We start from the raw sequence: 114,973 nt of genomic DNA on the forward strand, positions 1-114,973 counted from the left end.
GCACTGATTACGCCGTTCCTGGCAGGAGAGCCACATGCCGCTCGATGAACGCATTGCCGCCTTTTTGACGGCATCGGCCGATGCGCCGCCCCCCGCGTCGCTGGCGGAAATGCGCGTGGCCACGGAAACCGGTTTACGCCGGCTGCAGGGCGAGGCGGAGCCGAGCGGCGGCGTCAGGGACTTTACGGTGGTCGCCGCCGATGGGTATCGGATCGCGCTGCGCGCCTATCTCCCGGCGGGGGAAAACCGCGCCGCCGCGCAGCCGGCAATGCTGTTCGCCCACGGCGGCGGCTGGTGCCTCGGTTCGCTGGCGCTGTACGATCGGCCCTGTCAGGCGCTGGCCAACGCCACCGGCCGGGTGATCCTGTCGGTCGACTATCGTCTGGCGCCGGAATACCCGTTTCCGCAGCCGCTGGAAGATGTCTATCGGGTACTCTGCTGGGTGGCACAACAGGCGCCGCAGTTGGGGATCGACGCGAAGCGCCTGGCGGTGGGCGGCGACAGCGCCGGAGGCAATCTGGCGGCGGCGGTTGCGCTGCTGGCGCGGGATCGCGGCGGCCCGCACATCGAGCGCCAGCTGCTGCTGTACCCGGCGCTCAGCCGCGAGATGACGACGAAGAGCTATTGCGAGTTTGCCGAGGGGTACTTTCTGACGCGCGATGCGATGGTATTTTGTTGGCAGCAGTATCTGGCCCAGCGGCGCGATCCCGGCGCCGAACCGCTGCACGCCGCTACGCTGCGCGGATTGCCGCCGGCCACCATCCTGAGCTGCGAATATGATCCGCTGCGGGATGAGGCCGAGCAGTATGCGCAGCGGCTGCGCGAGACGGGCGTGCCGGTACGCTGCGAACGGTTGCCGGGCATGGTGCATGCCTGTATTCACATGCTGGGGCTGACCCCGGCGGCGCGGCGGCTGTTCGAACTGGCTCGCGAGTAAAAAAAAGCCCCGCACTGCGGGGCTTTTGGCTATTTATCCGGCGTTCGATTAACGGCCGGCGACGGTGACGAAGCGGGTTTCCAGGTAGGACTCGATCGCTTCGCTGCCGCCTTCGGTGCCGTGACCGGAGTCCTTCACGCCGCCAAACGGCGTTTCCGGCAGGCCGAAACCGATGTGGTTGATGCTCAGCATGCCGCTCTCCACGTCGCGCCCCAGCGCATTGACGGTGGCGATGTTGCGGCTGTAAGCGTAGGCGGCCAGGCCGTACGGCAGGCGGTTGGCTTCGGCGATCGCCTCGTCATAGGTGGTGAACGGGCGCAGCAGGGCGACCGGGCCAAACGGCTCTTCCGACATGGCGCGCGCGCTCAGCGGCACGTCGCGCAGCACCGTCGGCTCGAAGAAGTTGCCTTTGCCCGCCACGCGCTTGCCGCCGGTGCAGGCTTTTGCCCCGTGGGTGACGGCATCCTGCACCAGCGCCTCGATATTGTCGACGCTGCGGCCCAGCACCATCGGCCCCATGGTGACGCCGTCTTCCAGCCCGTTGCCGAGCTTGAGTTCACGCACGGCGGCGGTGAATTTCTCCACGAAGGCTTCATAAACGCCTTGCTGGATCAGGAAGCGGGTCGGGGCGATACAGACCTGGCCGGCGTTGCGGAACTTGGACTGCGCCAGCTCTTTGGCCGCCGCGTCGAGATCGGCGTCGTCGAAGATCAGCACCGGCGCATGGCCGCCCAACTCCATGGTGGCCTTTTTCATATGTTGGCCGGCCAGCGCCGCCAGATGCTTGCCCACGCGGGTGGAGCCGGTGAAGGAGATCTTGCGAATGGTCGGATGCGGGATCAAGTATTCCGAGATTTCCGCCGGGGTGCCGTACACCAGCGCGATCACCCCGGCCGGGATGCCGGCGTCGGCGAAGGCTTTGATCAGCTCAGCCGGTGAGGCCGGCGTTTCTTCCGGGCCTTTGACGATGATGGAGCAGCCCGCGGCCAGCGCGGCGGACAGCTTGCGCACGATCTGGTTGATCGGGAAGTTCCACGGCGTGAAGGCGGCCACCGGGCCGACCGGCAGCTTGAGGGTTTGCTGCTGCACGTCGCGGGCGCGGGACGGAATGATCTGCCCGTAGGTGCGGGTGGCTTCGCCGGCGAACCAGTCGATAACGTCGGCGGCGTTGAGAATTTCGACTTTGGCCTGCGCCACCGGTTTACCCTGTTCCTGCGTCATGACGGCGGCGATGGCGTTGGCGCGTTCGCGCAGCAGCGCCGCCGCTTTGCGCATCAGGTTGGCGCGCTGGTGCGCGGCGGTGTCGCGCCAGACATTAAATCCGCGCTCGGTGGCGGCCAGCGCCAGATCGAGATCCTCTGTGGCGGCGTGCGCCACTTGACCGATTACCTCGTCGGTGGCGGGGTTGGTGACCGGCAGGGTTTTCCCGGCCAGTGCGTTGCGCCATTGTCCATCGATATACAGTTGAGTATCCGGATACATTGTTGCCTCTTGTTTGCGGAGTGTCAGGGGCCGATGAGCTTCACGATGCGGCTCCCCTGAAAGGGACAGGGACCTTAACCCTACGCCGAATGGCGGCGATCGTCCAGGCGAGGGGCACGAAAGCGCCAGGGCAGCTACTCAACCGGCGATGTTTTGGCTATGCTGAGCAGATTGTCAGCACGGACGAGGAGGTCGAGTGCAAGGGGTACCGCAACAGTTTCCGTTCGAGAAGGATTGCGCGCAGTTCCGCCATTTGTCGCATCTGCCGGGCGTCGAACTCTATCAGGCGCACATTGAGCGCTATGCCTTCGAGCCGCATACCCACGACGCCTTCGCTATCGGCACCGTAGACGCCGGGGCGGAGCGTTTCCGCTATCGCGGCGCGCAGCATCTGGCGGCGCCGGGCGCGCTGGTGCTGATGAACCCCGACGAGCTGCATACCGGCGAAGCCGAAACGCCGGGCGGCTGGTGTTACCGCATGCTCTATCTGGCGCCCGAGGCGCTGGAGCAGCTGTCCGGCGCTCGGAGTCAGTGGTTCACCGATGCGGTGCGCCACGATCCGCGGGCGGCGCAGCGCCTGTCCGCCATTCTCGCCACGCTGTGGCAAACCGACGATCCGCTTACGCTGGACGGCCTGCTGTTGGAGGCTGTCGAGCTGTTGCACCCGCATATCCGCACCGGGCAGCGGGAAAAAGCCGAGGCGGCGCACCGTTTCGAGGTGGTGAAAAGCTACCTGCACGATAACTTCGCCGAGGCGGTGACCCTCAATCAGCTGGCCGAGCTGGTGTCGCTCAGCCCGTACCATTTTCTGCGCAAGTTCAAGGGCGAATACCACGTTTCGCCACAGCAAATGCTGATGGCGATCCGGCTGTCGCAGGCCAAACGCATGCTGGAGCGTGGCATGCCCGCCGCACAGGTGGCGGCGGCGGCGGGGCTGACCGATCAGGCGCACCTGACGCGCGCCTTCGCCAATCGTTACGGCGTCACGCCGGTGCGTTTCCAGAAACAGGTGAAATTAGGTTAAAACAGCAACCTGCTACAATAATTCCTCCCCGCGTTTTCGCTACTCTGCCGCTGTCTTGTCGGGCGGGTTGGCCGCGCCGGCCGTTTGTCGGAGTCGTTATGTTCATTGGCGTTGTGTTTGCCCTGGCCGCCGGGCTGATGTGGGGATTGATCTTCGTCGGCCCGCTGCTGGTGCCGGATTATCCCGCCGCGCTGCAGTCCACCGGGCGCTATCTGGCCTTCGGGCTGATCACCTTGCCGCTGGCCTGGCTCGATCGTCGCCGCCTGCGCAAGCTGCGGCGCCAGGATTGGCTGGAGGCGCTCAAGCTGACGGCCATCGGCAACCTGCTGTACTACCTGTGCCTGGCCAGCGCCATTCAGCGTACCGGCGCACCGGTGTCGACCATGATCATCGGCACCTTGCCGGTGGTGATCGCCCTCTGCGCCAATCTGTTTTACGGCCGGCACGACGGGCGGCTGGCCTGGGGCAAGCTGGCGCCGGCGCTGCTGCTGATCGTCTGCGGGTTAGCGTGCGTGAACGTCGCCGAGCTGCGCGGCAATACGCTGCCGGTCGACGGCTGGCGCTATCTCAGCGGCCTGGGGCTGGCCGTGTTGGCGGTGGCGTGCTGGACCTGGTTCCCGCTGCGCAACTCGCGCTGGCTGCGGGAGAACCCGACGCAGCGGCCGGCTACCTGGGCCACGGCGCAAGGGCTGGTGACGCTGCCGCTGGCGCTGCTGGGCTATCTGGCGGTCTGCGGCCAATTGGCGCTGAGCGAACCGGCGTTCGCCTTGCCGTTCGGCCCGCGCCCGGAGGTGTTTATCCCGCTGATGCTGGTCATCGGCGTGTTCTGCTCCTGGCTGGGGGCGCTGTGCTGGAACGAAGCCAGCCAGCGGCTGCCGACGGTGTTGGTGGGGCCGCTCATCGTGTTCGAAATTCTGGCGGGGTTGGCCTATACCTTTCTGCTACGCCAGGCCTGGCCGCCGCTGCTGACGCTGGCCGGCATCGTCTGCCTGATCGCCGGCGTGGTGTACGCCATGCGCATCAAGCCGCAGCCGGTGGTGGTGGCGCTGGAAGACAAGCAGGGGTGACGCCCGCCGCGAAGGCGGGCGCGAGGGTTAACGCTTGCTGTGGTGAATGATCTCTTCGGCCACGTTGCGCGGCGCTTCAGCGTAGTGGCTGAATTCCATGGTGTAGGTGGCGCGGCCCTGCGACATCGAACGCAGGGTGGTCGAGTAACCGAACATCTCGGATAGCGGCACCTTGGCGCGAATTTCCTTGCCGCCGCCGCCCGGAATCTCTTCCATGCCCTGCACCAGACCGCGGCGTGAGGAGAGGTCGCCCATCACGTTGCCGGCGTAATCCTCCGGCGTTTCCACCTCCACCGACATGATCGGCTCAAGGATCACCGGATCCGCCAGGCGGCAGGCGTCTTTGAAGCCGAAGATCGCCGCCATGCGGAACGCCTGCTCCGACGAGTCGACGTCATGGTAAGAACCGAAGGTCAGGTGCACCTTGACGTCCACCACCTGATAACCGGCCAGCACGCCGTTGTTCAGCGCCTCGAGCACGCCTTTTTTCACCGCCGGGATAAACTCGCCCGGAATGACGCCGCCCTTGATCTCATCGAAGAACTCGAAGCCTTTGCCGGGTTCGTTCGGTTCGACGGTCAGCACCACGTGGCCGTATTGCCCTTTACCGCCGGACTGGCGCACAAACTTGCCTTCCACGTCGGCCACCCGTTTGCGGATGGTTTCGCGGTACGACACCTGCGGCTTGCCGGTGGTGGTCTCCACCCCGAATTCGCGGCGCATGCGATCGACGATAATCTCCAGGTGCAGCTCGCCCATGCCGTAGATAAGGGTCTGGCCGGATTCTTCATCGGTGCGCACGCGGAACGACGGATCTTCCGAAGAGAGGCGCTGCAGCGCGATGCCCATTTTCTCCTGGTCGCCCTTGGTCTTCGGCTCGATCGCCTGGGCGATCACCGGTTCGGGGAAGGTCATGCGCTCCAGCGTGATGATGGCACCGGGATCGCACAGCGTATCGCCTGTGGTAACGTCCTTCAGGCCGACGCAGGCGGCGATGTCGCCGGCGTGCAGTTCGTCGATGTCCTTACGATCGTTGGCGTGCATCTGCACGATGCGGCCGATGCGCTCCTTTTTGCCCTTGATCGGGTTGTAAACGCTGCTGCCTTTGGCCAGCACCCCGGAGTAGACGCGCACGAAGGTCAGCTGGCCGACGAACGGGTCGGTCATCAGCTTGAACGCCAGCGCCGAGAATTTTTCATTATCGTCGGCTTTGCGGGTGATGATTTCATCATGTTCGCCGTGGCCCTCCATCGGCGGCACGTCGAGCGGCGAGGGCATCAGCTCGATCACCGCATCCAGCATGCGCTGCACCCCTTTGTTGCGGAACGCCGATCCGCACAGCATCGGCTGGATTTCGCCGGCGACGGTGCGCACCCGCAACCCGTGGACGATCTCCTCTTCGCTCAGCGGCACCTGGTTGAGGTATTTTTCCATCAGCTCTTCCGAGGCTTCGGCGGCGGCCTCAATCATGTTTTCGCGCCACTCCTGCGCCGAATCGCGCAGCTCGGCCGGGATCTCTTCGAAGCTGAAGTTCATGCCCTGCGAGGCTTCGTCCCACAGGATGGCCTTCATCCGCACCAGATCCACCACGCCGCTGAAGTGGTCTTCGGCGCCGATCGGAATAACGATCGGCACCGGGTTGGCTTTCAGGCGCTCGATCATCATTTTGCGCACGCGGAAAAAGTCCGCGCCGATGCGGTCCATCTTGTTGACGAACGCCAGCCGCGGCACCTTGTATTTATTGGCCTGGCGCCAGACGGTTTCCGACTGCGGCTGCACGCCGCCCACCGAGTCATAGACCATCACGGCGCCGTCCAGCACGCGCATCGAGCGCTCCACTTCAATGGTGAAATCGACGTGGCCGGGGGTGTCGATGATATTGATGCGGTGCTGCGGATAATTATGCTGCATGCCGTTCCAGAAGCAGGTGGTGGCCGCCGAAGTGATGGTGATGCCGCGTTCCTGTTCCTGCGCCATCCAGTCCATGGTCGCCGCGCCGTCATGCACTTCACCCAGCTTGTGGCTGACCCCGGTGTAAAACAGAATCCGCTCGGTGGTGGTGGTCTTGCCGGCATCGATATGCGCGGAGATGCCGATATTGCGGTAACGTTCGATAGGGGTGGTGCGAGCCATAATCAACCTTTCTTAGCCGCGTGAAGGAGAGCGGCTTAAACAGCATGGATAATGGTGATAATCCTCATAGGGTTATCTGCCGGATCGCAGAGCCTCGCTCTGGTCACAAACTAATCGTAGTTGAAGGCGTTGGTTTTTTTAAGCGATGGCTGTGATAGATGAAAGTTTGCAAGCAGGTGGAGGAAAGGGCGAAAAAAAAGGCCCGTAACGGGCCTGTTGTCGAGCGGCGAATTCGCCGTTATTTGCGTCCCAGCAAGAAGCCGAAAACGATGCCGACCGCCGCCGCAACGGCCACGCCGGCCAGCGGGTTGGCTTCCACCTGGGTTCTTACGCTGTCCGCTGCGTCTCGGGCGGCATAGCTGGCCTGGGAGGCGTATTTGCGCGCCGCGCCGCGCACCTGATGCTCCGGCGAATCGACGGCTTTGCCGAACGCTTCTTCTACCGCGCCTGCGGCTTCATTGGCTTTGTCTTCCGCTTTTCCAAACATGCTGCTCTCCTGTTCCTTGTGGGTTAACGAACCTTAAGCCTAGCAGGTGAACGGCACTTTTTGCAGCATTATGTGCGTTATAAGAGCAATCTGAGCAAAGAAACGTCTTGCCGGGCGCGCGGTGACGGCTTCACCCGCGCGGTTTTTTGTGTTCTATTGGCTAGCGGTTTAACCGAGTACCGTTAACCTTTGACCGATTCGTTGCGTTGAAAGGACTCCCCATGTCAGTACTGCGTATTCTGGCGCTGCTCGCCGCGACCGCCGCCGCATTGCCCGCCCAGGCCAGGCCTGCGGCTCACGGCGCGGCGGCCGAGAACGGCATTCGTTGGCAATCTTGTCTCAACAGCGGCTTTCAACGCTGGTTCGATGAGCCGCCGCCGCCGCCGCCGGGGCTGCGCTGCGGCTACCTTGAAGCGCCGCTGGTGTACGCTACGCCTCCTGCTCATGCGGCGCGGGCGGGCGAACAGACCGTGCGGCTGGCGCTGACCCTGCTGCCCGCTACCGGGCCGAAAAAGGGCAGCGTGGTGATGATCAGCGGCGGGCCGGGTCTGCCGGGCATTAACCCTTATTTAGGCAACGACGCCCACGTCGCCAGACTGCGAAAATCCTACGACATCATCGGTTACGATCCGCGCGGCGTCGGCCAATCGACGCCGAAAATCTCCTGCCAGCTGGCCGAAGGCGACGAAACCCCGTCACCGGACGACAACGACGTGGCCGGTGCGGAAAGCCAGACGCGCACCCTGATTGCCGCCTGTATCAAACAGACCGGCGCGGACGTGCTGCAACATATCGGCACCGACGAAGCGGTCAACGATCTGAACGCGATCCGCCACGCGCTGGGCGAACCGGGGCTGACGGCGGTGGCGTACTCTTACGGCACCAAGGTGGCGGCGCTGTATGCCGAGCGTTTTCCGAAGAAAACGCGCGCGCTGGTGCTCGACGGGGTGGTGGATCTGGCGGAGGACGATTTCACCCAGCGGCTGAACCAGGAGCGGGGCTTCCAGCAAAGCTTCCTGCGCTTCGCCGCCTACTGCGGAAAAACCGACAGCTGCCAGCTGGGTGGCGGCGCCAATCAGGCGCTGCAGCGCTATCACGCCTTGCTGCGCAAGCTGCATGAGCAGCCGTTCGTCACCGCGGCGGGTTATGAAATCTCCGCCGACGACGTGCTGACGGTCACGCGTTCGCTGCTGCTGTGGCCGGAGCGCTGGCACGAGCTGGCGACCGTGCTGCGCCAGCTTGATGCCGGCATCGCCGGGCAGCAGGTTTCCGATCTGATCGACGAAAGCTATTCGCCGGATGCCGATGACGCCCTGAACGTCATCACCTGCGCCGACGTCGCCAACCCGACGGCCGATCCGCAGCAGTTGCGCCGGCAGCGGCAGGAGATCAATACCGCCGCTTTGTATGCCCACTATCTGCCGCTGCACGAATACCCGCTGGAGATGTGCGATCTGTGGCCGTATCGCGGCAAAGATCGGCCGCACACGCCGGTGGCGTCCGCCGCGCTACCGCCGCTGCTGTTCGTCGCCCAGCGCTACGATCCGACCACGCCGTACCGCAATGCGCAGGTGATGGCCGCCGCCTTTAAAAGCCCGCTGATCACCCGCGAACGCGACGGGCATACGCTGGCGCTGAACGGCATCGACAGCTGCGTTGACGAAAGCGTAGTGGATTATCTGCTGGCGCCGAAAAAGCCGCGTCGCGACAAAATTTGCCGTTGAGGAGGCCGGGCGTTGGCCCGGTCTTAAGTGAGTCAACCGGCGAAAATATGCGCCTGGCCCATCACGTTGAGATTGACCTGAGAACCGGGCTGCAGGCCTTCGCGGCTGACGGTTTTGATCTCGATTTGCGCGCCGCCGGCGGCCATTTGCAGGTTGAGCGTAGAGACGAAGCCGGCGAAATCGATGCCGGTGATCACCGCCTGGCCGCGCTGCGCCGGATCTGACAAACCGATTTGAATCTGCTCCGGGCGCAGCATGATGCGCGCCGGGCCGCTGCGTTGCCGATCGTCGACGGCGATGCGCCCCAATGCGCAGTCGGCCCAGCCGTGCGCCAGTTCGGCGGTCAACACCAGCGTTTCGCCAAGGAAGCTGGCGGTCGGCTCATCGACCGGCCGCAGATAGAGATCTTGCGGCGCGCCCACCTGCGCCAGCCGGCCGTTGCGCATCACCGCCACCTGATCGGCGAACGACAGCGCTTCGCTCTGATCGTGGGTAACAAGAATCGACGCCACCTTGGCCTCCGTCAGCAGTTCGGCGACCGCTTTGCGGGTGGCGGCGCGCAGGCCGGTATCCAGCGCCGAGAACGGTTCATCCAGCAGCATCAAACGGGGCTGCTGCGACAGGGCACGCGCCAGCGCGACCCGCTGTTGCTGCCCGCCGGACAGCTCGTGCGGCCACAGCGCGGCCAAACGGCGATCCAGCGCCACCATCTCCATCAGCGCCTCGATGCGCCGCTGTTTCTCACGCTTGCTGCCTGTAAGGCCAAAACCGATGTTGCCGGCGACGGTAAAGTGCGGGAACAGCGCGCCATCCTGCGGAACGAAGCCGATGCCGCGCAGATGCGCCGGCACCCAGCCGCCGCCGTTGCCCATGGCTTGCCCCTGCAGCAGGATCTGGCCGCCGTCGGGAATTTCAAAGCCGGCGATGATGCGCAGCAAGGTGGTTTTGCCGGAGCCGGAAGGGCCGACGATCGCCGTGCGGCTGCCGGCGGCAACCTGCAGGTCGATGCGTTCCAGCACCCTGATGGCGTTATAAGATTTTTCGATACCGTGCAGTTCGAGCGTGCTCATAGTCCCGCCGTGCGTTTAGATTGAGAATAAAGAAGCCAGGTGAGCGGCAATGACAGCGCCACCATAATCAGCGCATAAGGCGCGGCGGCGACGTAGTCTATCTCGCTGGTCAGCGCCCAAAATCCGGTGGCCAGCGTCCGGGTGCCGTTCGGCGCCAGCAGCAGCGTGGCGGTCAACTCATTGGCGATTGCCAGGAACACCAGCGCCGCGCCTGCCGCGGCACCCGGCGCCGCCAGCCGCAAGGTGGTGCTCCACAGCGCCTGCGCCGGCGATTTGCCGAGGCTGCGCGCCACGTTTTCCAATTCCACCGGCGCCTGTGCGATGCCGGCACGCAGATTGATCAGCGCCCGCGGCATAAACATCAGCAAATAGGCCAGCAGCAGGGTGATTTCGGTTTGGTAAATCGGCCGGAAGCTGTGAATGGTGATGGTCACCAGCGCCAACGCCACCACGATGCCGGGCAGCGAGCTGGTTACGTAGTTACAGCCTTCCAGCACGCGGTACAGCCGGGCTGGATAGCGCACTGACAGCCAGGCCATCGGAATGGCACACAGCGTGATCAGCAACGCGCCGACGGCGGACAGCGACAGCGTTTGCCACAGCGCAGGCCACAGGTCGGCGTTGCGCCACGCCTCCCATCCGCCCAGCCACAGCCAGCGGGCCAGGGTGATGAAAGGCACGCCCAGCGCCAGCGCGGTCAGCGAAATCGGCAGCAGCAGCGCCAGCGCGGCGAGCGGCAGCGAAAGGCGACGCGGCGTTTGGCTGCGTGCGCTGCCGGAACCAACGCGGGCATAGCGCGCGCGGCCGCGGCTGAGAGCCTCAAGCAACAGCAGCCCGAGGCAGCACAGCACCAATACGCCGGCCAGCATGTTGGCCGCCGGGCCGTTGAAGGTCGACTGGAACTGATCGAAAATTGCGGTGGTGAAGGTATCGAAGCGGATCATGGCATACAGGCCATACTCCGCCAGCAGGTGCAATGCGATCAGCAACGAACCGCCCCAGACCGCCAGCTTCAGCTGCGGCAGCACCACGCGAAAAAACACCGCCGGCGGCCGGGAACCGAGCGAGGTGGCGACGTCTTCGATACCGGGATCCAGACGGCGCAGCACGGCGGCGGCCGGCAGGTAAATGAACGGGAAATAGGCGAGCACCGAGATGAAGACCCCGGCGCTCAGGCCGTGCATCGACGGCACCAGGCTGATCCAGGCATAGCTTTGCACAAAGGCCGGCACCGCCAGCGGCGCGGTGGCCAGTACCGCCCAAAGACGGCGGCCCGGCAGCGTAGTGCGCTCGGTCAACCAGGCCAGGGCCACGCCCAGCACGGCGCAGATCGGCAGCGTCAGCACCACCAACAGCAGGGTGTTCAACAACAGTTCCGCCACGCGCGGGCGGAAAACCAGAGCTTTGACCGTTTGCCAGCCGGTTTCAAACGCCACGCCGATAACGAATCCCAGCGGCAGCAGCGCCAGCAGCGACAGCAACACGGCGCTGGCCACCACGATCGCCCCCGGCCGCGGGTAACGGGGGGCAATAGAATAACGCCGCGCGGTCTGCGCGGCGTGGGTACTCAGGTTTGACATAACGATCAAAAACTCTCGGTTTGCCGGCCTGCCTTACAGCAGGCCCGCCTCGGTCATCAGTTCGACCACTTTTTTACCGTTCAGCTGCGCGGCGTCTACTTTCGGCGCGTCCAGATCTTTCAGCGGCACCAGTTTCGGGTTCGAGGCCGCGCCGACGCCGACGGCGTATTCGAAAGCGTTGTTGGTGCGCAGGATCTCCTGGCCCTGTTTGCCGGTGATCCACTTGATGAACGCCTGCGCCTGCTGCTGATGCTTGCTGGAAGCCAGCACGCCGCCGCCGGAGATGCTGACGAACGCGCCCGGATCCTGATGTTTGAAGTAATACAGCTTGATGTTATTACTGTTTTCGCCGGTTTTTGCGCCGTCCACGAACGGGTAGTAGTGATAGATCACGCCGCTGTCGACCTGGCCGGCATTGACCGCTTTCATCACCGTGCTGTTGCCCTTGTAGGCGGTGAAGTTGGTTTTCATCGCTTTCAGCCACTCTAGCGTTGCTTTTTCACCTTTCAGCGCCAGCAGCGCGCTGACGATCGCCTGGAAATCGGCGCCAGACGGCGAGGCGGCCCAGCGGCCTTTCCATTCCGGCTTGGCCAGATCCAGCAGCGACTTCGGCAACTGCGCGTCGGTCAGTTTGGCCGGGTTGTAGACGAACACGGTCGAGCGGGCGGCGATGCCGGTCCAGCGGCCGTGGCTTGGGCGATACTGCGGTTCCACCTGGGCCAGCGTCGCGGCGTCCAGCGGGGCGAACAGCTTGGCGTTATCCACCAACACCATCGCCGGGGAGTTTTCCGTCAGGAACACGTCGGCAGGCGAAGCGCTGCCTTCCTGCACCAACTGATTGCCCAGCTCGCTGTCGCCGCCGTTGCGCAGCGTGACCTTGATGCCGGTGTCTTTGGTAAACCCATCGACCCAGGATTTCACCAGGTTTTCATGTTGGGCGTTGTAAATGACGATGCCCTGGTCGGCGGAGGCCGCCTGAGCGCCGAAGGCCAGCATCATCGAGGAGGCGAGCAGGGCGACGGGGCCGAGAGATGAAATACGCAGCTTCATGCAGTTATCCTTTTTAGCGTTCGAATGAGGAAAACGAATATCGCCTGGCAAGCGCAAGCAGGCCGATTTTAGCCAAGAACATCAATAATGATAGTGAAAACGATTCGTATTAAATTATTTTTGACGATCGCTCACAAAATGAATTGCCTTAAGGATAAGTTAAGTTTCGGCTGGAATAATCTGTATTGATTGCCTGAATAGAATTGGGACATGTTATCTCACAGTGAGCGGCCAACCTGCCATCGCAGGCGGCCGCCCGTCAGGCTTGCTTCTTGTCACGCCGGCACAAACTCACCGTTGCCGACGCCGAAGAATTGCCCGTTGATGCTGCCTGCGTACTGCGGCGGATGAACCAAAGAGGTAAGCACCCGACCATTCTCCAGCAGCGTCAGGACGATCGAACCGGGGTTGATGGCCAATTGCAGGGTTAACGGAACGCCGATCAGATTTTCGGCATCGGGCACGGTGCCTTGCAAATAGATTGTCGGGATGTTGATGTTACCGTCTGAGCCGGTGCCGGTGGCCTGGCCGATAAAACGCACCGATGTACCGCTTGATGGGGCATTGGGACCAATATTGGCGAGCTGTGCGGAAATTTGCACGGTCTCCGCATGTGGCGCGCAGCCACACCCGCATCCACAACCCTGGAAGCTGAAGTAGCCGCAGATATTTTGTTGGCACCCGCATCCACACAAGGATTGCGGATGCACTTGCTGGTTGAACGCCGGTTTCAATTGCGGATGTTGGTTGAGCAGCGCCTGCCGGCTCTGCACTTCCGCGTTATAGGCGTCACGTGATTGTTTATTCAATGTTCTAGCCTGTTCAGGCGTAATATCTTGCAATGAAGGCATAGGTAAACTCCTGTGATTTTTGCTGAGTCAGTCTGAAGTGCATATCACGCTGAATCCGGTTAACCACCAGACAGGTAATTGCATCTGAATGGAAATAGTCATTGCCCTCGAAGGAAAACGGTATGGCAAGCAGACCGTTGCATCCTATCCTCACGGCAAGTTTTTATATTTCCGGTTTACTCTTTCGGTAATTATTTTTGATTCAATCATTCGCCAGTTATTGGTTTTATAACCGGCCGTAGCTTCATGTGTATCTCGAAGCCATTTAAAGGTAGTTAGGTGTTATGGAGATATCAAGAGGGGTTTTTAATGTTATTTTTAAATTGAAATGCTACTGATTTCTTCTGTCTATTATTTTGGTGTTAACTTTTTCTTGCAACCAATTAATTAATATGAATTAAGTGGTTATTGTATTTCATCTTGTTGATTTATATTGAATTGTTTTGTCATTATCTTTTTTTGTAAATATTCTCAGTGTATTCATGGAGGTGACGGGTAAGTGTGGGTTTTCATTTGACTTACATCAGTTCCTTGTCAACGCTGTAATGGCAATTAAGCTGTTGCAATGTTGACGTCTTGTTATCGATTGGCGTTCTTTTTCTTCAGTCTTTTCATATCGTTCTTCAGCATTTCGTTCAGGTATTAATAACACGGGCTGTCAACGCGAATGACGAATCATATTCAATAAGAAATCGTGAGAGAGGTACCTATGTCTAATGGACCGTTTTATACCAATCCTATCGTGGTCATCGATGTAGCTAATGATTGCGTGCATGTGGAGATGGCGATCGATGGAGGATTATACGAAAACGTGTTTCCGCTGTCGGTAGCGGCTAATGAACCCTATCCGAAATTGCTGGTGAATCTGGCGATCCAGGCACAGGCGAGCGGTAAATCCTTAATGGTGTGGGGGGAACCCGGCCCAGAGCCGGTTAAAGGCCTGCCGCTGTTTGGTATCACGACCGTGAACATCAAGTAGAGGACGGCAACGCACATTGTGTTTGAAAGCGAAAAGCGCGGTGAGGGATATTCCTTTGATAATGAAAGAAATTCAACACCGCTTTTGGTTATGACTCATAGCGATTAATGATTTAATTTATTCCACTGCCTCATTGCATATTGAACGCGATAAAACACTAATCAGGGATATCGACGTGAAATATTCATTTAATGGCAAGAAATTGGCTGGTTTAATCCTCCTGGCTTTTAACGCGGCGAACGCTCAGGCGGCCGAGGTGCCGGCGGGCGCTAAACTGGCGGAGGTGCAAGAGCTGGTGCGTGCCAACGGGTATGAGCCGGCGACGCTGGATCCGAATCTGGCCGAGAGCAATGTGGAGTTCTACATCTTTAACGATCTGTTCGAAGGGTTGCTGCGCGTCGGTAAAGACGGCGAAGCGGTCCCGGCGCTGGCGCAGAAGTGGGAGCATCAGGGCAACGTCTGGACCTTCCATCTGCGGCCGCAGGCCAAATGGTCGAACGGCGATCCGGTGACCGCCGACGATTTTGTCTACAGCTGGCGGCGCCTCACCGATCCGAAAACCGCCTCGCCGTACGGCAGCTATCTGGCTTCGGCCTACGTGCTGAATGCCACGGCGATCAACGCCGGCAGCAAGCCGCCGAGCGAGTTGGGCGTCAAGGCGCTGGACGCGCACACCCTGCAGGTGACGCTGTCGGAGCCCAACTCCTACCTGCTCAAGCAGTTGGTGCATTTTCCGGTCTTGCCGGTTAACCGCAAGGTGGTGGAGCGGTACGGCAAGAACTGGACTCAACCGGCGCATTTTGTCGGCAACGGCGCATTTCGCCTCAGCCAGTGGGTGGTGAACGAAAAGGTGGTGGTGGAGCGTAACCCGCAGTATTGGGACAACGCCAACACCGTGCTCAACAAGGTGACGTTTTTGCCGATACAGGGCTTCCCGGAAGTGGCGCGTTTTCGCGCCGGCGAGGTTGAGTTGGGGTATACCACGCCGCCGGAGCTGTATCAGCAGCTGAAAAAAACGCTCGGAGAGCAGCAGCTGGTGACCTATCCGCTGCTCTCTACCAGCTATTTCGCCTTCAACAACCGCCAGGCGCCATTTAACGACCTGCGGGTGCGCCAGGCGCTGAATCTGGCGCTCGACAAGGAGATTATCGCCGGCAAGGTGCTGGGATACGGCCAACAGCCGGCCTGGACCTTTACCCCAACGGGGGCGGGTGGCTATAGCCTGCAGCCCGGCGCTGCGGCCGGCTGGACGCCGGAACAGCGGCACGCCCGGGCGAAGCAGTTGCTGGCGCAGGCCGGTTTCAACGCCGAGAATCCGCTGCGCTTTACCGTGCTGTACAGCAACGACGCCACCATCAAGAAGATCGTCATCGCCGCCGCCGCCATGTGGAAAAAGAACCTTGGGGTAGAAGCCCGCTTGCAAAGCCAGGAGCGTAAAGTGACGCTGGATAATATCAACCGCGGGCAGTACGGCGTGGCCTTTACCCGCTGGCTGGCGGACTATAACGACCCGTCTACTTTCCTGAACGTGTTCCGTTCCGACAGCAGCGAGAACAGCGCCAAATACCATAACCCGGACTATGACCGCATTCTGCACCAGGCGACGGCGGCGCAGACGCCGCAGCAGGTGCAGCGCTACTTCCAGCAGGCCGAGGCGGTGCTGGCCGCCGATACGCCGGTGGCGCCGGTGTACTACGAGGCCAACGCCACGCTCATTAAACCCTACGTGAAGGGGATCGACTTTACCCGCCAGGGCGCCTTGTACGATAAAAACGTCTACCTTCTCGAGCACTGAGAAATAAAAAAACGGCTGATTTATATCAGCCGTTTTTATAGATTCGCGTTTAATAAAATTATCCTAAATACTCCATAAACGACGGGCAATCTTTTCTTCCCGCCGGATAAAACACCGCCTATACTGCGCCGGTAGTTTATATGCAGTATCTCGTTTGGCGAGGCTCCTATACAAACACAGGTTACTGATCTGACGACATCGAGAGATGCCCAAGGTTAAGACAGGCTTTATCGGATTAAGGTTCAGCCCAAAGTAACTTCCGAGCAACAATTCGGATACGTTGTATAGTGCTAAAACCTGGACGCGGAGATAGGCAGTCTGCACTCCCCCTCTGTGGTTACGCCCCTATGCGATTCGCTGTTGAAGTTCAAAACAGAAATAGGGACTGACAAAATGATAAAGTCACATCAACACTATTCTTCTCCGGCGCTGAGCGCGACTGAAACTCTCGACGAGACATCGGTCGCCGGTTATATGAACGCCGATTTTATTACCGTTCCCGCGACGATGACGGTCAATCATGCCCGGGAATATTTACTTTCACAGCTTAAAACGGACGAAATTCCCACCCGGGTATTTATTACCGCGGACGATTATCATCTGCGCGGCACGCTGTCGGTGAAAAAACTGCTGCAGTGCGACGAGCAGGATAAAGCGGTCGGCGTGATGATGGATCACAGCTATTTTCAGGTTTCACCCGACGACGATCGCAACGACGTGGCGCATCTGCTCGGCAAGGGCGGCCTGGACGTGGTGCCGGTCGTGGCGAACAACACGCTGGTCGGCGTGCTGGGGGAGCGAGAGATCGCCCGGCTGGTCGAGGCTGAAAACACCGAAGACGCGCAGCGCCAGGGCGCGAGCCTGCCGCTGGACAAGCCTTATCTGGAGACCAGCCCGTGGGCGCTGTGGCGCAAACGCTCGGTGTGGCTGCTGATGCTGTTCGTCGCCGAGGCTTACACCGGCAACGTGCTCAAGGCGTTTGAAGAGCAACTCGAAGCGGCGATCGCGCTGGCGTTCTTTATCCCGCTGCTGATCGGCACCGGCGGCAACAGCGGCACCCAGATCACCTCGACGCTGGTGCGCGCCATGGCGCTGGGCGAGGTCAGCCTGCGCAATCTTGGCGCGGTGATCCGCAAAGAGGTCACGACCTCGCTGCTGATCGCGGTCACCATTGGCCTGGCGGCCTGGGTGCGCGCCTGGATCATGGGCGTCGGCATGGAGGTGACGCTGGTGGTCAGCCTGTCGCTGGTGGCGATCACCGTGTGGAGTGCGATTGTCTCGTCGATCATTCCGATGCTGTTGAAACGGCTCGGCATCGATCCGGCGGTGGTGTCGGCGCCGTTTATCGCCACCTTTATCGACGGCACCGGCCTGATTATTTATTTCAAAATTGCCCAGTACGTTTTGGGGATTTAAATGGTTCCCGCTCTAAAAGGGCGGGAGTGTGACAAAAAAGAGGAGGACGTTAAAAAATATGGATACCGACCAACCCCGATATTTAACGCGAGGGGCTTTTATCGATAACATTTAACCTGAGGAAAAAACAATGGGAAACATGACTATTTTTATGGGATTCCTGGCAATGATCAGCTCACTGGGCCTGTTGGCGGCCTATATGAGCACCAAATGGGATGATTGATGAACGCAAAAGATCCGCCTAGATGCATCCTCCCCGTAACCGTTATTTATTATGGGGAGGATTTTTAGCGGCGCGCCGAACGCGCGGCCTGATACGGGAGTTGATAATAATGACGATTCTTATTCTGGGATTGCTCTACGCCATTTTAATGATCTCGGTGGGCGTTAATGAGATTTATTTTTATTCCACCGGAAAATCCAATTTTCTTACTAGCCTCATGCTGACATTCTCTGGCAGTATGCTGCTGATCGCCGTTGTCTGGCAATTATCCTCTAAAATAAAAAAATAAATCACCGTCCGAATGTGAGCAGCATAATGCAGAATGAAAAACAGGCCGTGGCCAGAAACTCGATGATCGCCAGCGGGTTACTGGCCACGGGCAAATTTGTCGCCGGCATTTTTACCGGCAGTATTGGCCTGATATCCGAAGGGATCCACTCTTTCACCGATTTTATCGCCACCAGCATCACCTGGCTGGCGGTGCGCATCAGCGATAAGCCCGCCGATGACGATCACCACTTCGGCCACGGCAAGGTGGAAAACCTGGCGGCGCTGTTCGAGGTGCTGCTGTTGCTGGGCGCCGCCGGTTGGATTGTCTATGAGGCGGGCAGCAGCCTGCTCGGGCAGCCGCATGAGATCGTCGCCGCGCCGGTGGTGATCGCGGTGCTGCTGATTTCCATCTGCGTCGATTTCTTCCGCGTGCGGGCGCTCAACCGCGTCGCCAAAGCGACCGACAGCGCGGCACTGGAAGCGGATGCGCTGCATTTCTTCTCCGACATGCTTTCGTCCGGCGTGGTGCTGCTGGGCATGGTGTTTGTGCTGCTGGGCTTTGGCCGCGCGGACGCCATCGCCGCGCTGATCGTCGCCGGCTTTATCTTTGTCGCCGCGATCAAACTGGGTAAACGCTCCTTCGATTCACTGATGGATGCCGCGCCGGCCGGGGCTACTGAGGCGATCCGCGCCACGCTGGCGCGTTTTCCGGCGGTGCTGGCCTGCGACAGCGTGCGCATTCGCAATGCCGGCGCGGTGCTGTTCGTCGAGATCACGGTGGCGGTGTGCCGCACCTTGCCGCTGGAGCGCATCGACGCGCTGAAGCGAGAGATCGTCGAGCGACTGCGGGAGCACTACGCCAGGGCGGAATTCACCGTCATCGCGGTGCCGCAGACCCGCAGCGATGAAGACATGGCGACGCGCATTCGGGCGATCGCCGCCAACCACGGCGCGCAGGTACAGAATGTGACCTTGCAGCAGCTGCCGACGCACATGGCGATCGGCATGGATCTGGCGGTGCCGGCCAACGCCAGCGTGGCGCAGGCGCATGATATCGCCACAGAGATAGAAGGGATCCTGCGTCAGGCGATCGGTGAAGACACCGAGATAGAGACGCACCTGGAGCCGCAGACGCCGCACTGGCTGACCAGCGAGGATGTCGATGCGACGGAGCTGGCCGATATTCGGCGGATCCTGCAGTCGGCGCTGGAGCAGGGAGAGAGCGTGCAAGACGTACACAACGTGCGCGCACGCAAGAGCGACGGCGGCATCATTGTCAATTTCCACTGCCGGGTGTCGCCGGCGGTCACCATCGCCGCCGCGCACGATGCGGTCGATCGGGTCGAGCGCCGGCTGCGCGCGCTTTATCCGGCCATCACGCGCGCGATAGGGCACGTCGAGCCGATCAAGCCCGGCATATGAATCAGCTCGGCCAACTGCGGGTAGAGCGCCGCGTTGGCCAGCAGCAACGGGTTGCCGCGCCGCAGCCCGTCGTTGTGCATAAAGTCATTCGCCACGCCGCCAGCTTCGCGCGTCAGCACCCACCCAGGCAGGCTGTCCCAGGCGTTCATGTGCGGTTCGTAATAGCCCAGCAGCCGCCCGGCGGCCACCTGGGCGGTCATCAACGCGCCGGAGCCGCTGCGCACAAACATCCCTCCCGCCTGCAGCAGGCGACAGAGAAAGCCGCTGAATTCCGCCGCCGAGGCGCGCGGGGAAATCCCGACGCCCATCACGCCATCCGCGACGCTGCGCCCGGCATGCACAGCGATCGGCTCCCCATTGAGAAAGGCGCCGCCGCCGCGACAGGCGCGGAACATTTCGCGGTGGTTGGGATCGTAGACCACGCCTATCGTCGGCTCGCCGTCGATCACCACGCCTATCGCGATACACCAGGTATGCAATCCGTTCAGGAAGCAGGCGGTGCCGTCAATCGGATCGACGACCCAAATACAGGCGGCATTCTCGCCGGCGCTGCCGCTTTCCTCGCCGAGAAACCCGTCCAGGGGAAAACGGCGGCTGATCATGCGGCGGATTAGCGCTTCGACGCGGCGATCGGCCTCGCTGACCACGTCCTGCAGCCCCTGTTTGAAGTCGATGGCCAGGGTTTGCCGCCGTTGATAAAAGCTGAAGGCGAGATCGGCGGCGGCGCGGGCGATCTCACGCGCGAAGCGGTAGCGCGCCTCGATGTCCCGTAGGGAAAGTGAAGTCATGGCGGCTCGATAGCAAAGAACGAATCGGTTAACCCTGCCATAAAAGGATGAAGGTAATGTGTCGTTCAGCGCGGCGGGGATGAAAAGCGCAGCTGCACGTCAAAAACAGGCCGCCGTTCGGCGGCCTGTGGGGTTAGCCCAGATTCAACCGGGCGGTGATGTCGGCAATCTCGCGGCGCCAGCGCGCCTGCAGCGCCGGTTTCTGGTGCTTGGGCTTGCGCGCCAGGTCGTCCTCCAGTTTGCTTTCGAGGGCCAACAGCGCGGCCAACAGCGCTTCTTCGTCTTCCAGCCGCTCGTGCGGCGTCGGACAGTCTGCGTTGGTCTTGCCCGCCGTCGGCAGCGCCGGCGCTTCGCCCGCCAGGCGTTGATACACCGGCGCCAGATCGTGCCACTCCTCCAGTTTTTGCTGGTCGATCAGCCAAAAGCGGTTGCAGCTTTGTTCGATCAGCATCCGGTCATGGGTGACCAACATGACGGCGCCGGCGAACTGGCGCAGCGTTTCCGCCAACTCTTCTTTGCCCGCCATATCCAGGTGGTTGGTGGGCTCGTCCAGCAGCAGCAACGAATGGTTGGCCAGCGTCAGGCCGACGAACAGCAGCCGCGAACGCTCGCCGCCGCTCAGCGAACGGATCTGCTGATGATGGCGCAGGTAAGGGAAGCCGGCGCCGATCAGCGCCATTTTCCGCTGTTCCTCGGTCAGCGGCGCAAACTGCGCCAGCGCTTCGCTCAACGTGTCTTCATCGCGCAGCTGTTGCAGGCTCTGATCGTAATAGCCGATGCGCACGCGCGGGTGGAAGAGCGCCGGGCGTTCCGTGGGCTGCTGATACGCCTGCCACAGCAAGCGCAGCAGCGACGATTTGCCGCAGCCGTTGCGCCCGACGATGGCGATGCGATCGCCGCTTTTCACCCGCAGATGTGCCAGGCTGAACAGCACCGGCGCCTCCGGCGCCGGGCGCACGGCCCATTGCGGCAGCGCCAGCAGGCGATCGGCGTCCAGCGCCTCTCCCTGCAGTCGCAGCCGCCACGGGCTGCCGGCGGTCAGGGTGGTCTGTTCTTCCTTCAACCGATCGACGTGCTTTTCCATTTGCTTGGCTTTGCGCGCCAGATCTTCGTTGTCATAGACCTTGCCCCAGGTCGCCAGACGTTTGGCGCTTTTTTCCACCCGGTCTATCTCTTTTTGCTCGGCCCGACGGCGGTGCTCGTCCGCAGCGTCCTGTTCCGCCAGCGCCTGACGCGCGGCGGAGCAGGGCAAGCGGAAAAACTGCAGCGTTTTGTCGCGCAGGATCCAGGTACAGTTGGTCACCTGATCGAGCAGATAGCGATCGTGCGACACCAGCACGAAGCTGCCGTTCCAGCTGCGCAAGAACTGCTCCAGCCACAGCAGCGTGGGCAGATCCAGGTGGTTGCTGGGCTCGTCGAGCAGCAGCAGATCGGGCTGACGGATCAGCGCGCGCGCCAGCAGCAGGCGGGTGTGCTGGCCGCCGCTGAGGGTGCCGGCGGTCAACGTCCAGCTCGCCGGTTCAAACCCCAGCTCGGCGAGCAGCGCTTCACAGCGCCAGCGTTCGCTGAGGTGTTGGCTCGCCGGAAGCCGCGCCAGCACCGCATCCAGCAGAGTGCAGGCGTGCAGCTCGGGCGGCAGGTGTTGTTCGATGCGCGCCATCAGGCATTGTTGTGACAATGTCACCGTTCCGCTGTGGATGGGCAGGGCGCCGCTGAGCAGTTGCAGCAGGGTGCTTTTGCCGCAGCCGTTGTCGCCGATCAAACCGATGCGATCGCCTTTTTTCAGGGTGAAGGAAATCTCGCTCAGCAGGACGCCGAACGCGTTGTCGTAACCGACAGATTGTGCAGACAGTAGTGTGCTCATTGCTTACTCAAGAGTTACAGGCATGACAATGCCTATCGTCAAACATCGCTGACGACAACCCGGTAAGCCGGAGGGAAGATCCTGGATTTTAGTAAGCTTCGCTCAAGCTGGGTTATCGCAGCACGATACCGGTAATGCTTGAGCGGCGACGATTACCAAAGAAGTGTGAGTGAAAAAACAATTCACACGTCAGCATAGTAAGTCTCCTTTTATTGGTTGCAGGTTAATCGGTGGCTGGAGTATAGAGCGCCTTGTGCCGTATCGCCAGTGTAAAAGCGCCTGAATAATCAGCAGGCTAAGGAGGGCGCGCGCGCGTGGCACACAATGGGAATAATTACTGTATTTCGGCCGACATTAAGCAGCTATTATAATTAGCGTTTATGGTTAAGCGACGGTTCATCCGCCGCCTGTTCGTCTGTCTATCAGATAATGATGCTGAGCACTGAATTTATGTTAAAGCCTCGCCCGTTCCTGCTGTTGTTGTTATTGCTGTTTGGTTTGCAACTGACGCCGTTCGGCGCCGTCGCCGCCGCCCAGGATGATCCCGCCGCCGAAAGCGCGCCCGATCCCGCTACGCAGCTGAAAGCCGCGCAAAAGCAGTTGGACAGCATGAAGCAGCTGGTTTCCAAAGCGACCACCGATACACAGCTCAGCAAACTGCGGCTGGCGACCGACGATCTGGTCGCCAGCATGGAAAAGCTCGCCACCGATCTGCAGCCCGAGCAGGACAAACTGAAAGCGCAGCTGGACGTCCTGGGGCCGGCCCCGGCTGCCGGCGCGCTGCCGGAAACCCCGGCGGTGGCCCAGCAGCGCAACGCGCTGAACAACAGCAAGAAACAGCTGGACGATGCGGTAAAACGCGCTCAGGCCATCAAGACCAGCGCCTTCGAACTCGGGCAACAGATCGGCGATCTGCGCCGGGTGGCGTTTAAAACCCAGCTGGCGCTGAATACCGGCAGCATTCTGGGCATCAAATTCTGGGCGCCGGTGCTGCAGCCGTCCGAAAATGACGTGCAGCGGCTGGATCAGTTCAACGCCGAGATGAAAGCGGCCTGGGATGCCAGTTGGCAGGACGAGTGGCGTTACGGCACGCTGGCGTTGTTGGCGCTGGCGGTGATTGTCTGGTCCTGGGGGCGCTATTTCTCCGAGCGTTTCCTCGCCTGGGTCAGCATCCGTTTCCTGCCGGACGGGCGTCTGCGCCGCAGCTTTATGGCGCTCGTCACCGTGGTGGTGACGGTGATCACCACCTCTATCGCGCTGAACCTGCTGTATTACGTCTTTGTTCGCGTGCAGCCGCTGCCGGTGATGCTGGAGGACTTCGCCGAAGGCTTTAACCGTCTGGGGATTTTCTGCGCGCTGATCGCCGGGCTGGGGCGTGCGGCGCTGTCGCTGAATCGCCCGTCGTGGCGCTTGGCTTCCATGGATAACGAGGTGGCCGCCGGGCTGCGTTACTTCTCGCCGCTGCTGGCCGGCCTGGCGTTGGCGTTCGGCACCGTGGAGCTGATCAACAACGTCGTCAGCGCCTCATTGGCCACCACCATCTTCGGCAACGGCCTGGTGGCGGGGCTGATCGGCATGGTGCTGCTGGCGGCGCCACTGCGCGGCCAGCGCATTCGGCGCCGGCTGGAACAGCAGGGCGCGCACCTGGAAAAACGCACGCTGGTCAGCGGGCTGGTGCACCTCGTCACCCTGGTCTGTTCGGTGGTGATCCTGTTTTCCCTGCTTATCGGCTACATCGCCTTCGCCCGCTTCCTGACCTACCAACTGATCTGGGTGGTGCTGGTGCTGATGGCGTTCTATTTTATGGTGCTGTTCGCCACCGATTTGTGCGCCGCGCTGTTTTCGCCGCAGACCGTCAGCGGCAAGATGCTGAAGAAAACGCTCAGCTTCAAGGATCGCCATTTGGAGCAGATGGCGATCATCACCACCGCGCTGGCCAAATGTTCGCTGTTGCTATTGATGATTGTCTCGCTGTTCAACGGCTCGTTCGGCAGCACCACGCCGGGTTCGCTGATGGAGAAAATCGTCTCCATCCTGACCGGTGAAGGCTTGCAGCGTTTCAACATCGTGCCCGGCAACCTGCTCAACGCCGTGATCTGCCTGGCGATCGGCATCTATATTCTGCGCGCGGTGCGGCGCTGGCTGGGATCTGAACTGCTGCCGAAAACCATCTCGGACGTCGGCATCCGCGCCTCGCTGGTGACGCTGTTCAGCAATATCGGCTATGTGCTGGTGATACTGATCACCCTGGCGGCGCTGGGCATCCAGTGGAGCAACCTGGCGTGGATCGTCAGCGCCCTGTCGGTCGGCATCGGTTTCGGTTTGCAGGAGATCGTGAAGAACTTTATTTCCGGCCTGATCCTGCTGACCGAGCGCCCGGTGAAGGTGGGGGATATGATCGGCATCGGCGGCGTGGAAGGCGACGTGCGGCGCATCAACGTGCGTGCCACCGAAATCCAGCTCAGCGACCGCTCCACCATGATCGTACCGAACTCGCAGCTGATCTCGCAGAACGTGCGCAACGCCACCATGGGCAACGCGCAAGGGGTGGTGACCATCGCGCTGACGTTCCCGACCGACATTGATCCGGAGCAGGTGCGCAATATTCTGCTTAACGCTTACCACGAATACGAAAACATCCTGGAAACGCCGGCGCCTTACGTGCGCTTCAGCCAGCTGGGGCCGGACGGCATTATCCTGAGCGTGACCGGCTATGTGCCGAGCCCGCGCATGGTTGGCGCGACCAAGAGCGAACTGCTGTTCAACATCCTCAAGCTGCTGCGCGCGCAGCGTGTCAGCCTGTCCAGCCCGCAGGAAGTGGTGTTTATGAAGCAGCAGGCGACGCGATATCAGGCCAACGAAGAGGAACACTCCTCCTAATTCAGCCCTGAGGCGGCGGGCCGTTAAGCGACGGCCCGCCGAATGCGGCTAGTACATCGACGGCTCCACCGATTGCGAACAGTCGCTGTTGGCGCTGGATTTGGTGCAGGTATAAGGCTCATTCGGCGAGGCCGAAGGCGCATTCGACGGGCCGCTACCGCCGCCGATGCACCCGCTCAGCATCAGCATCAAAAACACGAGAGTAATCTTCTTCATCTCACCGTCCTCCATTGCGATTCCTCCCTTAAGTATATGTCGGGAAAGCGAACGGCACCGCTCGCCGGTGCGATCTATACATCCTTCGATGCCTTGTTGGCGCACAACGTCGGCGAATGAGGAGAAAAAGATGCGAACTGACGACGAGTTGACCCGCTTCCAGGCAGGGCTGTGTCAACTATGACGGCGCGCGTCTGGCGGCGCTGCCGTGCGCCAGTCACTTCGCGTCGCTGCTGCGGCCGGCGTTGTTCAACCGTGCGCTGATGGATTTCTCGCTGGTGTAGACTTCAATGAGTGTTAAGAAGAACTATTCTTGGTATCGATAAATATTTCCAACTATAAATGTCTCCGCACATCGCCCAATCTTTAGGAACAAGACGGCGGTTTTTGCCGGTGTCAGGCCGGCTGGGGCGTGGCTGCTTCAGCAGTTTTTGCGCCAGACGAGCAACTGCCGTCAATACATTGATACACAAATATATTTTCCCTTGATGAATAAACAGGTGCTCGGGCCGCTAAAACTGGCAATAATAGGTTGGTCGGCCGCTTATCTTCTCCTCATCGTCGACGGTTGTGACACGAACAGATTGTCACCTTACACAGCAGAAGTCTCTGGATCCAAGATGCAAACCACCTCGTTGTCCGATACCCGGAAAATCTGGCCCGCACTCACCGTCTTTTTGTTGGTGTTCGCGGCTTGCCTGCTGGGCATCGTCAGCCGTCCCGTCGGATTTTTGGCGGTATTCTGGCCGGTCAACGCCGTACTGCTGGCGGTTCTGGTGCGCTGCCCGCAGTGGGCTACGCGCGCCGGCTGGGGCATGGCGGTGCTGGGGTATCTGGCGGCGGATCTGCTGACCGGCAGCTCGCTGCAAAAGGCGTTGCTGCTGAACGCCGCCAATCTGACCGGCGTGGTGGTGGGGTATCTGCTGTTCATGCGGCTGTCGCCGCCGGCTCGCATGCTGCAGCGCGGCGCCTCCAGCATGTACCTGTTCGGTATTTGCCTGGCCGCCGCCGCCGCGACCGGTGTGGTGGGCGCGGGAGTCTCGCAGTGGCTGTTCGGCAGGCCCTATTTAACCTCGCTGGCGCTGTGGTTCTCGTCCGAATTCACCAACTACGTCACGCTGATGCCGTTTATTCTGGTGTTTCCCGCTGATTGGCGCTATCGCCTGCGCGTGGCCTGCGCCATGTTGACGCAGCGCAGCCAATGGCCGCAGGCGGGGCGGAAAATGGCGGTGTTGGCGCTGCTGGCGCTGGCGGCGGTCTGCAGCGTGCTGATCGGCGGCCCCGGCGCGGTGATCTTTCCCATGCCGGTGCTGCTGTGGCTGGCGATGTCCTTTTCGCTGTTCAGCACCATGATCGCGGTGCTGGTTTATGTGCTGTGGTGCCATCTGGCGATCGATTTCGGGTTGCTGAGCACCACGCTCGACATGAAGGTGCTGCAGAACACGGTATCGATGCGTTTGGGCATCGCGCTGCTGGCGCTGGGGCCGATTGCCGTCGCCAGCATGAACTATGCGCGCAACGCGCTGTTGCGCACGCTGGAGCACGTGGCGAGTCACGATGCGTTGACCCACGTGCTGACGCGCAATGCGTTTATGCAGCGCGGCGAGCGAGTGATAGACCAGAAAGGCGAGCTGGTGTGCGTCATGATGCTCGACATCGATTACTTCAAATCGATCAATGATCGTTTCGGCCACGCCGGTGGCGATCAGGCGCTGATGGCGTTTACCCGTGCGATTGCCGCCGATCTGAGCGTCGATGATCTGTTCGGCCGCATGGGCGGGGAAGAGTTCGCCATCGTCTCGACGCTCGGCCAGCCGCAGCAGGGGGTGCAGCTGGCCGAACGGCTGCGGCAACGCATTGAGGCGGAATCGATCACCATGCCGGCCGGCCATCCGCTGCAGATCACCGTCAGCATCGGCATGGTAACCTGCCCGGGCGGTTCCGGCCACAGCCTGGCCGACCTGCTCAAACTGGCGGATCTGGCGGTATACAAAGCGAAAAACGCCGGCCGTAACCGGGTCGCCACGCCGGAATCTTGCCCGCCGAACGATCCTGACCGCTGAACTTCCGATCCGTGCCGCACGCCCGCCGTCTAAACTGGTAGGGGGCGCGGACTACTTTGCCCGCGCTGAACCGACTGTCCTTAATCAGACAAGAGGATATCAGAATGAAATACGTAGATGGGTTTGTGGTGGCGGTGCCGGCCGCCAATAAGGAGGCATATCACCGGTTGGCGGCCGCAGCGGCGCCGCTGTTTAAAGAGTTTGGCGCCACGCGCGTCGTGGAGTGCTGGGGCGATGATGTGCCCGACGGCAAACTTACCGACTTTCGCGGCGCGGTGAAGGCGCAGGAAGGCGAAGTGGTGGTGTTCAGCTGGATAGAGTACCCCTCCAAGGCGGTGCGCGACGCCGCCAACGAGAAAATGATGAACGATCCGCGCATGAAGGCGCTGGGCGAGATGCCGTTTGACGGCAAGCGCATGATCTTTGGCGGGTTCGCGCCGATCCTCGATACCTGAAGGAGGCGCAGATGGCCAGAATTACGCAACATCTGTGGTTTGAAAAAGACATGGAGGCGGCGCTGAATTGCTATGTCGCGCTGATCCCCGGTTCGTCCGTGAACTGGTTTTCCGATCTGCCGGCGGATACGCCGAGCGGCCCGGCCGGCAGCGTGAAGCTGGCTTCCTTCACCCTGGGCGACCAGCGCTATGCGGCGATCGAAGCCGGGCCGTTGGATCCGTTCAACCACAGCTTCTCCGTGATGGTGGAATGCGACGATCAGGCGGAGGTCGACCGGCTGTGGGACGCGTTGTGCGTGGGCGGCGAGGCGGAGCAGTGCGGCTGGCTGCGCGATCGCTGGGGGTTGTGCTGGCAGATCGTGCCGCGGCGCCTGACCGAACTGATGAACGATCCTGACGCCGCCCGCGTGCGGCGGGTCACGGAAGCGATGCTGCTGATGGGCAAAATCGACATCGCCGGCCTGGAAGCGGCGGCGCGGGGTTAGCGGATAAAAGATGCATCGAGAGCGCAGCACTTAACGCATCGGCGCTGGTTTCCCTCGGCATTCCCGGCGGCATCGCCGCGAAAACCGGCGGTGCGCCGATTTTGCCGGGCGTGGCGGGTATTCTGATCTGGTTTGGCGTCGCGGCCGGGTAGCGCCGCGCTTGCATCAATCTGTTGCATCTCAAGCTCAGTATTTATCATTTGTCAGCCGCCGGCGTTCGCGGCATGGTGACGGCAACGCCAAATCAGTCAGGGACACTTATGCAAAAATCACAGATTCAACCGTGGGTTGCGCAGCACCCGCTGTTGCAACGAATGGTCGCCCTCGAGCCTATCACCTGGTTCAATCCGCGCGCGACAACGCTGGCCGCAGGCTTGCCCCATGTCGGCCTGACCGCCGCCGACGTCGCCGCCGCGGAGCAACGCCTGGCGCGCTTTGCGCCTTATCTCGCCGTGGCCTTCCCGGAAACCCGGCCGACAAAGGGGATCATCGAATCCGAGCTGGTGGCGATCCCCGCCATGCAGCAGGCGTTGGACCTGCGCTATGGGCTGCGGCTTGGCGGGAAGCTGCTGCTGAAAAAGGACAGCCATCTGCCGATCTCCGGCTCAATCAAGGCGCGCGGCGGCATTTACGAGGTGCTGACGCATGCGGAGACGCTGGCGCTGGAGGCGGGGCTGCTGCAGATCGGCGACGACTACGCCCGGCTGTTTTCCGACGAGTTTCGCCAGTTCTTCCGCCAGTACCGCATCGCCGTCGGTTCGACCGGCAACCTGGGGCTCTCTATCGGCATCATCAGCGCCCGACTGGGGTTTGACGTCAGCGTCCACATGTCGGCGGATGCGCGGGCGTGGAAGAAGCAAAAGCTGCGCGACAACGGCGTCACGGTGGTGGAGTACGCCGAAGATTACGGTGTGGCGGTCGAGCAGGGGCGCAAGCAGGCGGCGAGCGATCCGCGCTGTTTCTTTATCGATGATGAAAACTCGCAAACCCTGTTTCTCGGCTACGCGGTGGCCGGCGGCCGCCTGAAGCGGCAGTTTGACCAACAGGGCATCGTGGTGGACGCACAGCATCCGCTGTTCGTGTATCTGCCGTGCGGCGTCGGCGGTGGGCCGGGCGGCGTGGCGTTTGGCCTCAAGCTGGCCTTCGGCGACCATGTTCACTGCGTTTTCGCCGAGCCGACCCATTCGCCCTGCATGTTGCTCGGCGTTTACAGCGGGCTGCACGACGGCATTGCGGTGCAGGATCTTGGCATCGATAACCGCACCGCGGCGGACGGGCTGGCGGTGGGACGCGCCTCCGGCTTTGTCGGCCGGGCGATGGAGCGCCTGTTAAGCGCATTCTACACCCTGAGCGACGAAGAGATGTTTGCGCTGCTCGGGCTGTTGGACAAGCACGAGCATATCCAGCTGGAGCCGTCCGCGCTGGCCGGCATGGCCGGGCCGTGGCGCGTTGCGGCCCAGGCGCGGCAGCTCAGCGAGCAAGGCATCAGCACAGAGAGCCTGGCGCAGGCGACGCACCTGGTGTGGGCGACCGGTGGCGGCATGGTGCCGCCGGCGGAAATGGCGAAGTACCTCGCCGCCGGGCAGGCGTCTCTGAGTCAATAAGGGCGTTTCTTGCGCTCGCTCCCTTTTTAGGGGGCGAGCGCCGTTCGAAAAGCGTCTGTGCCTTCAGGCCGATGGTCAGCGCCAAACAGGGCAGTGGCAATGTTTCTGAAATGTTAATTGAATCACAAACCCTCATTCTGTGGTAACGGCAAAAATAACCCCATCCCATTAATAGTAAATAAAATTATTTTATTTACCGTCCTCTGATGTTCGTTTATCGCACGCTTATTGTTTTAACAATATTGAAGCATTTGCCGTGGGGTGGTTTGATTTAATTGTCGATTAACGAACTATGTTCCGATAATCGCACAAATTAACCCTCTTGCCGGTACGCAGCCGGCTGTTCTGTGCGGTGAGGGTTGCCGCACCCCCTGAGGAGCAAGCCATGCCACACGATAACAACGTAGAAATCCGAGGGTTTATCGATGACCAGCCATTTTCTCGCTACCAGTGGTTGATACTGGTTTTGTGTTTCTTGGCGGTAGCGCTGGACGGCTTCGATACCGCCATTATCGGTTTCATTGCCACGTCGCTGGTGCAGGAATGGGGAATAGAAAAAACCTCTCTGGGGCCTGTGATGAGCGCTGCTTTGGTCGGCCTGGCGGTGGGCGCGTTGGCCGCCGGGCCGTTGGCGGATCGCATCGGGCGCAAGAAAGTGCTGGTGATCTCGCTGCTGCTGTTCGGCGGCTTCAGTCTGCTGACCGCCTTCGCCGGCTCGCTGTCGACGCTGACGCTGTTGCGTTTCCTGACGGGGCTGGGATTGGGGGCGGCCATGCCCAATGCCGCCACGCTGATGTCGGAATATGCGCCTCAGCGCTGCCGGGCTCTGATGGTGAATCTGATGTTTTGCGGTTTTCCTCTCGGCTCATCGCTGGGCGGCTTTTCTTCCGCCTGGCTGATCCCGCATTTCGGCTGGCAGAGCGTGATGGTGCTGGGTGGCGTTATGCCGCTGCTGCTGGCGCTGGTCTTGATCGCTGCCTTGCCCGAGTCCGCGCGCTTTATGGTTGCGCGCGGCTATGCCGCAGAACGCATCGCCAAAGTGTTGAAGCGCATTGCGCCACTCCCAAAGACGCCGCATTTCATGTTGCAGGAAGAGGGGCAGATAAAGGCGGCCTCGCCGCTGGGGATGATTTTTTCCCGTCGCTATCTGCTGGGCACCTTGATGCTGTGCCTGACTTACTTTATGGGGTTGATGATTTTCTATCTGCTGACCAGTTGGCTGCCCCTGTTGATCCGTGAAACCGGCGCTTCCGTCACGCAGGCGTCGCTGATCACCGCGCTGTTTCCGCTCGGCGGGGGGCTTGGCGTATTGATTATCGGTTGGTTGATGGATCGCATGAACCCGCACAAGGTGGTGGCCGTCGGCTATTTGCTCACCGGCCTGTTCGTCGGCATCATCGGCTTTGTCTATAGCTACCCGCCGCTGATGGCGATCACGGTGTTCATCGCCGGCACCTGCATGAACGGCGCGCAGTCATCCATGCCGGCCCTGGCAGCCGGATTTTATCCCACCCAGAGCCGGGCGACCGGCGTGGCATGGATGCTCGGTCTTGGGCGTTTTGGCGGCATTCTGGGGGCGATGAGCGGTGGTGCGCTGATGCAGATGCAGCTGTCGTTCAGCACCATATTCACACTGCTGGCCATCCCGGCGCTGATCGCGGCGCTGGCGTTGATCGCCAAGCACCTTTCCGGCTACCCGGCGCTGCCGGCGCCGCTCAATAAAAATGCTGTGAGGGAATAATACTATGCGCACACAGGTTGCGATAATCGGCGCCGGACCGGCCGGCTTGATGTTGTCTCATCTGCTGCATCTGCATGGCGTGGAATCGGTGGTGTTGGAAACGCGCAGCCGGGCGGCGGTGGAATCGACCATTCGCGCCGGGGTGCTCGAACAAGGAACGGTCGATCTGCTCAACCAGGTCGGATTGGGAGAGCGGATGCGGCGGGAAGGGGCGCGGCATCAAGGCATCCGGCTGGCATTCGGTGGCCGTCAGCACCGCATCGATCTGGCGGGATTGACCGACCGCGCCGTCACCGTTTATGCCCAGCACGAAGTCTTGAAAGATCTGATCGCCGCGCGTGTGGCGGCGCAGGGGCAACTGTTTTTCGAGGTGGAGCAGGTTGAATTGAAGGCGCTGGACAGCGCGCAGCCCGAGGTTCACTACCGTCACGCAGACCAGCCGCGCCGGCTCCGCTGCGACTTCGTCATCGGATGCGACGGATTCCACGGCATCAGCCGCGCGGCGATGCCCGGCGGGCTGCGGCAGGATTACACCCGCATCTATCCGTTCGGCTGGTTCGGCATTCTGGTCGAAGCGCCGCCCTCCAGCGATGAGCTGATCTACGCCTGCCATCCGCGCGGCTTTGCGCTGATCAGCACCCGTTCGGCCGGCGTACAGCGCATGTATTTTCAGTGCGATCCGGCGGAACAGGTCGATCAATGGTCGGACGACCGCATCTGGCACGAACTGGAACAGCGGCTGGAAAACCATGAAGGCTGGGCGCTGAAAAAGGGCCGTATCTTCCAGAAAAACGTGGTCGGCATGCGCAGCTTCGTTACAGAACCGATGCGCTACAGACGCCTGCTGCTGGCGGGCGACGCGGCGCATATCGTGCCGCCGACCGGCGCCAAAGGGCTGAATCTGGCGATGGCCGATGTCTGCCTGTTGTCCCAGGCGCTGGAAACGTTTTACCGGCGAGGCGACTGGCAACGGCTGGACGAGTACAGCGACACCGCCTTGCAGCGGGTCTGGCGCGCAGAGCATTTTTCCTGGTGGATGACCCACATGCTGCATACCCGTCGGGACGACACGCCTTTCGAGCATCGGCTGCAACTGTCAGAATTGCAGTACACGGTGAAATCGCGCAGCGCCATGACGATGCTGGCGGAGAATTATGTCGGGGCGCCATTCCCGGCACTATAAGCGAAAATGCCCATGCCGTGAGGCATGGGCGGCGTGCGGCGAGCAGGGCCACCTGATTGCCTGCGTGCGGTTACAGCTGTTCGCCGTTGCTGGCGATCACCCGGCGGTACCAGTCGAAGCTCTTCTTGCGTGAGCGCTCGAGCGTGCCGGTGCCGTCGTCGTGTTTGTCGACGTAGATGAAGCCGTAGCGTTTGCTGTACTCGCCGGTGGTGAACGACACGCAGTCGATGCAGCCCCACGGCGTGTAGCCGATCAGGTCTACGCCGTCTTCAATCACCGCTTTCTTCATCTCTTCGATATGGGCGCGCAGATAGTCGATGCGGTAGTCATCGTTGATCTGACCGTCCGCTTCCACCTTGTCGAAGGCGCCGAAGCCGTTCTCCACGATAAACAGCGGCTTCTGATAGCGCTCATACAGCACGTTCAGCGAATAGCGCAGCCCGACCGGATCGATCTGCCAGCCCCAGTCGGAGGCTTTAACGTGCGGGTTTGGCACGTTGCCCGGGAAGCCGAACATGCCGTCGCTGCCGTCCACCGCGTTAGCCTGCAGGGCGTTGCTCATGTAATAACTGAAGCCGATGTAGTCGGTGCAGCCCTCGCGCAGGATCTGCGCGTCCTGCGGCTGCATCTCTATCTTCAGCCCTTTGCGTTCCCAATCGCGCAGCAGGTAGCTTGGGTAGTAGCCGCGCATCTGCACGTCGGTATACAGATAGCGTTGGTGCATCGCCTCGACGGCGTACATCACGTCGTCCGGCTTGCAGGAGTACGGGTAGAACGGCACGCAGGCCAGCATGCAGCCGATCTTGAATTCCGGGTTGATCTGATGGCCGAGTTTGACCACCTGCGCGCTGGCGACGAACTGGTGGTGCAGCACCTGATACAGCGCCTGTTCCGGGTTGTCTTCCCGGGTGTAATCCACGCCGGAGCAGCAGTAGCCGAACAGCGGATAGCGGTAGTTGCTCTGGTTATTGATCTCGTTGAAGGTCATCCAGTACTTCACTTTTTCGCGGTAGCGGCGCATCACCACCTCGCTGAAGCGCACGAAGAATTCCACCACCCGGCGATTTTTCCAGCCGCCGTAGGCCTTCACCAGATGGTAAGGCATTTCGAAGTGGGACAGGGTGATCACCGGCTGGATGCCGTATTTCAGCAGTTCGTCGAACAGGTCGTCGTAAAACTGCAGGCCGGCTTCGTTCGGCGCCGCTTCGTCGCCGTTCGGGAAGATGCGCGTCCAGGCGATGGAGGTGCGGAAGCATTTGAAGCCCATCTCGGCGAACAGCGCCACGTCCTGCTTATAGCGGCCGTAGAAATCCACCGCTTCGTGGTTGGGGTAGCGATAGCCGTCGAGCACGCCGTCGGTCATCACGCGATCCACGCCGTGCGAGCCGCCGGACAGCACGTCGGCGATGCTGGGCCCTTTGCCGCCCCGATCCCAACCGCCTTCAACCTGGTGCGCGGCGACCGCGCCCCCCCACAGAAAATCCTTCGGCAACTGTTTCATCGTCAATGTCTCATCGGTTTATTTAATGAAGGGTAATAACGCTGCGTTGAGAATAGAGTAGCAAGAGCGAAAGAAATGTCACGATATAACAAATCACCGTGGAAAGTGATTTGTCACAATAAAAAAACAGCCTGTTTTATTTGGCCGAATTAATATGCCCAAGCCGTTTGCCGATGGTTTCAATAATGTAAAGCACGGGGATCTGCGTGGTGATATTGTGATGCCCGCCGATCAAATGCTGCGGAACGTGGTAGGAGAGGTTGAAGTCCGCCAGCCGCGCCAGGGAAGAGGTTTCGTTGTTGGTAATGCTGATGATCTTGCAGTGGTGCAGGCTGAACTGGCTGGCCAGCCGCAGGATCTCTTCGGTTTCGCCGGTAACCGACAGCACGATCGCCACCGCGTTTTTATACATATCGCTGTTGACCGGATAATAAGGATCGTCGATGTGAGTGCTGAATTTCCCGACGTTGGAAAAAAAACGCGCGCCATATTTCCCCAATGCGCCTGAGGTGCTGATGCCGACGAAAATAATTCGCTCGGCGGCGGCGATATGCTGCACCGCCTGATCGATCAGCTGATTAAACTCATCGTTGCTGACGCTTTTAAAAAAGCTGAGGATTTCGCCGATGCCGGAATCGACCGGCGGCGCATCGCTCTGTTCGAGATACAGCTTGAAACGGATGCGAAATTCCGAATAGCCGTCACAGCCCATTTTCTTGCAAAACCGCAGCACGGTGGTGGTGGACACGCCGGCGGCCTCGGCCAGCTCGCGGATGGTCATGTACATCACTTGATTCTTGTGTTTGCTGACGTAGTTATAAACCATCAGCTCCAGGGCGTTGAGCTCGGCGATTGCTTTATGGGTAAACATGAGTCGATCCGGCGGCTGAAAACGGGAAGCTTATCTGCGGCTTAACATAGCAAAATTCACCGCCGCTGGCACTGCCGGGCAAAAAGAAAAGCCGCACCAGTCAGGCGCGGCCCAGGGTTCACGACGAACAAATAAAGCAAAACGTTCCGGAAGACATGTCATGAAAACGCGTTTCATCACACCGGGTTAGCATAAGTCAGCGGATCCCGGCGGCAAAATGCCGGTTTCTGCTTTCTAAAGTGAAAGATCGGCAAAGTTATGGCGCCGAGGCCGCGTTGACGAACGCCAATAATCGCGGCGCGCAATCATAAAACCGGGCTTATCTATAGGAAATTTATAGAAAATACCCACTTTTCGTTAAAGCCATGACGGCTACATTCCCTTAACATTATCAAGTCTTTTGATGATAATTATTAGCACGCTGAGCAATTATTCGTCGCAGTGATGTTACGGATTAAATCCGTTTGTTTAAGGGATAGTTTCACCATGGAAATCAATGTTAATGGCCGGGTGGTTCCACTCGGCGATATCTCACCCGAGACCCCGCTGCTGTATGTTTTACGCAACGATCTGCAATTGAACGGCCCCAAATACGGCTGCGGCCTGGGGGAGTGCGGCGCCTGCACGGTGCTGATCGACGGCGTCGCCGCACGCTCCTGCTCAATGCCGCTGTCCGCCGTAGGAAACAAGTCCGTCACCACGTTGGAAGGCCTGGGCAGCGCGGAAGCGCCGCATCCGGTACAGCAAGGGTTTATTGATGAGCAGGCGGCGCAGTGCGGTTACTGCGCCAACGGCATGATCATGACGCTGGTCGCGCTGTTCGAACGGGAGCCGCAGGCCGACGAACAAACCATCAAGAAAGAGCTGGCCTACAACCTGTGCCGCTGCGGCACGCATATCGAGATCTTGCACGCCGCCGAGCGCGCCCGCGATCTGCTGGCCGCGCGGAGGCAAGCATGAGCCGCCTCGAACTGACCCGCCGCCAGCTGCTGCAGGCCGGCGGTGTGGTGATGGTCAGCAGCCTGCTGCCTGCGCCATTGAGCGCCTTCGCCGCCGAGTCGGTTGCATCGCCCGCCGATCTGCCGCTGGATCGGGTGGACAGCTTTATCAGCCTCAGCGCCGACGGCCGGGTGACGGCGTTCAACGGCCACGTCGATCTGGGCACCGGCATTCGCACCGCGCTGGCGCAGATCGTCGCCGATGAAATTTGCGTGCCGTTTGATCACGTCACGATGATCCTTGGCGATACGCAACGCACGCCGGATCAGGGGCCGACCATCGCCAGCGCCACCCTTCAGGTGACCTCAGTGCCGCTGCGGCAGGCGGCGGCGCAGGTGCGGCACCTGCTGACGGCGCTGGCGGCCAAAGCCTTCGAACTGCCGGCCGAACAGCTGACGGCGGCGGCGGGGCAGGTATTTGTGACCAGGAACCCAGGGCGATCGCTGAGCTATGCGCAGCTGGCGAGTGGACAAAATCTGCACGTGATGCTGGATAAAAACGTGCAGTTGAACAGCGAACGGCAGAACCACTATGTGGGCCGCGCCGTGCCCCGGGTCGATATTCCGGCCAAGGTCAGCGGTGGGCTGACCTACGTCCACGACCTGCGCTTGCCCGGCATGCTGCATGGCCGCGTGGTGCGCCCGCCATACGTAGGCGCCGACAGCAGCGCGCCGTTGGGCGGCGGCCTGCTGTCGGTGGATGAAAGCTCGATCGCGAACCTGCCGGGCATCGTGAAACTGGTGGTGATCAACGATTTCATCGGCATCGTGGCCGAGCGCGAGGAGCAGGCGATCGCCGCCATGCGCCAACTGAAAACCGAATGGAAACCCTGGGCCGGGTTGCCGGATCTGTCGCCTCCAGCGCTGCCCGCCGCGCTGGAGGCCAATCCGAAAACCGACCGCGTGCTGCGCGACGACGCGGGCACTGACGCCGCGCTGGCATTGCTGCATACCGAAGTGCAGGCCGACTATGTCTGGCCTTACCATCAGCACGCCTCGATCGGCCCTTCCTGCGCGGTGGCGGAAGTCAAAGACGGGCGGGCGCAGGTGTGGTCCGGCACGCAAAACCCGCACGATCTGCGCAAAGACATCGCCAGGCTGCTCGAGCTGCCGCCTGGGCAGGTGCACATCACCCACATGGAGGCCTCCGGCTGCTATGGCCGCAACTGCGCCGACGACGTCTCGGCGGATGCGGCGCTGCTGGCGCGGGCCACCGGCCGGCCGGTGCGCGTGCAGCTGATGCGCGAACAGGAATCCGGCTGGGAGCCGAAGGGCACCGGCCAGCTGATTCGGGTGCGCGGTGGCCTCGACGCGCAAAACCGGGTGGCGGCCTACGAATTGAAAACCAGCTATCCCTCCAATAATGCCGTGACCTTGCCGCTGGTGCTGACCGGCAAAGTGGCCAACCGGGCCGACGTGCAGCAGATGGGCGATCGCACCGCCATTCCGCAATACGAGTATCCGCACATGCGGGTGATCTGCCAGGACGCCGCGCCGATCGTGCGGGCTTCGTGGATGCGCGGCGTTTCGGCGCTGCCCAACGTGTTCGCCCATGAGTCCTGGATCGACGAGCTGGCCTGGCGCGCCGGCGAGGATCCGATCGCGTTTCGTTTGCGCTATCTGAACGATCCGCGCGCGGTGGCCTTGATTGAAGCCCTGAAACGGCAGGCGAACTGGCAAGACGGCCCGGCGCATCGCTCGCGCGCCGCCGGCGCCGAAGTGGTGAGCGGCCGCGGCTTCGCCTATGCGCGCTATTTTCACAGCAAATTCCCCGGCTTCGGCGCCGCCTGGGCGGCCTGGGTGTGCGATCTCAGCGTCAACCGCCGCTCCGGGCAGATCACGCTCGATAAAATCTTCGTGGCGCATGACTGCGGCCGCATGATCAACCCGGCCGGGGTGCGCCATCAGGTGCACGGCAACGTCATCCAGTCCGCCAGCCGGGTGCTGAAAGAGTTCGTGACCTTCAACAAGACGGGGGTGACGTCATTGGACTGGGGCGGCTATCCGATCCTGCGTTTCGACGAGCTGCCTCAGATCGATATCCAGCTGATCGATCGCCCGGAGGAAGCGCCGATGGGCGCCGGAGAATCCGCCTCGGTGCCGAGCGCGGCGGCGATCGGCAACGCGCTGTTTGACGCGCTCGGCGTGCGGCTGCGCGAGGTGCCGTTTACGCCGGCGCGGGTGCTTGCCGCGCTGCGCGCCCAGGCCGGCCATTAATCCCCATCACGAACAAGGACAGCAAAGATGAGTAAGATGAAAAAGATCGCCGGGTGGGGCGGGGTTACGGTGCTCGCCGTGGTGGTGGCCGGCGTTGTCGCCAGCTGGCAACCGGAAATCGCGCCGCTCGCCGCCGACGCGACGCACCGTTTCAGCGAGGCGCAGATTGCGCGCGGCAAAACGCTGGCCGATCTCGGCGATTGCGCGGTGTGCCACACCCGTTCGGGCGGCGAGCGCAACGCCGGAGGGCTGGCGATGGCGATCCCCTTCGGCACCATTTACACCACCAACATCACGCCGGACGTGGAAACCGGCATCGGCAGCTGGAGTTACGCGGCGTTTGAACGCGCCATGCGCCACGGCGTCGATCGCCAGGGCCGCTACCTTTATCCGGCGTTTCCCTATACCGCCTTTACCCGCACGAGTGACGACGATCTGCAGGCGCTGTACGCCTACCTGATGTCGCAACCGCCGGTCAACTATCGGCCGCCGGCCACCGATCTGCACTTTCCGTTCAATATCCGCCAGGGCATCTTCGCCTGGAACCTGCTGTTCCTGACGCCGGGCGCGATGCAGGAAAACCCGGCCCAAAGCGCCGCCTGGAACCGCGGCGCTTATCTGGCCGAAGGGCTGGGGCACTGCAGCGCCTGCCACTCGCCGCGCAACGTGCTGTTCGGCGAGAAAACCGGTGGCGACCACCTGGCCGGCGGCGTGGCGGAAGGCTGGACGGCGCCGGCGTTGACCGGCCGCTCGCCCGCGCCGCTCGATTGGACGCAGCAGGATCTGGTCGATTTCATGCGTACCGGCTACTCGGCCAACCACGGCGTGGCCGCCGGCCCAATGGCGCCGGTGATCGAAGAAGGGTTATCCCGCTTGCCGCAGGCCGATCTGCAGGCGATAGCCGTCTATCTGCGCAGCTATCATCCTGAAACGGCGGCGGGCGCGACGGCGGCCACGTTGAACGCTAAGGCGGAGCGGCAGGTCGAGCCCCTGAGCTCGCAAGGCGCGCGGCTGTTTTCCGGCGCCTGCATGGCTTGTCATGCGCAGGAAAAGGGCGCGCAGATGGCGGGGGTGCGGCCTTCTCTGGCGCTGAACACCAACCTGTTCGCCGAGGCGCCGGACAACGCCATTCGCGTGGTGCTGGATGGCATACAGCGGCCGGCGAACGCCGAACTGGGCTATATGCCGGGCTTCCGCCATAACCTGGATGACGCGCAGATCGCCATCCTGCTCAACTATCTACGGCAGCACTACGCCGGTCAGGCGCCGTGGCCCGATCTGACCGCGCAGGTCAGCCGTTTGCGCGCCGAAACCGCGCAGAAATAGCCGTCGGGGGCTGGACAGCCGCGTCGCGTTGGCGACAATAGGATCTTTCACATGGACAGGGGCAGTAAAATGAATACGTTAGACGCAATCCGCCAGCGCCGCGCCACCAAACAGTTTGATGCGCAGCACGTGATGACGCTCGAAGAGAAAAAAGCGTTGCTGACTATCGCGCTGCAGGGCGCACCCAGCGCTTTTAACCTGCAGCACTGGCGCCCGCTGTTGATCGAAGATCGCGCCCAGCGCGAGAAAATTCGCGAAGCGGCGTGGGGGCAGGCACAGGTCACCGACGCGTCGATGCTGGTCGTGCTGTGCGGCGATCTGTCGAGCTGGGAGTCACAGGTAAAAAACGTCTGGGCCGAGGCGGCGGAGCCGGTACAGCAGTTCATGATCCCGGCCGTCGATCAGTATTATCGCGGTAAGCCGCAGGTGCAGCGCGACGAAGTGATGCGCAGCAGCGGTATCTTCGCCCAGACGCTGATGCTGGCGGCCAAGGCGCAGGGCTACGACTCTTGCCCGATGGACGGGTTTGATTTCGACGCCGTGGGCGAGATCATCAACAAACCGGCGCACTATCAGATCGCGCTGATGGTCGCCATCGGCAAGGCGGCGGGGCAGCCTTATCCGCGCATCGGCAAACTGCCGTTCGACGAGGTGGTGAAAACCGATCGTTTCTGAGCTGGGCGGTGAATGACAAAAGGGAAGGCTTGCGCCTTCCCTTATTTTTTTGCGACGCACAGTTCGTTCCAGTAGCTGAAACGGATGCGCCGTTGCAGGCGGTGATGCCACATGGCCAACTCCTTCTACCCTACACGGTGTAAATAAATAACACCGCGCCGGGCGCAAGACGAATGCCTTATTGTGCATAGCTTGCCCGCCGGACGGGATTAACCGGTTTTATCAGCCCGCCGGGCGACCGGCGAGAGCCGCCAGCCGAAGTTCATGCCCGCTGCGGCGCCCAGGATCGCCAGCGTGCCCAGTAGCTGCAGCAGGCTGAGGCGGTGGCCGAACGCGGCCCAGTCCACCACGATCGCCACCGCCGGGTAGATGAACGACAGGGCGCCGACCAGAGAGGTGGGGATCTTCTGAATGGCGCCGTACAGCAGCGTGGACATCAAGCCGGTATGCACCAGGCCGAGGGTCGCCAGCAGCAGCCAGTCGATCGGGGCCGCAGGCGGCGTGGCCAGGCCGGCGAACGGCGCCATCACCAGCGCGCCGACGGTCAGCTGAATCAACACGATCAGCTGCGGCTGCAGCGCGGCCAGCTGTTTGACGATCGCCGCCGCAATGGCGTACATCAGGGCCGCGCCCAGCGCCAGCGCCACGCCGAGCAGATAGTCATCGCCGCCGCCGCCGTTTTGCCGGGCGGTGACGATCAACACCATTCCCGCGAACGCCAGCAGAAGCCAGCCCAGCCGATTAGCCGTCAGCTTTTCGCCGAACAGCAGCGCCCCCAGCGCCACCAACATGAACGGCTGAACGTGGTAGGTAACGGTGGCGACCGCGATCGAGGCATGCGCATAGGCGGCAAACAGCAGCGTCCAGTTGAGCACCAGGGCGATCCCCCCCAGAATGGCGAAGCTCAGCTGGCGCCGGTTGATCGCACCTGATTTCAGCTGACCGAGTGCGGCGCAGGTCGCCAGCATGGCCAGCGCGCCGAACGCGCAGCGCCAAAACACCACCGTCGCGGGCGGCTGCCCTAAAACGAGCACCGGCCACCCCACGGTGCCGGAGATGGTCATGGCGAGGATCATTTGCACTGCGCCGCGCGTTTTCGTTTTCATGTGGTTTCCCTCGTTGCCTGCCCGCACTTGCGGCAAAGCGGTGCAATCATTAAAATGAACAATCGAACATTATGATGAACATGAATACGAGTGTTCGTCAAGTCGAACAATTGGATGGTATAGCGAACAATGAGCGATAGCCTAATGCAGAACATCACGCCGATCGGCCTCTTGTCGGCGGCGATCCGCCGCGAGCGGGAGCGAGTGAACCTGTCCGTCACCGAACTGGCGAAGCGCGCGGGCATCGCCAAGTCCACGCTGTCGCAGTTGGAAGCCGGCAGCGGCAATCCCAGCCTGGAAACGCTATGGGCGCTGGCGATGGCGCTGGATGTGCCGGTCAGCCGGCTGATTTCACAGCCGAGCAGGCAGGTGCAGGTGATCCGCGCCCATGAGGGAACGCCGGCACTGTCGGAGCAGGGCAACTACGCCGCCACGCTGCTGGCCACCTGCCCGCCGGGGGCGCAGCGCGACATTTACCGGCTGCGGGTGCAGCCCGGAGAAGCCAAGCTTTCCCGGCCGCATCCTCCCGGCACCGTCGAGCATGTGATTATCAGCAGCGGGCGCGCGCGCCTGGGGCCGGCAGACCAGCCGCAGGAGCTGAGCGCCGGCGATTACATCAGCTATTCCGCCGATCGCGAGCACGTTTTCGAAGCGCTGGAGCCGGAGACCACCGCCGTGATGCTGATTGAACAGGGCTAACCCGGCGTTGACGGTTCGTTTATTGAAAATGATTCTCAATTATATTAGTGTGCCCGCCTGTTTTGACGCCGGGACGGGCGCGTAGCCCGGCGTCGCTGTTTATTGCCCTTCAAGGACCGAAGATGAAAATCGCTATTCCTTCCCTGCTGTTATTCGCCGGTTTGACGGCGACGCACCCGGCCACCGTGTTGGCCGTCGCACCGCCCGCCGCGGCGGATCAGGGCCAGAACGACACGGCCAACAACGATTTCAGCTTCGTGCGCTATCGCGCGGATTACCGCGTCAACGCCAACGCCACCAACGTGAAGACGGAAAGCTACGAAGTGCTGCTGAAGACCAAGGCAGCGGTCGAGAAATTCAGCCAGATCCGCCTGAGCTACAGCGAAAAAATGGAAACGCTGGAGGTGGTCGCCGCCTACACGCTGACCGCCGACGGCCAGCGCCACGACGTGGCGCCCGATCGCATCTATACCCAGGAGAGTTACTCCAGCGCCACGGCGCCGCTGTATGCCGACCGTAAAGTGCGCGTCATCGTGTTCTCCAACCTGGCGCCGGGATCGCGCGTGGTGTATGAGCTGCGCCGCACGCAAAACACGCCGTATTTCCCCGACTATTTCGGCCTGTGGGAGACGTTCAGCGTTTTCGATCAGTTCGACGATGCCGAAGTGACCCTGCAGGCGCCCGCCAAGCTGCCGATGCATATTTTCACGCGCGGCGTGGCGGGCGGAGACAAGCCGCAGATCCGCGACGGGCAGGCGCACTGGCGCTGGCATTATTCACGCAGCGCGCCGATGAAATCGCAAAACTGGGCGGCGGACAGCTGGACCTTCAGCCCGACCATCATGGCCAGCACCTACCGCGAGTGGCCGCAGTTGGCCAAGGCCTACCAGCTGAAGGCCGGCGCGGCGGCGAAGGTGACGCCGGGCATCCAGGCGTTGGCGGACAACATCACCGCCGGCATCAGCGATCGGCGCGAGCAGGCGGAGGCCCTCTATCGCTGGGTGGCGCAAAACATTCGTTACGTGGCGGTGTATCTGGGCAACGGCGGGCTGGAGCCGAATTCGGCGCAGAGCATTCTCGACAACCACTACGGCGACTGCAAGGATCACGTGGTGATCCTGGAGGCGCTGCTCGCCGCCAAAGGCATTGCAAGCTCGCCGGTGCTGATCGGCATGGACGAAGGCCCGATACTGCCTAAAGTGCCGCTGCTCAGCCGCTTTAATCACGCCATCACCTACGTGCCGGAATTCAAACTGTACCTAGATTCCACCAATCCGTGGGCGCGCTTCGGGCAACTGCCGGAAGGCGATCTGGGGGCGCCGGTGCTGCTGACGCGCGACGCCAAGCTGGCGCGCACGCCGGGCAGCGACGAGCAGCCGGTCAAGAGCGCGCTGAGCGTCGATTTCGTGTTCGACAAAGCGGGTAATCTGCACGGGCAAACCGAGCGTCGGCTGAGCGAAGTGGAAGAGATTGACCTGCGGGGCTACTTCTCGCAGATCAACCGGCAGAACCGGGCGCAGGCCGAAGCGTCGATCATGTCCGCCTCCGGCATCGACGGCAGCGGCGAGGTGGCGATGAACAGCGATCCGCTGGATCTCAAAAAACAGTTCGGTTACCGCTTCCGCTTCAAGGCGGACGACTACGTCGATTTCGGCGTGGTGGGTGGCATGACGCTGCCCAATCCGCCCGGCGGCAAATCGTTCCGCACGCTGTACACCACCACGGCGGCGCCGGGCAACGAAACGCCGTTCTACTGCAGCGCGCAGCGCTACGACGAAACCTACCGTCTGCAGCTGCCGGCCAACGTGCCGATCATCGCCATTCCGCAAGACAGGCAGTTCCGCAATGCGGCGGGCGACTATCGTGTGGCGTGGCGGCGCGACGGGCAGCAGGTGATCGTCAATCATCAGCTGCAGGTGAACGCCATTCGCGGCAAGGAGGCGCTGTGCCAGGCGCAGGATTACCCGGCGTTCCGCGAGCTGTTCCAGCAGGTGCGGCGCGGTTTCCGCGGCCAGGTGGTGTACGGCGAATTGGCCACCGGCAAGTAAGCCGATGCCCCGTCGCGCTAAGCGGCGGGGCGCACGCCTCAGTTGAACTCGCCCGCGACCTCGGACCACAGGCTGACGCGGCAGCCGCGCGCGGCGAAATAGTCCATCTCGCGCTTGATGCCGCCGCTCTCTTGCCAACCCGGCAAATCGAGCACGATCAACTCATCCATCGCCGCCATGAACAGGGCGTCGATCGGCGCCCACAGCCTGCCGATGGCGGTTTTGTCGAGCTCTTGCAAACACAGGTTGATCGGATGCGACATGCTGACCTGGCTAAAAACGGCGCTGCCGGCGCGCACGATAGCGGCGGCGACCTCGTTGCAGGCGATAAAGCGTTGCTGCACGACGTTGGCGTCGGCGTGGCTGTAGGGGCAGGCCAAAAATATCTTTCTCATTACCGTTTTCTCTCTCAATAACTAGAACGTGGGGGAAAAAAAAGGGCGCAGCTTTCCCGTGAGGCGGCGCCCCGTTTATTTTTTATGGCTCAGGGATAAATTCAGCGAGCGGCGGCGGCGATGGCCGTCGCTTGCCTTTGCGTCTGTTCTTTTTCCAGCAATTCGGCTTCCGGCACCGAGATCTTGATGGCGATCAGTACGGCAATCATGCCGCCGAGGAATTTACCCATCATGATCGGCAGCACCAGCGAAGGTTGGAAGTTGGCGGTAAACGCCAGGTGATCGCCCAACGTGGCCTGCGCGCAGATGCCGAAGGCGACGCACAGCACCTTATCGCGCGCCCGCATGCCTTTGAATAGGTGATAAACCGCGATGATATTGGCCAACACCATAATAAAGCCCAGCGCGCCGGTATCTGATAAGCCGAGTTTTTTGCCGATGAAATGCATCGGCTTGCGGCAATAGCGCTGGAACAAATAACAGATGGGGAATGTGCCCGCCAACATAATGCCGATGTAACCGGCAATCTCGATGGCGCGGAATAATTCGTCTTTGTCGGCGAATAACGGATCGAATACCCAGCCGCCGAACACCTTTTTAAACACGCCGGTGAAATGCTCGATGATGCACAGCGCCAGCACCAGTTTGATAAAGGCGTCCGCCGCCTTGCCGAAGATCAGGAACCCCTTCACCATGGCCGCCGGCCGCAGCTTCAGGCCCAGCGCCAGCAGGAAACACAGGACGAACAGCGGCGACAGCAGCCGCAGCGCCTGCAGGAAGTCCAGCTGCAGGTAGTGCGCGGCGGGCGAGGTGGTGGAAATGATCTCCCTGACCGGCAGGTTATTGAAGGTGATGGTCACCAGGGCGATCAACACGGCGAACGGAATGCTGATCAGGCCCGCCATCGCGCCCAGCGCCAGATATTTATGGTCGTCGCGGTTCAGCATGATAAGCCCGACCGGGATCAGGTACACGATGCTGGCGCCGGAGGTGTATCCCACCAGCATGGCGACGATCCACATGTCGCGGTTGGCGGCGATGGCGTCGGCCAACTGATAGCCGCCCATGTCCACGGCGATCACCGCCAGCGCCGCGATTGAGGCGTCGGAGCCCAGCGCCGAGAAGAAGGGGCCGATGCTGTGCATGATCAGGTAAGAGATGATCGGGATCGCCGCCATGATACCCGCCTGGGCGAGAAACACCGGGCCGATGGCGTGAATGCCGTTGACGAACTCGCGCCCCAGTTCACCTTCCGGTTTGACGATCGACGCCAGCGCGCCGATCAGGGTGCCGGCCATGATGATATAGATGATGAAATTACCGAACTCAGCCATGGTGCTCCTCCTGCGATGAACGTAAGCCGCGCGAGCGCGCGATGATTTCCTGATAGCGGGCGAACCAGACCGCCATATCGACCTCGGCGGGCTCCGTCACTTCATAGCGGTTGAGCACCTTGAGCGGCTGTTCCATACCCAGCCCTTTACGCGCCAACTGCGCCACGCCCTGAGCGGTGATCTCTTTGTTGGCGGGCGTGACGATGCGCTTTTGGATCAGGTTGGCGAGGAACTGCGTGAAATAGCGGTTGGCGGACAGACCGCCGTCCACCGAAATGCTGTCGCCGATCGGTTTCAACTTATCCATGGCGTTGATCACCTCGGCGGAACGCATGGCGATGCCTTCGAGGATCGACTGCAGCAGATCCTTGCGTTCGGTTTCCAGCGACAGGCCGGCCCACACCCCGGCGGCGGAGCGATCCCAATACGGGCAGGCCAGCCCGGAAAGCGCGGGCACAAAGGCCAGGCCGCGCGCGATGGCCGGCTGGGCCGGGAAATCGCCGAATTCATCGAAGTCGTTGAACAGGCCGATCTTTCTCGCCCAGTTAATGGCGGAGGCTGCGTTATAAACGCCGCCGTCCAGGCCATACACCGGCTCGCTGCCGGGTAGCTTCCAGCACAGCGTGGGCAACAGGCCGGACTCGCCGGCGTCGATCGGGCGCGGCCCGGTGATCGCCTGTAAAAAGGCGCCGGTACCGAAGGTGATCTTCATCTGCCCCGGTTGATGGCAGCCGTGGCCGTATGTGCCGGCAAACTGGTCGACGATGCAGGCCGACAGCGGCACCGGCTTGCCGTTGAGCGCGACGTCGCCGAAGTGGCCGATGTTGTCTCTGACCTCGGGCAGGCTGTCGATCGGCACGCCGAACAAACGGCACAGCTCCTCGTCCCACTGCAGGGTATGGATGTTGAACAACGAGGTGCGCGAGGCCGAGTTATAGTCGGTGAGATGCCGGCCGCACAGGTGGAACAGGAAGAAGGCGTCCATGGTGCCGAGCCGCAGGCGGCCGCGTTGCGCGAGCTGCCTGGCCCCCGGGGCGTTGTTCATCAGCCAGCCCATCTTGCTGGCGGAGAAGTAGGTATCGAGCGGCAGGCCGGTTTTCGCCATCACCAGCGGTTCGACGCCTTCGCGTTTCAGGCGCTGGATCTCCGGCTCGGTGCGCTGATCTTGCCAAACGATGGCGTTGTACAGCGGCAGGCCGCTGTCGGCGTCCCAGGCCAGCAGGCTTTCGCCCTGATGCCCCAAACCGATGGCGTCCACCATGTCGCACTGGCTGAGACAGCGGCGGATATTCGCCAAAATCTCCAGGGCGTCGTGTTCCACCCAGCCCGGATTGGGGGTGAATTGCTTGTGCGGCATGCTGGCCGGCGAATGGTGCCTGCCGTCTTCGCCGAACACCACGACTCGGGTGCCGGTGGTTCCCTGATCAATCGCGGCATAACGTTGATTCATCATTGCTTCACTCTCTTATAGGTTTTGTTTTTTATTGCGCCTGGTGTTGGTTGTGTGACCGTTTTAATAATCTATCTTCAATTTCACACATTAAAGCAACATAAATCACAAGATAAAATAACCCCGCGTGATCGACCTCATACTTTTTGCTTATAGCCGCGTTCTGCGGCTTTTTTTTGGGAGTTGTGTTGTTTTTGTCATTCCAAATGCGGTTATTGTGTGGTTTTATTGTGGTTATCACATCAAAACGGGACATCAGCATGATGGAAGAACAAACGGGTTGGGACATTGTCGTGATTGGCGGCGGTGTGGTCGGGTGTGCGGTATTCCGCAAATTCTGCCTGATGGGCGCCCGTACGCTGCTGTTGGAAAAGGGGGGCGATATCCTGTCCGGCGCCAGCAAAGCCAACAGCGCGCTGCTGCATACCGGCTTCGATGCGCCCAGCGGCAGCCTGGAGCTGCGTTGCATGCAGGCCGGCTACCGGGAATTTATCGCCATCCGCGAACGCATGAATCTGCCGCTGCTGCCCACCGGCGCGCTGGTCGTGGCCTGGGACGAGCAGCAGTTGGCGGCGCTGCCCGCGATCGTGCAGCAGGCGCATGACAACGGCGTGCCGGACGTGGCGCAGATCGACGCCGCCGAGCTGTATCGCCGTGAGCCGCAGCTGGCGCCCGGCGCATTGGCGGCGGTAGAGGTGCCGGGCGAGAGCGTGATCGATCCCTGGAGCACGCCGCTGGCTTACCTGACGCAGGGCGTCAAACACGGCGGCGACTATCGCTTCAATACCGAGGTGACCGGCGCCGAACGCTTGCCGACCGGCTGGCGGCTAACCAGCAACCGGGGCGAGTTTCACGGCAAAATCGTCATCAACTGCGCCGGCAATCAGGGCGACCGGGTAGAAAGTTTCTGCCATCAGCCCGAGTTTGAAATCCGCCCGCGCAAAGGGCAGTTCCTGGTGTTCGACAAGGCCGCCGCCGGGCAGGTCAACGCCATCATCTTGCCGGTACCGACGGCGATCACCAAAGGGGTGCTGCTGTCGAAAACCATCTTTGGCAATCTGTTGCTGGGGCCGACCGCCGAAGAACAGCAGGATCGCGAGACGGCGACGGTGGACGAAACCAAAATGCGCGAGCTGATCGAACAGGGGACGCGGCTGCTGCCCACGCTGGCAAATTACAGCGTGACCGCCAGCTATGCCGGATTGCGCCCGGCGACAGAGCAGAAACACTATCGCATTCAGCACTATCCCGAGCGGCAGTGGATCTGCGTGGCGGGCATTCGTTCCACCGGCCTGACGGCGGCGCTCGGCATCGCGCAATATGTGGAGCAGCTTTACCGCGACCATTTTACGCCGTGCTTCACGCCGACGGCGCCGCAGACCGTGCATTGGCCGCAGATGCCGATGCTTGCCGACTACGCGCTGCGCGATTACGCGCGCCCGGACAACGGCGGCATCGTTTGCCATTGCGAGCTGGTGACCCAGCGGGAAATCGAGGCGGCGTTCGATTCCGCCGTGCCGCCGGAGTGCATCGGCGGGCTGCGGCGGCGCACGCGTGTGATGATGGGGCGCTGCAACGGTTTTTATTGCAGCAGCCGGGTGGCGGAAATGGTGGGCGATCGTTTTGGCCAGACGCAGGCCGTAGGGAGCATTGATGAAAACTGAGTATCAGGTGGCGATTGTCGGCGCCGGGCCGGCCGGGATCGCGGCGGCGACCGCGCTGCGGCAGGCGGGGATCGAGGATGTGGTGATCCTGGAGCGGGAGCAACAAGCGGGCGGCGTGCCAAGACACTGCCGGCACCCCACCTTCGGGCTGCAAACGTTTTACCGGCCGATGCTCGGCTCCACCTATGTCGATAAGATACTGGCGCGCGCCGGGCAGGTGGAGATCCGCACCGGCGTGACGGTGCTCGCCATCAAGCCGGACGGCGAGCTGACCATCACGGATCGCCACGGCGTCAGCACCTTGAAAGCGCAGCGGGTGATCCTGGCGACCGGCGTGCGCGAGACGCCGCGCCATCCGCGCCTGGTGAGCGGCCTGCGGCCGCAGGGCGTGCTGACCGCCGGCGCACTGCAGCAGTTCGTGTATCTGCGCGGGCTGCAGCCGGGCAAGGCGCCGGTGGTGGTCGGCACCGAGCTGGTCAGTTTCTCCGCGCTGTGGACGCTGCGCAACGCCGGCGTGCGCGCCGTCGCCATGATTGAAAGCGGCGGCAGACCCGTCGCCTGGCGTCTGAGCGCGCTCTATGCGCGCCTGATGGGGGTGCCGATTCATTATTATTCGCGGGTGACCGATATTGCCGGCCGCGATCGGGTCGAATCCATCGAGGTGGAGAACCGCCGCGGGGAGAAACGGCGCATCGCCTGCGACAGCCTGATCTTCACCGGCCGCTTCACCGGGGAGTATACGCTGATCCGCCAGAGCCACCTGGCGCAGCGGCCGGACAGCGGCTGCCCGCTGACCGATCAGTTCGGCCGCTGTTCCGACGCCGCCTATTTCGCCGTCGGCAACATGCTGCATCCGGCGGACATGGGCGACCAGTGTTATCAGGAAGGGCTGCGCGTTGGCGAAGCCGTTGCCCGTTCGCTGCGGCGCACGCTGCCGCCGGCGCGGCAAATGCTTCCGGTGCGACACGACGAGCGGATCCGCCTGACCGCGCCTGCCAACGTGGCGCTGATCGGCAAACCCAGCACGGTCACGATCAATATGCGGGTAGAGCGGGCGGTGTCCGGTTCGGTGGTGGTGCGGCTGGGCGAGGAAGTGCTGTATCGCAAAACGCATCGCTGCCTGCCGGAACGGCGGATCCTGCTGCGCAATATCGCTTTGCCGGCCGACGGCGAGCGTGACGCGCTGCACATCAGCATCGAATCCGCCGGGTGAACGACGGCAACGGCTTGCGTCTAACGCCCTGAAACCCGTAGTATTCGGTCAGTTGACGCCGCGAGTCCGGCGGAGGCAGTCACTCTTACTTAAGGCAGCGAGTGTAATGTGAATGGATATCTCTAATTCCGTGGATAGGCGCAATGAAATACTGGCGCTGATCCAGGCCAACGGCCGGGTTTACGTGAATGAGCTGGCGGATAAATTCCAGGTTTCGCAGGAAACCATTCGGCGCGATCTGAACAAGCTGGAAGATTATCGCCTGATCAAGAAGATCCACGGCGGCGCGGTCAGCAGCCAGTTCAAATTCGAGCATGAATTCAATGAACGGGCCAAAATCGCCGAGGCCGAGAAGCGCGCCATCGCGGAGAAAGCGGTGACGCTGATCCAGCCGGGCGATACGGTGTTCGTGGATTTCGGCTCCACCACGCTGGAGTTCGCCCGGCAGCTGGCGACCGTCGATCAGCTGACGGTCATCACCAATTCGCCGCTGATCGCCAACGTCTGTCTGGAAAATGACTCCATCGACGTGGTGCTGATCGGTGGGCAGTTCATCGGCTCCAAAATGGAGTGCCTGGGGGCGATCGCGCTGAATAACATCGAGGCGTTTTTCGCCGATTACGCCATCATCGGCGCCGGCGCGGTCAATGTGCAGACCGGGGTGATGGATCAAAACGTCAATGAGGCGGCCATCGCGCGCAAAATGATTGCGCAGAGCCGCAAATGCATCGTGCTGGCGGATGAAAACAAGCTGCGCGGGCATGCGATGACCCTGGTGGCCAAATGGCCCGAGATCGATTATCTGGTGACCTCCGACAGCGGCAACGCGCTGGAGGGGCTGGTTTTCCCGGCCAACGTCAATGTGTTGGTCGCACAGGTATAAAGGGTTATGAGCAGCCTTTCTCCGGGCCGAGCAACCCGGAGAAGGCCTTCAAACCGCTTTCCTCTAGGCGATCTTGACCTCACGCACCTCTTTGGATCTCAGCGTCACGCGAACTGGCACCGATTTGTACGAAGGCGTGCCGCTCTCCTCATCGATGTAATGCAACGGCACCAGCACGTTGGCCTCCGGATAGTAGGCGCCGACCGAACCGGCCGAGATGTTGTAGGCGATCACCGTGATGCCCTCCAGGCGCTGAGTACAGCCGGGCAGCGCCGTTTCCAGGTCGACCACGTCGCCATGCTCCAGCCCCAAGCATTGCAGATCGCTGTCATTCATGAACAAAACGTCGCGCCGGCCGAAAACCCCGCGGTAGCGATCATCCAGGGCATAGATGGTGGTGTTGTACTGATCGTGGCTGCGCAGCGTAATCAGCCGCAGCGTGTCTTTCTCTGCGATGGCCGCGTCTTCATACAGCCCGCTGAACACGGAAAACATCGCTTTGCCCGTCGCCGTCGGCCACTGGCGTTCGGTCGGCGGCAACGGCATGCGGAAACCGCCGGGTTGACGAATGCGCGCGTTGTAATCGTCGAAGCCCGGAATGGTTTTTTCGATCAGATCGCGGATCACATCGTAATCTTCGATCAGCTCATCCCAGGGCACCTTGCTGGCGGGCATCACCGCTTTGGCCATGCCGGCCACGATGGCGGGTTCCGAACGCAGCAGTTCCGACGCCGGTTTGAGTTTGCCGGACGAGGCATGCACCATCGACATCGAATCCTCCACCGTCACCGATTGCCGCCCGCCGGCCTGCATGTCCAGCTCAGTGCGCCCCAGGCAGGGCAGAATGAGGGTTTGTTTCGCCACCAACAGATGGCTGCGGTTGAGTTTGGTGCCGATATGCACGCTTAATTCCAGCGCTTTCATCGCCGGGAAACTCTGCTCGGGATCCGGCAGCGCCACGGCGAAGTTACCGCCCAGGCAGATCAACGCTTTCGAGGCGCCGTCGATCATCGCCTGCATGCACTTCACGGCATCATGCCCGTGGGCTTTGGGCGGCGTGAAGCCAAACACCGCTTCCAGCTTCGCCAAAAAATCGGCCGAGGGCTTTTCGGTGATGCCGACGGTGCGGTTGCCCTGCACGTTGGAGTGGCCGCGCAGCGGGCAGATGCCGGCGCCCGGTTTGCCGATATTGCCGCGCAGCAGCAGCAGATCGGCAATCAGGCGCACGTTGGCGGTGCCTTTATTGTGCTGCGTAATGCCCATGCCGTAGGTCACGATGGTGGCGTTGGATTTTGCGTAGGCGGCGGCGACCTGTTCCAGATCCTGACGCGTCAGGCCGCTCTCCGCCTCGATGGCCTCCCAACGGGTGGCCGCCAGATCGGCGGCGAAAGCCGCAAATCCTTCCGTGTGCTCGGCAATAAAGGCGTGATCCACGGCATTGCCTTGTGTTTCATCCAGCTGCAGCAGCGCTTTGGCGATGCCTTTCAGCGCCGCGGCGTCGCCGCCGGCTTTGACCTGATAGTAGGTTGAAGCGATAGGGGTCGAACTGTAGGTCGCCATTTCAATGACGTTTTGCGGATCGGTGAAACGCTCGAGCGCCCGTTCGCGCAGCGGGTTGAACACGATGATCGGCACCTTTTTGCGCGCCAGCTCATGCAGCGTGCCCATCATGCGCGGGTGATTGGTGCCCGGATTGTGCCCGATGGAGATAATCAGCTCCGCGCTGTCAAAGTCGTCCAGCGAGACGGTGCCTTTGCCGATGCCAATGGACTGCGGCAGGCCAACGCTGGTCGGCTCATGACACATATTGGAACAATCGGGAAAGTTATTGCTGCCGAATTCCCGCGCAAACAGCTGGAACAGGTAGGCCGCCTCATTGGACGCCCGGCCGGAGGTATAAAACTCCACCTGCTCCGGCGGCAGCGTCTGCAACACGGCGGCGATGCGTTGAAACGCCTCGTCCCAGGCCAGCGGGCGCAGGGTGTCCGTTCCGGCGTCATAGATCAGGGGCGTGGTCAGGCGGCCATAATCCTCCAGCTCATAATCGGTTTTCTGCAGCAGCGACGTCACGATGTTTTGCGCCAGGAATTCGGGCGTCACGCGTTTGCTGGTCGCTTCCCAGGTCACGGCTTTGGCGCCGTTTTCGCAAAACTGGAAGGTGGAGCGATGTTCTTTATCCGGCCATGCGCATCCCGGGCAATCAAACCCGTCGGGTTGATTGGTGCGCATCAGCGTCACCGGCGCTTCCAAGGTATCCATCTGCGTGCGCACGGCGATGGCCGTCGCTTTCAGCGCGCCCCAACCGCCGGCGGGCCCATCGTAAGGATGAATTCCAGGTACTGCTCGTCTTTTCGCCATGGTTGCTTGCCTCCGACATCGCTTACGATAATTACAGGTGATTGATTTATCATGAATATTATCTTTATCGTCCAAAAAGGAACCCAGGCGCCGTCGCCGTTAAGCGCGGGCCTGTCGATTCAGTATAGATGAGTGAAAAAGGGGGCAGCGGCAGTCTGAGCGGGGAGCGCGGCGGCCCGTCTAACCGGAGGCGGGCCGCCGGGGCGTTACTTGTTCACCACCAGGCCGACGCCGCGGCCGCGCGGATCGGACGCGGTTTCCGGCGTGCGGCCATCGATGCGGATGGCCTGAATGTCCCCCATGTTCCAGCCCTGGTCTTCGAGGGTGTAGCCCATGGCTTTCAGCTCGTCCGCCGGTTTGCCGGTCAGCGGGGCAAAGCTGTCATAGTAGAGGGTGTCCTTCGGCAACAGCTGATGGTGCACGCGCTGGGCGGCCACCGCCTGCGCCAGCGGCAGGTGATAATCGTAGAGGTTGTTGATCACCTGGAAGATCGAGGTGAAGATGCGCGATCCGCCCGGCGTGCCGATCACCAGGCTGACCTCGCCGTCGCGGGTGATGATGGTCGGGCTCATCGAGGAGAGCATGCGTTTGCCCGGCTCGATGGCGTTGGCGTCGCTGCCCACCACGCCGAAGGCATTGGCGACGCCGGGTTTGGCGCTGAAGTCGTCCATCTCGTCGTTGAGCAGGAAGCCGGCGCCTTTGACCACCACGCCGCTGCCGAAGTCCCAGTTGAGCGTATAGGTGTTGCTGACCGCGTTGCCGGCGGCATCGACGATCGAGAAGTGGGTGGTTTGGTGGGTTTCCAGCCCCGGCCGCACCTGTTCGGTCGGCGAGATCGCCGTCGGGTTGATCTCGGCGGCGCGTTTCTTCAGGTAGTCGGGGGCGATCAGCTGCGCTTCCGGCACGTGAGTGAAATCCGGGTCGCCGAGGTAGTCGGCGCGATCGGCGAACACGCGTTTTTCTATTTCCGCCAGCAGGTGGATATAGCGCGCCGAGTTCAGCGGCACCCCCTTGAAATCGGCGGCGCGATCCTCTTTTATCCCCAGCAGCTGCGCCAGCGCAATGCCGCCGGAGCTGGGCAGCGGGGCGGTATATACGGTATTGCCGCGCCAGCTGATGCGCATCGGTTCACGCCATTTCACCCGATAGTCGGCCAAATCCGCCGCGCCGATCAGCCCATTGTCGCGCTGCATTTGCGCCACCAGCAGGCGCGCGGTTTCGCCGTGATAAAAATCGTCGGCGCCCGACTTGGCGATGCGCTCGAGCGTGGCCGCCAGCTCCGGCTGTTTGAACACCGCGCCGGGCTTCATGGCGCCGAAATAGTCGCCGAAGTTGGTTTTACCGGCGAACAGCTTGTTGGCGTCTTCACGGTACTGATACTGCTGATCCGCCACGGTGAAACCTTGCCGGGCGTAGCCGATCGCCGGCGTCAGCAGTTCGGCCCACGGCAGCTTGCCGAAGCGTTTATGCGCTTCCCACAACCCCAGCACGGTGCCCGGCACGCCGGCGGCGCGGCTGCCCACCAGGCTAAGATTTTCGATCACTTCGCCTTTCTCGTTCAGATACATAGTTTTGCTGGCGGCCTTGGGCGCCACTTCGCGGTAGTCGAGGAAATAGGGTTTGCCGTCGACGTACAGCGTCATAAAGCCGCCGCCGCCGATATTGCCGGCTTCAGGGTAGGTGACCGCCAGGGTAAAGGCGGTGGCGACCGCTGCGTCAACCGCATTGCCGCCGCCCCGCAGAATCTGCGCGGCGACGTTAGCGCCATACCGATCCGGGGCGGCGACCGCACCGGCGGTGAGATCGGCGGCAAAGGCGGCGGGAAGGGGGCAGGACAGGGCCACGCTCAGAGCTATCGTTTTCAATAAACCGGCAGACATAGACGATCCTTTTAGCGATGTTCAGTTATCAGGTGAATTCAACTAATTATTTTGAAACAGCAGGTTAGCGCGTTTTCTTCGGGCTGTTGCGGCGCTTTATTGAAAGTAGCAGCGGTCAGGCGGGGCCGCCTGACCAGAGTGGCGAATCGTGACGTGGCGCGTTATGCGCCGGCGGGCAGCGCCGACTGCAGCCATTGGCAGAAGTGGCGGGCGAGCGGGTTGTGTTCGCTGTCGCGGTGCAGCAGCCACGCCCAGTTGGCGCCGCGCACGCGTTGCTCGGTTAACGGTTGCAGCAGCCCGGCGTCGTGCGCGTGCTGCGCCAGCAGTTGGCTGACCAACGCGATGCCGAGGCCATTGCAGGCGGCGTCCAGCAGCAGACCGGGATCGGAGAAGTTCAGCCCGCTGTCGCGCTGGCCGACGTGCGCGCCGCCCGCCACCGTCCAGTGGCTCCAGTCCATCTCCCGTTCGCCGTGCAGGGTCACGCGCTGCTCCGCCGCCAACGCCAGCAGGCTGGGGTGGCAGGCGGGATAAAGCCGGTCGCTGCAGAGCAGGTTAAAGGTGCAGTCCGCCTGCGCGCTGAGATCGTCACGGATCGCCAGATCGATACTGTCCGTCGCCATATTCGGCGGTTCAAAGCTGGTGAACAGCCACAGGTCGACCTGCGGATGCTGCCGATTGAAGTCGCCCAGCCGCGGCGTCAGCCAGTGGCGGGCAAAAGCCGGGGTGGTGTTGACGATCAGCTGGTTGGGTTTGCGGTACTGATCCAAACGGCGAATGCCGACGGCCAGCTGTTGCAGCATCACCTGCGCGGTGCTGAACAGATCGTGGCCGGCGTCGGTCAGCGCCACGCTGCGGCCGGTGCGGAAGAACAGCGGCTGCTCCAGAAACGCTTCGAGGCTGCGGATCTGCTGGCTGATGGCCGACTGGGTAAGGTGCAGCTCTTCGGCAGCCTGATGAAAACTGCCCAGGCGCGCTGCCGCTTCGAAACCACGCAGCGCGCTCAAAGGGGGCCAGTGTTTTAACATTATCGATAAGCCTGTCTAATCAGATATCCGCTAAATATATCGTTTGTCGCGGTGCCAGGGGAAGACTAGCATAAGATTCAACCGCATAAACGTGAATTATTCGTTTAACTTTTTGAATTATAAATGATTAAAAGAGGTCTTCAATGTCAACTCGTCGCGTGTTTATTAAACAGCTTTCCGCCGTTGCCGGGGTCGGTTTGACGGCCTCGTTAGGCATTCCGTTACGCAGTCACGCAGAAGCTGCGCTTAATCCGGCCTGGCGGATGCCCGACGAAGGGGAACCGCAGCAGCGGGCGTTTCTCGCCTTCGGCGCGCAGCGGGCCATCTGGGGCGAATTCACGGCGGATGTGCAGGCGGCGCAGGGGCGTATCGCCCGCGCCATCGCCGAGTTTCAGCCGGTGACGGTATTTTGCCGCGGCAATGAACGGCAATTGGCCGAGGCCACCTGCGGCAGTCACAACGTCAGCTATGTCGTCACCGAGCTGGATGACATCTGGGTGCGCGACTTCGGCGCCAATTTCGTCGTCAACGGCGCCGGCGAACTCGGGGCGGTGGATTTCAACTTCAACGGCTGGGGCAATAAGCAGCGGCATGCCAGGGATGCGCGCCTGGCGGCGTTTGCCGCCAACCGCTACGGTGCCGCTCAACTGCGCCGCAGCGCACTGACAGGCGAAGGCGGCGGTATCGAAGTGGACGGGCACGGCACCGGCATCATGACCGAAAGCAGCTGGGTGAATGCGAACCGCAATCCGGGCTGGAGCCGGGAGCGGGTGGAGCAGGAGCTGAAAGCGATGCTCGGCCTGCGCAAAATTATCTGGCTGCCGGGCATTAAAGGCCGGGACATCACCGACGCCCACGTCGATTTTTACGCCCGCTTCGTGCGGCCGGGCGTGGTGGTGGCCAACCTGGACACCGATCCGGCCTCTTATGACCATGCGGTTACCCAGCAACATCTGGCGATCCTCAAGGCGGCGACCGACGCCGACGGCCGCCGGCTGCAGGTGCATACGCTTTCGCCGCCGCTGGCGCCGCGCGACAGCCGATTCAGCCGCAACAACCCGGATTTTGCGGCGGGCTACATCAACTATTTCGTCATCAACGGCGCGGTGATCGCCCCGGAGTTTGGCGATCCGCAGGCGGATCGGGCGGCGCTTGCGCTGCTGACGGCGCTCTATCCGCAGCGCAAGGTGGTGCAGTTGGAGATCGACGCCATCGCCGCCGGCGGCGGCGGCATTCACTGCGTGACCAGCCAACTGCCAAGGCACGGCCGGTAATACCGCGCAATGTTCAAAAAATGCGCACCGGGTTGTTTGTCACGATCGGCTGTGGTTGGCTTAGCGCTGACACAAGGAGAAAATCATGACCGATTCACCCTCGACCATTCCCACCTGGTATCGCGATCAGCGCGCGGAAGAGGCCATGGCCGATGGCCATGCGCCCATCTGGCGCCATCTTATCGGCCTGGTGGCGGAAAACGAACTGTCCGGCGTGAAGGTGCTGGATTTCGGCTGCAATCAGGGCGGTTTTCTACGCCTGCTGTACCAGCTCCGCCCATTTCAGCAGGGGCTTGGCGTTGATATCGCTCGCCGGTCCGTCGATGAAGCCAACCGGCTGAAAGGGCATCTGCCGGCGGTTTATCAAACCGATACGCGGCTGAACGGCTGGGACGACCATTTCGATATCGCCTTCAGTCATGAGGTCATCTATCTGATCGACGATATTGCCCAGCATGCTGCCGATATACTGCGGGTGCTGAAGCCGGGCGGCGTTTACTATGCGGTGACCGGTTGCCACACCGGCAACCCGCTGTGGCCGCAGTGGCGTGAACGGGTGGCTGCAGAAACCCATACCGTGGTGCAGGATCGGTCGCTGGCCGACTATGCGCGCATTTTCTCCGCCGCGGGGTTCCAGGTCTCTGCCCGCAGGCTGGGCTTTTCCGGCTTCGTGCCCTATGAGCCGGACGGGTGGATGCCGGATATCGCGGCGGCAATCGACTACTATTGGCACACCAAAACGGTGTTCAGGCTGGTTAAACCCTAAAAATCCTACGTGGCGCAGCCCTCGGCTGAAGTGGAACGCTTTATTGCATTGGCTAAAAACCGCTGCGCCAGTTTGCTGAAACCACGCTGAAGCGATATTGCTCCACCGTTTCCCACTTCGACAAGATTTTACCGAATCCTTACGCAACCCTTTCAGAAGCGAATGTCGGCATTCGATATATTGAGAATAGTCATTCTCAATGGGATCGTATTGCAATGCAGAGGAAAACGCTTTTGGTGCTCGGGCTGTCGCTGTTGTTGGCCGCCTGCGATGGGCAAAACGCCGGTGCGCCAGCCGGCGCGGGCGCAGAACAGGAGGTCGGCGTGGTCACGCTGCGCGGCCAGTCAGTGACCCTGAGCAGCGAGTTGACCGGCCGGGTCAACGCCACCATGACCTCCGACGTGCGGCCGCAGGTCGACGGCATCATCAAGCAGCGGTTGTTTACCGAAGGGGCCGAGGTCAAGGCCGGGCAGGTATTGTATCAAATTGACCCTGCCAGCTATCAGGCCAGCTACGATCAGGCCGCGGCCCAGCTGAAAAACGCCCAGGCCACGGTGCAATCCACCCGGCTCAAATCGCAGCGCTATGCGGCGCTGGTGAAAGAGAACGGCGTTTCTCAGCAGGACGCGGACGATGCCAAAGCCGCCTATCTGGCGGCCGTGGCGTCGGTGGCCCAATATCAGGCGGCGCTGGAGACGGCGCGCATCAACCTCGCTTATACCCTGGTGCGGGCGCCGATCGCCGGCCGCATCGGCATCTCGTCGGTGACGCCGGGCGCGCTGGTCACCGCCAGCCAAAGCGATGCGCTGGCCACCATCCGCGCGCTCGACCCGATCTATGTCGATCTGGCCCAGTCCAGCGCCCAGCTGCTTAAACTGCGGCGCCAGCAGGCGGCGTTACAGCGCGGCGCGGTCACGCCGGTCGCCATCAAGCTGGAGGACGGCACGCCTTATGCTCACGCCGGCAAGCTCGAACTGACCGAAGTCGCGGTGGACGAAGCCACCGGTTCGGTCACGCTGCGCGCGGTGTTCCCCAACCCCGAACATGAATTGTTGCCCGGTATGTATGTCCATGCCACGGTGGCTAACGGCGTCGATCCCAAAGCCATTCTGGCGCCGCAGCAGGGCATAACCCGCAACGCCAAAGGGGAAGCCACCGCGTTGGTGGTGGACGAACAGAACAAAGTGGCGCAGCGCACCGTCAGCGCCGAACGGGTGGTGGGCAGCAATTGGCTGATCGGCAGCGGGCTGAACGAAGGCGATCGCCTGATCGTCGAAGGCACCAGCAAGGTCACGATCGGCGCCGCGGTGAAGCCGGTTGAGGTTTCGGTCGACAAAACCCAACGCGGGGAGCAGTGATATGGCGCAGTTCTTTATCCGGCGGCCGGTATTCGCCTGGGTGATCGCCATCATCATCATGCTGTGCGGCCTGATGTCGATCAATTCGTTGCCCGTTTCGCAGTACCCGGACGTCTCGCCGCCGCAGATCTCCATCTCCGCCACCTACCCGGGCGCGGACGCGGAAACGCTGGAAAACAGCGTCACGCAGGTGATTGAGCAGCAGCTCACCGGCCTGGACGGCCTGCTGTATTTTTCTTCGACCAGCAGCTCCAGCGGCTCGGTCAGCATCAACGTCACCTTTGATCAGGGCACCGATCCGGATATCGCTCAGGTGCAGGTGCAAAACAAGGTGCAGCAGGCGGAAAGCCGTTTGCCGAGCGCGGTTACCGCGCAGGGCGTGACGGTCAAGAAATCCCAGAGCAGCTTCTTGCTGATCGTCGGGCTGTATGACGAAAGCGACAAGGCGACGATGGCCGATATCTCCGACTATCTGGTCAGCAACCTGCAGGATCCGCTGTCGCGCATCGAGGGCGTGGGGGACGTGCAGGTGTTCGGCTCGGAATACGCGATGCGCATCTGGCTGGATCCGACCAAGCTGGCGAGCTATGCGCTGATGCCTTCCGACGTGCAGACGGCGATCGAAGCGCAAAACACCCAGGTGTCCGCCGGCAAGGTCGGCGATCTGCCGGCCGCCGCCGATCAGCAGCTGACCGCCACGGTAAAGGCGCAGTCGCGGCTGCAAACGCCGGAACAGTTTCGCAATATCATCCTGAAAAGCGACAGCAGCGGCGCGCTGGTGCGGCTGGGCGACGTGGCGCGGATTGAGCTGGGCAACGAGGACTACTCCGCCAGCGCGCACCTCAACGGCCACCCGGCGGCGGGGATCGCGGTCAAGCTGGCGGCGGGCGCCAACGCCCTCAACACCGCCAAGCTGGTGAAGGCCAAGGTGGCGGAATACCAAAGCGCGATGCCGCAGGGCTACAAGGTGGCCTACCCGAAAGACAGCACCGACTTTATCAATATCTCGATCGAGGAGGTGGTGAAAACGCTGTTCGAAGCGGTGGCGTTAGTGGTGGTGGTGATGTTCGTGTTCCTGCAAAACCTGCGTACCACGCTGATCCCGACCATCACCGTGCCGGTAGTGTTGCTGGGCACCTTCGGCGTGCTGGCGGCGTTCGGCTATTCAATCAATACCCTGACGCTGTTCGGCATGGTGTTGGCGATCGGGCTGTTGGTAGACGACGCCATCGTGGTGGTGGAAAACGTCGAGCGCGTGATGCGCGAGGATAAGCTGCCGCCGCGCGAAGCGACGGAGAAATCGATGCGTGAAATCACCGGCGCATTGGTCGGCATCGCGCTGGTGCTGTCGGCGGTGTTTCTGCCGATGGCGTTCTTCGGCGGCTCCACCGGGGTGATCTACCGCCAGTTCTCGATCACCGTCGTCTCCTCGATGGTGCTGTCGGTGGTGCTGGCGTTGACGCTGGCGCCGGCATTGTGCGCCACGCTGCTGAAACCGGCGCACGACGCGCAGACCGACAAGGGCTGGCTGGGCAAATTCAACCGCGGCTATGACCGGCTGCAGGAGAAGTACGCCGACAAGGTCGGCGGGGTGATCCACCGGCCGACGCGCTATCTGCTGCTGTACGGCCTGCTGTTGATCGCCGCCGCCGTGATGTACCTGCGCTTGCCGACCGGCTTTCTGCCCAACGAGGATCAGGGCACGGTGATGGTGCAGTACACCTTGCCGGCCGGCGCCACCAACGCGCGCACCTCGGCGGTGAGCGAAGCGGTGACCGCCTATTTCCTCGACCAGGAAAAGGCCAACGTCAGCACCATTTTTACCATCAACGGTTTCGGCTTCAGCGGCAGCGGGCAAAACGCCGGCATGGCGTTCGTCAGCCTCAAAGACTGGAGCCAGCGCAGCGGCAGCGAGAACACCGCCGACGCCATCGCCAAACGCGCCATGGCGCACTTCGCCACGCTGCGCGACGCCCAGGTCTTCTCCATGAGCCCGCCGGCGATCGACGGTTTCGGCCAGTCCGACGGCTTCACCTTCGAGCTGCAGGCCAAAGGGGCGACCACCCGCGCCGAGCTGCAGGCGATGCGCGACCAGATCGTTGCCGCGGCCGCCAGCAATCCATCGCTGCTGGCGGTGCGCGCCAACACCTTGCCGGATACCCCGCAGCTGCAGGTGGAGATCGACAACGGCAAACTGCAGGCGCTCGGCCTGAGCGCCGCCGACGTCAACAGCACCCTCAGCAGCGCGTTCGGCAGCACCTACATCAACGACTTTATCGATCGCAACCGGGTGAAAAAAGTCTATATGCAGGGCGATGTGCAGTACCGCGCCAAGCCGGAAGATCTTGACCGCTGGTTTGTGCGCGGCACCAACGCGTCGGGCGCCAGCAGCATGACGCCGTTCTCCGCCTTCGCGTCTTCGCACTGGATCTTCGGGCCGGAAAACCTGTCGCGCTATAACGGGCTGTCGTCGTTCGAGATCACCGGGCAGGGCGCCACCGGCGTCAGCTCCGGTACGGCGATGAGCGAGATGGAGAAGTTGGCGGCAACATTCTCCGCCGGCAGCAGCTACTCCTGGAGCGGGCTGTCCTATCAGGAGCGGCTGACCAGCGGCCAGGCGTCGTCGCTGTACGCCATTTCGCTGATCGTGGTGTTCCTGTGCCTGGCGGCGCTGTATGAGAGCTGGTCGATTCCGTTCGCGGTGATGTTGGTGGTGCCGATGGGCGTGGTGGGATCGCTGCTGGCGATCACCCTGCGCGGGCTGGAGAACGACATCTACTTCCAGGTGGCGCTGCTCACCATCATCGGCCTGTCGGCGAAGAACGCCATTTTGATCGTCGAGTTCGCCGAGGAGATGCACCAGCGGGGCGAAACGCTGATTGGCGCGGCGGTCCACGCGGCGCGCATGCGCCTGCGGCCGATCCTGATGACCTCGCTGGCGTTTACCGCCGGGGTGCTGCCGCTGGCGGTATCCAGCGGCGCCGGCGCCAACAGCCGCATCGCCATCGGTACCGGCATCATCGGCGGCACCATCACCGCCACCGCATTGGCCATCTTTTTCGTCCCGCTGTTTTATGTGTTGGTGCGCCGCATGTTTACCCGTCGGCCCGCCAACCCGCCGTCACAGGCAGGAGAATAACGTGTTGCAACGAGTCATGATGTTAACTTTACCGCTGCTGCTGACCGGCTGTCTGTCGCTGGATCCGCACTACCAGCGCCCGGCGGCGCCGGTGCCCGCCAACCTGCCGCAGGGCGAGGCCGGCGGCAACCGGGCGCTGAGCTACCCGGACGTCGCCTGGCGCGACTATGTCCAGGACGCCAGGCTGCGCCAGGTGGTGGCGCTGGGGCTGAACAGCAGCCGCGATCTGCGCGAGGCGATCGCCAATATCGCGTCGGCGCGCGCCCTGTACGGCGAGCAGCGTTCGGCGCTGTTCCCGACAATCAACGCCACCGCCGACGGCAGCCGCGGGCGGGCGCTGACCGGCAGCGGCAACGCCACTGCGCTGAGCCAAAGCTACGAAGCCGCGGCCGGCGTCAGCGCATTCGAGTTGGATCTGTTTGGCAAAAACGCCAGCCTGTCGCGCGCGGCGTTCGAAACCTATCTGGCGAACTCGGAGGCGGCGAAAAGCACCCGCCTGACGCTGATCGCCGATATCGTCACCGACTGGGTGGCGGTGGCGGCCGAGCGCAGCAATCTGGCGGTGGCCCAGCAGACGATGGCGAGCGCCAAACGGTCGCTGGACGTCACGCGCAACAATCAACAGCATGGGATTGCGTCGCTGGTTGACGTGGCGTCGGCGGAAACCGTCTATCAGCAGGCGCGATCGGACGCCGCCAGCTACGCTACCAGCGCCGCGCAGGCGAAAAACGCGCTGGATTTGGCGGTGGGGCAAAGCGTGCCGGAAAGCCTGCTGCCGAGCGGCATCGAGGCGCTCGGCGGGATCATGCGCGATCTGCCGGCCGGCGTCTCTTCGCAAGTGTTGCTGAAGCGGCCGGACGTGCTGCAGGCCGAGCATAACCTGAAATCCGCCAACGCCAATATCGGCTCGGCGCGGGCGGCGTTCTTCCCGTCGATCAGCCTGACCGCCAGCGGCGGGGTGGGCAGCGGTGAACTCTCCTCGTTGTTCAGCCACGGAGCCGGCGTCTGGTCGTTCGCACCGAGCATCAGCCTGCCGATCTTCAGCGGCGGCTATAACACGGCTCAGTTGAACTACACCCAGGCGCAGAAAGACCTGTATGTCGCCACCTATGAGAAAGCGGTGCAGACGGCATTTCAGGAAACCGCCGACGCGCTGGCGCGCAAGGCCACGCTGCAGGAGCAGCTGGCGGCGCAGACCGGCTATGTGGCGGCGGCGCAGCAATATTATCGCCTGGCCGAGCTGCGTTACCGCCAGGGCGTTGACAGCTACCTGACGCTGCTGGACGCGCAGCGCACGCTGTACACGGCGCAGCAGGCGCTGATCGCCGCGCAGCAGACCGCGTATGACAATCAGGCCACCCTGTATAAAGTGTTGGGCGGCGGCGTTGCCGCCGAGCGGCAGGGGGACGGCGTCATCGCCGACAAGACGACGCTCAGCCGCTAACCGTCAACCGCGCGCGCCGGGAGTGTGGCTGCGCGCGGTTTTTTTATGGAAAGTGTAAAGAAACGGAAAACCCGGCCGGCGGCCAGAACTCGCCGGGGCAGGCAGAGTCAGACAGAGAACCGCATTCCTCTTTTATTCATACCGGCTCGAGGTCGTCATGGCAGAAGACATTCAGCAACAGGTCATCGCGCTTATCGCCGCCTTCAACGCAGCAGGGCGGCTGAAGAAGGGCGTGGTCATCACCCCGGAAACCGAGATCAACACCGAGCTCAACCTGTCGTTCAGCGATTCCAATACGCTGATGCGCCGCTACTTCGATACCTTCGGCGTCGACAGCGGCAACTATAACCACGAGCTGTATTTCCAGCCGCCGACCAACACCGGCCGCTGGTTTTCCCCCTCCGCCTGCAAAGAACACCCCCGGCCGCTGTGCGTGTCGATGCTGGTGCGTTCCGCGCGCGCCAAACGCTGGCTGTACGATATCCACTTTCTTATCGAACAGTTGCGCCAGGCCTGATGCGCCGCTTAATCCGGCTCGGCCGGAGGAAAACCGGCTTCGTCCAGCGCGGCGCCGAAGGCAGCGCTGTGCAACGCACTCTCGATGAGCACTTCCCGCCTGGCCGGATCGGTTTGAATACGCGCCTGCGGGTCAACGTTCAACAACGCCCGGGTGACGGAACTGGCGCAGCCGCCGCAGGTCATGGCTGGAATATGAAAACGAATCATTTTTACTCTCCTCGTCGATTACGGTGTTTGATAACGGTAAAGCTTGCCAGCGTGACAGGGTCAAACTCTTTTTATGGCGATTCACGCGGTCGTCGTGGTTTCGGCTCGCGCATCACCCCGAAATGCGGCGTTTGGCGCGGCGCGATGAGCGCCACCGGTTGCGCTAAACCTGCCAGAATAGGGCAGTCGGGGCGCGTATTGCCGTGGCAATGGCCGGCAAGGCGTTCCAGCGTTTGCGCCATCGTCTGCAGTTGCGCAATCTTGGCTTTCAGCACGGCGATATGGGATAGCGCTACGGCTTTAACATCGGCGCTGGCGCGTTCGCGGTCGTGCCACAGCATCAGCAACGCAGATATCTGCTCAACGGAAAAACCCAGGTCGCGTGAGCGCCGGATAAAACGCAGGCCATGCACGTCCGACATGCCGTAGTGGCGGTATCCCGCATCGGAGCGAGCCGCTCTCGGGATCAGGCCTATTTGCTCGTAATAGCGAATCATCTTCGCCGAAACGCCGGATAACCGGGCTGCTTGTCCGATGTTCATCCTGTCCTCCTGTTACGATGATGCCGATATTCCGCCGGGTGGCGCGGTTGCCGCCGCCGCTTCAGCGCGGCTCTCGACGGCCATCGGCGCCTGGAAACGTTTGAGCCGCAGCGCATTGCCAAGGACGAAAACGCTGGAAAGCGCCATCGCGGCTGCGGCGAAAATAGGCGAAAGCAGCGTGCCGTTCAGGGGATAAAGCGCGCCGGCTGCCACTGGGATCAGGACGGCGTTATAGGCGAAGGCCCAAAACAGGTTCTGCTTGATGTTGCGGATCGTCGCCTGACTGAGCGCAATGGCGTTGGCTACGCCGCGCAGGTCGCCCGACATCAGCACCACATCGGCCGCTTCTATCGCCACATCGGTGCCTGTACCGATAGCCAGCCCAACGTCCGCCTCCGCCAGTGCCGGCGCATCGTTGATGCCGTCGCCGACGAAGGCGACTTTTGCGCCGCTGTTGCGGAAGGATTTCAACGCCGCCACCTTGCCTTCGGGAAGCACTTCGGCCGCGACTTCGTCAATCCCCAATTGCCGGGCGATCGCCGCCGCCGTCGCGGCATTGTCGCCGGTGATCATCGCAACCTTGAGCCCAAGCGCATGCAGCGCAGCGATAGCTTCCGGCGTTGTTTCCTTAATCGGATCGGCAACCGCGATCACCGCAGCCAAACGGTCATCAATGGCGGCATAAAGCGGGCTTTTCCCCTGGGCGCCGAGGCGCTCGGCGACGGGCTGAAAAGGTGTCACATCAAGCCCGAGCCTGATCATGAAGCGATCTGCGCCAACGGAGATCCGGCGTTGGCCGATGCGCGCCGTTACGCCGAAACCGGGTGTGGCGTCGAAACTGTCGACAGCGGCGAGCGTAAGATTCTGCTCTCTTGCCGCCGCGACGATAGCTTCGGCGATGGGGTGTTCGGATCGTGTCTCGACCGCAGCGACCAAGGCCAGTACTTCGTGGTATTCGAAACCGTCAGCGGGCACCAGATCGGTCAACTCGGGGCGGCCTTTGGTCAGCGTGCCGGTTTTGTCGAGGGCGATAACGCCTACATCGCGCAGGGCCTGCAACGCTTCGCCCTTGCGAAACAGCACGCCCAGCTCGGCGGCGCGCCCGGTGCCGACCATGATAGAGGTTGGCGTCGCCAGACCCATGGCGCAAGGGCAGGCAATAATCAACACGGCGACCGCATTCACCAGCGCGAAGGTCAGCGCGGGCGACGGCCCGAAGAACAGCCAAACCAGAAAGGTCAGTACCGCCGCCGCCATGACGGCCGGAACAAACCACATCGTCACCTTATCGACCAACGCCTGAATCGGCAGTTTGGAACCCTGCGCTTCCTCCACCAATCGAATGATTTGCGCCAGGACGGTATTCGCGCCGACTTTTGTCGCCCGGAAACTGAACGCGCCGGTTTTGTTGATGGTTCCGCCGACCACATCGGCCCCCACGGTTTTCTCGACCGGCACCGGTTCACCGGTGATCATGCTTTCATCGACATAAGACGCGCCTTCCAGAACTTCGCCATCCACCGCGATTTTCTCCCCCGGCCGGACGAAGACCACATCACCGGCAACCACCTGTTCGAGAGGGATTTCAACCGTTTCGCCATGCCGTTCAACGCGTGCGACCTTGGGTTGAAGGCCGACGAGCCGTTTGATGGCCTGTGAGGTGCGCCCCTTGGCGCGCGCCTCCAGCACGCGTCCGAGCAGGATCAGCGTGACGATCACGGCGGCGGCTTCGAAATAGACGTTGGCGGTGCCCTGCGGTAACACCCCGGGGGCGAAAGTGGCGACCAGCGAATAACCGTAGGCCGCCGCCGTGCCGACCGCAACCAGCGAGTTCATGTCGGGGGCGCCGCGCAGCAGCGCAGGAACGCCTTTGCGGAAGAAGCGCAGGCCGGGGCCAAATAAGACCAAGGTGGTGAGGACAAACTGGATATACCAGCTTGTCTGCACGCCCAACCCCTCCATGACCCACTCATGTATGGCGGGAATGAGGTGCGACCCCATTTCCAACAGGAATACCGGCAGGGTGAACAGGGCGGCGCCGAACAGGGCGCGCCGCAACGCGCGTGACTCATTTTCGCGCCGTTCGGCGGCCTGGTCGTCCGCGCTGGGGCTATCCGCCGTCAGGCGGCGAGGCGTATAACCGGCGCGGGTGACGGCAGCGGCGAGGTCTTCCAGGGATACGGTGCCGGCCAGATAGCGCACCCGCGCGCGTTCGGTCGCCAGATTGACATTGGCTTCGGTAACGCCGGCGACCTGGCTCAACGCTTTCTCCACCCGCCCGACACAGGAGGCGCAGGTCATATTTTCGATCGCCAGCTCAGTGGTTTCTTCTCGCACGGTATAGCCGGCGCCTTCGATGGCGCGGGCTGCCGCCTGCGGATTCGCCTGGCCGGTAAACGTGATGTCGGCGCGTTCGGTGGCGAGATTGACCGTTGCCGCCTGCACGCCGGGAACCGCCGTCAAGGCCCGCTCGACGCGACCGACGCAGGAGGCGCAGGTCATGCCTTCAACCGGCAGACTCAGACGCACGGACGAAGGCTGGGGGAAGTTGGCATTGGATGAATTCATGTTATGTGCCCTTAAAGGAGTGGCTGGTATCAGCAAGGCTAGAGCTTCCCATCGGGGGAAGGTCAAGGTTCATCGCCGATTTTTGCCGTCATGAACGAACCGGTCGCGCCGCGGCAATCATTTTTTGCCGCCGCGCACGTCTCCCAGCCGCCGCCGAGCGCTTTGTAGATGCCCACCACGGCAAGCCGCTGACGCGTGCCGGCCTGCGTCAATGCGCGCCGGCTGGCGAAGTCGGCCCGTTCTGCCTCGAGCACCTCCAGATAAATGCCTTCGCCCGCGGCAAAACGCGTCTGGGCGAGCCGGGCCGCTTCGCGATTCGCCGCCGCCTCAAGTAACCGCAGATCCAACGTGCTGACCGCCTCAGCATAGGTTTTGAAAGCATCGTCCGTTTCGCGCAGCGCGCTCAGCACCGTCCGCTCGTAAATCAACAGTGCCTGTTGTGTTCGCGCCTCGCTGGCGGCGATCCGGGCGCGTACGCGCCCGATATCGAGAAATGCCCAGCGAATCACTGGGCTGATCACACCGGAGAACGCACCGGCGCCAGTCAGCGCATCGAGGTTGCCGGCGACCAGCCCGATCGAACCTCGCGCTTCGATGCGCGGGTAGAGCGCCGCCGTTTCCACGCCAATCATGGCGGTGGCTGCCGCAAGTTCCCGTTCAGCCGCCACAATGTCGGCGCGCCGGGCGAGCAGGGCGCCGGGCGTGCCCACGGCGATCGTCCGCAGCACTGGCGGCTGGCTTCCCCATTTGGCGGAAGGGGGGCGGAATGTCTGGGGCATTTCGCCAAGCAGCGTCGCCAATGCGTTGACGGCGGCGGCTCGGCGGCGTTCCAGCTCTGGCGTCGCCGCTTCGACGTTGCGCAATAGCGCCTCGGCGCGCAATCGGTCGAATTCGCTGGCGGCGCCGGCGCTCATTTGTTTTTTTACCAGCACCAAACTTTCACGCTGGCTGTGGCTAATTTCGGCGACCATCTTAAGTTCGGCGTCTAAACCTCGCAGTTCTAGCCAGGTGGCGGCCACTTCCGCAGCGACGCCCGCCTGAACGCCACGCAGCAACGCTTCGCGGCTTCCCGCCAGCGCCTGAGCGGCCTCAATCGAGCGCCGAACGTGCCCGAAGAGATCGATTTCCCATGTCGAATCAATCGCACCGCGATAGGTTTGCGTATGGCGTGGCTGGGCGGCCAGCTTCTCCGCTTCACCCAGTCGACGCGTCTCATAACTCAGCGCGGCACCGGCGCGCGGCAGGAAATCCTGCCGTTGTTCACGCAACAGGGCTCTGGCTTCGTCTACTCGGGCGACGGCGATGCCGACATCATGGTTCGCCGCCAACGCGCGCTGAACCAAATCCGTGAGAGCAGGATCGTCAAAGAGGCGCCACCAGGCGAGTTCGACATTTCCGGCACTCAGCCCCGCCGGTGGTTGGCCGAAGCCGGCAGGGTGACGGGCGACGGGCGGCGAGTAATCGGGGCCCACCGCCGCACATCCGGTTAGCAAGGCGAGCGCGCTCAGCGGCAATAACAAGGTTCTACGAAGATTTTTCATCAGACTCGCTCCTTACGGCTGGCTTTGGCTTTGGCACGATATTGCTCGAATCGGGTCGCCAGGCCGCGAATCACGACATAAAAGACCGGCGTCAGGAACAGGCCGAACAAGGTCACGCCCAGCATGCCGGCGAAGACCGCCACCCCCATGGCATGGCGCATTTCCGCCCCCGCACCGCTGGCAAAGATCAATGGAATGACGCCGGCGATAAACGCGATTGAAGTCATCACTATCGGTCTTAATCGCAGCCGGCAGGCCTTAATCACCGCCTCGAGCGCGTTGGCGCCTTCATCCTCCAGGCTGCGGGCGAACTCGACGATCAGAATGGCGTTTTTGGCGGCCAGGCCGACCAGCACAATGAGGCCTATTTGCACGAAAACGTTGTTGTCGCCGCCCAGCAGCCAGACACCAATCATGGCGCTCAACAGACACATCGGCACGATCAGCAGCACGGCCAAAGGCAGTAGCCAGCTGTTGTATTGCGTGGCCAGAATGAGATAGGCGAGCAGCACGCACAGCGGAAAAATGAACAGCGCCGCGTCGCCCGCGAGCTTTTGCTGATAGGTGAGATCGGTCCATTCGACGGTCATGCCTTCCGGCAGCGTCTCTTTCGCCAAGCGCTCCATCAATGCAGCCGCCTGACCGGAACTGACGCCCATCGCCGCACCGCCCGAAATATCAGCCGATGGATAGCCGTTGTAACGAATGATGCGATCCGGACCGGAGCCGGGCGTAACGGTGACAAAGGAAGACAGCGGCAGCATGTCGCCGGCCGCGTTGCGCACCTGCAGCCGGCCGATAGCTTCGGCCTGCATGCGATGGGCGGCATCGGCCTGAGCGGTGACTTTGTAGGTGCGGCCGAATCGGTTGAAATCGTTGATGTAAAGCGAGCCGAGGTAGATTTGCAGCGACTCGAACACATCCGCCAGGCTGACGCCCTGACTTTGCGCCTGAGTGCGGTCGATAACCACATCGAGCTGCGGTGCGTTGATATCCAGACTGGTCATCAGACCGGCGACCTGGCCCGATTCGGTGGCTTTCATCATCAGGATCCGCGTGTGCTCAACCAGGGACTCGAGCCCCGCGCCGCTGCGATCCTCCACCTGCATCTTGAATCCGCCGGTAGCGCCGAGACCGGGAACGGGCGGTGGCGGAAATACGCCGAGGAAACCATCGGGAATGTCGGCGAATTTCGCCTGCAGCCGACCGGCTATGGCGGAGGCAGCCAGATCGGGCGTGGCGCGATCTTTAAACGGATCGAGCATGACGAACATCACGGCGGCGTTCGGCACATTGACGAAGCCGTTAATCGACAGCCCCGGAAAGGCCACGACGCTTTCCACCCCGGGTTCCGCCAGCGCGATCTTCGACATCTGTTTAACGACCGCATCGGTGCGATCCAGCGAGGCCGAATTGGGCAGTTGGGCGATGCCCACCAGATAGTACTTATCCTGCATTGGCACGAAGCCCGGCGGAACGGCCTGGAAGCTGAAAAACGTCAGAACGAGCAGCCCGCCGTAAATAGCCAGCGCCATCCCGCGGACGCGCACCGTTTTACGCACGGCATTGGCATACGCGTCCGGCGCGCGTTGGAAAGGCCGGACAGCGGCTTGCAAGACGCGCCCAATGCGGCCGGGAGCGCGAGGTTTCGCCGGATGAGGCCGCAGCAACATGCCCGCCAGCGCCGGGCTGAGCGTAAGCGAATTGAGCGCCGACAGCAGGGTTGAAATGGCGATGGTCAGTGCGAACTGCCGGTAAAACTCGCCCTGTAAACCGCTCAGGAACGCTGTTGGAACGAAAACCGCGGCCAGCACCGAGGTGATGGCGACGATCGGGCCGGTGACTTCATTCATGGCGAGTCGCGCGGCTTGCTGCGGCGTTTTGCCGTTTTCGATGTGTCGTTCGACGTTTTCCACCACCACGATCGCGTCATCGACGACGATACCGATAGACAATACCAAACCGAACAGGGACAGCGTATTGAGAGAGAAGCCCATCAAGTACATGATGGCGAACGTGCCGACCAGCGAAACCGGCACCGCGAGCAGCGGAATCAGCGAGGCTCGCCAGCTGCGCAGGAACACCACTACCACGATCACCACCAGCAGGATCGCTTCCAGCAGGGTCGTCACAACCGACTCGAGCGATGCCCGCACGAAAACCGTGGGATCGTAGGCGATCCGTGAACTGAGTCCGGCAGGAAAGTTGCCCTCCAGGCGCTTGACGGTCGCTCTGACCGCCTGAGCGACGTCCAGCGCGTTGGCGCCCGGGCTCTGAATGATTTGCAGCGCGACGGCCGGCTCGCCGTCGAGCAGGCTGCGCAGCGCATACGCATCGGCGCCCATTTCTATACGGGCGACGTCGCGCAGGCGGGTCACCCGGCCGTCGCTGCCGGTGCGGATGATGATATCGCCAAACTGTTTCTCATCGGCCAGACGGCCGAGGGTATTGACCGTAACCTGAAATGCGGCATTGGAATCGGGCGCCTGACCGACGGAACCGGCCGCCACCTGAACGTTTTGCTCGCGCACCGCAGCGATCACATCGCCGGCGGTTAGCCCGCGCGCGGCGATCAGATCCGGATCCAGCCAGAGCCGCATGCTGTATTCGCCGGCTCCCCAGACCTGGACATCGCTGACGCCCGGAATGCGGGACAGTTCATCACGAACCTGCAGATAAGCGTAATTTGAGATATAAAGCGGATCGTAGCGTTGGTCAGGCGACAGGAGATGCACCACCATCAGGATGTCCGGTGAGGTTTTCTGCGTCACTACGCCCTGGTGCTGTACCTCTGCAGGCAAGCGGGGTAACGCGCGCGCTACCCGATTTTGCACCTGGATCTGCGCCATGTCGGCATTTGTTCCCTGGGCAAAGGTGACGGTCAACGTCATTCGGCCGTCGGTCGCCGCCTGTGAAGACATGTAAAGCATGCCTTCGACGCCGGTGATGGCTTGCTCAAGCGGTGCGGCCACCGTTTCCGCGATCACTTTCGGGTTGGCGCCGGGATAAGACGCCGTCACTTGTACGGTAGGCGGCGTAACCGCAGGGTATTCGCTGAGCGGCAACTGGAATAACGCCACGGTGCCGGCGATCAGCGTCAAGATCGAGAGCACGATGGCGAAGATCGGGCGTTTAATGAAGAAACGAGGGAAAGTCATGTCGCGTCTCCCGCAGCGTTCAATTGCTCGATAGGCGCGCCGTCAATCTCGGCGGGCTGCGGCGTGATTGACATGCCGGGGCGCACCAGCCCTTTCACGACGATGCGTTCTCCCGGCCGCAGGCCGTGCTCTATCACGCGCAGTCCTTCAACGACCGGGCCAAGTTCAACGGGGCGGTATTCGGTTTTGTCATTCTCATCGACGACCAGGACATAGCGCCGGTTTTGATCGGTGCCAATCGATTGGTCGGCGATCAGGATCTTGGCCTGCGGCGCGCCGGTTTCCAGCTTGACTCTGGCGAACAACCCAGGTGACAGTCGCCCATCCGGGTTATCGATCACCGCGCGCAGGCGCACCGTTCCCGTCGTGCGGTCGGCGGTATTGGACTGGAAATCGACGCGCCCGCGCCGGGAATAGGTTTTGTCTGCAAGCAACGCCACCGATACCCGAATGTCAGGTGGCGCCGTTTTATTGCGCCACGCGGTCAACGATTGCAAATAGGTGCGTTCATCCACATCGAAATAGACGTGGAGTGGATCGACCGAGACCAGCGTGGTGAGCGGCGTGACGCCGCCGGTGACATAGTTGCCTTCGGTGACGAGCGTCTGGCCTACGCGTCCGGCAATCGGCGCGGTGACGCGGGTGAACTCCAGATCCAACTTTGCCGCCTCCCGCGCCGCTTTCGCTGCGTTGACCTGCGCATTGCTCGCTTTCATCATGGCGGTGGCCGAATCAAACCGATCGCGGGCGATAACGTTTTTATTGAACAACGTCTTAGCTCGCACATAGTCGGCCTGGGCTAGCGTTGAGGCGGCTTCCGCTTCTTGCAAACGCGCCGTCGCCTCGTTCAGCGCGGCTTGAAATGGCCGCGGATCGATGAGAAAGAGCGGGTGGCCTTTTTCTATCAGGCGACCTTCCGGCACATTTACCGCCAGCACATAACCGGCGACCCGAGGCCGCAACTCAACGTGCTTGACCGCGGCCAGCGAACCGGTGAATTCGGCAAAGGGCGTTATCGGGCGGACTAAAACATCAGCCACAGGAACACGGGGAGGCGGCGCAGGTGTCGCCGAAGACGGGTTTTCTTTGCAGCCGGCAACGGCGAAAGCGCCGTTTATCGCCGCTGCGATCAGGATTATGGTTTTGGCTTTCATCATTTGACCTTTCCTACCGAAGTCGACAGTGGAATTCACTGCGTGGAAGCAGCTCATCCCGCGTTATCCGACTTCCAACGTTGGGAAGGTCAAGCGATTTTTGGTTTATTGCAAAGGGGATGCCGCGTCGTCGCTATCTGGTGCGATCCCCTGAACGGCTATTTCTGCAGCACCTCGGCGAACTTCGCCAGCCACTGCGGATGCGCCGGCCAGGCCGGGGCGGTGACCAGATTGCCGTCAACGTGCGCCTGATCGATGCCGATCTCCGCATAATGGCCGCCGCCCAGCCGCACTTCCGGCGCGCAGGCCGGGTAGGCGCTGCAGGTGCGGCCTTGCAACACCCCGGCCGCCGCCAGCAGCTGCGGGCCGTGGCAAACGGCGGCGATCGGCTTTTTCGCAGCGTCAAACGCCTGCACCAGCGCGATCACGTCGGGATTGAGGCGCAGGTATTCCGGCGCCCGGCCGCCGGGGATCAAGAGCGCATCGTAGTGCTCTTCTTTGGCGGTGGCGAAGTCGGCGTTCAGGGTGAAACGGTGGCCGGGTTTCTCGCTGTAGGTTTGCGCGCCGTCAAAATCGTGGATCGCGGTCATGATGTAGTCGCCGACGGCTTTGCCGGGGCACACGGCGTCCACCCAATGGCCGATCATCTGCAACGCCTGAAACGGCACCATGGTTTCGTAATCTTCGGCATAGTCACCGACCAGCATCAGGATCTTTTTCTTGCTCATGATCACAACTCCTGCGGGATGGGGATTGCCTAAGGTATAGCCCAGCGGCCCTGGGAATGCGAACTGCGAAGCGCCTATCTATACTCGTGATACTGCGGCGCTTTTCTCGCCGCTCAATCCCAGGGAGGATCCCCGATGCTGAATCTGGCTACCTTGCTTGAAGAGAGTGCGCGCACCTGGCCGGAACGGCCGGCGGTGATACAGGACGATGTACCGCTCAGCTATCGGGCGCTGAACGACATGGCCAACCGGGTGGCGAATCTGTTGGCCGCGCGCGGCGTGCGGCGCGGTGAACGGGTGGCGCTGGCCTGCCCGAACCGGCCGGAGTTTCCGGCTGTCTATTACGGCATTCTTAAAAGCGGCGCGGTGGTGGTGCCGCTCAATATTCTGCTTAAGAGCGCAGAGTTCGACTATTACCTGGCGGATTCGGCGGCGGTGGCGCTGTTTTGTTTCGAGGGCAGCAGCGGCCTGCCGCTGGGGGAGGAAGCGCTGCGGGCGGCGGCGAAGGCGGAGCAGTGCCGTGAGGTGTTTATCATCGGCGATCGGTTGCCGCTCGAGGGGGAACGTTTCAGCGCGGCGATAGCCGCACAGGCTACCGAATTCGCTTCGGCCGCGACGCTCGAAAGCGACACCGCGGTGGTGCTGTATACCAGCGGCACCACCGGCCGCGCCAAAGGGGCGGAGTTGACCCACGCCAATCTGGTGCTTAACGCCTTGGGATCGGTGCGGCTGTTCGACGGTTCGGAGACGACCCCCGATCGTCACCTGGTCACCTTGCCGCTATTCCACACTTTTGGTTCGACGGTGCAGATGAACGCCGGGTTCGCCGCCGCCGCCACTCTGGTGCTGGTCGAACGCTTCGACGCCGCGCAGGCCATCGCGCTGATGCAGCGGCACGGCATCACCTTTTTCGCCGGGGTGCCGACCATGTATTGGGCGCTGTTGAATGCGCTGGATGAACACACGGATATCGAAAGCTTGCGCAGCACGCTGCGTATGGCGGTGTCCGGCGGCGCCAGCCTGCCGGTGCAGATCCTGGAGGATTTTTCGCGCCGCTTCGGCGTCAACATTCTCGAAGGGTATGGGCTCTCTGAGACCAGCCCGGTCGCCACCTTTAACCATCCCCATCGGGTAACCAAACCCGGCTCCATCGGCCAACCGATCTGGGGCGTGGAGGTGCGCCTGCTCGACGCCACCGGGCAGCCGGTCGACGCTGTCGATCAGGTGGGGGAGATCGCGGTGCGCGGCTACAACATCATGAAAGGCTATCTGAATCGCCCCGAGGCGACGGCGGAGGTGCTGGAAAACGGCTGGTTCCGCACCGGCGATCTGGCGCGCCGCGACGCCGACGGCTTCTATTTCATCGTCGATCGGGCCAAGGACATGATCATTCGCGGCGGGTTCAACGTCTACCCGCGCGAGATTGAAGAGGCGCTGATTCGCCACCCGGCGGTGTCGTTGGTGGCGGTGATCGGCGTCGAACATCCGTCGCTGGGAGAAGAGATCAAAGCGGTGGTGGTGTTGAAAGAGACGGAGGAGCCGATCGAGGAAGAAACGCTGATCGCCTGGAGCCGGGAACGGCTGGCGGCGTACAAGTATCCGCGCATCGTCGAGTTCGTCGAGCGTTTGCCGATGACCAGCACCGGTAAGGTGTTGAAGCGCTGTTTGCGCTGAGGAAAACCCGGCCTGCCGGGGCGGGCAGGCCGGGATACGGGCATCAACCTGGGTAGATGCCGCGCTCTTTACGTGCGGTCAGGATGCGCTCACAGGCCACGATATAAGCGGCGGTGCGCAGGCTGCACTCTTTCTCTGCGGCCTTGTTCCAGACGTGGACCATGGCGTCGGTCATGATCTTGTCCATACGCTCGTTGATCTCGGACTCGCTCCAGAAATAGCTCGCCATGTCCTGCACCCACTCGAAGTAACTGACCGTTACGCCGCCGGCGTTACAGATAACGTCCGGAACCACGGTGATGTTACGGGAGCGCAGAATGTCGTCCGCCTCTGGGAAGGTCGGGCCGTTAGCGCCTTCCAGCACCAGTTTGGCGCTGAGGATCTCGGCGCGCTCACGGGTGATTTGGCCTTCCAGCGCCGCAGGGATCAGGATGTCCATGTCGACCGACCAGAACGCTTCGCTTTCGATCTCGCTGGCGCCAGGGAAGCCGGCGATCTGCTTGTGCTTGGCCTGGTATTCGGTCAGCGCGGCCAGGTCGATGCCGTCGGCGTTAAACAGGGTGGCGGAGTGGTCCTGGATGGTGACGACGCGCGCGCCGACGCCAACGAACAGGCGAGCCGCTTCGCTGCCCACGTTACCGAAGCCTTGCACCGCCACTTTGGCGCCTTCGATCTGCACGCCCAGACGCTTGGCCACTTCACTGCCGGTGACGAACACGCCGCGGCCGGTCGCTTTCTCACGGCCCAGGGAGCCGCCGAGGTGGATTGGCTTGCCGGTGACCACGCCGGTGATGGTGGTGCCGTGGTTCATGGAGTAGGTGTCCATCATCCAGGCCATCACTTTGGCGTTGGTGCCGACGTCCGGCGCAGGGATGTCTTTCTGTGGCCCGATGATGAAGCCGATTTCGCTGGTGTAGCGGCGGGTCAGTCGCTCCAGTTCGCCTTCAGACAGTTTGAACGGGTCGACGCGGATACCGCCCTTGGCGCCGCCGTACGGCAGGTTGACCGCGGCACACTTGATGGTCATCCAGGCGGACAGGGCCATCACTTCGTTCAGATCGACGTCAGGGTGGAAGCGGATACCGCCTTTGCCCGGCCCACGCGACAGGTTGTGCTGTACGCGGAAACCTTCGAAGTGACGGATGGTGCCATCGTCCATCTGCAGCGGGATATCGACAATCAAAGCGCGCTTAGGGTGACGCAGCGTATCAACCCAGCGTGACAGCTCGCCGAGGTAAGGGGCGACGCGATCGATTTGTTGCAGATATGTAGCCCAAGCGGTGGTGCTGCTGTCTGAAGCGTAGGATAGCTTTTCCATAACCAACCTTTATATATTAGAGGTATTTATTTCGTTTAACCGTGGATTAGCAAGCGCATAACACTTTGCGACGCTAAATTTACCACTAATTATGCCGGTTGTTAGCCCCCCGCTCATCGGGCCAGCGGGCGGTTTTTCGCCGCCTGCAGGGCGGTAAATGAATAGTTAATTACTTTTTGTCGGCAGTGAGCGAGCACATGCATAATTTATGCATGTAAAGCGCATAAAAACCCTTTTTATCTATTTTTCAGAAGCTTGAATGTGATCAAAAAGTTTCATTTTATTTAACAGCCATGTTGACAATGGCGTTTCCCCTCGGCAGCGTTAAAATCCTGTTAAAACGCCGTCTGCCGCCGAGTTTTACCTGGGCAAAGAGGAGCATGATTCGAGGCTGTTTTAATGTGTTGCGGCAGAAGAGCGGGCTGAAAAGCTTATTCACCAGAAACGGACGGGTGACCGATCCCCGGCAAGGACAATAAAGGCGCTTGCGGCGCAGCCGTCGGTGAAGAAGACGCCAACGCCATCCACTCGGCAAGCGGCGGCAACTGCGGTATGCTAAGCGGCTGAACCGCAAACCAAACCGGGCTATACGGAGACCCCCCAGCGTGCCGAACTCTTCTTCTCAACTCGAACTTTTGCGCTCGGTTGCCGACGGCATCGCGGCGCTGTTTTTCCCGAATGCGGAAGTGGTGATCCACGATCTGGCCACCAACAAGATTGCCTATCTGGCCAACAACCTGTCGAAGCGCAAACCGGGCGATGACGCCGGGCTGGAGGACTTCGAACTCGAGGGCGGCGCCGGCGTGACCGGCCCCTATGAGAAGCTGAACTGGGACGGCAAAAAGATGCGTTCGGTGAGCATCGCCGCGCGCGACGAGCAGGGCAAGCCCAGCTATCTGCTGTGCATCAACCTGAGCACCGCGATGTTCGAGGACGCCCGCAACGCGCTGGACATGTTCCTGTCGGTCACGCGGCTGCAGCCACAGCCCCAACAGCTGTTCAAAGACGACTGGCAGGAGAAGATCAACACCTTCCTGCACGATTGGCTGCGGCGCGAAAACGCCGCGCTCGGCGCGCTGAGCCGCGAACAAAAACGGCGGCTGGTCAGCGATCTCTATCATCAGGGGGCGTTCAAGGCCAAAAGCGCCGCGGACTACATCGCCAACGTGCTGTCGATGGGGCGCGCCACGGTGTACAAGCACTTGCGAGAATTGAAGCAGGAGTAAAGGCGGCGGGAAAGGTGGAAAAAGTGGGCGGCGCTGGCCGCCCATTTTGGTTACCAGCGGTAGTTGACCGAAGCGATGATGCTGCGGCCGCTGCCGTAGAAGCAGGCGTACTCGCCGCTGCAGGATGAAACGTATTTCTTGTCCGTCAGGTTCTGCACGTTGAGCTGGAGAGCCGCACCGCGCAGCGCCGACGAGGCCTGGCCAAGGTCATATTTCACCATGGCGTCGTACAGCGTGTAGTGCGGCACATCGTACTGGCCGATGGCGTCGGCCGGCGCATCGCCGATGTAACGCACGCCGCTGCCGACGGTCAGGCCGTTCAGCGCGCCGCTCAGGAAGCTGTAGCTGCCCCAGGCGGAAGCGGCGTGGCGCGGGATGCCCGCCGGGCTGTGGCCGATTTCGTCCGCCGAGTTGGAGTCTTTGGTCACCACGTCGGTGTAGGTATAGGCGGCGGTCAGCTTGATCTCCGGCGTCGGCTGGGCATGTACTTCCGCCTCAATCCCTTTGGATTTCACCTCGCCGATCTGCTCGTAGGCGGAGGTGAGACGGTTGTAAGACGCCACATTGCGCTGGGTAATGTCGAACCAGGAGAGGGTCAGCAGGGTGTTGCCGCCCGGGATCTGGTACTTCACGCCCACCTCGGTTTGTTTGCCGGTGGTCGGCTTGAGCGGATCGGCGCCCGGCGCGCTCGGATACAGGTTAGGATCGAACGAAGTGCTGTAGCTGACATACGGCGAAATGCCGTTGTCGAAGGCGTAAAGCAGGCCCGCACGGCCGGTGAACTGGGCGTCGTTGTAGGTCTGCTCCTTACCGCCGCTGGTGCGATCGCGGGTGTTGACCTGCGACCAGTCCTGACGGCCGGACAGCAGCAGGTTCCAGTTATTCCACTCCAGCTGGTCCTGCAGATACACCCCGACCTGATTCAGCGTCTTCAAATCGCTGGAAGCCAGCGCCAGCGTGCTGCCATCGATGCTGGGGCGAACCGGGTTGGCCCAGTCGATCGGGTAGTCGTTGCCGCGATCGCGATACATCTTCGAATCGATATGGCTGTAGCGGTAATCCAACCCGCCCAGCACCGTGTGCTTCACCTCGCCGGTGTCGAACAGCCCCTTCAGCTGGTTATCCACGCCAAACTCGTTGGTCATCTGCGTTTCATGCTGCGCCATGCGGGTGACGGTGTGGTCATTGACGTCAGAGTTTACGTTATAAACCAGATATTTATAGTCTTCATCGCGGTGGGTGAAGCGCAGGTTCTGGGTAAACGACAGCGCATCGCTGAAGTTATGCTCGAGGCTGTAGCCGATCGACGCCTGCTCGCGCCGCGATCTATTGAAGCTGGGTTCGCTGATGTTGAAGTCATAGGGCACATAGCCCGCGCTGGTCGAGAACAGCGTGCCGGCGCGCGGCAGGAAGTTGCGCGACCCGGCTTTCGGATCGTTCTGGTAGCTGGTCAGCAACGTAAAGCTGGTGTCTTCGTTCGGCAGCCAGGTGAAGGCCGGCGCGATGGCCACCCGTTGCTGCTTGCTGTCTTTGACAAACTCATGCTCGGTTCTGGCGATACCGTTCAGGCGATAAAACAGGGTGTTGTCGTCGTTGAGTTTGCCGCCGAAATCGAACGCCGTTTCCGCCAGATGGCGGTTGCCGGTGCTGAATTTGACTTCGTGAATGCTCTGGGCGGTAGGGCGCTTGCTGGTCATCACCACCACGCCGCCGGGGCTGACCTGGCCGTACAGCACGCCGGCCGGGCCGTGCACCATCTCCACGCGCTCCAGCAGCCAGGGATCGATCTGCCCGGCGCCGCCGTTTTGGCTCGAGAGGCCAAAGTGCAGGCCGTCGAGCAGCTTGGGCGCATAGCGGAAGCCGCGGCTGATCACTTCGTCATTGCGGTTGGAGTTGCCGCGGTAGGTGGTGATCACTCCGCTGGTGTAGTTCAGCGCGTCGGCGACCGACGCCGGTTCCTGGTCGTTCATTTGCTCGCGCGTGACCACCGAGATGGACTGCGGCGTTTTGCGCAGAGCGGCGGCGGTCTTGGTGCCGGCGGCGCTCTCTTTGGCGACGATCCCTTTGACCGGCGCGGTCACGCTGTTTTGCGCGTCGGCGGTCACCAAAATCGTCTCATCCGCCGCGGCGGACGCGTGTGGCGCGAAGGGCAGTAAGGCCAGCGCCGAGCCCAGCAACAACCGCTTGGCGGCCGTCGCCTCCGCATTAGAATTGTCTATCCCTTTGTTTTTAATCTTCATTCTCTCTCCTGCATACCTGCGTTGTGTGTCATGCAACCCTGATAAACCCCGAAATATCGGCGAGCGGTCTTTACCCGTCGATGCGGAAACGCCGTGTGCGCACGACGGTAAAAATCCGACAAATAGTATTGAAAACGATAATGAGTATCAATACGATTGTCAGGTTTTGTAAAAATCACTCATGTTATGTAAGGGGCGCTATGGAGTTTTTGCCGGAAAAGAGGCCAGACAACGGTCATGAGGGATTGGCGGCGCAGTGGCTGCGTGAAGAGGCGGCGGGGCAGCCCGAGTGGTGGCAGAAGGTGGCCTCTCACGGCACGCCCATCGTCGAGCCGCACGATGACCGCCACGTCAAAATGACCTGGCTATGGCGCGATCCTGCCGGCGATGAGCGGCGCTCGTCGATTCGCCGCGTTTATGCCGATATCAACGGCATAACCGATCACCATAGCACGTCCCCCAGCAGCCTGACCAGGCTGCCCGGCACCGACGTTTGGTACGGCGCGGCCGTTATCGATCGCCGCTGGCGCGGCAGCTACAGCCTGATCCCCGTCACAGACCGGGATCTTCCTCCCGTCTTCAGCGACGACGAAACGCTGCGCGATCGCCAGCAGCGCGCCTGGTGGATTTCGCTGTTTCCACTGGCGATCGCCGATCCGTTGAATCGCCTCTCGCTGGGGCCTTCGCATCGTCCGCGCCCGGTTTCCCTGGCCCAGGGGCCGGATGCTGACGACCAAAGCGCCTGGCAGGCCGCCGATCGGCCGCTGGACGAGGCGCGACTACAGCGTTTTCAGTGGCACAGCGAACGGCTCGGCACACAGCGGCGCGTCTGGCTGTATGCCAGCGGCGACGCGGCGGTGAAAGCGAATCGCCCGCTGGTGTTATTGCTCGACGGCCAAAACTGGATCGAAAGGCACGCGCTGCTGCCGGTGATCGAGAACGAAACCGCAACAGGGCGGCTGCCGCCCGCGTGCTGGCTGCTGATCGATACGATCGACGGCGAACACCGGGAAAACGAGCTGCCCTGTAACGCCGCCTTCTGGCAGGCAATCATCGATGAGCTGCTGCCGCAGGCGCAGAAGCGCGAAGCGTTCAGCGAGGAAGGGGCGCGCACCGTCGTCGCCGGCCAAAGCTACGGCGGGCTGGCGGCGTTATATGCCGGTGTGCACTGGCCGGAACGTTTCGGCCACGTGCTGAGCCAGTCCGGCTCCTTCTGGTGGCCTACGGTGCAATTCGTTACCCAGTTCGAAAAACGCCACGAACTGGAGGAAGGCTGGCTGATACGCCAGGTTCGGCAACGCGACGCGGCGGCGCCAGCGCTCAACGTGATCCAACAGGCCGGCGATCGGGAGGCGGATATCGAATTCGTCAATCGCCAGATGCACGAGGCGCTGACGGCGGCGGGGCACCGCGCCGACTACCGCGTGTTTTCCGGCGGACATGACGCGCTCTGCTGGCGCGGCGGCCTGGTGGACGGCGTACGCCAGCTGCTTTCCGGGATGGAATAACCCACACATTTTGACAGACAGGTAATGAAAATGACTCAGGAACAACAAAACCCGTTCGATGACGAAAGCCTCCGTTTCTCCGTTTTGGTCAACGCGCAGCAGCAGTATTCGCTGTGGCCGCAGTTTGCCGACGCGCCGCAGGGGTGGCGCGTGCTGATGGGGCCGGCGTCGCGCGGCGAATGCATCGACTACATCGAAACGCACTGGCAGGACATGCGGCCGGCGGCCTTGAAAGCGGCGGATGCGGCGCGTTAAGCGCCAGACAGCCACATCGATACATTCCGTTTGAGGAAAAGGACAGACACCATGTCAGAAACGCTTTCTTTGCCGGATACTCAGGTCGAGTATCGGGATTATCCGCTGGTTGCGGCGCAACCGGGGATCTGGATCGCCGACCAAATCGCGCTGCGGCGCAACGGCTTCGCGGTGGCGCACTACACCGAACTGCACGGCGCTATCGACCGCTCGGCGCTGGAGCGCGCGATCCGTCAGGGGCTGGCCGAAGCGGATACGGTTCAGGCGCAGTTCTTTGAGGCGCAGGACGGCCAGCCGGTGCAGCGTTTGCCGCTGAACGCCGATCCTGCGCGCGTGCAGGCGCCGGAGTGGTTCGATTTCAGCGCGCGGCCGGACGCCGAACAGGCGGCGCTGGCGCTGATGAACGACGATCTGGCGCAGGATCTGCCGGCGGACGGCGAGCGGCCGCTCTATCGCCATGCGGTGATCCGCGTCAGCGCCGATCGCTGGTTCTGGTATCAGCGCTTTCATCATTTGACCCTGGACGGTTTCAGCTTCGAAGCCATCACCCGTCGGATCGCCGATATTTATCGCGCGCTGCGCCACGGGCTGGCGCCGGCGGCCTCGCCGTTTACCCCGTTCGGCAAGGTGGTGGAAGAGTTTCAGCAATGGCAAACCTCGCCCGCACGTGAGCGGGCGGCCGAATTCTGGCGCCAGCATCTGCGCGATTTGCCGTCGCCGCTGTCATTATCGACGGAGAGTCGGGAGGTTGAGGCGGGCGCCCGGCCGCTCAAACAGGCGCTGGTGCTGCCGGAATCGCTGTTTGACGAAGCGCTGCGCGATGGCGCGCTGCAGTCGCTGCAGCCGGCCGATATCGTCACGGCGGTGCTGGCGCTGTACCTGGCGCGCATGAGCGGCGAAACCCGCTTCTCAGTCGGTTTTCCTTTCATGCGCCGGATGGGATCGCAGGCGCTGGCGGCGGTCGGCCCGGTGGTCAACGTGCTGCCGCTGCTGCTGAACGTGACGCCGGAGATGTCGCTGGCGGATGTCTGCCTGGCCACCGTGGCGCAGATCAAGCAGGCGCGCCGCCATCAACGCTATGAGGCGGAGCAGATCAAACGCGATCTCGGCCTGGTCGGCGGCCATCAGGAACTGTACGGGCCGGTGGTCAACGTCAAGGTCTACCACAGCGCCTTGTCGTTCGACGGTCAGGCGGCCACCACCCATACGCTGGCGATGGGGCCGGTCGACGACCTGGAGTTCGAGATCGGTTTTCGAAGCGGCGTATTGACGCTGTCTTTGGTCGCCAACCCGGCCAAATACTCGCCGCGCACCTTGCAGCACCATGCGGAGCGCATCGGCCATTGGCTGCAGCAGTTGGCGCGACAGCCGCACCAGCCGAACGGTCAACTGGCGTTGATCGGCGAGGGGGAACTCAGACAACTCGCGGCCTGGGGGCGCGGCGCTGAGCTGACGCCGCCGGCGGGCATGGTTTCGATCATGGATGCGTTCCAGCGCCAGGTTGAGCGTCAGCCCGAGGCGTTGGCGGTGTCCTGCGGCGACGTGCGCCTCAGCTACCGGCAGCTCTCCGAACGGGTGATGCAGCTGGGGCGAGTGCTGATCGAAAGCGGCATCGGCGCCGAAGACGTGGTCGCCATCGGCATTCCACGCTCGGTGGACACGCTGGTCGCGCTGTTCGGCGTGCTGGCCAGCGGCGCGGCCTATATGCCGCTCGATCTGGACTATCCGCGTGAACGTTTGGTGCTGATGTGCGACGACGCGCGGCCGGTGATGTTGCTGACCCACAGTGACACGCGGGCCAACATGCCGGATCTGCCGCAGGTATTGTGCCTGGACGACACCCCGTGCCTGGCGCGCTGCGCGGCCGCCGAGAGCGCGCCGATAACGGACGACGAACGGCGTGTGCCGCTGAACGAGGCGCATCTCGCCTACATGATTTACACCTCCGGTTCGACCGGCAAACCCAAGGGCGTGATGTCCACGCACCGCGGGCTGCTGAACCTGTTCCTGTCGCACCAGGCTTCTCTGTTCGGCCCGGCGATCGAAAAATTCGAGGCCCGCCACGCGCGCCGCTTACGCGCCGGCCATACCGCCTCGTTCTCTTTCGACTCCTCCTGGGAACCGCTGTTCTGCATGATGATGGGCAGCGAACTGGTTATTTTCGATGAAGAGCTGCGCCGCGACCCCTGGGCGCTGCTGGAACAGACCCAGCAGACGCCGATCGATCTGCTGGACATCACGCCGTCGTTCTTCTCGCAACTGGTGGACTGCGGTCTGCTGAAAGGGCAGTTCCCGCTGCCGTCGTTCGTGATGATCGGCGGCGAGGCGGCGACGCCGACGCTGTGGAACCTGATGCAGCAGCATCCGGAGGTGGAGATCCACAACTATTACGGCCCGTCCGAATACACCGTCGATACCCTCGGCGCGCCGGTGACAGCCGCCGATCAGCCGGTGATCGGCCGTCCCCTCGCCAATACCTCAGTCTGGTTGCTCGACAGCCGCCTGCAGCCGGTGCCGATCGGCGCGGCGGGTGAGCTGTACATTTCCGGCAAGGGCATCGCGCGCGGTTACCTGCGGCGCCCGGATCTGACGGCGGCGCGCTTTGTCGCCAACCCGTTCGCCGAAGGCGAGGTGATGTACCGCAGCGGCGACCTGATGCGCTGGAGCGCGGAGGGCCAGCTGGTATTCATTGGCCGGACCGATCACCAAATCAAGGTGCGCGGCTTCCGCGTCGAGCTGGGTGAGGTGGAAAGCGCCTTGGCCGCCTTGCCGGACGTGGGGCGGGCGGTGGTGATCGCCGAACCGATCGGCGCCACCTATCGCCTGATTGGCTACTGCTCGGTGCAGGATGACGCGCGTCGCGCCTCGCCGGCGCTGCAAAGCGAGCTGCTGGGGCAGCTGGCGCAGCGTCTGCCGGATTATATGGTGCCGGCGATCCTGGTGGTAATGCCGGAGCTGCCGCTGAACGTCAACGGCAAGATTGACCGCCAGGCGCTGCCCAAACCGCAGGAAACGCTGGCGCAAAGCATTCGCGAACCGGCCACCGAGCAGGAGAGGCTGATTTGCCGCGCGATGGCCCAACTGTTGGGAATGGAGCGCGTCGGCGCAGACGACGATTTCTTCGCGCTCGGCGGCGACAGCATCTCGGCGATGGGGCTGGGCACCGCCCTGCGGCGCAAAGGCTATCTGCTGCGGCCGCGCGAGATCTTCGCGCTGCACACCCCCGCGCGCATGGCGCAGGCGATGCAGCCGCTGGCCGTTGGCTCTCAGACCGCACGCAGCGTGCGACAAGGCCTGATCGACGGGCTGCCGATCCTGCACTGGTTCGCCGAGACGGGCGATATGCATCGCCGCTTCGCGCACGGCGTTTTCCTGCGTGTGCCCGCCGAACTGCAACCGGAACAGCTGCGTTATGCGTTGGCACAGCTGCGCGCGGCGCACCCGGCGCTGAGCGCCAGGATCCGCGACGGCCAGTTGGTGGTCGAGGAAGCCGCTACCGCTGAGTTCATGCAGGTTCAGACCGTATCCGGCGAACTGGAGCTAGCGGCGGAACAGGCGTTTGATGCCGCACTCGAGCAGCTCGATCCGGCGGCCGGTGCCATGATGCAGGCGATCCTGTTGCAGCGTGACGGGCAGAGCCTGGGGCTGGTGCTGGCGATCCACCACCTGGTGGTCGACGGCGTTTCCTGGCGCATCCTGCTCGACGAGCTGCGGCAAGTGGCCGACAGCGCCATGCAGGGGCAGCCGATCACGCTGCCGCCGGAGGAAACCTCGCTCTATGAATGGTCCGCGCGTTTACGGGCCGACGTCGAACGCCGCGAAGCCGAGCTGCCGTTCTGGCAGCAGATGCTGGCGGACGGCGTGCCGCGTTTGGGGCGGCGCGCGCTGGAACCGCAGACCGATCGCATCGCCTCGGTGAGCGAACGGCGCACGCTGCTCGACAGCCGGCTGACCGCCGCGCTGCTCGGCACATTGCCGCAGAACTATCGCGCCCAGGTTGAAGAGATCATGCTGTGCGCGCTGGCTCAGGCCTGCCGTCGTCAGTTCCAGGCCGCTTCGCTGCGTTTCTCTCTGGAGTCGCACGGCCGCGCCGAACTGGATGACGGCCTCGATCTGGCCCGCACCGTCGGCTGGCTGACGGCGGAGTACCCGCTGCGCATCGAACTGCATGACGCCGAGCATAATGAGGCGGTGCGCGCGGTGAAACGGGCGACGCGCGCGGTGGCCGATCGCGGCGTCGGCTATGGCCAGCTGCGTTATCTGCATCCGCAGCGTGACGATCTGGCGGCGCTGGCGCAGCGCAACGCCCCGGAGATTTTATTCAACTACCTTGGGCGTTTCAGCCAGGATGAGGCGCACTGGACGCCGCAGCGCAGCCAGACTCGCTTCCGCGACGCCTTCGCCGTGGCGCAGGATGCGCAGCAGGCGCTGTCTTACGGGCTGGAAGTGAATATCTTTGTCGAGGAGCGGCGCGACGGTGCCTGCCTGGCGATTAACTGGAGCTGGCTGGAGGCAATGTTCAGCGAGAGCGACATTGCGCAGCTGCACAGCGGCATCGAGCACGCCGTGCGTTCACTGTGCGAGTTTGCCGAACGGCATCCCGAACGCGCGGCGGCGACGTTGGTGGCGGCCGAAATCGCCCAGCCGGGCGTCGATGATGAAGCGGTGCGCGCCTGGGAGCGGGAGTGCGGGCCGTTAGCCGCGGCGCTGCCGCTGTTGCCGCTGCAACACGGTCTGCTGTTCCATGCGCAGACGGCGCAGCAGGGCGGCAGCTACAACTCGCTGACGCGCCTGAGCCTCTGCGGCGAACTGGACGCGCATCAACTTCAGCAGGCGCTGAATGCAGTGATCCGCCGCCATCCGCAGCTGGCCGCCCGATTCAACCGCGAGGGCGAGCCGCTGCAGCTGATCCCGCAGGAAAGCCATTGGCCGCTGGACAGCCACGCGCTGCCGCCGCTGGCCGAAGAACAGGAGGTGCAGGCACTGCACCGGCTGGAGCAGCAGGAACTGCAGCGCGATCTGTTCAACCAGCCGGGCGCGATGCTGCATGCATTGTTGGTCAAACACGGGGATAGCGAACGCTACACGCTGTTCCTTAACGCGCATCACCTGATCGTCGACGGCTGGTCGACGCCGGTGGTGCTCAACGATCTGATGCTGGCCCTGCGTGAAGGCGAGCAGGCGTTGCCGCCGCTGCGTTCGAACTATGCCGATATCGTGCGCCGCCTGACCGCGCGGGATGCCGAAGCTTCGCGCCGCCTCTGGCGCCAGACGCTGCAGGACGTGCGGCCGACGTTGCTGTTCGGTGAGGCGCAGGACGATCGCGTGCACGAGCTGGAGATGACGCTGCCGCCGGCCGAGGAAAGGCGCTTGCTGACCCTGTGTCGCGAACGCGGGTTGACGCTCAATACCGTGATGCAGGGCATTTGGGCATTGCAGTTGGCCAGCTGTTGCGGCCAGCAGGACGTGGTGTTCGGCTCGCCGGTTTCCGGCCGCTTTGGCCAGATAGAAGGGATCGAGGAACACGTTGGCCTGTTCAGCAACACGCTGCCGGTGCGGGTGCGTCTGCAGCACGATCGTTCGCTGACGGAACAGCTGACTGAGCTGCAGCACCGGCAAATTGAACTGCTGGAGCACGACGATTTGGGGTTGGGGGAAATTCAGCACCTGGCCGGGGCGGGCACGCTGTTCGATACGCTGTTGGTGGTGGAGAACTACCCGGACAACGACGCTCTGCTGGGCGGCGCAGGGTCGCTGCGCTGCGACGCCATCCGCAACAAAGGCTATACCCACTATCCGCTGACGCTGCTGGTGCTGCCGGGCGAGCGTCTGCGCCTGCTGATGGAGTACCGCGCCTCGGTGCCGCAGCCTGAGCGCTTCGCCGCGCGGCTGATGGCGCTGTTGCAACAGTGGATCGCCCAACCGGATTTGCCGCTGCCGCGCTGGCAGTTGCAAACGCCGCAGGAGCAGGCGCTGATCGCGGCGGTCAACCGCACCGGGCAGGCGGTGGCGGACACCACCTTGCATCAGGCGATCGCCGATCAAGCGCGGCGCACGCCGGATCGCATCGCGCTGCAGGATGCCGGGCACAGCCTCAGCTACCGCGACATGCAGCGCCAGGCCGCGCTGCTGGCCGAGCGGCTGACAGCGGCCGGCATTCAGCCGGGGGATATCGTGGCGGTGGCGTTGCCGCGTTCCGTGCGCCTCAGCCTGGCGCTGACGGCGATTGTGCAGACCGGCGCCGCCTGGCTGCCGCTGGACACCGGCTACCCGGACGAGCGGCTGGCCTACATGGTGGAGGACGCCAAGCCGCGGCTGATTATCACCGAGAGCGCGTTGGATGCCCGCTTTGCCGCGCTGGCGCCGACGCTGCTGTTCGATGCGCTGGACGACAGCGGGCGCGAACCGCCTGCGCGTCTGCCGGCGGGGAACGGCGATTATCCCGCCTACGTGCTGTATACCTCCGGCTCTACCGGGCGGCCGAAAGGTGTGGTGGTGAACCACCGGGCGATCGTCAACCGCCTGTTCTGGATGCAGCACGAGTATGCGCTCGATGCGCAGGACGTGGTATTGCAGAAAACGCCGTGCAGCTTCGACGTTTCCGTCTGGGAATTCTTCTGGCCGCTGATGGTCGGCGCGCGCCTGGTGATGGCGCCGCCGGAGGCGCATCGCGATCCGCAGGCGCTGACGACGTTGATCGACGACTATGGCGTGACCACGCTGCATTTCGTTCCGTCCATGTTGGCTATCTGGGTGGAGGCGCTGAACGAGCGGGCGCCACAGCGCGCCGCCGCCAGCCTGAAACGCGTGTTCTGCAGCGGTGAGGCGCTGTCGTGTGAACTGGCTTCCCGCTATCAGGCGTTGGTTATCGCGCCGCTGCACAACCTGTATGGCCCGACGGAGGCGGCGGTCGATGTCACCTACCAACCGGCGTCCGGCGCGGCATTGGCGGCGGTGAGCGGCGCCGGCGTGCCGATCGGCAAACCGGTCTGGAACACCCAGTTGAGCATTCTCGACGCGATGCTGCGGCCGGTGCCCGTCGGCTGCGCCGGCGATCTTTACCTGCGCGGCATTCAGCTGGCCGATGGCTATCTGCATCGGCCGGGGCTGACGGCGCAGCGGTTTGTCGCCGATCCCGCCGGCAACGGCGCGCGCATGTATCGCACCGGCGATATCGCCCGCTGGCTGGAAGACGGCAGTGTCGAGTATTTGGGGCGCAGCGACGATCAGCTGAAGATCCGCGGCCAGCGCATCGAGCTGGGAGAAATCGAGCAGGCGCTGCTGGCGCAGCCGGGGATAGCGCAAGCGGCGGTGCACGCCATCGAGCTGGGCGAGGGCGCGACGGGGCTTGGCGGCGCCGATATGCGCCAACTGGTCGCCTGGCTGATCGCCCAACCGGGCGTGACGCTGGATACCGCCGTGCTGCATCAGGCGCTGGAGCAGCGTTTGCCGGCGCACATGATGCCGGTCAGCTATGTCATGACCGACAGCTTCCCGCTCAGCGCCAGCGGCAAGCTGGATCGCAAGGCGTTGCCGCGGCCGCAGCTGAGCCACCAAAGTGGCCGCATGCCACAGAGCGACAGCGAACGCCTGCTGGCGGCGCTGTTCGGGGAACTGTTGGGGCGTGAGACGGTGTATGCCGACGACGACTTCTTCGCGCTGGGCGGCCATTCGCTGCTGGCGATGCGTCTGGCGGCGGAGCTGCGTCGCCGCGTGCCTCGGCCATTGAGCGTCGGGCAGATCATGTTCGCCCGCAGCCTGGAGAAGATGGCGCACCTGCTCGATGACGCGCAGGCAGCCAACTCGGCCGAGAGCCGCGGCGTCGGCGAATGCCTGCAGCTGCGGGCCGGCCAAGGCCCGGCGCTGTTCTGCCTGCATCCGGCTTCCGGTTTCGCCTGGCAGTACTCGGGGCTGAGCCGTTATCTGCCGGGCAGCTACCCCATCATCGGCCTGCAGTCGCCAAGACCGGACGGCGCCATCGCCACCTGTGAGGATATCGAGCAGATGGTCGATCGTCATCTCGCCAATCTGCGCCGCCTGCAGCCGCAGGGGCCTTACTACCTGCTGGGCTATTCGCTCGGCGGCACGCTGGCGCACTCGATGGCCGCGCGCCTGCAGCAGCAGGGCGAAGAGGTGGCGTTCCTCGGCATGCTGGATACCTATCCGCCGGAAGGCCAGGATTGGACCGGCCCCAGCGAGGAGGACGCGCAGAAAGAGGTGGCGCAGGAGCAGGCCGAGTTTATGGCGGAAGATCATGGCGATCCGGCGCTGATGGCGGAGAAGGCGGCAATGTTCGACAGCATCGTCGCCAACTACCGCGACGCGGTGCGCATTCTGTCTCAGGCGCGCAGCCGGCGTTTCCACGGCACGGCGACGCTGTTTGTCGCCGACCAGACGCTGCCGCCGGAGATGGATATCGACGCCGTGTGGGCGCCGTATCTGGATGGGCTGATCTGCCATCACCAGCGCTGCGAACACGCGGACATTCTGTCGCCGGCTTCGCTGGAGACGCTCGGGCCGCTGTTGCATTCGTTGCTGACGCAGCAATACGGGTTGGTATAACGCAACCGGGCCGGGGGGCGTGCGTCCCGGCCCGTACTAAAACATGATATGCAGGACACTATGGCCAGACCTTCTTTTTTTCTTGATTTCAGTTTGCTGAGAAGCAATGCGCATTTCCGCGCGATTTTCTGCGCCCGCATGCTGTCGGTGTTTTCCCTCGGCATGTTGGCGGTGGGGGTGCCGATTCAGATCCAGGCGATGACCGGCTCCACGTTGCAGGTGGGCGTGGCGGTGGCGCTGGACGGGGTGGGCATGTTTATCGGCCTGATGCTGGGCGGCGTGCTCGCCGATCGCTACGATCGCCGTAAGCTGATCCTGTTTGCGCGCGGCACCTGCGGGCTGGGCTTTGTCGCCCTGAGTCTGAACGCCTTCGCCCCGGCGCCTTCGCTGTGGGCGCTCTACCTGCTGGCGGCCTGGGACGGCTTCTTCGGGGCGCTGGGCATGACGGCGCTGATGGCGGTGATCCCGCTGCTGGTCGGGCGCGAAAACCTGGCGGCGGCGGGGGCCTTGAGCATGGTGACGGTGCGCATCGGCGCGATCCTGGCGCCGGCGCTGGGCGGGATTATCATCGTGTTCGGCGGCGTGGGGCTGGCGTTCGCCGTGGCCGCCGCCGGGACGCTGGGCACCCTTGTCCCACTGGTGCGCCTGCCGACGCTGTTGCCGCAGCAGCAGGAGCCGGAACACCCGCTGCGCGCGCTCGCCAGCGGCTTCCAGTTTGTCTGGCGCAATAAGGTGGTGGGGTCGGTGGTGGTGCTGGGAATGCTGATGAGCATCGTCGGCGCCGTCCGGGTGCTGTTCCCGGCGCTGGCGCAGGACGCTTACCACGTCGGCGCGTCCTCAATTGGCCTGATGTATTCCGCGGTGCCGCTCGGCGCGATGCTGGGCGCGCTGACCAGCGGCTGGGTGGGGCGTTTCTCTCGGCCCGGCGTGCTGATCCTGGTCGCCGCCATCGTCGCGTTTACCGCTATCACTTCGCTGGGGCTATTCAGCCACCTGGCGCCGGCGCTGCTGGCGCTGGTGTGCTACGGCTACGCCAACGCCATTGCTTCGCTCCTGCAGTTCATGCTGATCCAGAGCAATACGCCGGATCATCTGCTGGGGCGGGTGAACAGCCTCGGCACCGCGCAGGACGTAACCGGCGATTCGATCGGCGCGCTGGGGCTCGGCGTACTGGGCAGGATCTTTACCCCGTTGATGAGCGTGCTGTCGTTTGGCGCATTCGCCGCTGTGCTCGGCGTGCTGGTGGCCTTCAGCGTGCGCACGCTGCGCCAGTGCCGGCCGGCGGACGCGTTGGTCGAGCACGATGAGCCCGCGCCGGCAACCTCGGCGGCAGCGGACAACTAACCCCTCACGGCACCGGCTGTTCCGGCCGGTGCTGTTCCCCCCAGTTGCACATCATGTCGATCACCGGGATCAGCGAACGCCCGCGTTCGGACAGGCTGTACTCCACCTTGGGCGGGATCTGCGGATATTCCTTTCTCACCACCAGGCGATCTTTTTCCAGCTCTTTCAGCGTCGAACTCAGCGTTTTGTAGGAAATGGTGCCGATGCAGCGCTGCAGCTCGTTGAACCGCAATACCGGCTTATACAACGCCAGCCAGTAGAGAATAATCATTTTATATTTGCCGTTGATCACCGACAGCGTGTAGCCATAGCCGGTGTCTTCGAGGCTGATGCCCGTTGGGCTGCAGTGGGATTCGGCGGTCATTGAGTGCTTTCTCCAGGGTAAGTATGTGTCGTGAGTGTGCGTATTTTACATTGTTCCAGCATAACCTATGATGCGCCGGTAGACACTTGACTGGAGAAATCGATATGAAAACCCTGGTGGTGGTGACCCATCCCGATATGGCGAACTCGGTGGTCAATAAACGCTGGCTGGAGGAACTGCGGCGCTATCCGGAGCGGTATACCGTGCACGAACTGCATCAGGCCTACCCGGACTGGCAGATCGACGTCGCCCACGAGCAGCGGCTGATCGAAGCCCATGACAACATCGTGCTGCAGTTCCCGATTTTCTGGTTCAGCAGCCCGCCGCTGCTGAAAAAATGGCTGGACGACGTGCTGACCTACGGCTGGGCCTACGGTTCGCGCAGCGGCTACAAGATGCAAAACAAGAAGCTGGCGTTGGCGGTCACGGCGGGGGTGCGCGCAGAGGATTATGCGCGCGACGGGCGCTATCGTTACTCGCTGGAGGAAATCTTCCGGCCGTTTGAAGTCACCGCCGGTTACGTGCGGGCCGACTATGCCTCGTTCTTCGCCTTTTACGGCAGGGAGGCCGCTTCGGACGGCACGGTGGAGCCGCTGCAATCCCACGAATTGGATCGCAGCGCGCAAGGCTATCAGGCATTTCTCGCCGCCCTGAATTAACGGCACGCCCCGGATGCGCCAGGGCGTGCGCGTCCGGCTACTCGATGTGAACGCCGAAACCGTCTTGCCCCGGCGCGAGATGCGCTTTCAAAGTCAGCTGCGGGATCAGATAGTCACCGGCGTTCTGCCGCCGGAAGCGGATTGGCTCGGCGTTCCACAGATTATCCAGCCGCTGCCCGAGCTGCTCGCACAGGGCGGCAAAGCGTGCCTCATCGGTTTTGCCGGCGCGGTAGGTGACGAACGGCGGCAGCACCTCGAAGCCTGGGTAGTGCAGCATGCCGTGCTGGATCGGGAACAGGATATCGTCGATCGGCCCGTTGATGCCGCGCGGGGCGTAATGGGACTCCCAGCCGCCGGCGGTGACGATCAGCATCGCCCGTTTGCCCGCTAGCGTACCCTCGCCGTAACGGTCACCCCAATGGGTATCGGAATGCTCACCCACGCCGTAGGCAAAACCGTAAGCATAGACACGCTCCACCCAGCCTTTCAGGATCGCCGGCATCGAGAACCACCACAGAGGAAACTGCAGCAGCACCGCGTCCGCCCAACGCAATTTTTGCTGTTCCCGTTCGATATCAGCGCTCTGCATGCCGTTGGCGAACGCGCGCTGCGAATCCAGCGAAGGATCGAAACGAGCAGTTGCCGGGCCTTCCAGACTGTCGTCGGCGTCGAGCGCCGCTTTCCACTTCATGGCGTACAGGTCGGACACTTGTACCTGATGGCCGGCCTGCGTCAGGCGTTCAACGGCGAAATTTTTCAGTGAACCGGTCAGCGACAGCGGCTCCGGGTGGGCGTAAACAATCAGCACATTCATAACAGCTCTCCTTGGTGTGAGAGCTGCAGGTTAGGGTGTTAGTCGGTATATTAGAAATGAATTACCGTTATCCCAGGTATAACTATGAATAATTTAAGACGGCTGGATCTCAACCTGCTGGTGACGCTCGACGCGCTGCTGGCGGAGCACAACGTCACACGCGCGGCACAGCGGCTCAATTTCTCCCAGCCGGCGGTCAGCGTGCATCTCGCCAAACTGCGGGCGATCTTTGACGATCCGCTGCTATTGCCCGGCCCGCGCGGCATGCGCCCGACCGCCAGAGCGGAACAGCTGCGGGCACCGTTACGCCAGGCATTGGCGGCGCTCGAGTTGGCGATAACGCCGGCGACGCCGTTCGATCCCGCCGTGGCGACCGATACCTGGCGCGTGGCCGCCTTTGACTACGGTGAATCCACCATCGTGCTGCCGGCGCTGAACGGTTTGCGCACGGCGGCGCCCGGCACCCGGCTGGCGGTGCTGGAGATCGCCCCGGCGCGCCTCGCCAAACGGATGGAGCAAGGGGAGATCGACCTGGCGTTTCATACCCGAGAAGGGGCGCCATCCGGCCTGCGGCAGCGCACGCTGTTTAGCGAACGCTATGTGCTGGTGGGCCGGGTCGGCCACCCCAAGCTGCATGCCAGGCTGACGCCGGCGCAATTTTGCCAATTGGAGCAGGTGATGGTCTCGCCGGACGGCGGCGGGTTCTATGGCATGACCGACCGGGCGTTGGCAGACGTGGGGCTGACGCGGCGCGTGGTGCTCTCCGTGCCGCATTTTCTGTTCGTTATCTCGGTGCTGACGCAGTCCGATTTGGTGGCGATGCTGCCGGAGCGGCTGGTGCGCAACCAGCCTTTATTGCAACGGCTTGAGCCGCCGCTGGCGGTGCCGGGCTTTGAAATGACCATGCTGTGGCACGAACGATCGCACCGCGATCCCGCTCACCGGTGGCTGCGCGAACATATCGTGCGGTCAGTGTGAGCGGGTTGGCAGATTAAACGGAGAAGCGCTTTTTGATTCTGTCGACCGGCGTGCCATCGCTGAGCGGCACCTGCGGCAAACGATCGTAATCACGAAAGCCCATTTTGTGATAGTAGGCGAGGCCACCGACGTTATCCGCCCGAATGGTGGCATTGATGTGCTTGAAACCGTGAGACTTCGCCGCCGCTAATGTGGCAGGGAACAACGCACTGCCGACGCCACGCACCTTCGGCGACAGGCGGGAAAAGGTGGCAATATCTGCGGTATCGGGTGGCAGGGCATCATCTGCGCTCAGCGCCTGGAAGCCCACCAACAGCCCATCTACCTCCGCGACCTGGCAGCTCAGCGCATTGCTGCCGCTGATGAACCATTCGCTGAATTCGGCGGGGTGAGGGGCGTTTCTATCGCCGTCGTGCCGCCGGCGCCGATCACGTCATTCAATAACTGCGTCAGGGCTTCAGCGTCTTGCGGGGTTACCGTTCTGATCTTCATTGCGTTGCTATCTCCTATGATGAATCGGCTGGAACCATCGAAAGAAGATAGACGCAGGCGCCCGATAATGAAATATCGGAACGTGCCGGACAAAAAGACAGTGAGGGGAATTACATGAACAGGAAGCGGTCGGCCAGCGGAACCCCACGTTCGAGACGCGGTGGCAGCGCGTCGTCGCGATCGTCAGGCTGAGCAGCCTGCGGCGCGGCGTCTTCGGCTTTTTCGATCATCAGCTCGCCGAGCAGGGCCAGAAAACGAGTGATCTTTTGCATATTCCCTCTAGGGCAATAATTAACCTGAAGATGATAGTAATCGCCGCCTAACCGAATGGGAAAAACTTAAAACTCATATCCTAAGAACCGGATCGCATATCGCCTGACCGGGCGACGGTGGCCCATCGCCCGGTTAACCGCTTAGAAGGTGACGTTAACCTTGGCCCACAGGGTGCGGCCCGGTTCATTCACCGCGCTGTTGGCCGAGTACCCGAAGGCGCTGTTGCCCGCCAGGTTGAGGTGCTCGCTGTAGGTCTTGTTCAGGATGTTATCCAGACCGGCGCTCAGCTTGACGTTTTTATTCACCTTGTAGGCGGCGTTGGCGGAGAGCACGCCGAAGCCGGCGCTTTCGGCAAAGTCTTTGCCCACCACGTTGCCTTCGTTGATCGCCACGCGGTGTTGGCTGCTGACCAGACGCCACAGGCCGGTGCCGCTCCAGTCGCCGTACTCATAGGTCAGCCCCAAGCGTGCCTCCAGCGGCGGGATCTGCGGCAGCGGCCGGCCGTCGCTGCTATTTTTGCCCCAGGAGTAGGCCAGGCTGGCGTCGGTTTTCCAGTGCTCGCTCAGCTGATAACCCATGCCCATTTCGCCGCCCATGATGTTGGCGTTGACGTTATCGGCCTGGCTGAGGCGCGCGTTGTGCGGATCGTATTTGAACAGGATGAAATCATCGACGCGGCCTACATAAGCGGAGACCCAGCCGTTGAAGCGTTTGCCGTTGTACTGCGCGCCGATGTCGAGCTGCGTGGTTTTCTCGCTCTTGACGCTGGAGAACGGATCCTTGCTGCCGTTCGGGCCAAGCTTCGGCGAGAACAGCTCCCAGTAATCCGGGAAGCGCTCGGTATAACCGACGCCGGCATACAGCATCAGCGGCAGGTCGGCCAGCGTATGCTCCAGGCGCATAAAGCCGCTCGGCAGGGTGTCCGAACGTTCCCCAGCGCTGCCGCTGCGGAAATTCTCCACCAGGGTGCGGTCGAGGCGCGCGCCGCCGATCAGTTTATCCTGTTCGCTGGTGGACCAGGTCAGTTCACTGAAGGCGCCGTAGCTGTTGAACTGGGCGTCTTTTTCCCAACTGCCGCGGTTCATGCTGCGGTGGGTGTTGGTTTGGGTGTCCAGGCCGCTTTCAAGCTTCACGTCCTGCCACTGCCAGGTGCCCATCACGCGGCCGCCGAAGGTGCGGCGATCGAGCTGCATCGTCATGCCGGAGGACATCATGTGCCCGCCGTGGCCGCCCATCCCCATGCTCATGCCGCCATGCCCCCCGTGCCCAGCCATGCCGCCGCTGCCCGGCGATCGCAGGGTGACGTTGTCCATCACGTGGTTGGCGTAGTTGTAGTAGACCTGCGCTTCCAGCTTATCCAGCACGTCGCCGATGTTGGATTTCTCCACCCGCATGCCCAGGCTTTCGCGTTTGAACTGCGAACCATCCATGCTGCGGCCGGCATAGCGCGCTTCGCCGTTGCCGCGGCCCATAGTTACTTCCAGCAGCGTGTCGGCGTCCGGCGTCCAGCCGAGCGCCAGATCGCCGTTCCACTTGTCCCAGCGCGATGGCACGCGCGTATTCGTGCCGTCCTGATAGTCGTTGGAACGGGATTTGTTGGCCATCACCCGCAGGTAGCCTTGTTCGGCGCCGAGGCTGGCGTCGATGTTCTCGTCCCAGCGGCCGTTGGAGCCGGTCAGCACGCTGGCGTTGCCCTTGATACCCGGCTTGTCGAAGCGCGGGCGTTCACGCTCGAAACGCACCGTGCCCGCCGACGATCCCGGCCCCCACAGCACCGTCTGCGGCCCCTTGGTAATGGTCAACAGATCGAAGCTTTCCGGCGAGATGTAAGAGGTCGGTGCATCCATCCGCGCTGGGCAGGCGCCCAGCATTTCCGAACCGTCGGTGAGGATCTTCAACCGAGAGCCGAACATGCCGCGGAACACCGGGTCGCCGTTGGTGCCGCCGTTGCGGATCTGCGAAAAGCCGGGGATGGTTTTCAGGTAGTCCGAACCGTCGCTGGCCGGCACCGGCTGGCGTGGGGTTTTCGGCGAGGTGACGATGGTCAGCGGGGAGTAGAGCGGCGCGGTGACGGTAATCACGTCGCCATCATTAACCTGTGCGCCGGCAGGGTGTTGATGCGCCTGCGCCGCGTGGCCGGCCAGCAGAAACAGCGGCATGGCGGTGGTAATGGCGCGGGTGACGGCGTTCTTTTTATAAGTCGGTTTAAACATCATCTTTCCTTAAGCTAACTTTTTCCGTGCTTGGCCGAGGGATTATTCAGGCGTGGGGCGGCCTGGCGAAAATCACCATCGGAAAATACGGGGGTTAATTCCATCAACCTGGAAATAACCGGATTAATAATGTCGTCTCGATGATTAACCGTTGGGCGAATTAATTCCGCCGGGTTGAAACGATCAACGGCAATACAGAGAACGGCAATGGGCTTATTGTTAAATCAGAGGAAAGAGATGGGGGGCGCGCGCGGCTGTAATTCGGTATGAACAACGTGGGCAAACAGAGGGACGAGATAGTGGATCGGCGGCGGGCGCGAAGCCAGCGACTGGGACCAGAACAGCGGGCCGTGGCTCACGTCCAGCAGCGGCGCGTGCAACAACAGCACGCAATAGCCGCAGGCACTGTCGTCCATCATCATCGCCATGTTGTGGTGGCCGCCGCCGTGCTGCATCAGCGGCTGTGAGGCTTTCTCAGGCTCAGGCGGCGGCGAGTGCATCCCGTGATGCATCGGCATATCCATGCCGCAATCCGCCATGACGGTCGCTCCAGCACTTCCGGCGCGCACATGCTCCAGGGATCGCGAGACCACCGGCGCAATGAACAACATCAGAATGGCAAACACCCCTAACCAGGCGGCGGCCCGATTTCGCGATGTAGAGCGCTGAATTAACGACACAATCAACCTAAAAAAAGGGTTAACACAGGGTAGGGAATTGTACTGGTTTATGTCGAAATGTTAAAACCTTTTATTTCCGGCCAGCGGTATGTTGATGAATATATTATCGGACAAGCGCTTAAAATAAACACAAGCTGAGGAGGAGAAATGGAATACACTTCAATGGATGAAATTAGAGCAGATATTGATAAACTTGATGAAAAATTAGTTGAGTTAGTGGCTCAGAGAGGGCGTTGTGTAAAAGCGGCGGCGAGGTTTAAACACAATACCCAGGCAGTACGCGCACCTGAAAGGGTGAAACAAGTTATTGATAAAGTGAAAACACATGCCAGACGTGCTGAATTGCCAGAAGAAATTATTGAGAAAACTTATCTAGCAATGATTGATGCTTTCATCGAGTATGAGCTAATGCAACATAAGCAGCTGAAATAAAATCGTTTAACAACGATAAGGGAGTTGCCTATCGGTAACTCCCTTCATTCATTAACTGCTTACTTCGCGCTGACGCGCCAAACGGTGTTGCCGACGTCATCAGCAATCAGCAGGGCGCCGGTCTTGTCGACCGCCAATCCTACCGGTGCGCCATAGAGTTCCTTCTCGTCGTCGGAGACAAAGCCGGTGACCACCGCTTTGAGTTTGCCGACCGGCTTGCCTTGCTCAAACGCCACGTAGCTGACCCGGTAGCCGTTCAGCGGCGAGCGATCCCAGCTGCCGTGTTCGCTGACGAAGGCGCCGCCGCGATACTCGGCCGGCAGAGCGTTCGCCGTGTAGAACAGCAGCCCCAGCGGCGCGACGTGGGAGCTGAGGGCGTAGTCCGGCTTGATGGCTTTCGCCACCAGATCCGGCCGCGCCGGCTGCACCCGCCGATCGACGTGCTGGCCGAAATAGCTGTAAGGCCAGCCGTAGAAGCCGCCGTCCTGCACCGATGTCAGGTAGTCCGGCACCAGATCTGCGCCGATCTCGTCACGCTCGTTGACGATGGCCCATAGCTTGCCGCTGTGCGGTTCCCACTGCAGCCCGGTCGGATTGCGCAGGCCGCTGGCGAAGATGCGGCTGGCACCGGAGGCGGTGTCCACTTCCAGCACGGCGGCGCGGCGGTACTCTACGGCCAGGCCGTTTTCGGTGATATTGCTGTTTGAACCGACGCCGACATACAGCTTTTTACCGTCCGGGCTGGCCAGCAGGGCCTTGGTCCAATGATGATTGATGGTGTCCGGCAGATCGGCCAGCTCTTTACCCGCATCGCTGATGCGCGTTTCGCCCGGCTGATAGGCGTACTGCATGATGTTGCCGGTGTTGGCCACATACAGGGTGTTGCCAATCAGCTGGACGCCGAACGGCGAATCGAGCCCTTCGAGGAAGACATGCTTTTCCCAGCTGCCATCGGCGGTTGGGCGCAGCAGGGTAATCCGGTTGCCCCCTTTGCCGCCTTTACCGGACTGGCCCTTCACCAAACCGGCGATCAGCTGCTTGGGCGTGCTCACCGCTTCCGTGCCCGGCCCGTTGGCTTCCACCACCAAAACATCGCCGTTGGGCAGGGTAAGCAGCTGGCGCGGGTGCAGCAAACCGTCCGCCACCTTATCGATTTTCAAGCCTTCGGCCACTTTCGGCATCTGATTTTGCTGCCAGCCGACGCCCTTTGGCACCTGCATCGGCGGCATCAGGAAGTCTTGCGCCGCCGGCAACGTCGGATCCGGCCCCATTTGTTGTTCCGGTGAAATGACGGCGCTGTTATCGCAGCCGGCCAGCGCCAACACGGCCGAAAGCGCAATCGCGATGGATGATAGCTTCATGAAAACCTCCTTATTATTTTGCGCGGGCGCCCACGGCCAGCAGAATGTTGGCGAGGCTCAGCAGCGCGACCACGATCGCAGACAGCACCAGACCTTGCGGCACCACGGCATACGCATCCCGGCTATGCACGAAAGCGTTGATGATGGCGAGAACGATGGCCAGCAAGTTCAGCCAGAAATGGAGCTTGACCGATGGCCCCTGCAGCCGGCCGCTGCCGAACCACACCTGCACCAGGTTAATCAGACGGGGAATAATGGCAAAAATCAGGCCGATGGCGATCAGCCAGCTGGCACCGTTGACCCACTGAATATTCGCCGTGCAGGCATAGATAATGTCGAAAATCAGCGCAGCGGTGAAAAATCCGTAGGGTATCGGATTGAGCCATTCATAGACGGCCACCGCGACCGCTGAAGGCCTTGCTGTCGTTTGCGTGGTCATGCAGGTATCTCCATGAAAAATGATAGGTAAAAAAGGGCGTTGGCCCCTTAAAGCTTTGTTCAGATTCACCGATTTGAACAATTTTGATTCTCATTTTTAGCATGCGATGTTAAAACCGAAACCCTCACTGCGGCATTATCAATGGCTTACAACATCGGGAGGAGGGCATGAGTATAGAGCGCGTTCAGCGATTTCTGGCCGAGCACGCGCCGGAAACGGCGGTGACGGTGCTGGCAAAGAATACCGCTACGGTGGCGCTGGCGGCGGAAGCCTTTGGCGTGGAGAGCGGGCAGATCGCCAAGACGCTGTCGTTTCGCGTGAACGACGGCGTAGTGCTGTTGGTGATGGCGGGAACCGCCAGAATCGATAACAAGAAGTACAAACAATTCTTCGGCGTAAAGGCGCGCATGCTGCCGGCGGAGGAGGTGGAGGCGCTGACCGGCTATCCACCGGGCGGCGTTTGCCCCTTTGCCGCACCGGCAGCGGTAAGAATTTACTGCGATCGCAGCCTGTGCCGCTACGGTGAAGTGCTTCCGGCAGGCGGCAGCGATAACTCAGGCGTGAGAATTGCGCCACAACGCCTGGCCAGCATCACCGGAGCAGAGTGGATTGACGTGACGGGGTAACGTTAAGTGACCACGTCACAATTGCATTATGTTAAATGACGTGCATCATCTCGTGATTAATATGCTGTGTTAGCTGGAAAAATTACTATCTCATCGGGTTATGGCATACCGCTTCGATATTGTGGCCATCCGGGCCGATCACAAATGCCGCATAGTAGTGGGCATGGTAATTGGGCCGTAAACCGGGCGCGCCATTGTTTATGCCGCCGGCATTTAGCGCGGCGTGGTAGAACGCATCGACCTGTTCACGGCTGCTTGCGGCAAATGCCAGGTGCAGATGCGCCGGTTTTTCATCGGTTTGAAACAGGCACAATGACACGTTAGCCCGATCGTGACAAAGTTCGACGCCATAGCCGGGTTCGCCTTCGGCAACGATCTTTACGCCCAGCGGCGCGAGTGCATTGAGGAAAAACGCTTTACTAAGGGCAAAGTCGCTGACGCCAAATTTCACATGGTCAAACATGGGGAGGCTCCTGGAATGTGTCCCCATTCAGTATAGCCAACGCCGTGGTGGGCGCCGAAAACGATGAAAACGGACGCCAATGCGCATTTAGCGTACAAATAGTGCCCGTTGAAATGACGCGTTTTGGAGAAATCTGCAGTATCGTAGCAGCCACGTTTTGCCAGATTTTACGTAGCGCGATCAAAAAAGCAGGGGATTTTTACTCCTTATCGACGGAGATGCGCCATTGAAATCATGTCCGGTCATCATTATTGGAGCGGAAAATGACAGAGCGCATCATCACGGTCGAGCCTTATGATCCGCGTTATAAAGATGCAGCGCTGAAACTACGCGAGATATTGGCTGGCGTATTAACGGCAATTCATCATATCGGCAGTACAGCAGTGCCAAACCAACGATTGATATCTTGCTGAAGATTGAAAGCCTGGCGGCGTTGGATGGTGTGAATGACAAGAGATCTACGCCGCGTGGCGAGAACGGCATTACCGGCAGGCGTTGCTGCAGCAAGTGAACAGGCGATCAGACAGTTGGCGTTCAGAGATTATATGCGCAAGCATCATGGTGTTGCCGAGCAACACAAACACCAGACAGCAGAAGACCGCCGGGCTTATGGCCGGTTGAAAAACGAATTAGTTCAGCGGCATGAGCAGCCGGCGCTGGCATGATTGGCCGCAGGAGAAAGCCCATAATCAGGCCTGGACGGCAGAATCCACATATTATTACCTAGGTGCGCATAATGTATATTATGTTAAATTGAATTGCTGGATACGCACCGGGGCCATCCCTGAGCATCTTCTCTCCTCACCTTCAGCTTTATCCCTCCGACATCTGTCTTTCTGCCAGGCTTGTTGTCATTCCATTAGATCGGCTTTTAAATCTGGCTCAATCATCAGTCGGCGTACCTTGATGAAACCGCATCTGCCAACCCGCCTTGGTTGTCAGAAGCCAAATCGACGAACGCTCTGTGCAACGCACGGCGTGGCCCTGCGCGTCACGCTGAAAACTTTTATACGTCAGCAATACGGCGCTATCACTGATTTGCGCCAGCTTAAAACCTTCGGCGAAAATCTGCGGATAATCCGTTTCCATCTCCAGCGCCGCAACGGTCTGGCGTTTGTCATAACGTAGGCCTGAGCGGCCAATCTCTTCAAAGTCTTCATGCAGCAATGCCGCGACACGCTTCGGATCGCAGCGCGTTGTTGGCTGGTGCAGTTCAACCTCAAGCGCCTGGATGTGGCTAAGCCACTCTGCAAAATGGGTCAAAATGCCCTCCTTTTTGATCGCGCTACGTGAAATCTGGAGGCAAGAAACTCACACAGTGTTCAGATTTAAGCTGATGTGATTCCTGCCGTAACGGTTGAAAATCAAACCTGATATTGCTTATTTTAAACCATTACTATAAATTAAACGCAATATCAATTTTTTGGCGAATGGAATCATGCCCGATCGGTCATTACTCTTTTTTTATAGTTTAGCCTTTGCTGCAGTAATTTATTTTATTGTTAAATTCAGGAAGGACATCACAAAAAAAGATGGGTTGATACATATAGCTTCATATCTAGTTATCGCCATTGCAATAATACTCTTGCTCAATTCAGATCTTTCTGTTACTAGCATCCTGATTGCCATGTTTTCTTTTCTTGCAGCAGGTTTTATTTTTTTATGCGTTGCCATTTTCCTCAAGGATGTATACTCAACGAAAAAGTATACATTAACTGCCATAAAGCGAATAAAAACGGAAAATTCAATTGATTTCAAAGGAATGCCAGAATTCAAAAGCGGCATTTTTTGCTATAAAAAAACATGGTATGCCATCTATTCACCCTCTTTGAATTTACTTGAAATAGGCGTTAATGCGTTTGATAGCCAACCTGAGTTTGGCAAAAAATTCACCGTGCGAACGTTGTCTAGACGCGCTATTACATTCGTTCCGGAAGTAATTCCTGATGAAATCAATGATGACACTGAACTATTCGGCCAACTGGTAATATTTTGTGAGATATCTGAAAAAAATCAGATTATGGTGGAAAATTATATTGAAGCCATAAAAAATAGCTCTGCGACACCCTGGCTTATCTCTGTGCCAGATAAAACGCCATAATTTTAGCATGGCGGACATGGCGGAAATGTTATCCGCCATGCACTCAATCAGCGATCTGAATTTCGTCTTGCTTCACATGCGACCGCCGAACCCGCAATTCCCCGTGCCGCCAGGCGCCGTCTGCCGTGGCGCGATTGTCGATCAGGCGATTCAAGGCCTCTTCGACCAGCCGGTCGATGCGTTGGCTGTAGCTGGTCAGCGCCCAGTTGGCTGAGCCGGCCTCGTCGATATCGTCGAAACCGACCACGGCCATTGCAGACGACGGCGCCGTTTGCCTGAGCGCTTCGAGCGCCCCTAGCGCCAACACGTCGTTCTCGCAGAACAGCGCCTCAACCCGCTCGCTTTCCGGCGTTGCCTGCAGGTATTCGCTCATCAGCTGGAAACCGCGTTGGCGATCGTAGTGGCCGGCGGTGAGCACTCGATCCAACTGAAAGCCGGCGGCCATCAGTTTGTCGCGGTAGCCTTCCATGCGCAGCAAATGGCTGCTTTGCGTGTCCGGCCCCTTCATGTAACCAAAGCGCCGGTGGCCTTGCTCTATCAGCAGCGCGGCGATCTCTTCGCCGGCGCGGTAGCCGTCGATATTGACCACATCAATGTGTTCGCTTTCCGTATTGCGGCATACCTGCACCAGCGGTATCTGATGCAGATCTTGCGCGATCGCTGCCCACTCCTTGGTTAACACCGTCGCCAGGAACAAAATGCCGTCGACCTGCAGCTGATCGGCCATCGCCATCACCGCCCGGTAGTTTTCCCCGGCGGTGATGTTCAGCAGCAGCGCCATATAACCGCGGGTTTGCAGCTGTTTGGTCACCATATCGAGCATCATCATTGAATGCGGGTTCTTCATCTCGTCGATGGCCACGCCAATGATGTGCGTGCGTTTTTGCGACAGGCTGCGCGCCAGCAGATTTGGCCGATAGCCCAGCTCGGCCGCCGCCGCCAGCACGCTTTCACGCGCGCTGTCCGAGATCGAGGCGCCGGGCGTAAAGGCGCGCGATACCGTCCATTTAGAGACGCCGGCCTTTTCGGCGACGTCGCTGGCGGTGGCTTTGTGGTGTTTCATCATGGTTGCGTCGATCCCTGCTTCGGTGAAGTCAAACTATACCCTGCCCGCTCAGATCCCCTAAGCGCCCGCCGGCATTTCTGCTGCAATTATGTCCCGTTTTTGCACCCGATTGCAAATCGTTATGCAATCGGGTGCAAAACGTAAACAGTTTGTGATCGTCAGCGCTGTTTTTACCTTTCCCCTGTTGACCGAATTTTATCCATAGTCGACATTCACGGTGGCATTCAGAGACGCATCGCCGTTTTGCCTCCTGTTTTGCACCCGGTTGCAAATACACTGTTTTTACACAACGCCTCTCTTCTCAACAGGATACCGTAATGAAAAAAACCAGACTGTTGTTGATGTTAGCCTGCTCGCTGTTTGTGGTGACCGCCCAGGCCAAGACCTACCAGGTCGGCGTGGCGCTAGCCAACTTCGATCTCAACTTCGTCTCTATCCTGCGCAGCCAAATGGCGCGGGAACTGGCTGCGCAGCAACTGCAAGGCCAGTTCGTCGATGCCAAAGGCGATGTCGCCCTGCAGGTGCAGCAGGTGGACGATCTGATTAATCAGGGCGTGGACGCCATTATCCTCAACCCGGTTGATACGCAAGGCGTCCAGCCGATGATAGCGGCCGCCAAACGCGCCGCGATCCCCCTGATCTTCGTCAACCGCAAACCCGAAGTGCCGCTGAGCGGCGCGACGGCCTACGTCGGCTCCGATTCGGCGCTCAGCGGCCGCCTGCAGATGGAGGCTCTGGCGAAAAAAATGAATTACCGCGGCAACGTGGCGATCCTGATGGGCGCCCTCTCCAACGAAGAAACCCGCGAACGCACCCGCGCGGTTGAAGCGGTGATCGCCAAACACAAGGACCTGAAAGTGGTAGAGAAACAGACCGCAAAATGGCAGCGCAATGAAGCGGTCGATGTGGTTTCCGGCTGGTTGCTGAACGGCGTAGCGATCGATGCGATCGCCGCCAACAACGATGAGATGGCTATCGGTGCGATCATGGCGCTGAAGCAGGCCAAAAAGAGCGGTGTGCTGGTTGCCGGTATCGACGGCACGCCCGACGGCCTGCAATTTATCAAAAACGGCGACCTGGCGGTGACCATTTTCCAGGATGCCAAAGCCCAGGCGATCGGCGCGGTGCAAGTGACTCGCGCCCTGTTGGATCACGCCAAAACCGAGCCTTACAACTGGGTGCCTTACGCCACCGTGACGCGAGAAAACTACCCGGAATTTGCGCAGATGAATCAGAAATAAACCGTTGCCACTCTCTTTTTCAACCTATTTTGCACCCGAGTGCAAAGCCACAATATCAGGAGTCAGCATGTTAAATGGTGAAAGAAGCATCCCTCGCCCACTGCGTTGGGCGATGATCGGCGGCGGCCGCCTCAGCCAGGTGGGCTACAAGCACCGTTCCGGCGCACTGCGCGACAACACCGCCTATCGGCTGGTTGCCGGCGCCTTTGATATCGACGCGGCGCGCGGACGCGAGTTTGGCGTCAACCTCGGCGTGCCCGCCGAACGCTGTTATGACGACTATCAACAGCTGCTGGATCAAGAAACCGACCGCGAAGATGGCGCTGAGGTGGTGACCATCGCCACCCCTAACGGCACCCACTATGAAATTACGCGCGCCGCGCTGAATGCCGGCCTGCATGTCATCTGCGAAAAGCCGCTGTTCTTCACCACGGCGGAGGCGAGAGAAATCAAGGCGTTGGCGGCGGAGAAAGGCCTGATCGTCGGCGTAACCTACGGCTTCTCCGGCCATCCGCTGCTGATGCAGATGCGCGCCATGATCGCGAACGGCGACATCGGCGAAATACGCATGGTCGAATTGCAGTACACCCACGGCTTCAATGCCAACGAAAGCGCAGACAAGTTCGAGGCGCAAAAGTGGCGCGTCGATCCGAAAATCGCCGGCCCCTCTTTTGTGCTGGGCGACATCTCCACCCACACCTTCTACATCTCGCAGCTGGTGATGCCCGATATGAAGATTGCCTCCCTGCTGTGCGATCGCCAGAGCTTTATTCCTTCCCGCGCCCCGCTGGAAGACAACGCCATGGTGCTGATGCACTACGAAAACGGCGCCGTCGGCCGCATGTGGGCCTCCGCCGTCAACGCCGGCGCGATGGACAGCCAAAGCATCCGCGTGGTGGGCTCGCTCGCCAGCCTGCAGTGGAGCGACGCTGCCCCCGGCGAATTGCGCTATGAGATCCAGGGGCGGCCCAACCAGATCCTGCACCACGGCATGCCCTATCTGGACGACAGCGCCCTGGCCGAAGAGCGGCTCGGCGCGCTGCACACCGAAGGCCTGGCCGAATCCTGGGCCAATATTTACCTCAAGTTCGCCATCGCCATCAGCGCCAGCCAGCGCGGCGATCGGCAGACGCTGGCCACGCTGATCTACCCGGATATCGACGCCGGGCTGGAAGGCGTGCGCTGGATTGAAAACTGCGTTCGTTCCGCCGACAACGGCGCCACCTGGGTTAATTACCAATAAGGAAAGCCTCATGAGACTCTCATTCTGTACCGACAGCCTGGGCCATTTACCCTTCGAGCAGATGCTGGACCGGCTGCTGGAGTTGGGGGTGCGCGGCGTGGAAATGACCACCGGCGGCTGGTCTCCGGCGCCCCATCTGGATGCCGACGATCTGCTGGCCAACCCCGCCAAACGCCGGCAGCTGCTGCAGGCGCTGGCCAGCCGCGGCATGGAGATCGCCGCGCTCAACGTCTCCGGCAATCCGCTCGATCCCGGCGAACTGGGGCAACGCCATCAGCGCCAAACCGACAATACGCTGGAGCTGGCCGGGCTGCTGGGAGTGAAAAAGATCGTCATGATGAGCGGCCTGCCGCCGGCCAGCCCGCATGACACCATCCCCAACTGGATCACTTATACCGTCAGCTGGCCGCCCACGGTGAAAAACTGCCTGGACTATCAATGGAATGACGTGGCGATCCCCTATTGGCAGGCGTTGGTCGCCCGAGCCAAAGCGTGCGGCGTCGAGCGCTTTGCGCTGGAAAACTTCAGCGCCATGCTGGTGTGGAACCCGGAAACGCTGTTCCGGCTGCGCGAGGCCGTTGGCCCGATGGTGGGCCTGAACCTCGATCCCAGTCACTTGCTCTGGATGGGGGCAGATCCCATCGCGGTGGCCCGCGCCCTTGGCCCCGCCATTCATCATGTGCATGGCAAAGACGTGCGCCTTGAGCGCGGCGTCGTCGAGGTTAACGGGCTGCTGGAGACCAAACCGATAGATGACGTGGCCGGCCGCGCCTGGAACTATGTCGCCGTCGGCTGCGGGCGGGATCTGCAGTGGTGGAAGGAATTCTTCTCGGTGGTGCGCATGATGGGCTACAACGACTGGGTATCGCTGGAAATGGAAGACCTGACCATGTCGGTCGATGCCGGCATCGTTTCTTCCGTTCAGGCGCTGCAGCAATCGATTAGCCAATAACACCCTGCGCGGCGGCCATGGCCGCTGCGCCTCTTTCTCACCACAAACATGGGGATTAACCATCCCCGTGTCCTTGGTTCGATTAGATGTTTTAGCTATTGTGACCGTCTCTTGCGTACCAGATATGGTCATAGGATGATTCCAGAATAACGCTTATGCTGTCCATTTTCGCCGGCCACTTCAGACTGGCTGGCAAAGCCGGTTCAGAACGGCCCATCTGCGGAAGAATCTTCTCAGGCAGTTCGGCAATCGGCCGGTACATTCCCACCACCTCACCAATAATTACCAGGGCTGGTGATTCGACCTGCTCCTCTGCAACGATCTTTCCTAATGCATCCAGAGTGCCCACCAGCACGCGCTGCTGTGGCTGAGTGCCGCGTTCAATCACCGCCACGGGCGTTGAGCCGGGTAAGCCATGGGCAATCAAGCGCTGGCTGATAACAGGGCTGTTGGCAATCCCCATATAGAAGACCAGCGTCTGGCGCGCGGCGGCCAGTACGGACCAGTCAACGTCCGGTTCCCCTTCCGGGCCATGTCCGGTGACAAACCTGACGGACTGTGCCAGGTTTCGGTGCGTCAGCGGGATCCCGCTGGCTGCGGCACAGCCCATTGCCGCCGTGATACCGGGCACAACATTGCACACTATCCCCTTCTGCTGGCAGCAGGCCATTTCTTCCCCACCCCGGCCAAAGATGAACGGGTCGCCGCCCTTCAAGCGCACTACACGGTGCCCCGCCAGCGCCAGATCAACCAGCAACATATTGATTTCATGCTGTTCAAGGCGATGATTGCGCGGGGATTTGCCGACATCGATCCGCAGTGCAGTGTCCGGCGTCAGCGCCAGCACCGCATCGGACACCAGCCGGTCAAAGACCACGACATCGGCCTGCCGGATAACGCGCAGGGCTTTCAGGGTAAGCAGTTCAGTATCACCCGGCCCTGCGCCCACCAGCCAGACGTCACCCCGGCGCACCGGGCTGCGTTGGTCTGCCAGGGCCATAATCTGCGCTATCGGCAACATGTTGCTAGTTTTCATGGGCGTTCTTCCATCGTCAGGGCGGCCAGCTGGCCGGCAATAAACGTTTTCAGCTCCGGCACGCAGGAGCCGCAGTTAGTGCCACATTTCAGCTTTGAGCCGAGCTGTTGCACGCTGTGGCATCCCTGCCGCACGGCGTCGACAATCTGCGCTTCGCCAACAGAAAAACAGCTGCAAATCATTTTGCCGGTGGCGGCCTTATGGCTGCCGGCCTGGCCCGCCAGTAACGCCAGCCGCTGCGGTGCCGTGTCCGGCGGGGTGATAAAGGCAGACAGTATCGCTTGCCTGTCCGGCAGCAGTGGGCTTCGGCGCGCGTAAAATGCCAACTGCAGTTCGCCCTGCGCCCACACCAGCAGGTTGAAGCCCTCATCCCCCATCCGGGCGCTCTGGCAGGTTTTCCCCTCCAGCGGATAATGTTCATTCAGCCACGCCATCCACTCCTCCTGGAGCGAAGAATCCGCTAACGTAAAATGCGTGACGCCCGGTTGGGTGATGCGGCTCCAGTAGGCGGTGGCAGGCGCGGCGATCCCCTCTCCCCGAATAAACAACTCTGCATACCAAGCCGCTTTCCATTTCGTCAGATTGACCGGCATATGCTTACTTTCCGGTTGCCCGGAAAGAGGATCGGTAACGGGAGCTATCAGCGCATCGACCCGGGCCTGCCGGCTAAAATGGCTGTTCCAATGGATCGGCACGAAAATGCTGCCGCGAGGCTGGAGATGATCGGGTTGCGCGCGTAACAGCAGCCAGCCATGGGATGAGGTTACACGCAGCAACTCACCCGCCTGAATGCCCGGCGCATCATCCGGATGAAACTGACAGTACGGCTCGCTGATATGCTGCATCAGGCGAGCAGACTTGCCGGTTCGCGTCATGGTGTGCCACTGGTCGCGCACCCTTCCGGTGTTCATGATCAGCGGATAAGCCGCAGTGGGCTGGCTGGCGGGCAGCGCCGGGGTGACGGCGATCAACCGTGCTTTACCGTCAGGGTGAAAAAAGGTTTTATCTGTAAATAGTCGCGGCGTACCCTGCGGCCGTGCGGCATTAACCGGCCACTGGAGCGGCTGCAGGGTATCCCATTCTTCATTGGACAACTGCGCCAGCCCGCTGATGTCAAACGCCCGAGTGCCTGCATTTTCAAAGCCGGACAAGGCCGCATGTTCGCGGAAAATATCTGCCGGATGCTGCCAGGCAAAGGCCTCCGCAAACCCCAGCCGCTGCGCAACCTGGCTGAGGATCCACCAGTCAGGTTTGGCCTCCCCAGGTGCAGCCAGAAACGCGCGTTGCCGGGAGATACAGCGTTCCGAATTGGTCACCGTGCCATTTTTCTCCCCCCAGCCCAGGGCGGGCAGCAGGATATGCGCGGCGCGGGTGGTGTCCGTGTCACGCAGAATGTCGGACACAATAACCAGAGGACAGCGCGCCAGACCGGCCCGCACGCGATCGGCATCCGGAAGTGACACCAGCGGATTGGTGCCCATGATCCAGACGGCTTTTATCTCTCCCTTCTCGATAGCGCGGAAGAGATCGATGGCATTGAGTCCAGGGCTCTGCGCGACGTTATCGCTGTGCCAGAAACGCCCGACCCGTGTAATCTCTTCGGCGGTAAATCCCATATGGCAGGCCAGCTGGTTTGCCAGCCCGCCGACTTCACGTCCGCCCATCGCATTCGGCTGGCCCGTTATCGAAAATGGCCCGCTGCCAGCGTGTCCAATCTGGCCGGTTGCCAGATGCAGGTTAATTATCGCGTTGCATTTGTCGACGCCCGAACTGGACTGGTTAATCCCCATCGAATACAGCGTGACCAGCCGCTGGCTCCGGGCTATCCGTTGATAAAACGCCTGTAATTGCGAGGAGGCGATCCCGCAATAGTCCGCCGTCTTCTCCAGGCTCCACGCTTTTGCTGTCTGTAAGGTTACTTCTGCCCCGTTCGTGTGGTGCTGCAGAAAAGCGGTATCCAGTTTTCCGCGCGCTGCCATCTCGTTCAGTGCGCCGCAGAACAGCGCCGCATCGCTGCTCGGACGCAGTGCCAGATGCAGATCGGCAATATCACAGGTGGCGGTCTTACGCGGATCAACGACGATAATCTGCATCTCCGGCCTCTCCGCTTTGGCTTTCGCCAGCCGCTGATACACCACCGGATGCGCCCAGGCGGTGTTCGAACCTACCAGAATAACGCAGTCTGCCTGCTCCAGATCATCATAATTGCAGGGGACGGCATCGGCGCCGAACGCCCGCTTGTAGCCCACCACGGCGGAGGCCATGCACAACCTGGAGTTGGTATCCATGTTGCCCGCCCCGATAAACCCTTTCATCAGCTTGTTGGCGACGTAGTAATCCTCCGTCAGCAGCTGGCCCGAGCCATAAAACGCGACCGACTGCGGTCCATGCTCGTCAATCGTCGCCTGTAGCCCTTGTGCGACAGCGTCTAACGCCTGCGACCAGCCCACGGGTTGATGATGGATTTCAGGCTGGAGCAGACGCCCCTGTAAGCCCAGCGTTTCACCCAGCGCGCTGCCCTTCACGCACAGCCTTCCGCGATTCGCCGGATGTGCCGGGTCGCCGCTGGCGGCGAAGCCATCAGCCTGTGGCTGCATACTGACGCCGCACCCCACGCCGCAATAGGCGCAGGTGGTTTTCACGACCGGAGACGCTGTTTTCATAGGTTGACCGTTTCAATGATTTTGGCGGACGCAACGCCCTGCATTTGTGCCTGAACCCAGACGCGGCCATCTTCCACTTTCACCGCCCAGCTTCGCAGCGCATGCGGCGAATTGTCCAGGCTGCGGCCGTCCCGTAAGCTGAAGCGCTGTTTATAGAGCGGGGAAATCACCACCGGTTCGCCTTTGACATCCCCCACGAGCCCGCGCGCCAGCACATTGGCGTCGCTGTCTGGTTCATGATTGCTCAGCGCAAAAACCTGCTGTGGATGACCGGGCAGATAGAACAGCGCAATCTGCTGGCTCGCCAGGCGCGCCGCCATTCCCGCATTCGCCGGGATGGCGCTCAGGCTGCACACTTCCACCCAGCCCGGTGCGGGCTCCTGCGTATTTTCTGCGGCAGGCACGGCGAGCATGCTGCGCTCCTCATGCGTTGCAGGCCGCAGTTGTTGACGTTCGCTCACCATCACGACCCCTTCGTCAGGGATCTCGCTGTTTACAAACGGTCTGAACAGCGCCAGGCGATCCGGCGAGGCCAGAGTGGTCTGCCATTCACACTGGTACGTCGCCACCACCGCAGACATTTCACGATCCAGTTCATCCGCAATTTGCAGGCTGTCGTCCAGAATCACCTGGCGCAGGTAGTCGATGCCCCCTTCGAGGTTATCCATCCAGGTGCTGGTGCGCTGCAGCCGGTCAGCGGTGCGGATGTAGAACATCAGTAAGCGGTCAACGGTACGAATGAGCTGCTCTGTGCTCATGTCCTGCGCCAGCAAATCAGCATGGCGGGGCTTCATTCCCCCGTTGCCGCAGACATACAGGTTCCAGCCCTTATCCGTGGCAATTACCCCCACATCTTTACTTTGGGCTTCGGCACACTCGCGGGTACAACCCGAGACGGCCATTTTGATTTTGTGAGGCGAACGCAGCCCTTTGTAGCGGTGCTCTAATTGCAGCGCGAGCGAGGTGGAGTCCTGTACGCCGTAGCGACACCAGCTCGACCCGACGCAGGATTTCACCGTACGCAGAGATTTGCCGTAGGCATGACCGGTTTCAAAACCGGCATCAACCAGCTGCTGCCAGATCTCCGGCAGTTGCTCCAGACGCGCGCCGAACAGGTCGATTCGCTGCCCTCCGGTAATTTTGGTGTAGAGCTTGTAACGCCTGGCGACTTCGCCGATGGCGATAAGCCCTTCGGGGGTTATCTCTCCCGCCGGAACGCGCGGCACGACGGAATAGGTCCCGTCCTTCTGGATATTGGCGAAATAACGATCGTTGGTGTCCTGCAGTGGCAAATGCTGCGGTTTCAACAGGTAGTCGTTCCAGCATGATGCCAGTATCGATCCGACCAGCGGCTTGCAGATTTCACACCCGCTGCCGTGGCCGTGCTTTTCAATCAGTTCCCCGAACGTGCGGATATTGCCCACCCGAACCAGGTGATAAATCTCCTGGCGCGAATACGCGAAATGCTCACAGATGTCTTTTTTCACCTCGACGCCCATGTCGGACAGCGCATATTCCATCACCTGCTTGGTCAGTGCGGCGCAGCCCCCACAGCCCGTCGCCGCTTTGGTGCAGGCTTTTATCGCCGCCATATCGTGGCAGCCGTTCTTCACGGCGTTACGGACATCGCCTTTACTGACGTTGTGGCAGGAACAAATTTGCGCGCTATCAGGCAGGGCTGCGATGCCCAGCACAGGTTTGTCTGCGCCCGACCCGGCAGGCAAAATGAGGGATTCAGGTTTGGCTGGCAGCGACATATCGTTGAGCATCATTTGCAGCAACGTGCTGTATTCCGCGCTGTCGCCCACCAGCACCGCCCCCAGCAGCCGTTTGCGATCCTGCGATACCACGATTTTCTTATACACTTCCGCCGGACCGTCTACCCAGCTGTAGTTCTGGCTACCTGGGGTACGCCCATGC

The 114,973-nt window shown here is 61.6% G+C and carries 93 protein-coding genes and 1 riboswitch (2 of these 94 running past the window's edge); of the genes, 49 read left to right on the plus strand and 44 right to left on the minus strand.

Annotation, left to right across the window (positions count from 1 at the left end; genetic code table 11):
- Both ACJ8MK_RS08620 and ACJ8MK_RS08625 read left to right on the plus strand, forming a co-directional pair.
- On the plus strand, positions 1–48 hold the 3' end of the coding sequence (locus tag ACJ8MK_RS08620) for an alpha/beta fold hydrolase (protein WP_442517655.1). Its footprint begins 849 nt before the window's first position; only the last 48 of its 897 coding nucleotides appear in the window; its start codon lies beyond the left edge, outside the window; its stop codon occupies positions 46–48.
- Positions 35–937 carry an alpha/beta hydrolase gene (locus ACJ8MK_RS08625; protein WP_442517656.1) on the plus strand — a complete coding sequence of 301 codons (903 nt, stop codon included), beginning with the start codon at positions 35–37 and terminating at the stop codon, positions 935–937. The genes ACJ8MK_RS08620 and ACJ8MK_RS08625 overlap by 14 nt, the downstream gene beginning before the upstream one ends.
- A gap of 48 nt (positions 938–985) precedes the next feature.
- Here the strand turns inward: ACJ8MK_RS08625 and ACJ8MK_RS08630 are convergent, their stop codons facing one another.
- Complete coding sequence (locus ACJ8MK_RS08630; protein ID WP_060430297.1) at positions 986–2,419, minus strand: NAD-dependent succinate-semialdehyde dehydrogenase; 1,434 nt, start codon at positions 2,417–2,419, stop codon at positions 986–988.
- A 196-nt stretch (positions 2,420–2,615) separates the two neighbouring features.
- Between ACJ8MK_RS08630 and ACJ8MK_RS08635 the strand changes: the two genes are divergently transcribed.
- Together ACJ8MK_RS08635 and ACJ8MK_RS08640 are read left to right on the plus strand one after the other, a co-directional pair.
- A complete protein-coding gene (locus ACJ8MK_RS08635; protein WP_103772370.1) occupies positions 2,616–3,443 on the plus strand; it encodes an AraC family transcriptional regulator in 828 nt (275 codons plus the stop codon).
- A 98-nt stretch (positions 3,444–3,541) separates the two neighbouring features.
- Entirely contained in the window at positions 3,542–4,510 is a 969-nt protein-coding gene (locus ACJ8MK_RS08640; RefSeq protein ID WP_354620345.1) for a DMT family transporter, read from the plus strand.
- 27 nt (positions 4,511–4,537) lie between these two features.
- Here the strand turns inward: ACJ8MK_RS08640 and fusA are convergent, their stop codons facing one another.
- Together fusA and ACJ8MK_RS08650 are read right to left on the minus strand one after the other, a co-directional pair.
- Positions 4,538–6,643 carry an elongation factor G gene (gene fusA / locus ACJ8MK_RS08645; RefSeq protein ID WP_033648394.1) on the minus strand — a complete coding sequence of 702 codons (2,106 nt, stop codon included), beginning with the start codon at positions 6,641–6,643 and terminating at the stop codon, positions 4,538–4,540.
- 238 nt (positions 6,644–6,881) lie between these two features.
- Positions 6,882–7,130, minus strand: a complete 249-nt coding sequence (locus ACJ8MK_RS08650; RefSeq protein ID WP_004938127.1) for a glycine zipper domain-containing protein — start codon at positions 7,128–7,130, stop codon at positions 6,882–6,884.
- A gap of 221 nt (positions 7,131–7,351) precedes the next feature.
- Between ACJ8MK_RS08650 and ACJ8MK_RS08655 the strand changes: the two genes are divergently transcribed.
- Positions 7,352–8,854, plus strand: a complete 1,503-nt coding sequence (locus tag ACJ8MK_RS08655) for an alpha/beta hydrolase (protein ID WP_442517657.1) — start codon at positions 7,352–7,354, stop codon at positions 8,852–8,854.
- 32 nt (positions 8,855–8,886) lie between these two features.
- Here the strand turns inward: ACJ8MK_RS08655 and ACJ8MK_RS08660 are convergent, their stop codons facing one another.
- The 4 genes from ACJ8MK_RS08660 to ACJ8MK_RS08675 all read right to left on the minus strand — a co-directional run bounded on the left by ACJ8MK_RS08660 (position 8,887) and on the right by ACJ8MK_RS08675 (position 13,405).
- Complete coding sequence (locus tag ACJ8MK_RS08660) at positions 8,887–9,924, minus strand: ABC transporter ATP-binding protein (RefSeq protein ID WP_033653102.1); 1,038 nt, start codon at positions 9,922–9,924, stop codon at positions 8,887–8,889.
- Positions 9,921–11,504: an ABC transporter permease gene (locus ACJ8MK_RS08665; protein ID WP_101426953.1), complete on the minus strand. Its 1,584-nt coding sequence runs from the start codon at positions 11,502–11,504 to the stop codon at positions 9,921–9,923. The genes ACJ8MK_RS08660 and ACJ8MK_RS08665 overlap by 4 nt, the downstream gene beginning before the upstream one ends.
- Positions 11,505–11,537: 33 nt before the next feature.
- Complete coding sequence (locus tag ACJ8MK_RS08670; RefSeq protein ID WP_041035205.1) at positions 11,538–12,554, minus strand: iron ABC transporter substrate-binding protein; 1,017 nt, start codon at positions 12,552–12,554, stop codon at positions 11,538–11,540.
- Between the two features lie 275 nt (positions 12,555–12,829).
- A complete protein-coding gene (locus ACJ8MK_RS08675; RefSeq protein WP_049233217.1) occupies positions 12,830–13,405 on the minus strand; it encodes a hypothetical protein in 576 nt (191 codons plus the stop codon).
- A gap of 709 nt (positions 13,406–14,114) precedes the next feature.
- Between ACJ8MK_RS08675 and ACJ8MK_RS08680 the strand changes: the two genes are divergently transcribed.
- From ACJ8MK_RS08680 to ACJ8MK_RS08705, 6 genes are all read left to right on the plus strand, one after another.
- On the plus strand, positions 14,115–14,384 hold the full coding sequence (locus ACJ8MK_RS08680) for a hypothetical protein (protein WP_033643162.1): 270 nt from the start codon (positions 14,115–14,117) through the stop codon (positions 14,382–14,384).
- A 175-nt stretch (positions 14,385–14,559) separates the two neighbouring features.
- Positions 14,560–16,179, plus strand: coding sequence for an ABC transporter substrate-binding protein (locus tag ACJ8MK_RS08685; protein ID WP_103772372.1), 1,620 nt, complete (start codon positions 14,560–14,562; stop codon positions 16,177–16,179).
- Between the two features lie 142 nt (positions 16,180–16,321).
- Positions 16,322–16,495: riboswitch (M-box (ykoK) riboswitch) on the plus strand.
- A gap of 77 nt (positions 16,496–16,572) precedes the next feature.
- A complete protein-coding gene (locus ACJ8MK_RS08690; protein WP_033653108.1) occupies positions 16,573–17,595 on the plus strand; it encodes a magnesium transporter in 1,023 nt (340 codons plus the stop codon).
- Between the two features lie 139 nt (positions 17,596–17,734).
- Positions 17,735–17,818 carry a protein MgtS gene (gene mgtS / locus ACJ8MK_RS08695; RefSeq protein ID WP_369803928.1) on the plus strand — a complete coding sequence of 28 codons (84 nt, stop codon included), beginning with the start codon at positions 17,735–17,737 and terminating at the stop codon, positions 17,816–17,818.
- Positions 17,819–17,927: 109 nt separating this feature from the next.
- Positions 17,928–18,107: a hypothetical protein gene (locus ACJ8MK_RS08700; protein ID WP_033634607.1), complete on the plus strand. Its 180-nt coding sequence runs from the start codon at positions 17,928–17,930 to the stop codon at positions 18,105–18,107.
- Between the two features lie 26 nt (positions 18,108–18,133).
- A complete protein-coding gene (locus tag ACJ8MK_RS08705) occupies positions 18,134–19,510 on the plus strand; it encodes a cation diffusion facilitator family transporter (RefSeq protein WP_103772373.1) in 1,377 nt (458 codons plus the stop codon).
- Here the strand turns inward: ACJ8MK_RS08705 and ACJ8MK_RS08710 are convergent.
- Positions 19,453–20,298, minus strand: coding sequence for an inositol monophosphatase family protein (locus ACJ8MK_RS08710; RefSeq protein WP_103772374.1), 846 nt, complete (start codon positions 20,296–20,298; stop codon positions 19,453–19,455). The two genes, ACJ8MK_RS08705 and ACJ8MK_RS08710, sit on opposite strands and share 58 nt — an antisense overlap.
- Before the next feature lie 133 nt (positions 20,299–20,431).
- Entirely contained in the window at positions 20,432–22,162 is a 1,731-nt protein-coding gene (locus ACJ8MK_RS08715; RefSeq protein WP_442517658.1) for an ABC-F family ATP-binding cassette domain-containing protein, read from the minus strand.
- Between the two features lie 450 nt (positions 22,163–22,612).
- Between ACJ8MK_RS08715 and ACJ8MK_RS08720 the strand changes: the two genes are divergently transcribed.
- Positions 22,613–25,042, plus strand: coding sequence for a DUF3772 domain-containing protein (locus tag ACJ8MK_RS08720; protein ID WP_060422313.1), 2,430 nt, complete (start codon positions 22,613–22,615; stop codon positions 25,040–25,042).
- A 48-nt stretch (positions 25,043–25,090) separates the two neighbouring features.
- On the opposite strand, the gene ACJ8MK_RS08725 is transcribed toward ACJ8MK_RS08720, so the two are convergent.
- Positions 25,091–25,258, minus strand: coding sequence for a hypothetical protein (locus ACJ8MK_RS08725; protein ID WP_226873088.1), 168 nt, complete (start codon positions 25,256–25,258; stop codon positions 25,091–25,093).
- Positions 25,259–25,878: 620 nt separating this feature from the next.
- On the opposite strand from ACJ8MK_RS08725, the gene ACJ8MK_RS08730 reads away from it, so the two are divergent.
- From ACJ8MK_RS08730 to ACJ8MK_RS08740, 3 genes are all read left to right on the plus strand, one after another.
- Entirely contained in the window at positions 25,879–27,321 is a 1,443-nt protein-coding gene (locus ACJ8MK_RS08730; protein ID WP_033648375.1) for a GGDEF domain-containing protein, read from the plus strand.
- 104 nt (positions 27,322–27,425) lie between these two features.
- Positions 27,426–27,776 (plus strand): DUF1428 domain-containing protein, encoded by a 351-nt coding sequence (locus ACJ8MK_RS08735; RefSeq protein ID WP_033634599.1) that lies wholly within the window; start codon positions 27,426–27,428, stop codon positions 27,774–27,776.
- Between the two features lie 11 nt (positions 27,777–27,787).
- Positions 27,788–28,261 (plus strand): VOC family protein, encoded by a 474-nt coding sequence (locus ACJ8MK_RS08740; RefSeq protein ID WP_033634598.1) that lies wholly within the window; start codon positions 27,788–27,790, stop codon positions 28,259–28,261.
- On the opposite strand, the gene ACJ8MK_RS08745 is transcribed toward ACJ8MK_RS08740, so the two are convergent.
- Positions 28,258–28,440, minus strand: a complete 183-nt coding sequence (locus ACJ8MK_RS08745; RefSeq protein ID WP_154231753.1) for a hypothetical protein — start codon at positions 28,438–28,440, stop codon at positions 28,258–28,260. The two genes, ACJ8MK_RS08740 and ACJ8MK_RS08745, sit on opposite strands and share 4 nt — an antisense overlap.
- A gap of 81 nt (positions 28,441–28,521) precedes the next feature.
- Between ACJ8MK_RS08745 and ACJ8MK_RS08750 the strand changes: the two genes are divergently transcribed.
- The 3 genes from ACJ8MK_RS08750 to ACJ8MK_RS08760 all read left to right on the plus strand — a co-directional run bounded on the left by ACJ8MK_RS08750 (position 28,522) and on the right by ACJ8MK_RS08760 (position 32,789).
- Positions 28,522–29,865, plus strand: a complete 1,344-nt coding sequence (locus tag ACJ8MK_RS08750; RefSeq protein ID WP_172904783.1) for a D-serine ammonia-lyase — start codon at positions 28,522–28,524, stop codon at positions 29,863–29,865.
- Between the two features lie 385 nt (positions 29,866–30,250).
- Positions 30,251–31,606, plus strand: coding sequence for an MFS transporter (locus ACJ8MK_RS08755; protein ID WP_041035185.1), 1,356 nt, complete (start codon positions 30,251–30,253; stop codon positions 31,604–31,606).
- Positions 31,607–31,610: 4 nt separating this feature from the next.
- Entirely contained in the window at positions 31,611–32,789 is a 1,179-nt protein-coding gene (locus tag ACJ8MK_RS08760) for a 4-hydroxybenzoate 3-monooxygenase (protein WP_033653116.1), read from the plus strand.
- 70 nt (positions 32,790–32,859) lie between these two features.
- On the opposite strand, the gene ACJ8MK_RS08765 is transcribed toward ACJ8MK_RS08760, so the two are convergent.
- Together ACJ8MK_RS08765 and ACJ8MK_RS08770 are read right to left on the minus strand one after the other, a co-directional pair.
- Entirely contained in the window at positions 32,860–34,296 is a 1,437-nt protein-coding gene (locus ACJ8MK_RS08765) for a 6-phospho-beta-glucosidase (RefSeq protein WP_101426945.1), read from the minus strand.
- A 130-nt stretch (positions 34,297–34,426) separates the two neighbouring features.
- Positions 34,427–35,161, minus strand: a complete 735-nt coding sequence (locus ACJ8MK_RS08770; protein WP_033648369.1) for a MurR/RpiR family transcriptional regulator — start codon at positions 35,159–35,161, stop codon at positions 34,427–34,429.
- 486 nt (positions 35,162–35,647) lie between these two features.
- On the opposite strand from ACJ8MK_RS08770, the gene ACJ8MK_RS08775 reads away from it, so the two are divergent.
- From ACJ8MK_RS08775 to ACJ8MK_RS08790, 4 genes are all read left to right on the plus strand, one after another.
- Positions 35,648–36,121: a (2Fe-2S)-binding protein gene (locus ACJ8MK_RS08775; protein ID WP_047567386.1), complete on the plus strand. Its 474-nt coding sequence runs from the start codon at positions 35,648–35,650 to the stop codon at positions 36,119–36,121.
- A complete protein-coding gene (locus ACJ8MK_RS08780; RefSeq protein WP_442517659.1) occupies positions 36,118–38,376 on the plus strand; it encodes a molybdopterin cofactor-binding domain-containing protein in 2,259 nt (752 codons plus the stop codon). The genes ACJ8MK_RS08775 and ACJ8MK_RS08780 overlap by 4 nt, the downstream gene beginning before the upstream one ends.
- Before the next feature lie 27 nt (positions 38,377–38,403).
- Positions 38,404–39,702, plus strand: a complete 1,299-nt coding sequence (locus ACJ8MK_RS08785) for a c-type cytochrome (protein WP_308333327.1) — start codon at positions 38,404–38,406, stop codon at positions 39,700–39,702.
- A gap of 69 nt (positions 39,703–39,771) precedes the next feature.
- Positions 39,772–40,377 (plus strand): nitroreductase family protein, encoded by a 606-nt coding sequence (locus tag ACJ8MK_RS08790; RefSeq protein ID WP_033632999.1) that lies wholly within the window; start codon positions 39,772–39,774, stop codon positions 40,375–40,377.
- Between the two features lie 209 nt (positions 40,378–40,586).
- Here ACJ8MK_RS08790 and ACJ8MK_RS08795 read toward each other — a convergent pair whose 3' ends face one another.
- Positions 40,587–41,483: a DMT family transporter gene (locus tag ACJ8MK_RS08795; RefSeq protein ID WP_308333325.1), complete on the minus strand. Its 897-nt coding sequence runs from the start codon at positions 41,481–41,483 to the stop codon at positions 40,587–40,589.
- 129 nt (positions 41,484–41,612) lie between these two features.
- Between ACJ8MK_RS08795 and ACJ8MK_RS08800 the strand changes: the two genes are divergently transcribed.
- Together ACJ8MK_RS08800 and ACJ8MK_RS08805 are read left to right on the plus strand one after the other, a co-directional pair.
- On the plus strand, positions 41,613–42,182 hold the full coding sequence (locus ACJ8MK_RS08800; RefSeq protein ID WP_033634588.1) for a helix-turn-helix domain-containing protein: 570 nt from the start codon (positions 41,613–41,615) through the stop codon (positions 42,180–42,182).
- A gap of 122 nt (positions 42,183–42,304) precedes the next feature.
- Positions 42,305–44,230 (plus strand): DUF3857 domain-containing protein, encoded by a 1,926-nt coding sequence (locus ACJ8MK_RS08805; protein ID WP_033648359.1) that lies wholly within the window; start codon positions 42,305–42,307, stop codon positions 44,228–44,230.
- 38 nt (positions 44,231–44,268) lie between these two features.
- On the opposite strand, the gene ACJ8MK_RS08810 is transcribed toward ACJ8MK_RS08805, so the two are convergent.
- The 3 genes from ACJ8MK_RS08810 to ACJ8MK_RS08820 all read right to left on the minus strand — a co-directional run bounded on the left by ACJ8MK_RS08810 (position 44,269) and on the right by ACJ8MK_RS08820 (position 47,412).
- Complete coding sequence (locus ACJ8MK_RS08810; RefSeq protein ID WP_039566053.1) at positions 44,269–44,625, minus strand: DUF1937 family protein; 357 nt, start codon at positions 44,623–44,625, stop codon at positions 44,269–44,271.
- Between the two features lie 101 nt (positions 44,626–44,726).
- Positions 44,727–45,959, minus strand: a complete 1,233-nt coding sequence (gene eutH / locus ACJ8MK_RS08815) for an ethanolamine utilization protein EutH (RefSeq protein WP_039566054.1) — start codon at positions 45,957–45,959, stop codon at positions 44,727–44,729.
- Positions 45,952–47,412 (minus strand): FGGY-family carbohydrate kinase, encoded by a 1,461-nt coding sequence (locus tag ACJ8MK_RS08820; RefSeq protein WP_103772381.1) that lies wholly within the window; start codon positions 47,410–47,412, stop codon positions 45,952–45,954. Before ACJ8MK_RS08820 ends, eutH begins: the two co-directional genes overlap by 8 nt.
- A gap of 257 nt (positions 47,413–47,669) precedes the next feature.
- Between ACJ8MK_RS08820 and ACJ8MK_RS08825 the strand changes: the two genes are divergently transcribed.
- The 3 genes from ACJ8MK_RS08825 (at position 47,670) to ACJ8MK_RS08835 (ending at position 51,169) form a co-directional block, all read left to right on the plus strand.
- Positions 47,670–49,073 carry an NAD(P)/FAD-dependent oxidoreductase gene (locus ACJ8MK_RS08825; RefSeq protein WP_103772382.1) on the plus strand — a complete coding sequence of 468 codons (1,404 nt, stop codon included), beginning with the start codon at positions 47,670–47,672 and terminating at the stop codon, positions 49,071–49,073.
- Positions 49,063–50,286 (plus strand): FAD-dependent oxidoreductase, encoded by a 1,224-nt coding sequence (locus ACJ8MK_RS08830; protein WP_049212200.1) that lies wholly within the window; start codon positions 49,063–49,065, stop codon positions 50,284–50,286. The genes ACJ8MK_RS08825 and ACJ8MK_RS08830 overlap by 11 nt, the downstream gene beginning before the upstream one ends.
- A gap of 112 nt (positions 50,287–50,398) precedes the next feature.
- Complete coding sequence (locus tag ACJ8MK_RS08835; RefSeq protein ID WP_039566063.1) at positions 50,399–51,169, plus strand: DeoR/GlpR family DNA-binding transcription regulator; 771 nt, start codon at positions 50,399–50,401, stop codon at positions 51,167–51,169.
- Between the two features lie 63 nt (positions 51,170–51,232).
- Here the strand turns inward: ACJ8MK_RS08835 and ACJ8MK_RS08840 are convergent, their stop codons facing one another.
- The 3 genes from ACJ8MK_RS08840 to ACJ8MK_RS08850 form a co-directional block, all read right to left on the minus strand.
- Positions 51,233–53,527: an FdhF/YdeP family oxidoreductase gene (locus ACJ8MK_RS08840; RefSeq protein ID WP_442517660.1), complete on the minus strand. Its 2,295-nt coding sequence runs from the start codon at positions 53,525–53,527 to the stop codon at positions 51,233–51,235.
- A gap of 206 nt (positions 53,528–53,733) precedes the next feature.
- Positions 53,734–55,407, minus strand: a complete 1,674-nt coding sequence (gene ggt / locus ACJ8MK_RS08845) for a gamma-glutamyltransferase (protein ID WP_041035169.1) — start codon at positions 55,405–55,407, stop codon at positions 53,734–53,736.
- 161 nt (positions 55,408–55,568) lie between these two features.
- A complete protein-coding gene (locus tag ACJ8MK_RS08850) occupies positions 55,569–56,432 on the minus strand; it encodes a LysR substrate-binding domain-containing protein (RefSeq protein ID WP_033634584.1) in 864 nt (287 codons plus the stop codon).
- Positions 56,433–56,575: 143 nt separating this feature from the next.
- Here ACJ8MK_RS08850 and ACJ8MK_RS08855 point away from each other — a divergent pair, with 143 nt between their 5' ends.
- The 6 genes from ACJ8MK_RS08855 to ACJ8MK_RS08880 all read left to right on the plus strand — a co-directional run bounded on the left by ACJ8MK_RS08855 (position 56,576) and on the right by ACJ8MK_RS08880 (position 64,930).
- Complete coding sequence (locus ACJ8MK_RS08855; protein ID WP_041035167.1) at positions 56,576–57,706, plus strand: agmatine deiminase family protein; 1,131 nt, start codon at positions 56,576–56,578, stop codon at positions 57,704–57,706.
- Positions 57,707–57,791: 85 nt separating this feature from the next.
- Positions 57,792–58,472, plus strand: a complete 681-nt coding sequence (locus ACJ8MK_RS08860; RefSeq protein WP_442517661.1) for a class I SAM-dependent methyltransferase — start codon at positions 57,792–57,794, stop codon at positions 58,470–58,472.
- Positions 58,473–58,687: 215 nt separating this feature from the next.
- A complete protein-coding gene (locus ACJ8MK_RS08865) occupies positions 58,688–59,830 on the plus strand; it encodes an efflux RND transporter periplasmic adaptor subunit (protein WP_442517662.1) in 1,143 nt (380 codons plus the stop codon).
- 1 nt (position 59,831) lies between these two features.
- A complete protein-coding gene (locus ACJ8MK_RS08870) occupies positions 59,832–62,969 on the plus strand; it encodes an efflux RND transporter permease subunit (protein ID WP_164039209.1) in 3,138 nt (1,045 codons plus the stop codon).
- A gap of 1 nt (position 62,970) precedes the next feature.
- Complete coding sequence (locus tag ACJ8MK_RS08875) at positions 62,971–64,413, plus strand: efflux transporter outer membrane subunit (RefSeq protein ID WP_049196928.1); 1,443 nt, start codon at positions 62,971–62,973, stop codon at positions 64,411–64,413.
- A 157-nt stretch (positions 64,414–64,570) separates the two neighbouring features.
- On the plus strand, positions 64,571–64,930 hold the full coding sequence (locus ACJ8MK_RS08880) for a DUF1493 family protein (RefSeq protein ID WP_164039206.1): 360 nt from the start codon (positions 64,571–64,573) through the stop codon (positions 64,928–64,930).
- 8 nt (positions 64,931–64,938) lie between these two features.
- Here ACJ8MK_RS08880 and ACJ8MK_RS08885 read toward each other — a convergent pair whose 3' ends face one another.
- The 7 genes from ACJ8MK_RS08885 to ACJ8MK_RS08915 all read right to left on the minus strand — a co-directional run bounded on the left by ACJ8MK_RS08885 (position 64,939) and on the right by ACJ8MK_RS08915 (position 74,830).
- The gene (locus tag ACJ8MK_RS08885; RefSeq protein ID WP_197838936.1) at positions 64,939–65,136 is read right to left on the minus strand and encodes a heavy-metal-associated domain-containing protein; all 198 of its coding nucleotides are present in this window, start codon (positions 65,134–65,136) and stop codon (positions 64,939–64,941) included.
- A gap of 74 nt (positions 65,137–65,210) precedes the next feature.
- A complete protein-coding gene (cueR, locus tag ACJ8MK_RS08890) occupies positions 65,211–65,681 on the minus strand; it encodes a Cu(I)-responsive transcriptional regulator (protein ID WP_164039201.1) in 471 nt (156 codons plus the stop codon).
- A gap of 12 nt (positions 65,682–65,693) precedes the next feature.
- Complete coding sequence (locus ACJ8MK_RS08895) at positions 65,694–68,249, minus strand: heavy metal translocating P-type ATPase (protein WP_442517663.1); 2,556 nt, start codon at positions 68,247–68,249, stop codon at positions 65,694–65,696.
- Positions 68,250–68,311: 62 nt separating this feature from the next.
- Positions 68,312–69,790 (minus strand): efflux transporter outer membrane subunit, encoded by a 1,479-nt coding sequence (locus tag ACJ8MK_RS08900; protein WP_161726563.1) that lies wholly within the window; start codon positions 69,788–69,790, stop codon positions 68,312–68,314.
- On the minus strand, positions 69,790–72,948 hold the full coding sequence (locus ACJ8MK_RS08905; protein ID WP_103773656.1) for an efflux RND transporter permease subunit: 3,159 nt from the start codon (positions 72,946–72,948) through the stop codon (positions 69,790–69,792). Before ACJ8MK_RS08905 ends, ACJ8MK_RS08900 begins: the two co-directional genes overlap by 1 nt.
- Complete coding sequence (locus ACJ8MK_RS08910; protein ID WP_269454185.1) at positions 72,945–74,105, minus strand: efflux RND transporter periplasmic adaptor subunit; 1,161 nt, start codon at positions 74,103–74,105, stop codon at positions 72,945–72,947. Before ACJ8MK_RS08910 ends, ACJ8MK_RS08905 begins: the two co-directional genes overlap by 4 nt.
- A 155-nt stretch (positions 74,106–74,260) precedes the next feature.
- Positions 74,261–74,830 carry a DJ-1/PfpI family protein gene (locus ACJ8MK_RS08915; RefSeq protein WP_041035150.1) on the minus strand — a complete coding sequence of 190 codons (570 nt, stop codon included), beginning with the start codon at positions 74,828–74,830 and terminating at the stop codon, positions 74,261–74,263.
- Positions 74,831–74,965: 135 nt separating this feature from the next.
- Between ACJ8MK_RS08915 and ACJ8MK_RS08920 the strand changes: the two genes are divergently transcribed.
- Entirely contained in the window at positions 74,966–76,504 is a 1,539-nt protein-coding gene (locus ACJ8MK_RS08920) for a long-chain-fatty-acid--CoA ligase (protein WP_103773657.1), read from the plus strand.
- Positions 76,505–76,547: 43 nt separating this feature from the next.
- Here the strand turns inward: ACJ8MK_RS08920 and ACJ8MK_RS08925 are convergent, their stop codons facing one another.
- Positions 76,548–77,822, minus strand: coding sequence for a Glu/Leu/Phe/Val family dehydrogenase (locus ACJ8MK_RS08925; RefSeq protein ID WP_033653137.1), 1,275 nt, complete (start codon positions 77,820–77,822; stop codon positions 76,548–76,550).
- A 605-nt stretch (positions 77,823–78,427) separates the two neighbouring features.
- Here ACJ8MK_RS08925 and ACJ8MK_RS08930 point away from each other — a divergent pair.
- Complete coding sequence (locus ACJ8MK_RS08930) at positions 78,428–79,048, plus strand: helix-turn-helix transcriptional regulator (protein ID WP_033634570.1); 621 nt, start codon at positions 78,428–78,430, stop codon at positions 79,046–79,048.
- Between the two features lie 50 nt (positions 79,049–79,098).
- On the opposite strand, the gene ACJ8MK_RS08935 is transcribed toward ACJ8MK_RS08930, so the two are convergent.
- Positions 79,099–81,288, minus strand: a complete 2,190-nt coding sequence (locus ACJ8MK_RS08935) for a TonB-dependent siderophore receptor (protein WP_060430228.1) — start codon at positions 81,286–81,288, stop codon at positions 79,099–79,101.
- Between the two features lie 200 nt (positions 81,289–81,488).
- On the opposite strand from ACJ8MK_RS08935, the gene fes reads away from it, so the two are divergent.
- The 4 genes from fes to entS are packed head-to-tail and all read left to right on the plus strand — an operon-like array spanning position 81,489 to position 92,957.
- Positions 81,489–82,796, plus strand: coding sequence for an enterochelin esterase (gene fes, locus ACJ8MK_RS08940; protein WP_243392120.1), 1,308 nt, complete (start codon positions 81,489–81,491; stop codon positions 82,794–82,796).
- Positions 82,797–82,826: 30 nt separating this feature from the next.
- Positions 82,827–83,051, plus strand: coding sequence for an MbtH family protein (locus tag ACJ8MK_RS08945; RefSeq protein ID WP_033648496.1), 225 nt, complete (start codon positions 82,827–82,829; stop codon positions 83,049–83,051).
- A gap of 51 nt (positions 83,052–83,102) precedes the next feature.
- On the plus strand, positions 83,103–91,613 hold the full coding sequence (locus ACJ8MK_RS08950; RefSeq protein WP_442517664.1) for an amino acid adenylation domain-containing protein: 8,511 nt from the start codon (positions 83,103–83,105) through the stop codon (positions 91,611–91,613).
- A 60-nt stretch (positions 91,614–91,673) separates the two neighbouring features.
- Positions 91,674–92,957, plus strand: a complete 1,284-nt coding sequence (gene entS, locus ACJ8MK_RS08955; protein ID WP_074027024.1) for an enterobactin transporter EntS — start codon at positions 91,674–91,676, stop codon at positions 92,955–92,957.
- A gap of 4 nt (positions 92,958–92,961) precedes the next feature.
- Here entS and ACJ8MK_RS08960 read toward each other — a convergent pair whose 3' ends face one another.
- A complete protein-coding gene (locus tag ACJ8MK_RS08960) occupies positions 92,962–93,321 on the minus strand; it encodes a winged helix-turn-helix transcriptional regulator (protein WP_025302868.1) in 360 nt (119 codons plus the stop codon).
- 104 nt (positions 93,322–93,425) lie between these two features.
- Between ACJ8MK_RS08960 and ACJ8MK_RS08965 the strand changes: the two genes are divergently transcribed.
- On the plus strand, positions 93,426–93,980 hold the full coding sequence (locus ACJ8MK_RS08965; RefSeq protein ID WP_033653143.1) for an NAD(P)H-dependent oxidoreductase: 555 nt from the start codon (positions 93,426–93,428) through the stop codon (positions 93,978–93,980).
- Between the two features lie 37 nt (positions 93,981–94,017).
- Here ACJ8MK_RS08965 and ACJ8MK_RS08970 read toward each other — a convergent pair whose 3' ends face one another.
- On the minus strand, positions 94,018–94,794 hold the full coding sequence (locus ACJ8MK_RS08970; RefSeq protein WP_033653144.1) for an NAD(P)H-dependent oxidoreductase: 777 nt from the start codon (positions 94,792–94,794) through the stop codon (positions 94,018–94,020).
- 84 nt (positions 94,795–94,878) lie between these two features.
- Between ACJ8MK_RS08970 and ACJ8MK_RS08975 the strand changes: the two genes are divergently transcribed.
- Positions 94,879–95,772 (plus strand): LysR family transcriptional regulator, encoded by an 894-nt coding sequence (locus ACJ8MK_RS08975; protein WP_101455607.1) that lies wholly within the window; start codon positions 94,879–94,881, stop codon positions 95,770–95,772.
- A 13-nt stretch (positions 95,773–95,785) separates the two neighbouring features.
- Here the strand turns inward: ACJ8MK_RS08975 and ACJ8MK_RS08980 are convergent, their stop codons facing one another.
- The 5 genes from ACJ8MK_RS08980 to ACJ8MK_RS09000 form a co-directional block, all read right to left on the minus strand.
- Positions 95,786–96,136, minus strand: coding sequence for a GNAT family N-acetyltransferase (locus tag ACJ8MK_RS08980; RefSeq protein ID WP_419678647.1), 351 nt, complete (start codon positions 96,134–96,136; stop codon positions 95,786–95,788).
- The gene (locus ACJ8MK_RS08985) at positions 96,115–96,264 is read right to left on the minus strand and encodes a hypothetical protein (RefSeq protein WP_419678618.1); all 150 of its coding nucleotides are present in this window, start codon (positions 96,262–96,264) and stop codon (positions 96,115–96,117) included. Before ACJ8MK_RS08985 ends, ACJ8MK_RS08980 begins: the two co-directional genes overlap by 22 nt.
- Positions 96,265–96,374: 110 nt before the next feature.
- Positions 96,375–96,536 (minus strand): hypothetical protein, encoded by a 162-nt coding sequence (locus ACJ8MK_RS08990; protein ID WP_016927696.1) that lies wholly within the window; start codon positions 96,534–96,536, stop codon positions 96,375–96,377.
- A gap of 141 nt (positions 96,537–96,677) precedes the next feature.
- The gene (locus tag ACJ8MK_RS08995; protein WP_333535674.1) at positions 96,678–98,696 is read right to left on the minus strand and encodes a TonB-dependent copper receptor; all 2,019 of its coding nucleotides are present in this window, start codon (positions 98,694–98,696) and stop codon (positions 96,678–96,680) included.
- A gap of 278 nt (positions 98,697–98,974) precedes the next feature.
- Positions 98,975–99,361: a DUF2946 domain-containing protein gene (locus ACJ8MK_RS09000; protein ID WP_230122172.1), complete on the minus strand. Its 387-nt coding sequence runs from the start codon at positions 99,359–99,361 to the stop codon at positions 98,975–98,977.
- Between the two features lie 216 nt (positions 99,362–99,577).
- On the opposite strand from ACJ8MK_RS09000, the gene ACJ8MK_RS09005 reads away from it, so the two are divergent.
- A complete protein-coding gene (locus tag ACJ8MK_RS09005) occupies positions 99,578–99,862 on the plus strand; it encodes a chorismate mutase (RefSeq protein ID WP_442517665.1) in 285 nt (94 codons plus the stop codon).
- Positions 99,863–99,921: 59 nt separating this feature from the next.
- Here ACJ8MK_RS09005 and ACJ8MK_RS09010 read toward each other — a convergent pair whose 3' ends face one another.
- Positions 99,922–101,223: a PQQ-dependent sugar dehydrogenase gene (locus ACJ8MK_RS09010; RefSeq protein ID WP_342097921.1), complete on the minus strand. Its 1,302-nt coding sequence runs from the start codon at positions 101,221–101,223 to the stop codon at positions 99,922–99,924.
- A gap of 13 nt (positions 101,224–101,236) precedes the next feature.
- The gene (locus ACJ8MK_RS09015; protein ID WP_033648337.1) at positions 101,237–101,662 is read right to left on the minus strand and encodes a DUF2231 domain-containing protein; all 426 of its coding nucleotides are present in this window, start codon (positions 101,660–101,662) and stop codon (positions 101,237–101,239) included.
- 167 nt (positions 101,663–101,829) lie between these two features.
- Here ACJ8MK_RS09015 and ACJ8MK_RS09020 point away from each other — a divergent pair, with 167 nt between their 5' ends.
- Positions 101,830–102,288: a YbaK/EbsC family protein gene (locus ACJ8MK_RS09020; protein ID WP_033653150.1), complete on the plus strand. Its 459-nt coding sequence runs from the start codon at positions 101,830–101,832 to the stop codon at positions 102,286–102,288.
- Between the two features lie 85 nt (positions 102,289–102,373).
- Here the strand turns inward: ACJ8MK_RS09020 and ACJ8MK_RS09025 are convergent, their stop codons facing one another.
- A complete protein-coding gene (locus tag ACJ8MK_RS09025) occupies positions 102,374–102,751 on the minus strand; it encodes a VOC family protein (protein ID WP_442517666.1) in 378 nt (125 codons plus the stop codon).
- A 263-nt stretch (positions 102,752–103,014) separates the two neighbouring features.
- Here ACJ8MK_RS09025 and ACJ8MK_RS09030 point away from each other — a divergent pair, with 263 nt between their 5' ends.
- Positions 103,015–103,164 carry a GrpB family protein gene (locus ACJ8MK_RS09030; protein WP_080281293.1) on the plus strand — a complete coding sequence of 50 codons (150 nt, stop codon included), beginning with the start codon at positions 103,015–103,017 and terminating at the stop codon, positions 103,162–103,164.
- Between the two features lie 33 nt (positions 103,165–103,197).
- Entirely contained in the window at positions 103,198–103,416 is a 219-nt protein-coding gene (locus tag ACJ8MK_RS09035) for a GrpB family protein (RefSeq protein WP_239517129.1), read from the plus strand.
- Positions 103,417–103,633: 217 nt separating this feature from the next.
- On the opposite strand, the gene ACJ8MK_RS09040 is transcribed toward ACJ8MK_RS09035, so the two are convergent.
- On the minus strand, positions 103,634–104,014 hold the full coding sequence (locus ACJ8MK_RS09040; protein WP_103772398.1) for a nuclear transport factor 2 family protein: 381 nt from the start codon (positions 104,012–104,014) through the stop codon (positions 103,634–103,636).
- Between the two features lie 175 nt (positions 104,015–104,189).
- Between ACJ8MK_RS09040 and ACJ8MK_RS09045 the strand changes: the two genes are divergently transcribed.
- Positions 104,190–104,852 carry a hypothetical protein gene (locus tag ACJ8MK_RS09045; protein WP_049235086.1) on the plus strand — a complete coding sequence of 221 codons (663 nt, stop codon included), beginning with the start codon at positions 104,190–104,192 and terminating at the stop codon, positions 104,850–104,852.
- 43 nt (positions 104,853–104,895) lie between these two features.
- On the opposite strand, the gene ACJ8MK_RS09050 is transcribed toward ACJ8MK_RS09045, so the two are convergent.
- Positions 104,896–105,918 (minus strand): LacI family DNA-binding transcriptional regulator, encoded by a 1,023-nt coding sequence (locus ACJ8MK_RS09050; protein WP_039566105.1) that lies wholly within the window; start codon positions 105,916–105,918, stop codon positions 104,896–104,898.
- A 317-nt stretch (positions 105,919–106,235) separates the two neighbouring features.
- On the opposite strand from ACJ8MK_RS09050, the gene ACJ8MK_RS09055 reads away from it, so the two are divergent.
- The 3 genes from ACJ8MK_RS09055 to ACJ8MK_RS09065 all read left to right on the plus strand — a co-directional run bounded on the left by ACJ8MK_RS09055 (position 106,236) and on the right by ACJ8MK_RS09065 (position 109,354).
- Positions 106,236–107,159, plus strand: a complete 924-nt coding sequence (locus tag ACJ8MK_RS09055) for a substrate-binding domain-containing protein (RefSeq protein ID WP_049235084.1) — start codon at positions 106,236–106,238, stop codon at positions 107,157–107,159.
- A gap of 67 nt (positions 107,160–107,226) precedes the next feature.
- Positions 107,227–108,402: a Gfo/Idh/MocA family protein gene (locus ACJ8MK_RS09060; protein WP_369949632.1), complete on the plus strand. Its 1,176-nt coding sequence runs from the start codon at positions 107,227–107,229 to the stop codon at positions 108,400–108,402.
- Positions 108,403–108,412: 10 nt separating this feature from the next.
- Positions 108,413–109,354 carry a sugar phosphate isomerase/epimerase family protein gene (locus ACJ8MK_RS09065; protein WP_041035124.1) on the plus strand — a complete coding sequence of 314 codons (942 nt, stop codon included), beginning with the start codon at positions 108,413–108,415 and terminating at the stop codon, positions 109,352–109,354.
- A gap of 91 nt (positions 109,355–109,445) precedes the next feature.
- Here ACJ8MK_RS09065 and cobA read toward each other — a convergent pair whose 3' ends face one another.
- The 3 genes in view from cobA to nirB are tightly spaced (at most 11 nt apart) and all read right to left on the minus strand, a layout consistent with a single transcriptional unit that may run on beyond the window.
- Positions 109,446–110,375 (minus strand): uroporphyrinogen-III C-methyltransferase, encoded by a 930-nt coding sequence (gene cobA, locus ACJ8MK_RS09070; RefSeq protein WP_442517690.1) that lies wholly within the window; start codon positions 110,373–110,375, stop codon positions 109,446–109,448.
- 11 nt (positions 110,376–110,386) lie between these two features.
- Positions 110,387–113,053, minus strand: coding sequence for a nitrate reductase (locus ACJ8MK_RS09075; RefSeq protein WP_442517667.1), 2,667 nt, complete (start codon positions 113,051–113,053; stop codon positions 110,387–110,389).
- Positions 113,050–114,973 carry the 3' end of a nitrite reductase large subunit NirB gene (gene nirB, locus ACJ8MK_RS09080; protein WP_442517668.1) on the minus strand. The gene runs 2,276 nt beyond the window's last position, so 1,924 of the gene's 4,200 nt are visible here — the last part of the coding sequence; its start codon lies off the right edge, out of view; its stop codon occupies positions 113,050–113,052. Before nirB ends, ACJ8MK_RS09075 begins: the two co-directional genes overlap by 4 nt.

This window comes from Serratia sp. CY38905 (assembly GCF_052168875.1).
In the GTDB taxonomy this organism is placed as follows: Bacteria; Pseudomonadota; Gammaproteobacteria; order Enterobacterales; family Enterobacteriaceae; genus Serratia; species Serratia sarumanii.

What these genes read in the sequence shown, in the direction of transcription:
- ACJ8MK_RS08625 (WP_442517656.1), top strand. Translation starts at nt 35, where the DNA reads ATGCCGCTCGATGAACGCATTGCCGCCTTTTTGACGGCATCGGCCGAT.
- ACJ8MK_RS08630 (WP_060430297.1), bottom strand. Translation starts at nt 2,419, where the DNA reads ATGTATCCGGATACTCAACTGTATATCGATGGACAATGGCGCAACGCA.
- ACJ8MK_RS08640 (WP_354620345.1), top strand. Translation starts at nt 3,542, where the DNA reads ATGTTCATTGGCGTTGTGTTTGCCCTGGCCGCCGGGCTGATGTGGGGA.
- fusA (WP_033648394.1), bottom strand. Translation starts at nt 6,643, where the DNA reads ATGGCTCGCACCACCCCTATCGAACGTTACCGCAATATCGGCATCTCC.
- ACJ8MK_RS08650 (WP_004938127.1), bottom strand. Translation starts at nt 7,130, where the DNA reads ATGTTTGGAAAAGCGGAAGACAAAGCCAATGAAGCCGCAGGCGCGGTA.
- ACJ8MK_RS08655 (WP_442517657.1), top strand. Translation starts at nt 7,352, where the DNA reads ATGTCAGTACTGCGTATTCTGGCGCTGCTCGCCGCGACCGCCGCCGCA.
- ACJ8MK_RS08660 (WP_033653102.1), bottom strand. Translation starts at nt 9,924, where the DNA reads ATGAGCACGCTCGAACTGCACGGTATCGAAAAATCTTATAACGCCATC.
- ACJ8MK_RS08665 (WP_101426953.1), bottom strand. Translation starts at nt 11,504, where the DNA reads ATGTCAAACCTGAGTACCCACGCCGCGCAGACCGCGCGGCGTTATTCT.
- ACJ8MK_RS08670 (WP_041035205.1), bottom strand. Translation starts at nt 12,554, where the DNA reads ATGAAGCTGCGTATTTCATCTCTCGGCCCCGTCGCCCTGCTCGCCTCC.
- ACJ8MK_RS08675 (WP_049233217.1), bottom strand. Translation starts at nt 13,405, where the DNA reads ATGCCTTCATTGCAAGATATTACGCCTGAACAGGCTAGAACATTGAAT.
- ACJ8MK_RS08680 (WP_033643162.1), top strand. Translation starts at nt 14,115, where the DNA reads ATGTCTAATGGACCGTTTTATACCAATCCTATCGTGGTCATCGATGTA.
- ACJ8MK_RS08690 (WP_033653108.1), top strand. Translation starts at nt 16,573, where the DNA reads ATGATAAAGTCACATCAACACTATTCTTCTCCGGCGCTGAGCGCGACT.
- mgtS (WP_369803928.1), top strand. Translation starts at nt 17,735, where the DNA reads ATGACTATTTTTATGGGATTCCTGGCAATGATCAGCTCACTGGGCCTG.
- ACJ8MK_RS08700 (WP_033634607.1), top strand. Translation starts at nt 17,928, where the DNA reads ATGACGATTCTTATTCTGGGATTGCTCTACGCCATTTTAATGATCTCG.
- ACJ8MK_RS08705 (WP_103772373.1), top strand. Translation starts at nt 18,134, where the DNA reads ATGCAGAATGAAAAACAGGCCGTGGCCAGAAACTCGATGATCGCCAGC.
- ACJ8MK_RS08710 (WP_103772374.1), bottom strand. Translation starts at nt 20,298, where the DNA reads ATGACTTCACTTTCCCTACGGGACATCGAGGCGCGCTACCGCTTCGCG.
- ACJ8MK_RS08715 (WP_442517658.1), bottom strand. Translation starts at nt 22,162, where the DNA reads ATGAGCACACTACTGTCTGCACAATCTGTCGGTTACGACAACGCGTTC.
- ACJ8MK_RS08720 (WP_060422313.1), top strand. Translation starts at nt 22,613, where the DNA reads ATGTTAAAGCCTCGCCCGTTCCTGCTGTTGTTGTTATTGCTGTTTGGT.
- ACJ8MK_RS08725 (WP_226873088.1), bottom strand. Translation starts at nt 25,258, where the DNA reads ATGAAGAAGATTACTCTCGTGTTTTTGATGCTGATGCTGAGCGGGTGC.
- ACJ8MK_RS08730 (WP_033648375.1), top strand. Translation starts at nt 25,879, where the DNA reads ATGCAAACCACCTCGTTGTCCGATACCCGGAAAATCTGGCCCGCACTC.
- ACJ8MK_RS08735 (WP_033634599.1), top strand. Translation starts at nt 27,426, where the DNA reads ATGAAATACGTAGATGGGTTTGTGGTGGCGGTGCCGGCCGCCAATAAG.
- ACJ8MK_RS08740 (WP_033634598.1), top strand. Translation starts at nt 27,788, where the DNA reads ATGGCCAGAATTACGCAACATCTGTGGTTTGAAAAAGACATGGAGGCG.
- ACJ8MK_RS08745 (WP_154231753.1), bottom strand. Translation starts at nt 28,440, where the DNA reads ATGCAACAGATTGATGCAAGCGCGGCGCTACCCGGCCGCGACGCCAAA.
- ACJ8MK_RS08750 (WP_172904783.1), top strand. Translation starts at nt 28,522, where the DNA reads ATGCAAAAATCACAGATTCAACCGTGGGTTGCGCAGCACCCGCTGTTG.
- ACJ8MK_RS08755 (WP_041035185.1), top strand. Translation starts at nt 30,251, where the DNA reads ATGCCACACGATAACAACGTAGAAATCCGAGGGTTTATCGATGACCAG.
- ACJ8MK_RS08760 (WP_033653116.1), top strand. Translation starts at nt 31,611, where the DNA reads ATGCGCACACAGGTTGCGATAATCGGCGCCGGACCGGCCGGCTTGATG.
- ACJ8MK_RS08770 (WP_033648369.1), bottom strand. Translation starts at nt 35,161, where the DNA reads ATGTTTACCCATAAAGCAATCGCCGAGCTCAACGCCCTGGAGCTGATG.
- ACJ8MK_RS08775 (WP_047567386.1), top strand. Translation starts at nt 35,648, where the DNA reads ATGGAAATCAATGTTAATGGCCGGGTGGTTCCACTCGGCGATATCTCA.
- ACJ8MK_RS08780 (WP_442517659.1), top strand. Translation starts at nt 36,118, where the DNA reads ATGAGCCGCCTCGAACTGACCCGCCGCCAGCTGCTGCAGGCCGGCGGT.
- ACJ8MK_RS08785 (WP_308333327.1), top strand. Translation starts at nt 38,404, where the DNA reads ATGAGTAAGATGAAAAAGATCGCCGGGTGGGGCGGGGTTACGGTGCTC.
- ACJ8MK_RS08790 (WP_033632999.1), top strand. Translation starts at nt 39,772, where the DNA reads ATGAATACGTTAGACGCAATCCGCCAGCGCCGCGCCACCAAACAGTTT.
- ACJ8MK_RS08795 (WP_308333325.1), bottom strand. Translation starts at nt 41,483, where the DNA reads ATGAAAACGAAAACGCGCGGCGCAGTGCAAATGATCCTCGCCATGACC.
- ACJ8MK_RS08800 (WP_033634588.1), top strand. Translation starts at nt 41,613, where the DNA reads ATGAGCGATAGCCTAATGCAGAACATCACGCCGATCGGCCTCTTGTCG.
- ACJ8MK_RS08805 (WP_033648359.1), top strand. Translation starts at nt 42,305, where the DNA reads ATGAAAATCGCTATTCCTTCCCTGCTGTTATTCGCCGGTTTGACGGCG.
- ACJ8MK_RS08810 (WP_039566053.1), bottom strand. Translation starts at nt 44,625, where the DNA reads ATGAGAAAGATATTTTTGGCCTGCCCCTACAGCCACGCCGACGCCAAC.
- eutH (WP_039566054.1), bottom strand. Translation starts at nt 45,959, where the DNA reads ATGGCTGAGTTCGGTAATTTCATCATCTATATCATCATGGCCGGCACC.
- ACJ8MK_RS08820 (WP_103772381.1), bottom strand. Translation starts at nt 47,412, where the DNA reads ATGATGAATCAACGTTATGCCGCGATTGATCAGGGAACCACCGGCACC.
- ACJ8MK_RS08825 (WP_103772382.1), top strand. Translation starts at nt 47,670, where the DNA reads ATGATGGAAGAACAAACGGGTTGGGACATTGTCGTGATTGGCGGCGGT.
- ACJ8MK_RS08830 (WP_049212200.1), top strand. Translation starts at nt 49,063, where the DNA reads ATGAAAACTGAGTATCAGGTGGCGATTGTCGGCGCCGGGCCGGCCGGG.
- ACJ8MK_RS08835 (WP_039566063.1), top strand. Translation starts at nt 50,399, where the DNA reads ATGGATATCTCTAATTCCGTGGATAGGCGCAATGAAATACTGGCGCTG.
- ACJ8MK_RS08840 (WP_442517660.1), bottom strand. Translation starts at nt 53,527, where the DNA reads ATGGCGAAAAGACGAGCAGTACCTGGAATTCATCCTTACGATGGGCCC.
- ggt (WP_041035169.1), bottom strand. Translation starts at nt 55,407, where the DNA reads ATGTCTGCCGGTTTATTGAAAACGATAGCTCTGAGCGTGGCCCTGTCC.
- ACJ8MK_RS08850 (WP_033634584.1), bottom strand. Translation starts at nt 56,432, where the DNA reads ATGTTAAAACACTGGCCCCCTTTGAGCGCGCTGCGTGGTTTCGAAGCG.
- ACJ8MK_RS08855 (WP_041035167.1), top strand. Translation starts at nt 56,576, where the DNA reads ATGTCAACTCGTCGCGTGTTTATTAAACAGCTTTCCGCCGTTGCCGGG.
- ACJ8MK_RS08860 (WP_442517661.1), top strand. Translation starts at nt 57,792, where the DNA reads ATGACCGATTCACCCTCGACCATTCCCACCTGGTATCGCGATCAGCGC.
- ACJ8MK_RS08865 (WP_442517662.1), top strand. Translation starts at nt 58,688, where the DNA reads ATGCAGAGGAAAACGCTTTTGGTGCTCGGGCTGTCGCTGTTGTTGGCC.
- ACJ8MK_RS08870 (WP_164039209.1), top strand. Translation starts at nt 59,832, where the DNA reads ATGGCGCAGTTCTTTATCCGGCGGCCGGTATTCGCCTGGGTGATCGCC.
- ACJ8MK_RS08880 (WP_164039206.1), top strand. Translation starts at nt 64,571, where the DNA reads ATGGCAGAAGACATTCAGCAACAGGTCATCGCGCTTATCGCCGCCTTC.
- cueR (WP_164039201.1), bottom strand. Translation starts at nt 65,681, where the DNA reads ATGAACATCGGACAAGCAGCCCGGTTATCCGGCGTTTCGGCGAAGATG.
- ACJ8MK_RS08895 (WP_442517663.1), bottom strand. Translation starts at nt 68,249, where the DNA reads ATGAATTCATCCAATGCCAACTTCCCCCAGCCTTCGTCCGTGCGTCTG.
- ACJ8MK_RS08900 (WP_161726563.1), bottom strand. Translation starts at nt 69,790, where the DNA reads ATGAAAAATCTTCGTAGAACCTTGTTATTGCCGCTGAGCGCGCTCGCC.
- ACJ8MK_RS08905 (WP_103773656.1), bottom strand. Translation starts at nt 72,948, where the DNA reads ATGACTTTCCCTCGTTTCTTCATTAAACGCCCGATCTTCGCCATCGTG.
- ACJ8MK_RS08910 (WP_269454185.1), bottom strand. Translation starts at nt 74,105, where the DNA reads ATGATGAAAGCCAAAACCATAATCCTGATCGCAGCGGCGATAAACGGC.
- ACJ8MK_RS08915 (WP_041035150.1), bottom strand. Translation starts at nt 74,830, where the DNA reads ATGAGCAAGAAAAAGATCCTGATGCTGGTCGGTGACTATGCCGAAGAT.
- ACJ8MK_RS08920 (WP_103773657.1), top strand. Translation starts at nt 74,966, where the DNA reads ATGCTGAATCTGGCTACCTTGCTTGAAGAGAGTGCGCGCACCTGGCCG.
- ACJ8MK_RS08925 (WP_033653137.1), bottom strand. Translation starts at nt 77,822, where the DNA reads ATGGAAAAGCTATCCTACGCTTCAGACAGCAGCACCACCGCTTGGGCT.
- ACJ8MK_RS08935 (WP_060430228.1), bottom strand. Translation starts at nt 81,288, where the DNA reads ATGAAGATTAAAAACAAAGGGATAGACAATTCTAATGCGGAGGCGACG.
- fes (WP_243392120.1), top strand. Translation starts at nt 81,489, where the DNA reads ATGGAGTTTTTGCCGGAAAAGAGGCCAGACAACGGTCATGAGGGATTG.
- ACJ8MK_RS08945 (WP_033648496.1), top strand. Translation starts at nt 82,827, where the DNA reads ATGACTCAGGAACAACAAAACCCGTTCGATGACGAAAGCCTCCGTTTC.
- ACJ8MK_RS08950 (WP_442517664.1), top strand. Translation starts at nt 83,103, where the DNA reads ATGTCAGAAACGCTTTCTTTGCCGGATACTCAGGTCGAGTATCGGGAT.
- entS (WP_074027024.1), top strand. Translation starts at nt 91,674, where the DNA reads ATGGCCAGACCTTCTTTTTTTCTTGATTTCAGTTTGCTGAGAAGCAAT.
- ACJ8MK_RS08960 (WP_025302868.1), bottom strand. Translation starts at nt 93,321, where the DNA reads ATGACCGCCGAATCCCACTGCAGCCCAACGGGCATCAGCCTCGAAGAC.
- ACJ8MK_RS08965 (WP_033653143.1), top strand. Translation starts at nt 93,426, where the DNA reads ATGAAAACCCTGGTGGTGGTGACCCATCCCGATATGGCGAACTCGGTG.
- ACJ8MK_RS08970 (WP_033653144.1), bottom strand. Translation starts at nt 94,794, where the DNA reads ATGAATGTGCTGATTGTTTACGCCCACCCGGAGCCGCTGTCGCTGACC.
- ACJ8MK_RS08975 (WP_101455607.1), top strand. Translation starts at nt 94,879, where the DNA reads ATGAATAATTTAAGACGGCTGGATCTCAACCTGCTGGTGACGCTCGAC.
- ACJ8MK_RS08985 (WP_419678618.1), bottom strand. Translation starts at nt 96,264, where the DNA reads ATGAAGATCAGAACGGTAACCCCGCAAGACGCTGAAGCCCTGACGCAG.
- ACJ8MK_RS08990 (WP_016927696.1), bottom strand. Translation starts at nt 96,536, where the DNA reads ATGCAAAAGATCACTCGTTTTCTGGCCCTGCTCGGCGAGCTGATGATC.
- ACJ8MK_RS08995 (WP_333535674.1), bottom strand. Translation starts at nt 98,696, where the DNA reads ATGCCGCTGTTTCTGCTGGCCGGCCACGCGGCGCAGGCGCATCAACAC.
- ACJ8MK_RS09000 (WP_230122172.1), bottom strand. Translation starts at nt 99,361, where the DNA reads ATGTTGTTCATTGCGCCGGTGGTCTCGCGATCCCTGGAGCATGTGCGC.
- ACJ8MK_RS09005 (WP_442517665.1), top strand. Translation starts at nt 99,578, where the DNA reads ATGGAATACACTTCAATGGATGAAATTAGAGCAGATATTGATAAACTT.
- ACJ8MK_RS09010 (WP_342097921.1), bottom strand. Translation starts at nt 101,223, where the DNA reads ATGAAGCTATCATCCATCGCGATTGCGCTTTCGGCCGTGTTGGCGCTG.
- ACJ8MK_RS09015 (WP_033648337.1), bottom strand. Translation starts at nt 101,662, where the DNA reads ATGACCACGCAAACGACAGCAAGGCCTTCAGCGGTCGCGGTGGCCGTC.
- ACJ8MK_RS09020 (WP_033653150.1), top strand. Translation starts at nt 101,830, where the DNA reads ATGAGTATAGAGCGCGTTCAGCGATTTCTGGCCGAGCACGCGCCGGAA.
- ACJ8MK_RS09025 (WP_442517666.1), bottom strand. Translation starts at nt 102,751, where the DNA reads ATGTTTGACCATGTGAAATTTGGCGTCAGCGACTTTGCCCTTAGTAAA.
- ACJ8MK_RS09030 (WP_080281293.1), top strand. Translation starts at nt 103,015, where the DNA reads ATGACAGAGCGCATCATCACGGTCGAGCCTTATGATCCGCGTTATAAA.
- ACJ8MK_RS09035 (WP_239517129.1), top strand. Translation starts at nt 103,198, where the DNA reads ATGACAAGAGATCTACGCCGCGTGGCGAGAACGGCATTACCGGCAGGC.
- ACJ8MK_RS09045 (WP_049235086.1), top strand. Translation starts at nt 104,190, where the DNA reads ATGCCCGATCGGTCATTACTCTTTTTTTATAGTTTAGCCTTTGCTGCA.
- ACJ8MK_RS09050 (WP_039566105.1), bottom strand. Translation starts at nt 105,918, where the DNA reads ATGATGAAACACCACAAAGCCACCGCCAGCGACGTCGCCGAAAAGGCC.
- ACJ8MK_RS09055 (WP_049235084.1), top strand. Translation starts at nt 106,236, where the DNA reads ATGAAAAAAACCAGACTGTTGTTGATGTTAGCCTGCTCGCTGTTTGTG.
- ACJ8MK_RS09060 (WP_369949632.1), top strand. Translation starts at nt 107,227, where the DNA reads ATGTTAAATGGTGAAAGAAGCATCCCTCGCCCACTGCGTTGGGCGATG.
- ACJ8MK_RS09065 (WP_041035124.1), top strand. Translation starts at nt 108,413, where the DNA reads ATGAGACTCTCATTCTGTACCGACAGCCTGGGCCATTTACCCTTCGAG.
- cobA (WP_442517690.1), bottom strand. Translation starts at nt 110,375, where the DNA reads ATGTTGCCGATAGCGCAGATTATGGCCCTGGCAGACCAACGCAGCCCG.
- ACJ8MK_RS09075 (WP_442517667.1), bottom strand. Translation starts at nt 113,053, where the DNA reads ATGAAAACAGCGTCTCCGGTCGTGAAAACCACCTGCGCCTATTGCGGC.